Origin of the sequence: Alloalcanivorax sp. C16-2, assembly GCF_046507615.1 — a bacterium.
Classification (GTDB): domain Bacteria; phylum Pseudomonadota; class Gammaproteobacteria; order Pseudomonadales; family Alcanivoracaceae; genus Alloalcanivorax; species Alloalcanivorax marinus_A.
This window is the reverse complement of the sequence record NZ_JBKFTL010000002.1, coordinates 569,880-681,536: the sequence shown is the minus strand read 5'-3', so window position 1 is coordinate 681,536 and position 111,657 is coordinate 569,880. Positions and strand designations below refer to the sequence as shown.

General features: G+C 65.7%; 107 protein-coding genes, 1 tRNA gene and 1 other RNA gene (2 of these 109 running past the window's edge). 53 read left to right on the top strand and 56 right to left on the bottom strand.

The annotated features are described in order from the left end of the window. On the top strand, positions 1-308 hold the 3' end of the coding sequence (locus ACLD02_RS13405; RefSeq protein ID WP_410298914.1) for a glutathione S-transferase family protein. 427 nt of this gene lie to the left of the window's left edge; only the last 308 of its 735 coding nucleotides appear in the window; its start codon lies beyond the left edge, outside the window; the stop codon is at positions 306-308. Positions 309-385: 77 nt separating this feature from the next. On the opposite strand, the gene pth is transcribed toward ACLD02_RS13405, so the two are convergent. The 7 genes from pth to ACLD02_RS13370 all read right to left on the bottom strand — a co-directional run bounded on the left by pth (position 386) and on the right by ACLD02_RS13370 (position 6,106). After that, positions 386-973, bottom strand: a complete 588-nt coding sequence (pth, locus tag ACLD02_RS13400) for an aminoacyl-tRNA hydrolase (RefSeq protein ID WP_203105320.1) — start codon at positions 971-973, stop codon at positions 386-388. Positions 974-981: 8 nt separating this feature from the next. Next, positions 982-1,638, bottom strand: a complete 657-nt coding sequence (locus tag ACLD02_RS13395; RefSeq protein WP_410298913.1) for a 50S ribosomal protein L25/general stress protein Ctc — start codon at positions 1,636-1,638, stop codon at positions 982-984. Between the two features lie 190 nt (positions 1,639-1,828). Next, the gene (locus tag ACLD02_RS13390; RefSeq protein WP_203105318.1) at positions 1,829-2,788 is read right to left on the bottom strand and encodes a ribose-phosphate diphosphokinase; all 960 of its coding nucleotides are present in this window, start codon (positions 2,786-2,788) and stop codon (positions 1,829-1,831) included. 38 nt (positions 2,789-2,826) lie between these two features. Continuing rightward, a tRNA-Gln gene (locus ACLD02_RS13385) sits at positions 2,827-2,902 on the bottom strand. Between the two features lie 11 nt (positions 2,903-2,913). Further along, positions 2,914-3,846 (bottom strand): 4-(cytidine 5'-diphospho)-2-C-methyl-D-erythritol kinase, encoded by a 933-nt coding sequence (gene ispE / locus ACLD02_RS13380; RefSeq protein WP_410298912.1) that lies wholly within the window; start codon positions 3,844-3,846, stop codon positions 2,914-2,916. Next, a complete protein-coding gene (gene lolB / locus ACLD02_RS13375) occupies positions 3,843-4,409 on the bottom strand; it encodes a lipoprotein insertase outer membrane protein LolB (RefSeq protein WP_203105316.1) in 567 nt (188 codons plus the stop codon). The genes ispE and lolB overlap by 4 nt, the downstream gene beginning before the upstream one ends. Beyond that, positions 4,406-6,106, bottom strand: a complete 1,701-nt coding sequence (locus ACLD02_RS13370) for a tetratricopeptide repeat protein (RefSeq protein WP_410298911.1) — start codon at positions 6,104-6,106, stop codon at positions 4,406-4,408. Before ACLD02_RS13370 ends, lolB begins: the two co-directional genes overlap by 4 nt. 185 nt (positions 6,107-6,291) lie before the next feature. Here ACLD02_RS13370 and hemA point away from each other — a divergent pair, with 185 nt between their 5' ends. From hemA to ACLD02_RS13340, 6 genes are read left to right on the top strand one after another with little or no spacing between them, the layout of a single operon-like run. Continuing rightward, a complete protein-coding gene (gene hemA, locus ACLD02_RS13365) occupies positions 6,292-7,566 on the top strand; it encodes a glutamyl-tRNA reductase (RefSeq protein ID WP_203105314.1) in 1,275 nt (424 codons plus the stop codon). Further along, positions 7,563-8,654, top strand: coding sequence for a peptide chain release factor 1 (prfA, locus tag ACLD02_RS13360; RefSeq protein WP_203105313.1), 1,092 nt, complete (start codon positions 7,563-7,565; stop codon positions 8,652-8,654). The genes hemA and prfA overlap by 4 nt, the downstream gene beginning before the upstream one ends. 4 nt (positions 8,655-8,658) lie before the next feature. Next, entirely contained in the window at positions 8,659-9,480 is an 822-nt protein-coding gene (gene prmC, locus ACLD02_RS13355) for a peptide chain release factor N(5)-glutamine methyltransferase (RefSeq protein ID WP_203105312.1), read from the top strand. Next, positions 9,473-10,237, top strand: coding sequence for a HesA/MoeB/ThiF family protein (locus ACLD02_RS13350; RefSeq protein ID WP_410298910.1), 765 nt, complete (start codon positions 9,473-9,475; stop codon positions 10,235-10,237). Before prmC ends, ACLD02_RS13350 begins: the two co-directional genes overlap by 8 nt. A gap of 54 nt (positions 10,238-10,291) precedes the next feature. Further along, positions 10,292-13,075 carry a DUF2339 domain-containing protein gene (locus ACLD02_RS13345; protein WP_410298909.1) on the top strand — a complete coding sequence of 928 codons (2,784 nt, stop codon included), beginning with the start codon at positions 10,292-10,294 and terminating at the stop codon, positions 13,073-13,075. Beyond that, positions 13,075-14,412: a DUF3999 domain-containing protein gene (locus ACLD02_RS13340; RefSeq protein ID WP_410298908.1), complete on the top strand. Its 1,338-nt coding sequence runs from the start codon at positions 13,075-13,077 to the stop codon at positions 14,410-14,412. Before ACLD02_RS13345 ends, ACLD02_RS13340 begins: the two co-directional genes overlap by 1 nt. 16 nt (positions 14,413-14,428) lie before the next feature. On the opposite strand, the gene ACLD02_RS13335 is transcribed toward ACLD02_RS13340, so the two are convergent. Continuing rightward, the gene (locus ACLD02_RS13335; protein ID WP_410298907.1) at positions 14,429-15,010 is read right to left on the bottom strand and encodes a TetR/AcrR family transcriptional regulator; all 582 of its coding nucleotides are present in this window, start codon (positions 15,008-15,010) and stop codon (positions 14,429-14,431) included. A 110-nt stretch (positions 15,011-15,120) separates the two neighbouring features. Here ACLD02_RS13335 and ACLD02_RS13330 point away from each other — a divergent pair, with 110 nt between their 5' ends. Then, positions 15,121-15,822: a glutathione S-transferase family protein gene (locus ACLD02_RS13330; protein WP_203105307.1), complete on the top strand. Its 702-nt coding sequence runs from the start codon at positions 15,121-15,123 to the stop codon at positions 15,820-15,822. Between the two features lie 18 nt (positions 15,823-15,840). Here ACLD02_RS13330 and ACLD02_RS13325 read toward each other — a convergent pair whose 3' ends face one another. The 4 genes from ACLD02_RS13325 to ACLD02_RS13310 all read right to left on the bottom strand — a co-directional run bounded on the left by ACLD02_RS13325 (position 15,841) and on the right by ACLD02_RS13310 (position 19,371). Then, positions 15,841-16,533, bottom strand: a complete 693-nt coding sequence (locus ACLD02_RS13325; protein ID WP_410298906.1) for a cysteine hydrolase family protein — start codon at positions 16,531-16,533, stop codon at positions 15,841-15,843. Beyond that, positions 16,530-17,582, bottom strand: coding sequence for a putative urea ABC transporter substrate-binding protein (locus ACLD02_RS13320; protein ID WP_410298905.1), 1,053 nt, complete (start codon positions 17,580-17,582; stop codon positions 16,530-16,532). The genes ACLD02_RS13325 and ACLD02_RS13320 overlap by 4 nt, the downstream gene beginning before the upstream one ends. Before the next feature lie 77 nt (positions 17,583-17,659). Then, positions 17,660-18,568 carry a LysR family transcriptional regulator gene (locus ACLD02_RS13315; RefSeq protein ID WP_410298904.1) on the bottom strand — a complete coding sequence of 303 codons (909 nt, stop codon included), beginning with the start codon at positions 18,566-18,568 and terminating at the stop codon, positions 17,660-17,662. Then, positions 18,565-19,371, bottom strand: a complete 807-nt coding sequence (locus ACLD02_RS13310) for a cyclic nucleotide-binding domain-containing protein (protein WP_410298903.1) — start codon at positions 19,369-19,371, stop codon at positions 18,565-18,567. Before ACLD02_RS13310 ends, ACLD02_RS13315 begins: the two co-directional genes overlap by 4 nt. A 203-nt stretch (positions 19,372-19,574) precedes the next feature. Here ACLD02_RS13310 and ACLD02_RS13305 point away from each other — a divergent pair, with 203 nt between their 5' ends. The 3 genes from ACLD02_RS13305 (at position 19,575) to ACLD02_RS13295 (ending at position 23,973) form a co-directional block, all read left to right on the top strand. Beyond that, positions 19,575-20,078 (top strand): sigma-70 family RNA polymerase sigma factor, encoded by a 504-nt coding sequence (locus tag ACLD02_RS13305; RefSeq protein ID WP_410298902.1) that lies wholly within the window; start codon positions 19,575-19,577, stop codon positions 20,076-20,078. 56 nt (positions 20,079-20,134) lie between these two features. Further along, positions 20,135-21,115, top strand: a complete 981-nt coding sequence (locus ACLD02_RS13300) for a FecR family protein (protein ID WP_410298901.1) — start codon at positions 20,135-20,137, stop codon at positions 21,113-21,115. A 107-nt stretch (positions 21,116-21,222) separates the two neighbouring features. Further along, positions 21,223-23,973 (top strand): TonB-dependent receptor domain-containing protein, encoded by a 2,751-nt coding sequence (locus ACLD02_RS13295; RefSeq protein ID WP_410298900.1) that lies wholly within the window; start codon positions 21,223-21,225, stop codon positions 23,971-23,973. On the opposite strand, the gene ACLD02_RS13290 is transcribed toward ACLD02_RS13295, so the two are convergent. The 3 genes from ACLD02_RS13290 to exbB are packed head-to-tail and all read right to left on the bottom strand — an operon-like array spanning position 23,957 to position 26,240. Beyond that, entirely contained in the window at positions 23,957-24,898 is a 942-nt protein-coding gene (locus ACLD02_RS13290) for an energy transducer TonB (RefSeq protein WP_410298899.1), read from the bottom strand. The two genes, ACLD02_RS13295 and ACLD02_RS13290, sit on opposite strands and share 17 nt — an antisense overlap. Further along, positions 24,891-25,325 (bottom strand): TonB system transport protein ExbD, encoded by a 435-nt coding sequence (exbD, locus tag ACLD02_RS13285; RefSeq protein WP_203105299.1) that lies wholly within the window; start codon positions 25,323-25,325, stop codon positions 24,891-24,893. The genes ACLD02_RS13290 and exbD overlap by 8 nt, the downstream gene beginning before the upstream one ends. Positions 25,326-25,328: 3 nt before the next feature. Continuing rightward, the gene (gene exbB / locus ACLD02_RS13280; protein ID WP_410298898.1) at positions 25,329-26,240 is read right to left on the bottom strand and encodes a tonB-system energizer ExbB; all 912 of its coding nucleotides are present in this window, start codon (positions 26,238-26,240) and stop codon (positions 25,329-25,331) included. 165 nt (positions 26,241-26,405) lie between these two features. On the opposite strand from exbB, the gene ACLD02_RS13275 reads away from it, so the two are divergent. From ACLD02_RS13275 to ACLD02_RS13265, 3 genes are all read left to right on the top strand, one after another. Further along, the gene (locus ACLD02_RS13275) at positions 26,406-28,991 is read left to right on the top strand and encodes a PKD domain-containing protein (RefSeq protein ID WP_410298897.1); all 2,586 of its coding nucleotides are present in this window, start codon (positions 26,406-26,408) and stop codon (positions 28,989-28,991) included. A 179-nt stretch (positions 28,992-29,170) separates the two neighbouring features. Continuing rightward, entirely contained in the window at positions 29,171-29,929 is a 759-nt protein-coding gene (locus ACLD02_RS13270) for a Slam-dependent surface lipoprotein (RefSeq protein WP_410298896.1), read from the top strand. Positions 29,930-30,128: 199 nt separating this feature from the next. Next, positions 30,129-31,514 (top strand): surface lipoprotein assembly modifier, encoded by a 1,386-nt coding sequence (locus ACLD02_RS13265; protein ID WP_410298895.1) that lies wholly within the window; start codon positions 30,129-30,131, stop codon positions 31,512-31,514. Between the two features lie 15 nt (positions 31,515-31,529). Here ACLD02_RS13265 and ACLD02_RS13260 read toward each other — a convergent pair whose 3' ends face one another. The 6 genes from ACLD02_RS13260 to gatC form a co-directional block, all read right to left on the bottom strand. Next, positions 31,530-33,038: an acetyl-CoA hydrolase/transferase family protein gene (locus ACLD02_RS13260; protein ID WP_161383334.1), complete on the bottom strand. Its 1,509-nt coding sequence runs from the start codon at positions 33,036-33,038 to the stop codon at positions 31,530-31,532. 77 nt (positions 33,039-33,115) lie between these two features. Further along, complete coding sequence (locus tag ACLD02_RS13255; protein WP_410298894.1) at positions 33,116-33,316, bottom strand: hypothetical protein; 201 nt, start codon at positions 33,314-33,316, stop codon at positions 33,116-33,118. A 531-nt stretch (positions 33,317-33,847) separates the two neighbouring features. Beyond that, a complete protein-coding gene (locus ACLD02_RS13250) occupies positions 33,848-34,654 on the bottom strand; it encodes a crotonase/enoyl-CoA hydratase family protein (RefSeq protein ID WP_410298893.1) in 807 nt (268 codons plus the stop codon). Next, complete coding sequence (gene gatB / locus ACLD02_RS13245; protein WP_203105289.1) at positions 34,651-36,111, bottom strand: Asp-tRNA(Asn)/Glu-tRNA(Gln) amidotransferase subunit GatB; 1,461 nt, start codon at positions 36,109-36,111, stop codon at positions 34,651-34,653. The genes ACLD02_RS13250 and gatB overlap by 4 nt, the downstream gene beginning before the upstream one ends. Continuing rightward, on the bottom strand, positions 36,108-37,562 hold the full coding sequence (gatA, locus tag ACLD02_RS13240; protein ID WP_203105288.1) for an Asp-tRNA(Asn)/Glu-tRNA(Gln) amidotransferase subunit GatA: 1,455 nt from the start codon (positions 37,560-37,562) through the stop codon (positions 36,108-36,110). Before gatA ends, gatB begins: the two co-directional genes overlap by 4 nt. Before the next feature lie 4 nt (positions 37,563-37,566). Next, positions 37,567-37,854, bottom strand: a complete 288-nt coding sequence (gatC, locus tag ACLD02_RS13235; protein ID WP_203105287.1) for an Asp-tRNA(Asn)/Glu-tRNA(Gln) amidotransferase subunit GatC — start codon at positions 37,852-37,854, stop codon at positions 37,567-37,569. A gap of 220 nt (positions 37,855-38,074) precedes the next feature. On the opposite strand from gatC, the gene ACLD02_RS13230 reads away from it, so the two are divergent. The 10 genes from ACLD02_RS13230 (at position 38,075) to ACLD02_RS13185 (ending at position 50,503) form a co-directional block, all read left to right on the top strand. Next, positions 38,075-39,112, top strand: a complete 1,038-nt coding sequence (locus ACLD02_RS13230; protein WP_138774288.1) for a rod shape-determining protein — start codon at positions 38,075-38,077, stop codon at positions 39,110-39,112. A 6-nt stretch (positions 39,113-39,118) separates the two neighbouring features. Next, the gene (mreC, locus tag ACLD02_RS13225) at positions 39,119-40,003 is read left to right on the top strand and encodes a rod shape-determining protein MreC (RefSeq protein WP_203105286.1); all 885 of its coding nucleotides are present in this window, start codon (positions 39,119-39,121) and stop codon (positions 40,001-40,003) included. Continuing rightward, positions 39,990-40,487 carry a rod shape-determining protein MreD gene (mreD, locus tag ACLD02_RS13220; protein WP_203105285.1) on the top strand — a complete coding sequence of 166 codons (498 nt, stop codon included), beginning with the start codon at positions 39,990-39,992 and terminating at the stop codon, positions 40,485-40,487. Before mreC ends, mreD begins: the two co-directional genes overlap by 14 nt. After that, on the top strand, positions 40,487-41,086 hold the full coding sequence (locus ACLD02_RS13215) for a Maf family protein (protein WP_410298892.1): 600 nt from the start codon (positions 40,487-40,489) through the stop codon (positions 41,084-41,086). Before mreD ends, ACLD02_RS13215 begins: the two co-directional genes overlap by 1 nt. After that, positions 41,083-44,937: a YhdP family protein gene (locus tag ACLD02_RS13210; protein WP_410298944.1), complete on the top strand. Its 3,855-nt coding sequence runs from the start codon at positions 41,083-41,085 to the stop codon at positions 44,935-44,937. Before ACLD02_RS13215 ends, ACLD02_RS13210 begins: the two co-directional genes overlap by 4 nt. Then, on the top strand, positions 44,930-45,775 hold the full coding sequence (locus ACLD02_RS13205) for a carbon-nitrogen hydrolase family protein (RefSeq protein ID WP_203105282.1): 846 nt from the start codon (positions 44,930-44,932) through the stop codon (positions 45,773-45,775). Before ACLD02_RS13210 ends, ACLD02_RS13205 begins: the two co-directional genes overlap by 8 nt. Beyond that, positions 45,765-47,231 carry a metalloprotease TldD gene (gene tldD / locus ACLD02_RS13200; RefSeq protein ID WP_410298891.1) on the top strand — a complete coding sequence of 489 codons (1,467 nt, stop codon included), beginning with the start codon at positions 45,765-45,767 and terminating at the stop codon, positions 47,229-47,231. The genes ACLD02_RS13205 and tldD overlap by 11 nt, the downstream gene beginning before the upstream one ends. Then, positions 47,231-47,698, top strand: a complete 468-nt coding sequence (locus ACLD02_RS13195) for a cyclic nucleotide-binding domain-containing protein (protein ID WP_203105280.1) — start codon at positions 47,231-47,233, stop codon at positions 47,696-47,698. The genes tldD and ACLD02_RS13195 overlap by 1 nt, the downstream gene beginning before the upstream one ends. 27 nt (positions 47,699-47,725) lie before the next feature. Beyond that, on the top strand, positions 47,726-49,213 hold the full coding sequence (locus tag ACLD02_RS13190) for a C13 family peptidase (protein WP_410298890.1): 1,488 nt from the start codon (positions 47,726-47,728) through the stop codon (positions 49,211-49,213). A gap of 78 nt (positions 49,214-49,291) precedes the next feature. Further along, positions 49,292-50,503: an MFS transporter gene (locus ACLD02_RS13185; protein ID WP_203105279.1), complete on the top strand. Its 1,212-nt coding sequence runs from the start codon at positions 49,292-49,294 to the stop codon at positions 50,501-50,503. On the opposite strand, the gene yjgA is transcribed toward ACLD02_RS13185, so the two are convergent. After that, the gene (gene yjgA / locus ACLD02_RS13180) at positions 50,495-51,034 is read right to left on the bottom strand and encodes a ribosome biogenesis factor YjgA (RefSeq protein WP_203105278.1); all 540 of its coding nucleotides are present in this window, start codon (positions 51,032-51,034) and stop codon (positions 50,495-50,497) included. The two genes, ACLD02_RS13185 and yjgA, sit on opposite strands and share 9 nt — an antisense overlap. Between yjgA and pmbA the strand changes: the two genes are divergently transcribed. The 3 genes from pmbA to ACLD02_RS13165 are packed head-to-tail and all read left to right on the top strand — an operon-like array spanning position 50,949 to position 54,227. After that, positions 50,949-52,421 carry a metalloprotease PmbA gene (gene pmbA, locus ACLD02_RS13175; RefSeq protein ID WP_410298889.1) on the top strand — a complete coding sequence of 491 codons (1,473 nt, stop codon included), beginning with the start codon at positions 50,949-50,951 and terminating at the stop codon, positions 52,419-52,421. The genes yjgA and pmbA overlap by 86 nt on opposite strands. A 41-nt stretch (positions 52,422-52,462) precedes the next feature. Further along, complete coding sequence (locus ACLD02_RS13170; protein ID WP_410298888.1) at positions 52,463-53,263, top strand: BPSS1780 family membrane protein; 801 nt, start codon at positions 52,463-52,465, stop codon at positions 53,261-53,263. Positions 53,264-53,276: 13 nt separating this feature from the next. After that, entirely contained in the window at positions 53,277-54,227 is a 951-nt protein-coding gene (locus tag ACLD02_RS13165) for a BPSS1780 family membrane protein (RefSeq protein WP_410298887.1), read from the top strand. 6 nt (positions 54,228-54,233) lie between these two features. Here ACLD02_RS13165 and mgtE read toward each other — a convergent pair whose 3' ends face one another. The 11 genes from mgtE to ACLD02_RS13110 all read right to left on the bottom strand — a co-directional run bounded on the left by mgtE (position 54,234) and on the right by ACLD02_RS13110 (position 62,534). Further along, positions 54,234-55,595 carry a magnesium transporter gene (gene mgtE, locus ACLD02_RS13160; RefSeq protein ID WP_203105274.1) on the bottom strand — a complete coding sequence of 454 codons (1,362 nt, stop codon included), beginning with the start codon at positions 55,593-55,595 and terminating at the stop codon, positions 54,234-54,236. Between the two features lie 73 nt (positions 55,596-55,668). After that, the gene (locus ACLD02_RS13155) at positions 55,669-55,938 is read right to left on the bottom strand and encodes an HPr family phosphocarrier protein (protein ID WP_203105273.1); all 270 of its coding nucleotides are present in this window, start codon (positions 55,936-55,938) and stop codon (positions 55,669-55,671) included. Then, positions 55,935-56,789, bottom strand: a complete 855-nt coding sequence (rapZ, locus tag ACLD02_RS13150; RefSeq protein WP_203105272.1) for an RNase adapter RapZ — start codon at positions 56,787-56,789, stop codon at positions 55,935-55,937. Before rapZ ends, ACLD02_RS13155 begins: the two co-directional genes overlap by 4 nt. 23 nt (positions 56,790-56,812) lie before the next feature. Then, a complete protein-coding gene (gene ptsN / locus ACLD02_RS13145; protein ID WP_203105271.1) occupies positions 56,813-57,286 on the bottom strand; it encodes a PTS IIA-like nitrogen regulatory protein PtsN in 474 nt (157 codons plus the stop codon). 23 nt (positions 57,287-57,309) lie between these two features. Beyond that, positions 57,310-57,609, bottom strand: a complete 300-nt coding sequence (gene hpf / locus ACLD02_RS13140; protein WP_203105270.1) for a ribosome hibernation-promoting factor, HPF/YfiA family — start codon at positions 57,607-57,609, stop codon at positions 57,310-57,312. Between the two features lie 45 nt (positions 57,610-57,654). After that, complete coding sequence (locus ACLD02_RS13135; protein WP_203105269.1) at positions 57,655-59,109, bottom strand: RNA polymerase factor sigma-54; 1,455 nt, start codon at positions 59,107-59,109, stop codon at positions 57,655-57,657. Positions 59,110-59,232: 123 nt separating this feature from the next. Beyond that, positions 59,233-59,958: an LPS export ABC transporter ATP-binding protein gene (gene lptB, locus ACLD02_RS13130; protein WP_410298886.1), complete on the bottom strand. Its 726-nt coding sequence runs from the start codon at positions 59,956-59,958 to the stop codon at positions 59,233-59,235. Further along, positions 59,959-60,534, bottom strand: coding sequence for a lipopolysaccharide transport periplasmic protein LptA (lptA, locus tag ACLD02_RS13125; protein WP_410298885.1), 576 nt, complete (start codon positions 60,532-60,534; stop codon positions 59,959-59,961). It lies immediately after the preceding gene. Then, positions 60,515-61,066 carry an LPS export ABC transporter periplasmic protein LptC gene (gene lptC, locus ACLD02_RS13120; RefSeq protein WP_410298884.1) on the bottom strand — a complete coding sequence of 184 codons (552 nt, stop codon included), beginning with the start codon at positions 61,064-61,066 and terminating at the stop codon, positions 60,515-60,517. Before lptC ends, lptA begins: the two co-directional genes overlap by 20 nt. Beyond that, entirely contained in the window at positions 61,063-61,566 is a 504-nt protein-coding gene (locus ACLD02_RS13115) for a KdsC family phosphatase (protein ID WP_203105266.1), read from the bottom strand. Before ACLD02_RS13115 ends, lptC begins: the two co-directional genes overlap by 4 nt. Further along, positions 61,566-62,534, bottom strand: a complete 969-nt coding sequence (locus ACLD02_RS13110) for a KpsF/GutQ family sugar-phosphate isomerase (RefSeq protein WP_203105265.1) — start codon at positions 62,532-62,534, stop codon at positions 61,566-61,568. The genes ACLD02_RS13115 and ACLD02_RS13110 overlap by 1 nt, the downstream gene beginning before the upstream one ends. A 276-nt stretch (positions 62,535-62,810) precedes the next feature. On the opposite strand from ACLD02_RS13110, the gene ACLD02_RS13105 reads away from it, so the two are divergent. The 7 genes from ACLD02_RS13105 (at position 62,811) to ACLD02_RS13075 (ending at position 69,950) form a co-directional block, all read left to right on the top strand. Continuing rightward, the gene (locus ACLD02_RS13105) at positions 62,811-63,467 is read left to right on the top strand and encodes a phospholipid-binding protein MlaC (RefSeq protein WP_203105264.1); all 657 of its coding nucleotides are present in this window, start codon (positions 62,811-62,813) and stop codon (positions 63,465-63,467) included. Positions 63,468-63,561: 94 nt separating this feature from the next. Then, the gene (locus ACLD02_RS13100; RefSeq protein WP_161383373.1) at positions 63,562-63,816 is read left to right on the top strand and encodes a BolA family protein; all 255 of its coding nucleotides are present in this window, start codon (positions 63,562-63,564) and stop codon (positions 63,814-63,816) included. 25 nt (positions 63,817-63,841) lie between these two features. Then, positions 63,842-65,107, top strand: coding sequence for a UDP-N-acetylglucosamine 1-carboxyvinyltransferase (gene murA / locus ACLD02_RS13095; RefSeq protein WP_203105263.1), 1,266 nt, complete (start codon positions 63,842-63,844; stop codon positions 65,105-65,107). 18 nt (positions 65,108-65,125) lie between these two features. Then, positions 65,126-65,779: an ATP phosphoribosyltransferase gene (hisG, locus tag ACLD02_RS13090; protein ID WP_203105262.1), complete on the top strand. Its 654-nt coding sequence runs from the start codon at positions 65,126-65,128 to the stop codon at positions 65,777-65,779. Beyond that, on the top strand, positions 65,776-67,074 hold the full coding sequence (gene hisD / locus ACLD02_RS13085) for a histidinol dehydrogenase (RefSeq protein WP_410298883.1): 1,299 nt from the start codon (positions 65,776-65,778) through the stop codon (positions 67,072-67,074). Before hisG ends, hisD begins: the two co-directional genes overlap by 4 nt. A 109-nt stretch (positions 67,075-67,183) precedes the next feature. Next, positions 67,184-68,242: a histidinol-phosphate transaminase gene (gene hisC, locus ACLD02_RS13080; protein ID WP_203105260.1), complete on the top strand. Its 1,059-nt coding sequence runs from the start codon at positions 67,184-67,186 to the stop codon at positions 68,240-68,242. A gap of 103 nt (positions 68,243-68,345) precedes the next feature. Further along, complete coding sequence (locus tag ACLD02_RS13075; RefSeq protein WP_410298882.1) at positions 68,346-69,950, top strand: mucoidy inhibitor MuiA family protein; 1,605 nt, start codon at positions 68,346-68,348, stop codon at positions 69,948-69,950. Positions 69,951-69,958: 8 nt separating this feature from the next. Here the strand turns inward: ACLD02_RS13075 and ACLD02_RS13070 are convergent, their stop codons facing one another. Then, a complete protein-coding gene (locus ACLD02_RS13070; protein WP_203105258.1) occupies positions 69,959-71,071 on the bottom strand; it encodes a trypsin-like peptidase domain-containing protein in 1,113 nt (370 codons plus the stop codon). Positions 71,072-71,137: 66 nt separating this feature from the next. On the opposite strand from ACLD02_RS13070, the gene ACLD02_RS13065 reads away from it, so the two are divergent. The 3 genes from ACLD02_RS13065 to sat all read left to right on the top strand — a co-directional run bounded on the left by ACLD02_RS13065 (position 71,138) and on the right by sat (position 74,149). Further along, positions 71,138-71,896, top strand: coding sequence for a Nif3-like dinuclear metal center hexameric protein (locus ACLD02_RS13065; protein ID WP_410298881.1), 759 nt, complete (start codon positions 71,138-71,140; stop codon positions 71,894-71,896). Between the two features lie 47 nt (positions 71,897-71,943). Further along, positions 71,944-72,807 (top strand): diacylglycerol/lipid kinase family protein, encoded by an 864-nt coding sequence (locus ACLD02_RS13060; protein ID WP_203105256.1) that lies wholly within the window; start codon positions 71,944-71,946, stop codon positions 72,805-72,807. A gap of 127 nt (positions 72,808-72,934) precedes the next feature. Then, positions 72,935-74,149, top strand: coding sequence for a sulfate adenylyltransferase (gene sat, locus ACLD02_RS13055; RefSeq protein WP_410298880.1), 1,215 nt, complete (start codon positions 72,935-72,937; stop codon positions 74,147-74,149). Positions 74,150-74,211: 62 nt separating this feature from the next. On the opposite strand, the gene ACLD02_RS13050 is transcribed toward sat, so the two are convergent. Next, entirely contained in the window at positions 74,212-74,727 is a 516-nt protein-coding gene (locus ACLD02_RS13050; RefSeq protein WP_203105254.1) for a YhcB family protein, read from the bottom strand. A gap of 85 nt (positions 74,728-74,812) precedes the next feature. Here ACLD02_RS13050 and ACLD02_RS13045 point away from each other — a divergent pair, with 85 nt between their 5' ends. The 4 genes from ACLD02_RS13045 to ACLD02_RS13030 all read left to right on the top strand — a co-directional run bounded on the left by ACLD02_RS13045 (position 74,813) and on the right by ACLD02_RS13030 (position 79,370). Next, the gene (locus ACLD02_RS13045) at positions 74,813-75,442 is read left to right on the top strand and encodes an alpha/beta hydrolase (RefSeq protein WP_203105253.1); all 630 of its coding nucleotides are present in this window, start codon (positions 74,813-74,815) and stop codon (positions 75,440-75,442) included. A gap of 94 nt (positions 75,443-75,536) precedes the next feature. After that, the gene (zapE, locus tag ACLD02_RS13040; RefSeq protein ID WP_203105385.1) at positions 75,537-76,625 is read left to right on the top strand and encodes a cell division protein ZapE; all 1,089 of its coding nucleotides are present in this window, start codon (positions 75,537-75,539) and stop codon (positions 76,623-76,625) included. Positions 76,626-76,699: 74 nt separating this feature from the next. Then, entirely contained in the window at positions 76,700-77,845 is a 1,146-nt protein-coding gene (locus ACLD02_RS13035; RefSeq protein ID WP_410298879.1) for an acyl-CoA dehydrogenase family protein, read from the top strand. Positions 77,846-78,050: 205 nt separating this feature from the next. After that, positions 78,051-79,370: an OmpP1/FadL family transporter gene (locus ACLD02_RS13030; protein ID WP_238401091.1), complete on the top strand. Its 1,320-nt coding sequence runs from the start codon at positions 78,051-78,053 to the stop codon at positions 79,368-79,370. Between the two features lie 110 nt (positions 79,371-79,480). On the opposite strand, the gene ACLD02_RS13025 is transcribed toward ACLD02_RS13030, so the two are convergent. The 7 genes from ACLD02_RS13025 to ACLD02_RS12995 all read right to left on the bottom strand — a co-directional run bounded on the left by ACLD02_RS13025 (position 79,481) and on the right by ACLD02_RS12995 (position 87,338). Next, complete coding sequence (locus ACLD02_RS13025) at positions 79,481-80,680, bottom strand: acyl-CoA dehydrogenase family protein (protein ID WP_203105251.1); 1,200 nt, start codon at positions 80,678-80,680, stop codon at positions 79,481-79,483. Positions 80,681-80,688: 8 nt separating this feature from the next. Beyond that, positions 80,689-82,305, bottom strand: coding sequence for a class I adenylate-forming enzyme family protein (locus ACLD02_RS13020; RefSeq protein ID WP_410298878.1), 1,617 nt, complete (start codon positions 82,303-82,305; stop codon positions 80,689-80,691). 10 nt (positions 82,306-82,315) lie between these two features. Next, positions 82,316-83,023 carry an ABC transporter ATP-binding protein gene (locus tag ACLD02_RS13015; protein WP_203105249.1) on the bottom strand — a complete coding sequence of 236 codons (708 nt, stop codon included), beginning with the start codon at positions 83,021-83,023 and terminating at the stop codon, positions 82,316-82,318. Further along, positions 83,023-83,790, bottom strand: coding sequence for an ABC transporter ATP-binding protein (locus ACLD02_RS13010; RefSeq protein ID WP_203105248.1), 768 nt, complete (start codon positions 83,788-83,790; stop codon positions 83,023-83,025). Before ACLD02_RS13010 ends, ACLD02_RS13015 begins: the two co-directional genes overlap by 1 nt. After that, a complete protein-coding gene (locus tag ACLD02_RS13005; protein ID WP_410298877.1) occupies positions 83,790-85,079 on the bottom strand; it encodes a branched-chain amino acid ABC transporter permease in 1,290 nt (429 codons plus the stop codon). The genes ACLD02_RS13010 and ACLD02_RS13005 overlap by 1 nt, the downstream gene beginning before the upstream one ends. Before the next feature lie 7 nt (positions 85,080-85,086). Next, entirely contained in the window at positions 85,087-86,028 is a 942-nt protein-coding gene (locus tag ACLD02_RS13000) for a branched-chain amino acid ABC transporter permease (protein ID WP_161383389.1), read from the bottom strand. 77 nt (positions 86,029-86,105) lie between these two features. After that, positions 86,106-87,338, bottom strand: a complete 1,233-nt coding sequence (locus tag ACLD02_RS12995) for a branched-chain amino acid ABC transporter substrate-binding protein (RefSeq protein ID WP_203105247.1) — start codon at positions 87,336-87,338, stop codon at positions 86,106-86,108. A gap of 235 nt (positions 87,339-87,573) precedes the next feature. On the opposite strand from ACLD02_RS12995, the gene ACLD02_RS12990 reads away from it, so the two are divergent. Continuing rightward, entirely contained in the window at positions 87,574-88,266 is a 693-nt protein-coding gene (locus tag ACLD02_RS12990) for a GntR family transcriptional regulator (RefSeq protein WP_203105246.1), read from the top strand. A gap of 7 nt (positions 88,267-88,273) precedes the next feature. Here the strand turns inward: ACLD02_RS12990 and ACLD02_RS12985 are convergent, their stop codons facing one another. The 5 genes from ACLD02_RS12985 to ACLD02_RS12965 form a co-directional block, all read right to left on the bottom strand. Continuing rightward, complete coding sequence (locus ACLD02_RS12985; protein ID WP_203105245.1) at positions 88,274-88,591, bottom strand: hypothetical protein; 318 nt, start codon at positions 88,589-88,591, stop codon at positions 88,274-88,276. A gap of 134 nt (positions 88,592-88,725) precedes the next feature. Next, positions 88,726-89,619, bottom strand: coding sequence for a DUF2167 domain-containing protein (locus ACLD02_RS12980; RefSeq protein WP_410298876.1), 894 nt, complete (start codon positions 89,617-89,619; stop codon positions 88,726-88,728). 435 nt (positions 89,620-90,054) lie between these two features. Further along, a complete protein-coding gene (locus ACLD02_RS12975) occupies positions 90,055-90,786 on the bottom strand; it encodes an SGNH/GDSL hydrolase family protein (protein ID WP_410298875.1) in 732 nt (243 codons plus the stop codon). Positions 90,787-90,791: 5 nt separating this feature from the next. Next, positions 90,792-92,417, bottom strand: a complete 1,626-nt coding sequence (locus ACLD02_RS12970) for a phytoene desaturase family protein (RefSeq protein ID WP_410298874.1) — start codon at positions 92,415-92,417, stop codon at positions 90,792-90,794. Between the two features lie 155 nt (positions 92,418-92,572). Next, the gene (locus tag ACLD02_RS12965; protein WP_203105241.1) at positions 92,573-93,610 is read right to left on the bottom strand and encodes an aldo/keto reductase; all 1,038 of its coding nucleotides are present in this window, start codon (positions 93,608-93,610) and stop codon (positions 92,573-92,575) included. A gap of 246 nt (positions 93,611-93,856) precedes the next feature. On the opposite strand from ACLD02_RS12965, the gene rplM reads away from it, so the two are divergent. The 7 genes from rplM (at position 93,857) to ACLD02_RS12930 (ending at position 98,592) form a co-directional block, all read left to right on the top strand. Beyond that, entirely contained in the window at positions 93,857-94,285 is a 429-nt protein-coding gene (gene rplM, locus ACLD02_RS12960) for a 50S ribosomal protein L13 (protein ID WP_161383397.1), read from the top strand. 11 nt (positions 94,286-94,296) lie between these two features. Then, on the top strand, positions 94,297-94,692 hold the full coding sequence (gene rpsI, locus ACLD02_RS12955; RefSeq protein WP_203105240.1) for a 30S ribosomal protein S9: 396 nt from the start codon (positions 94,297-94,299) through the stop codon (positions 94,690-94,692). A 222-nt stretch (positions 94,693-94,914) separates the two neighbouring features. Further along, positions 94,915-95,502: a ubiquinol-cytochrome c reductase iron-sulfur subunit gene (gene petA, locus ACLD02_RS12950; RefSeq protein ID WP_203105239.1), complete on the top strand. Its 588-nt coding sequence runs from the start codon at positions 94,915-94,917 to the stop codon at positions 95,500-95,502. After that, positions 95,502-96,785 carry a cytochrome b gene (locus ACLD02_RS12945; protein WP_410298943.1) on the top strand — a complete coding sequence of 428 codons (1,284 nt, stop codon included), beginning with the start codon at positions 95,502-95,504 and terminating at the stop codon, positions 96,783-96,785. The genes petA and ACLD02_RS12945 overlap by 1 nt, the downstream gene beginning before the upstream one ends. After that, a complete protein-coding gene (locus ACLD02_RS12940; RefSeq protein WP_410298873.1) occupies positions 96,785-97,441 on the top strand; it encodes a cytochrome c1 in 657 nt (218 codons plus the stop codon). Before ACLD02_RS12945 ends, ACLD02_RS12940 begins: the two co-directional genes overlap by 1 nt. 102 nt (positions 97,442-97,543) lie before the next feature. Continuing rightward, positions 97,544-98,182, top strand: coding sequence for a glutathione S-transferase N-terminal domain-containing protein (locus ACLD02_RS12935; protein ID WP_203105236.1), 639 nt, complete (start codon positions 97,544-97,546; stop codon positions 98,180-98,182). Between the two features lie 17 nt (positions 98,183-98,199). Further along, positions 98,200-98,592 (top strand): ClpXP protease specificity-enhancing factor, encoded by a 393-nt coding sequence (locus tag ACLD02_RS12930; RefSeq protein WP_203105235.1) that lies wholly within the window; start codon positions 98,200-98,202, stop codon positions 98,590-98,592. 47 nt (positions 98,593-98,639) lie between these two features. Here the strand turns inward: ACLD02_RS12930 and ACLD02_RS12925 are convergent, their stop codons facing one another. The 5 genes from ACLD02_RS12925 to ACLD02_RS12905 all read right to left on the bottom strand — a co-directional run bounded on the left by ACLD02_RS12925 (position 98,640) and on the right by ACLD02_RS12905 (position 104,640). After that, entirely contained in the window at positions 98,640-99,941 is a 1,302-nt protein-coding gene (locus ACLD02_RS12925) for a TRAP transporter large permease (protein WP_203105234.1), read from the bottom strand. Beyond that, the gene (locus ACLD02_RS12920) at positions 99,938-100,411 is read right to left on the bottom strand and encodes a TRAP transporter small permease (protein WP_203105233.1); all 474 of its coding nucleotides are present in this window, start codon (positions 100,409-100,411) and stop codon (positions 99,938-99,940) included. The genes ACLD02_RS12925 and ACLD02_RS12920 overlap by 4 nt, the downstream gene beginning before the upstream one ends. A gap of 48 nt (positions 100,412-100,459) precedes the next feature. Continuing rightward, on the bottom strand, positions 100,460-101,515 hold the full coding sequence (locus ACLD02_RS12915; protein WP_203105232.1) for a TRAP transporter substrate-binding protein: 1,056 nt from the start codon (positions 101,513-101,515) through the stop codon (positions 100,460-100,462). Positions 101,516-101,596: 81 nt separating this feature from the next. Next, positions 101,597-103,021 (bottom strand): aldehyde dehydrogenase family protein, encoded by a 1,425-nt coding sequence (locus tag ACLD02_RS12910; RefSeq protein WP_410298872.1) that lies wholly within the window; start codon positions 103,019-103,021, stop codon positions 101,597-101,599. Further along, the gene (locus ACLD02_RS12905) at positions 103,018-104,640 is read right to left on the bottom strand and encodes a GMC family oxidoreductase N-terminal domain-containing protein (protein ID WP_203105230.1); all 1,623 of its coding nucleotides are present in this window, start codon (positions 104,638-104,640) and stop codon (positions 103,018-103,020) included. The genes ACLD02_RS12910 and ACLD02_RS12905 overlap by 4 nt, the downstream gene beginning before the upstream one ends. A 299-nt stretch (positions 104,641-104,939) precedes the next feature. On the opposite strand from ACLD02_RS12905, the gene ACLD02_RS12900 reads away from it, so the two are divergent. Together ACLD02_RS12900 and ACLD02_RS12895 are read left to right on the top strand one after the other, a co-directional pair. Then, entirely contained in the window at positions 104,940-105,680 is a 741-nt protein-coding gene (locus tag ACLD02_RS12900) for a GntR family transcriptional regulator (protein ID WP_203105229.1), read from the top strand. Beyond that, a complete protein-coding gene (locus ACLD02_RS12895) occupies positions 105,677-106,804 on the top strand; it encodes a mandelate racemase/muconate lactonizing enzyme family protein (protein WP_410298871.1) in 1,128 nt (375 codons plus the stop codon). Before ACLD02_RS12900 ends, ACLD02_RS12895 begins: the two co-directional genes overlap by 4 nt. Positions 106,805-106,811: 7 nt before the next feature. Here the strand turns inward: ACLD02_RS12895 and ACLD02_RS12890 are convergent, their stop codons facing one another. From ACLD02_RS12890 to ACLD02_RS12875, 4 genes are all read right to left on the bottom strand, one after another. Continuing rightward, a complete protein-coding gene (locus ACLD02_RS12890) occupies positions 106,812-107,381 on the bottom strand; it encodes a BON domain-containing protein (RefSeq protein ID WP_203105227.1) in 570 nt (189 codons plus the stop codon). After that, positions 107,381-107,968: a phosphoheptose isomerase gene (locus ACLD02_RS12885; RefSeq protein WP_203105226.1), complete on the bottom strand. Its 588-nt coding sequence runs from the start codon at positions 107,966-107,968 to the stop codon at positions 107,381-107,383. Before ACLD02_RS12885 ends, ACLD02_RS12890 begins: the two co-directional genes overlap by 1 nt. Next, the gene (locus ACLD02_RS12880; RefSeq protein WP_203105225.1) at positions 107,968-108,339 is read right to left on the bottom strand and encodes a YraN family protein; all 372 of its coding nucleotides are present in this window, start codon (positions 108,337-108,339) and stop codon (positions 107,968-107,970) included. The genes ACLD02_RS12885 and ACLD02_RS12880 overlap by 1 nt, the downstream gene beginning before the upstream one ends. A gap of 62 nt (positions 108,340-108,401) precedes the next feature. Next, positions 108,402-110,240: a penicillin-binding protein activator gene (locus tag ACLD02_RS12875; protein WP_410298870.1), complete on the bottom strand. Its 1,839-nt coding sequence runs from the start codon at positions 110,238-110,240 to the stop codon at positions 108,402-108,404. 149 nt (positions 110,241-110,389) lie between these two features. Between ACLD02_RS12875 and rsmI the strand changes: the two genes are divergently transcribed. Together rsmI and rnpB are read left to right on the top strand one after the other, a co-directional pair. Then, on the top strand, positions 110,390-111,214 hold the full coding sequence (gene rsmI, locus ACLD02_RS12870) for a 16S rRNA (cytidine(1402)-2'-O)-methyltransferase (protein WP_203105223.1): 825 nt from the start codon (positions 110,390-110,392) through the stop codon (positions 111,212-111,214). 114 nt (positions 111,215-111,328) lie between these two features. After that, positions 111,329-111,657: RNase P RNA component class A (rnpB, locus tag ACLD02_RS12865), an RNA gene on the top strand; it runs 32 nt beyond the window's last position.

Below are 111,657 nucleotides of genomic sequence, written 5' to 3'. Positions count from 1 at the left end.
GCGTGCGCCGGCTCTATGCCATCAAGCCCAAGGCGGTGGTCTATTCGGAGCAGCGCGTGGAGGAGGGCCTGGCCCTGGTGGAGGAAGCGTTGCGTCGTGGCGCCGGCGATTATCTGGTGGCGGACCGGCTGACCCTGGCGGATATCAGCGCGGCGGCCCTGATGGCGCCGTTGGTGAGCCCGCCGGGCACGCCCTGGGACGTGTTCGATGAGAGCGACCTGCCGGCGTCGTTGCAAAAGAAGCTCAACGACATGCGCGAACGGCCAGCGGGGCAGTGGATTCTGGAGCGTTATCGCACCGATCGTTAGCGCGGCGCGAGGTCACGGATGCTTTGTAGGAGCGGCCGGGCGGCGCTCCGCTTCAGCCGCGATTCGGGGGTCTGAAACTAGGCGCGGAAGCCGTTCAGGCTGTTCATGGCGGTGTTGAGGTCGCCGCGCAGCAGGTCCGGGGTGAAGCGCACCGCTTCGTCGATGGCCCGTTCGATCTTGTCCCGGTCCGCCGGGGAAGGCTTGCCGAGCACATAGGGGGTGACCAGATCGGCGCTGCCGGGATGGCCGATGCCGATACGAAGACGGTGGAAATCCCTGCTGTTGCCGTGTCGGGCGATGATGTCGCGCAGGCCGTTGTGGCCGCCGTGACCGCCGCCCTGCTTGAAGCGGGCCACGCCCGGAGGCAGGTCCAGCTCATCGTGGGCCACCAGCATTTGCGTGACGGGGATCTTGAAGAAGTTCGCCAGCGCCGAGGTGGCCTGGCCGCTGCGGTTCATATAGGTGGTGGGTACCAGCAGGCGAACGGTTTCGCCCTCGAACTGAAAGGTGCCGGTAACACCGAAGTATTTCTTTTCCTCGGAAAGGAAGATGCCCTGGGCACGGGCCAGGGCATCGATGTACCACACACCGGTGTTGTGACGGGTAGCGTCGTATTCGGGGCCCGGGTTGCCCAGGCCCACGATCAGTCGAACCGGATCCGTCACGGCGCGGGTTATTCCTCGCCGGCTTTGTCTTCGCCGGCGGCTTCCTCACCGCCTTCCTCGCCGTCTTCTTCCTCGGCGCGGACTTTCGGCTTGTGCACCGCGACCACGGGCTGGTCATGGTCCTCGCCGTGGGTCAGCTCGACGATCTCGACACCGGCCGGCAGCTTGATCTCGGAGAGGTGGATCACCTGATCCAGCTCCACGGCGATCATGTCCACTTCCAGGTATTCCGGCAGGTCCTTGGGCAGACAGATAACTTCCACCTCGGAGATATTGCGGTGGATCTCGCCGCCCTGTTTCTTCACGCCGATGCAGGCTTCTTCGTTGCTGAAGTGCACCGGAACCACCATGGTGATCTTGTGGGTGGCGTCAACGCGCATGAAGTCGGCGTGGATCGGGAAACCGCGGGCCGGATCGCGCTGCAGATCACGCAGTACCGCCTGCTGGGTTTTGCCGTCCAGCTTGAGGGTCAGGATGTGGCTGTAGAAAGCTTCGGTTTCCAGGGCTTTCTTCAGCTCACGGGATTCCAGGGTGATCATCTGCGGCTCGGCGTCGCCACCATAGATGATGCCGGGAATCCGGCCTTGCAGACGACGCAGGCGGCGGCTCGCACCTTTCCCCGTGTCGCTGCGGCTTTCCGCAGTCAGTTCGAATTCGTTGGACATGTCGATGTCTCCATAAGGCTTCCCGCCGCCCCGCGACCAGGCGCGATGGGAAGGGTTGCTAAAAAGGGGGCCGGATTATGCCGGAAAAGAACGCTGGACGCTAGACGCTGGACGCCGGACGCTTAAAAGCAAAAAGCCCGCCGAAGCGGGCTTTGGAAAGCGTCAGGCATCCAGCGTCAGGCGTCCGGCGTTACACCAGCTCGAGGCGGTCGAACATGGCCGACAGGGATTCCTCGTTGTTCACCCGGCGCACGGTCTCGGCGAGCATCGGCGCCAGGCGCAGTACACGGATCTTGTCGCTGGCCCGGCCTGCCTCGGACAGCGGGATGGTGTCGGTGACCACCAGCTGGTCGATGGCGCTGCCGTTGATGTTGTCGATGGCCGGGCCGGACAGCACCGGGTGGGTGCAGTAGGCATAGACCTTGGCGGCGCCGTGGTCCTTGAGGGCCTGGGCCGCCTTGCACAGGGTGCCGGCGGTATCGACGATATCGTCCACCAGCACGCAGGTACGGCCTTCCACCTCGCCGATGATATGCATCACCTGGGATTCGTTGGCCTTGGGGCGGCGCTTGTCGATGATCGCCAGGTCGGCGTCGTTGAGCTGCTTGGCCAGGGCGCGGGCGCGCACCACGCCGCCCACGTCCGGGCTCACCACCATCAGGTCGTCGTGTTTCTGGCGCTCGATGTCGGCCACGAACAGGGGGGTGCCGTAGACGTTGTCCACCGGAATGTCGAAGAAACCCTGGATCTGGTCGGCGTGCAGGTCCACGGTCACCACCCGGTCGATGCCCACGGCGGTGATCATGTCGGCCACCACCTTGGCGGTGATCGGCACCCGGGCGGAGCGCACCCGACGGTCCTGGCGGGCATAACCGAAGTAGGGCATCACCGCGGTGATGCGACCGGCGGACGAGCGCCGCAGGGCGTCGGCCATCACCAGGATTTCCATCAGGTGATCATTGGTGGGCTTGCAGGTGGACTGGACGATGAACACGTCCTTGCCGCGAACATTTTCCTGGATGTCCACGGCCACTTCGCCATCGCTGAACACGCCGACGTCGGCATCGCCAAGCGGGATGTTGAGTTGCTCGACCATGGCCTGGGCCAGTTCGGGATTGGCGTTGCCGGAAAAAACCACGAGTTTGGACACTGGCGTCCCCTGGCTGTGAGGTGGTGGATTAAAGAAGATGGCTGGGGTACCAGGACTCGAACCTGGGAATGACGGGATCAAAACCCGCTGCCTTACCAACTTGGCTATACCCCAACACTAACCGGTCAGGTGGCGTTGTCGTTGAACGCCGGACCTGGATCTTGTTGGGCTCGAAGCGTCGCCAGTGCCTCGTGGAGAGGTGAGAGTTCAGTGCTTCGAGCCGCGAAAGCTTTCCAGTTTTTTGGCAAACGCCGCTGCAGATCGCGGGCCGCTTGCGCCCCGACAAGGCGTGCGAAACAGCAGGCGCCGGTGCCGGTCATGCGGGCGTTGCCCGCTTCGCGTTGGAGCCAGTCGAGCACGTTATCCACTGGTGGATAAAGGCGTCGGGCCACTGCTTCACAGTCGTTGTGAAAGCGTTCCAGGGTGGCCGCCCCAAGCGAGGCCGGTAATGTAATGGCGGGGGTGTGCCTTGTCAATTCCCCGTCGCCGAAAATTCGAGCGGTTGGAACGGCGATTCCCGGATCCACCACCAGAAACCATTGTTCCGGCAATTCAACGGCTTGCAGGCGCTCGCCGACGCCCTCCGCCCAGGCGTTGCGGCCACGCACGAACACCGGCACGTCGGCGCCCAGTCGCAGGCCCAGCTCGGCGAGCCGGTCCTCGTCCAGACCCAGACCCCACAGATGGTTGAGCCCCCATAGGGCGGTGGCGGCGTCCGAGGAGCCGCCACCCACGCCACCGCCGGCGGGCAGGCGTTTTTGCAGGTGCAGGCGCGCGCCCCGGGTCGTGCCGGTGGCCTCGCGCAGCAGCCGGGCGGCACGCAGCACCAGATTGCCATCGTCCACCGGCAGCCCGGGGCGGTCGCAGGTCAGGGTCAGCTCCTCGGCGGGCCGCAGATGCAGGGTGTCGCCGTAATCGAGCAGGGCGAACAGGGTCTGCAGCTCATGATAGCCGTCGGCCCGCTGGCCGGTGATGTGCAGAAACAGGTTCAGTTTGGCCGGTGCCGGCAGCGCGAAGCCGCGCGCCGGCGAACTGGAGCCAGGGGAGGGTGCCGTCATGGCAAGGGTTGCCACTCACGGATCAGGAGCGTGAAGCGGTTGGCTTCCTGGCGCGCCTTGATGCGGTGGGGCAGGGCCACCCGGCCCACCGGCTCATAGCGGTCGAACTCCAGCTCCCAGCCCAGCTGGCGCAGGCGCACCAGTTGCCCGGCGTCGTTTTGTTCCGCCTGCGCCGGAGCGCCCGGCCACACCAGGCCACGGCTCCAGTATTCCAGCGCCGACACCGGCAGCCAGAAGCCGGTCAGGTGCCAGGCCAGTTCCCCGGGGGAGCGGGCCTGCCACTGACCCTTGGCGGTTTCCAGGCGCGCCATGCCCGGTTGCCAGCTCAGTTCCGCGCTGCCAAAGCCCAGAGGGCCGGAAAAGTGAATGGCGCCATTGCGCGGCGCCTGCTCCCAATCGAAGGTGGCGGAGCCGCCGTCCTCCGGGGTGCGGTAGCCGAGCTTGCCGTTCATTTCCCAGCGCTGGATTTGCTCCGGGCGGGTGAAGTCACCGGTGGGCACCGGTCGGGTCTGGCAGGCGCTCAGCAACAGAGCTACCAGGGGGAGCCACCAAAACCGTGTCAAAGCGTTACCTCCAGGCGTTCCAGGGTGTCGCGCACAACGGTGGCGTCGGGCTGCGCGGCCAGGGCGGCGGACCACACCGCGCGGGCGCTTTCCTCATCGCCCATCGCCCACAGCACCTCGCCCAGATGGGCGCTGACTTCCGGGTCCGGCATGAGTGCATGGGCGCGGCGCAGGTAATCCAGCGCCTCGTCCAGGCGGCCCTGCCGGTACAGTACCCAGCCCATGGAGTCGAGAATCGCCGGGTCGCGGGGATATTGGTCCAGAGCACGGCGAATCATGGCCTCGGCCTGGTCCAGATGCACGCCCCGATCCGCCCAGGTGTAGCCCAGGGCGTTGAGCGCGCCGGCATCGTCCGGGTGCAGCTCCAGCACCCGTTTAAGATCCGTTTCCATGCGTTGGTTCTGGCCCAGGGAGCCGGCGGTCATGGCGCGGGCATAGAGCAGGTCCGGATTGTCCGGGTCCGCTTCCAGGGCATCGTTGAGCAATGCCAGGGCGCCCTCTGGGTCCCCTTGGGCATTGCGCATTTCCGATTCAGTGATCCACAGCCGGTCGGCGCGGGCCGGATACTGGCGGGTAAGGCTGGTGATCAGCGCATGCCCGCGGTCGCCACGGCCGCTGGCATATAGAAGCCGCGCCGCCTGCACCTGGGCTTCCAGGGCGTCGGGGCCTTTCACCTTCAGGTAGTCGTCAATGGCCTGATCGGTGTCGCCGGCGGCTTCCGACGCCTGGGCCAGACGCAGCCGCATCTCGTTGGGGCGGTAGCCGCGCCGCAGCAGATCCTGCAGCAGGGAGCGGGCGGACTCGCCGGCGCCGGCCTCCAGGGCGATCAGTGCCAGCGAGTAGCGCAGATCCAGATCGTCCGGGTTCTGCTCGGCGAGAATGTTGAGTTGTTCGTGGGCCTGATCCTTGTGACCGGCGGCCAGCAGCAGGCGCACATAGGCCAGGCGCGGGCGGCGATTGTCCGGGTGTGCGCGCACCTGGGCGCGGGCGTGGCGCAGGGCCTTTTCATGCTCGCCGCTCTCGAACAGCAGCCGCGCTTCCAGCAGTGCCGCTTCCATATGGTCCGGGTCCTGGTCCAGGGCGTGCTCCACTGCTTTCATGGCGCCCGGCAGGTCGCCCTGCTGGCGAAGGTCCAGGGCCCGCGCGTACCACAGCGGAGCCTGTTCCGGATAGCGTTCGGCCAGTTGCGAAAGGGCTTTCAGCAGCTGCTGGTTGTCGTTGTCGCTGAGGCTGCTGGCTTCCGCCACCAGGGGCAGCAGGGCGTCGCTGCCGTGGCCGGCCAGTAGCCGGTCGATGAAGCCGGCGGCGCCGTCACTATCGCCGAGCTGGATGTCGGCCAGGGCCGCCAGGCGCAGGGCATCGGCATTGTCCGGTTCACGTTCCAGCCACAGGCCGGCCAGCTGGCGGGCCTGTTCCGGTTGATCCAGATAGGTGGCCAGCTTGGTGGCCTGGCTGATCACCTCGGGATCGTGGGTGGTTTGCGCGGCGCGGCCATAATAGTCCAGGGTCACGGCCAGGCTCTGACGTTGCGCGGCGCTTTCCGCCACCAGCAGATCGCCGAGGGTCTCGCCGTCGTACTCGATCGGGGGCAGGTCGCGGGGTTCGGGGGCCGGCGGTGGAGCCGGCTGGGGCGGGGTCTGGGCGCAGCCCGCCAGGGTCAGGAGGGCGGCGACAATAAGCGATGGGCGTGCATTCATCGGCGATTCAGTCCTCGAATTGAGCCGCTATCATTGCACACCCGCCGGCCGCACCCAAGGATTCGCGGCCTCGACCGGCACCGCGCCGGCTCCCGTAGCACATTGTTTTAAAGGGCTGTTTCGCGCAAAATGCGACACCCTTGCGCGTGTCTGGGACATATCCCATCGGGTCGTCGTCATTTCCTATGAAGCTCATCGCTGCCGGCGTTAATCACACCACCGCGGACGTGGAGTTGCGCGAGCAACTGGCGTTCTCCGCCGATCAGGCCGAGCGGGCGCTGGCCCGGCTGCGCGAATTGTCCGGCGTGCGCGAAGCGGCGTTGCTGTCCACCTGCAATCGCACCGAGCTGTATTGCCTGGTGGACGGCGAACCGCCGGACCTGGCCGGCTGGCTGTCCGGCGAGCGCGGCCTGTCCCTCGAGCGGCTGCGCCCGGCGGTGTATCTGCACCGGGGCGATCAAGCCCTGGAGCACATGATGCGCGTGGCCGGTGGTCTGGATTCCCTGGTGCTGGGCGAGCCGCAGATTCTCGGTCAGATGCGCGACGCCTACGCCCGTGCCCACGAGGCGGGCCTGATCGATAGCGAGCTGGGCCGGGTGTTCCAGGACGTATTCTCGGCGGCCAAGCGCATTCGCACGGAAACCGGCATCGGCGCCAATCCGGTGTCGGTGGCCTACGCGGCGGTGTCCTTCGCGCGGCATATCTTCGCCGACCTGAAGAAAAGCCGGGCGCTGCTGATTGGCGCCGGCGAAATGATCGAACTGGTGGCCCGGCATCTGGCGGAACAGCAGGTGCGCGAGATCGTGATCGCCAACCGCACCGCCGAGCGCGCCGAGGCTCTGGCCGCCGAGGTGGGGGGCCGGGGCATCACCCTGGAAGAATTGCCGGTGGCCCTGGAGCACGCCGACATCCTGATCGCCTGCACCGCCGCGCCCATTCCGATTCTCGGCAAGGGCACCGTGGAAAGCGCCCTCAAGCGCCGCCGCCACAAGCCGATGTTCATGGTCGATATCGCCGTGCCCCGGGACATTGAACCGGAGGTGGGTGAGATGGATGACGTCTATCTGTATACCGTCGACCACTTGCAGGAAGCGATCCAGGAGAACGTGCGCGCCCGCCAGCAGGCCGCCGAGGAAGCCGGCGAGCTGATCGCCGAAGCGGTGCGTCAGCATCACCGCAGCCGTCGCGAGAAGCGCGCCGTGGGCGTGTTGCGCGATTATCGGCGGCAGCGCACCGAGCTGGCCGACCAGGAACTGGAGCGCGCTCTGTCGCAACTGCGGCAGGGCGCCGACCCGGAGGACGTGCTACGCCGCTTCAAGCACAGCCTGGTGAACAAATGGTTGCACCGGCCCAGCGTTACCCTGCGCCGGCTGGCCGCGGAGGACCGTGCCGAGGCGTTGCTGATGGCCCGGGAAATTCTGCTTGATCAGGACGGCGAGGCGTCCAGCGAGGAATCATGAAGGCGTCACTGGAAAACAAACTGCAAAAGCTGGTCGAGCGGTTCGAGGAAATCAGCGGCCTGCTGGCGGACCCGGACGTGATCGCCGACCAGAACCGCTTCCGCGCCCTGTCCAAGGAATACGCCGAGCTGGAACCGGTGATCAAGGGATACCGGGAGTACCGCGCCACCGCCGAGAACCTGGACACCGCCCGCGCCCTGCTCGACGACAGCGACCCGGACATGCGTGAGATGGGCGCCGAGGAAGTGCGTGAGGGCGAGCAACGCCTGCAGGAGCTGGACGAAGAACTGCAGCGCCTGATGCTGCCCAAGGACCCCCGTGACAGCGCCGGCGTTTACCTGGAGATCCGCGCCGGCACCGGCGGCGACGAAGCCGCTCTGTTCGCCGGCGATCTGTTCCGCATGTATTCCCGCTACGCTGACCACATGGGCTGGAAGGTGGAAGTGGTGAGCGCCAGCGAAGGTGAGCACGGTGGTTATAAGGAAGTGATCGCGCGCATCGCCGGTGATGGTGTTTATTCACGCTTGAAATTCGAGTCCGGCGCCCACCGCGTGCAGCGGGTGCCGGCCACCGAATCCCAGGGCCGCATTCATACCTCCGCTTGCACCGTGGCGATCCTTGCCGAGGCGGAAGAGGCCGGCGACATAGAGATCCGCAACGAGGATCTGCGCATCGACACCTACCGTTCCTCCGGCGCCGGCGGCCAGCACGTCAACACCACCGACTCGGCGGTGCGCATTACTCACCTGCCCACCGGCGTGGTGGTGGAATGCCAGGACGAACGCAGCCAGCACAAGAACAAGGCCAAGGCCATGTCGCTGCTGAAGGCGAAGCTGCTCGACGCGCGGGAAACCGCCGCCCACGCCGAACAGGCGGCGGAACGTAAATCCCTGGTCGGCTCCGGCGATCGCTCCGAGCGCATCCGCACCTACAACTTCCCCCAGGGCCGGCTCACCGACCACCGCATCAATCTGACTCTGTACCGGCTCAACGAAATCGTCGCCGGCGACCTGGACGAGGTGGTGGGCGCGCTGCTCGCCGAGCACCAGGCGGAGCAACTGGCGGCCCTGGCCGAGGGCCAGGGCTGACGCCGTGCGCATCGACGAGGCGTTGCGCTCGGCCCGGGACGCCCTGAGCGCGTCGCCGAGCCCGCGCCTGGACGCGGAACTGCTACTCGGCCGGGTACTGGGCCGCGACCGGAGCTACTTCTATACCTGGCCGGAAAAACAACTGGATGGCGACCAGCAACGGCTGTTCGAGCTGCTGGTGAAACGCCGCGCCGCCGGCGAGCCGGTGGCGCACCTGACCGGTGAACGGGAATTCTTCGGCCGCTGTTTCGCGGTGTCCGCCGCCACCCTGATCCCCCGCCCGGACACCGAAACCCTGGTGGAAGCGGCGCTGGAGATCATGGCGGATGGCCCGGCCCGGGTGGTGGACCTGGGCACCGGCACCGGCGCCGTGGGCCTCAGCCTGGCCCTGGAGCGGCCCGCTTGGCGGGTCACCCTCACCGACGCCAGCGCCGCCGCCCTGGCGGTGGCCCGGGACAACGCCGAGGCCCTCGGCGCCACCGTGACCCTGCTGCGTGGTGACTGGCTGGAAGCCCTGGCCGGCCCTTTCGATCTGATCGTCAGCAACCCGCCCTACGTGGACCCGGACGATCACCACCTGGAGCAGGGCGACGTACGTTTCGAGCCACGCTCGGCCCTGGCCGCCCATGATCGTGGCCTGGCGGACCTGCGCGTGATCACCGCCCAGGCACGCGAGCGGCTCGCCGACGGTGGCTGGTTGATGCTGGAACACGGCCACGATCAGGGCTCACCGGTGCGCCGGCTGCTTGCCGACCACGGCTTTCACAATGTCACCACCCGCCAGGACCTGGGCGGCAACGACAGGGTAACCTTGGGCCATGTCTGACCAACAACCGTTTAACGACGACCAACTCCTGCGCTACAGCCGGCAACTGCTGGTGGCGGACTTCGACCTGGATGGCCAGGAGGCCATCGCCGGCGCCACCGTGCTGCTGGTGGGCTGCGGCGGGCTGGCCAATCCGGCCGGCCTGTATCTGGCCGGCGCCGGCGTGGGCCGGCTGGTTCTGGTGGACGACGATGTGGTGGACACCAGTAACCTGCACCGCCAGATCGCCTTCCGGGGCGATCAGGTGGGGCAGGGCAAGGCCGAAGCCCTGGCCGCCCAGCTCCATGCCCTGAACCCGGATGTGGCGATTGAGCCCCATGCGGCCATGGCCGGCGATGACTGGCTGGACCGGCACCTGCCCGAGGTCGATCTGGTGCTCGACTGCTGCGACAACTTCGCCACCCGCCAGGCCATCAACGCCGCTTGCGTGCGCCACCGCAAACCCCTGGTCAGCGGCGCCGCCATCCGCCTCGATGGCCAGCTCGCCGCCTTCGATCTGCGCGACCCGGACAGCGCCTGTTATGCCTGCGTCTACGGCGATGGCACCGACGGCGACCTGGCCTGCAGCGAGGCGGGTATCCTCGGCCCGGTGGTGGGCACCATCGGCACCCTGCAGGCGCTGCTCGCTTTGCATCTGCTCACCGGCAAGCCGGTGGCGCCGCGCCTGCGGCTGTTCGACGGCCGCACCCTGTCCTGGCGCGAGATGGCATTTCGCAAGGACCCGCATTGCCCGGTGTGCGCTCGCTCCCGGACATAAGCCGCCGTATCGTATTCAATCAGAGGGATGGGAATGACGGGCAAGGAGCAGATTATGGCGGCCCAGCAACCGACGGCCTGGCCATTGTTTTCAACGGTGCTTTTGTCGCTGGCGGGGGCCGTCGGCGGCGCCTTGCTGTTGGCGTTGCCGGGGCTGGCCCTGGGAGGCTGGGCCGGCTCCTGGACCGTGGCGCTGGTGTCGGCCTGTGTGTTTGCCGGTGTGGGCGCTCTGGCCGGGTTCACGCTGGTGCTGGTGGCGCTGATCGGCGAGCGGGTGCGCGCCACGGAGCGGCGTCTTCTGGGACTCATTGGAACCCTGGAGAGCGCCCCCCACGACAGCCGTGCCAGCGAGAGCGCGCCTCCGCGGGCGCCGGTGCGCTCCCGGCCCTCCTCCCCGGCGCCGGCCGAGCCGCTGCAAAGCAGCGCCCCCGTCGAGCCCGAGACGGCGCTGCTGGCCGCCCGGTCGGCCTCTGCGGACGAGGCCGCCGCCGTTTCCCGGTCCACCCCTTCCTCGGCTCCAGCCGCGCCGCCTTCCGGCGTGGCCAGCGTCACTCGGCGCGTGCTGGACTGGTTCCGCAACGGCAATACCATTGCCCGGGCCGGCATCCTGGTGCTGTTCGTGGGCGCGGCGCTGCTGGCTAAGTACGCCGCCGAAAGTGGCTGGTTCCCGTTGGAGGCCCGGTTGGCGGCGGTGGCGCTGCTGGGCATGGTGCTGCTCGGGCTGGGCTGGCGGTTGCGCGGGCGGCATCAGGGCTATGCCTTGATTCTGCAAGGTGGTGGTGTCGCCCTGTTGTATCTGACCCTGTACGTGGGGTTCCGTCTGTTTGGCGTGTTGCCGGCGGGGCTGGCGTTCGCCTTGATGGTGGTGGTGGCCCTGGCGGCGGCGGTGCTGGCGGTGGCGCAAAACGCCCTGGTCCTGGCGGTGATCGGTTTCTCCGGTGGCTTCCTGGCGCCGCTGCTGACCTCCGAGGGCGGCGGCAGCCACATCACTCTGTTCAGCTATTACACGGTGCTCAACCTGGGTGTGTTCGCGGTGGCCTGGTTCCGGGCCTGGCGGTCGCTGAACCTGGTGGGCTTTGTGTTCACCTTCGGCGTCAGCGCGCTCTGGCGTGGCGCCGGCTATGGCCCCGAGCATCTGTTCAGCACCGATGCCTTCCTGATTCTGTTCTTCCTGATGTACGTGGCGGTGTCATTGTTGTTCGCACGGCAGCGCACCGCCGACCGGGTCGATTACCTCTCCGGCAGCCTGGTGTTCGGCCTGCCGGTGGCCGCCTTTACCCTGCACGCCTCCCTGGTCGGGCACATCGAGCACGCGCTGGCCTGGAGCGCCCTGGCGTTGGCGGTCTTTTACCTGGTGCTGGCGGCGGCGTTGTGGCGTTCCCGGGGCGCGGCCTGGCGATTGATGGCGGAGGCCTTCGCCGCCCTCGGCGTGATCTTCGCCACGCTGACCGTGCCTCTGGTGTTGTCCGGCGAAGCCACCGCCGTGAGCTGGGCTCTGGAAGGCGCCGGGCTGGTCTGGCTCGGCGGTCGCCAGGGACGCCGGCTGACGCGGGTATTCGGCCTGTTGTTGCAGGTGTTGGCGGCGCTCTCCTGGGCCTATGACGGCGGTTCGCCGGCGACCTTGCCGGTGTTCAACGGTGCTTTCATGGCGCTGGCCGGACTGGCGGCGGCCGGTTATCTGAGCGGCTTGTTCCTGTTCCGCCTGGGGCCGGCGCGGGCCGCCTATGAGCGGGTCATGCCGCCGTTGTTGCTGGCCTGGTCGATTTCATGGGCGTTGCTTGCCGGGGTCCGTGAGGTGGCCGCGTTCGGCTCCGAGGGCGGTGAAGCCGGCTGGCTGCTGGCGGTGCCGGCGTTGATCACGGCTCTGGTCGCCGTGCTCGGGCGGCGTCTGGCCTGGCCCGCCAGCGCGCGGCTGGCGCCGTTGCTGGGTGCCGCTTTCCTGGTGCTGGTAACGCTGGCGTTGACGGTGCTCGAACATCCGCTGATGCGCGGTGCCTGGCTGGGCTGGCCGCTGCTGTGGCTGGTCTACCATGGCGTGTTGTGGCGCCGGGACCAGGACGCCGGCGCCTGGCTGCCGGGCATGACGCCCTGGCTCCATGGGCTGGGGGTATGGGCGCTGGCCTGGGTGGCGCTGGGGGAAGTGCCCTGGTGGATCGGTCAGGCGCTGGCCGGGGTCTGGCCGATGCTGGCCTGGGGGCTGATTCCCGCCCTGTTGTTGGTGGTTTGCACCCGCGCGCCGGCGCTGTGGCCATGGCGCGATCACCGGCGTGCCTACCTTGGCCCGGCGGCCCTGCCCCTGGCGGTGGTGATGGCGGCCTGGGTGGTCGTGATGAATCTGGGCAGCCGCGGGGACCCGGCGCCGTTGCCGTATTTGCCGCTGCTCAATCCGCTGGATATCTCCGTGGCGCTGGCGCTGCTGGCCGGGCTTGGCTGGTGGCGCGCGGCCTGGCCTGGGCGGTGGAGCGTCGGTGTGACGGTGGCCGTGGGGCTGGCGTTTGTGTGGCTCAGCGCGGCCCTGGTACGGGCGTTGCACTATGGCGTGGGCACACCGCTGGAGGCCGACGGCATGCTGCGCTCGGTGACGGTTCAGATGGCATTGTCGCTGTTCTGGGCGCTGCTCGGGTTGGCGGCCATGATCAGCGCCACGCGGCGGGGCTGGCGTCCGGTGTGGATGGCCGGCATGGCGTTGCTGGGCGTGGTGGTGGTGAAACTGTTTCTGGTGGACCTGGCGGGCACGGAGACGCTGGCGCGGACCGTTTCGTTCCTCGGCGTGGGTCTGGTGCTGCTGGTGGTGGGGTACTTCTCGCCGCTGCCGCCGCGAGCAAAGGAGTCGTCTTGATGCGTGGTCGCTTCGTAGGGCTGGTGATGTTGGCGCTGGGGCTGGCGGAGACCGTGATGGCGGCGCCGGTGCCGGAGGATTTCGCCGAGGGCATCCCGCTGGAGACATCGGCCCCGGCCAGCGCCTACCGGCTGCCGTTGCCGGAGACCGTGTACGCCTTGAGCACGCGGGATGATCTGGGCGACCTGCGCGTGTTCAATCGTGACGGGCAGGTGGTGCAGCATGCCCTGTGCACGCCGCCGGCAACGTCGACGGTCACCGCCCGGCCGCTGCCGGTCCATGGTTTACCGGCGGGGCGCGCCGATCAGGCGGCGGGCGCGGGGCTGTCCATCGAGACCGCGGACGGGCTGCGCATGCGCTGGCGGGAGGCGCCCTCCCAGGCGCCGGAGCCGGCCTCCGGTTCGTTTGAATATATTCTCGATGCCCGCGATCTGGACACCGAGCTCACCGGCGTGCGCCTGGACTGGCACTGGCGCTCGCCGGAAGGCCGCGCCGAATTACCGATCCGGGTGGACGCCAGCGACGACCTGGACCAGTGGCGCACGGTGGTATCGCGCAGCACCCTGCTGCGGGTGCAGGACGATACCCTGGAGGTCGCCACCGTGACCTTGCCGCAACGGCGCTATCGTTTCCTGCGCCTGATTCCCCTGGATGAGCGCGCCCGGGACTGGTTGCGGGGCGCCTCCGCGTTGCCGCGCCCGGACGCCGGCGACGGCCCGGCGCTGGATTGGGTCGCCGCCGCCCGGATGGGCGAGCCGGACGCCGATGGCGCGCTCCGGTTCCACGCCGAACGACCGCTGACGGCGCGGCAATGGCGCCTGCGTCTGCCCGGCCCCAACCGGGTGTTGCGGGTGGAGCTGAGTTCCCGGGCCGATGCCGAAGATTCATGGCGGCGCCGTTTTCAGAGTACCGTGGCCTCCGGCCCCGATAACCCGGTGACCGGTACCCAACCGACCGGTTCCACCACGTCGCCGGCGGACCGGTTCTGGCGCTTGCGGATTCTGTCCGGCGCCGAATCCCTGGGCCCGGAGCCGGTGATTCTGGAATTGGGGTACGTGCCCCTGGATCTGGCGTTCCTGGCCCAGGGCGAAGGGCCTTTCCTGCTCGCCTACGGCAGTGGCACGGCGCCGCCGGCCCAGGTGATCGATTGCGCCCGGTTCGGGGAGGCGGCGGCGGCGCGGGTGCGGCCGGCGCGGGTGCTGGGCGGCGACGCGGCGCTGCGCCCGGCGCCGGAGCCGCTGCCCACGCGACGCATCGTGCTGTGGGGCATTCTGCTGCTGGGCGCCGCGCTGGTGGTGGTCATGGCGCTGGGGCTGCTGCGCAAGATGCGCGACTGAATCCCGGCGCCGCCGGTCAGGCCAGTACCGACAGCGCCGGGCGTAGCACCGCTTCCAGGGTGGCCCGCCGTGGTTGAGCGCGGGCCAGCACCCGTATCCCCATCAGAATACCCAGCAGAAAACGGGCCAGCTCCCGGGCCGGGCGCTGGTCGGAGATGCTGCCGTCCTTTTGCCCGGCGCGCACGCAGCGCCAGAAAAACGCTTCCAGCTCGGCCAGTTGTTCGTTGACCGCCTGTTGCAGCTCCTCATCCTCCGGCGCCAGTTCCAGCGCCGAATTCACCAGCAAGCAGCCCTTATGATCCTGATCGTCCAGGGAGCGCTCGATGATGTCCTGCAGAAACACCCGGATCGCGCGGGCCGGGGGCAGGGTGCCCTCCAGCTCACCGATGCGTTGCAGCGAGCCGTGCCGGGCGTAATGCGCCAGCACCCGCCGGTAGAGGGCCCGTTTATCGCCAAAGGCGTTGTACAGGCTGGCGCCGGTGAGGTTGGTTTCGGCGGCCAGATCGCGCATCGAGGTGGCCTGATAACCGTGCCGCCAGAAGCAGCGGGTGGCCGCGTCCAGTACCTCGGATTCGTCGAATTGTCGGGGCCGGGCCATGGTCGCTCCGTTCTCATGGGGTGGCTGAAGAGTGGCATGGCGATGCCGTTCTGTCTATTCTAGAACGGTCGTTACAAAACACATCGAATGCCGACGGCCCGGGAGGCCCCATGATCGATTTCTATTTCCATCCCACCCCGAACCCCGCCAAGGTCGCCCTGATGCTGGAGGAGACCGGCCTGCCATACCGGCTCAAGCCGGTGGATACTCGCAAGGGCGAGCAGCATGAGCCGGCCTTCCATGCCATCAATCCCAACGACAAGGTGCCGGCCATCGTCGATCATGACGGGCCGGATGGCGCCCCGGCCCGGCTGTTCGATTCCAGCGCCATCATGTTGTACCTGGGTGAGAAGAGCGGCCAGTTCCTGGGCCGCCCCGGGGATCGCCCGGAGCTGCTGTCCTGGTTGTTCTTCATCGCGTCCGGGCTGGGCCCGTTCTCCGGCCAGGCGGTGCACTTTCAGCACGCGGCGCCGGAGCGACTGGAGTACGCGGTGAACCGCTACCGGCGCGAAGTGCAGCGGCATTACCAGGTTCTGGAGGAACGCCTGGAAGGGCGCGAGTACCTGCTCGGTGACCAGTACTCGATTCTTGATATGTCCGCCTGGGGCTGGCTGGAACGGGCACCGAGAGTGCTGCCCGGCGACGACGATCCGCTGGCCGCCTGGCCGCGTCTGCACGCGCTTTACCAGCGCGTGGACGCGCGTCCAGCGGCGGCCCGGGCCAAGGCTCTGGACACCCGCCACGATTTCAAAACGGAGATGGACGAGCAGGCTCTGCGTGCTTTGTTTCCGTCCAACTACCCGGCGACCTGAAGGCAGGACGCGGTCGGGTTAGCGGTCGAGCGTGGCGAGCAGATCGGCGCTGTTCGCGAAGGCACCAAAAATACCGCCTTCGCGTTCCAGTCCCCGGAAAACCGCCTCGTGCAGCTCCGGCCGGGCGGCACCGCAGACGTCTTCCAGCACCAGGCAGTCGAAGCCCCGGTCATTGGCTTCGCGCAGGGTGGAGGACACGCACACGTCGGTGGTCACGCCGGTGAGAATCAGATGGCGGATGCCGGCGCGCCGCAGCAGTTGCTCCAGATCGGTGGCGTAGAAGGCGCCGTTGCCGCACTTGTCCACCACCGGTTCGCCGGCCACCGGCCGCAGGGTGTCGACGATTTCCCAGCCGGGTTCACCGCGTACCAGCAGCCGCCCCAGCGGGCCTTCGCTGCCGATGGCGGCGCCGGCCCGTTGCGCGCGCCGCTGCTTGGTGTCGTTCAGGTCGGTGAGATCCGGGCGGTGCCCCTCGCGGGTATGGATCACCAGCAGCCCCGCCTGACGGGCGGCGGCGAGCAGCCGGCGCGCCGGCTCCAGCACCCGGCGGCCATGGGTGATGTCCTCGCCGAGCCGGGCGAAATAGCCGCGCGGGTCGAGGAAATCCCGTTGCAGGTCGATCATCAGCAAGGCGGTGTCCGAGGTGTCCCAGCGGCCCGCCAGGGGCCAGGCATAGGGCCGCGAGGTGGGCAGGGGGGCGAAGCCGCTCATTGCGCCTCCAGCCAGGTGGTCGGGAAGCGCAGTTTGACGTTGTCGGGATTGCCGATCACGGTGCCGCGTCCGGTTTCGATGCCGACGAAGCCGGCATCCGGCACGCCGTCGCCGAGCAGGCCGTGGTCGAAGGCGAACCCGGTGATCTTTTTCTGCGTCCCGGCGAACTCTTCGCCACGAACCAGCTCGCGGCCCTGCTGCGCGGACAGAAAATCGATGGTGCTTAGTTGATTGCGGGCGCCGTCCTTGTCGGTGTTCAGGGTGGCGGCGGTGAAGCCCATGAAATCCCCGTGCCGTGGATGGTCGGCTTGCAGCAGGGCGGCGGCTTCAAACCAGGCGCCGGCGATGGCGCGGCCCAGGTCCGGATTGTCGGCGAGGGCGTCGGAGCGGGCGATCATCACGTCCAGCAGTTCGCCGTGGATGTCCGAGGAATCGAACACCAGGCTGGTATCCGGATACTGGGCGAGGATTTCGCTGAGCTGTGGTTTCCAGGTGGCCACCGCTTGGGTGTCGGCGGCTTCGAAGACACTGGAGATGTCCGCGTCGGAGGTGTTCACCACGGTCACGTCCTTTTCCTCAAGCCCGACGCTGTCCAGGGCCCGTACCAGCATGTAGTGGGAGCCGGACAGTTCCACCAGATTGATCGGCAGCCCTTCCAGATCGGCGACGGTCTTGCCCTTGCCCCGGACGACGATGCCGTCACTGCCGTTGGACGTGCTCAGCGGCATGATCACGGTGGTGTCCACGCCGCTGGCGGCGGGGATGGTGAGGGCGTCCAGGGACATGGCGATGACCGCGTCGAACTGGCCCAGGGAGAACTGGGTGATCGCTTCGATGTAGTCGTTCATCTGCACGGCTTCCAGATCGAAGCCATAGCGGTCTCCCCACTTCTTGAGGATGCCGGTTTCGTCGGCGTAGGCCAGGGGCATGGAGCCGGCGTACAGGGTCCAGGCCACGGTGTAACGTTCGCGGGCCTGGGCCGGTTGCAGCACGGTCAGGGCGAGCAGGGCGGCGGCGAGGCACAATCTCGAAGTGCGTGAAAACAACATGACATTTCCTTGCGTCGGTCAATGTGTTTCCAGCTTATGGGTGCGTCGCCGGGCCTAACATGACGGATCGCGCACGTTTACGTGCGCGCCGGCGGCTCACCGGCCAGCAGTCGACCGGTGAAGTCCTTGATGATCGGGCGCTCCAGGCTGTCCGGATGGGTGGCCAGTTGCAGTGTCGTGTCGCGCTGGTAGCGGCGCGGGTCGAGACATACCAGCTCGCCGTCGGCGACCCAGCGCCGGGCGTAGTGGCCGGGCAGGAATCCCACGTAGGCGCCGGACAGAATCAACGCCGCCACCGCTTCCAGGCTGGCGGTGAAGGTGATGCCTTCCCGGTCCGCCTGGTTCAGCAGCGCCAGCTCCTGCTCGCGCAGGAACCGGCGCGAGACGATGCGCGAGCAGGCAAGGGCAATGTCGGGGCGGTCGACGTCGACCGCCGCCGGGTGGTCCGGCGCGGCGTAAAGGTAGTCGGTTTCCCGGTACAGCGGCTGGTAATGCAGATGCTCGTTGGGGCTTTCGAAGATGCCGATGGCCAGGTCGAGCCGTTTGTCCTGGAGTTGCCGTTCCATTTCTTCCGGCGCCAGCACTTCCAGATTCAGCTTCACCCGGTCCCGGTCCGGCGCCTGGAAGCGTCTCAGGGCGGGCAGGAGCGGGCAGGCCGGGTCGGTGATGATATTGTCGATGATGCCCAGTTTCAGGCGGCCAGTGGCGACACTTTGCAGGCTCTCCACGGTTTGCTCGAAGCCGCGCAGGGAGGTGAACAGCCGCTGCGCCTGACGGTGAACGGTGGCGCCTTCCGGTGTCAGCCGGAACCCCTGCCGACCGCGTTCGCACAGCCGTACGTTGAGACGTTGTTCGAGTTGCGACAGCGCCCGGCTGATGGTCGAGGAGTCCTTGTTGAGAATCGCCTGGGCGTTGGCGACCCCGTTCGCCTCGACCACGGCGAAGAACACCCGCAACAGATTCAGATCGGAACCGGCCAGGTTCATGATGTGCTCCAGGCCGCCGGGGGCGGTGCGTTCAAGGCCACCACCTGACCATTCAGGTCGGTGATCTGACGCGCCATGTCGGTCAACAATCCCAGGATCATGGACGGGTTGGAGCGGATCAGTGACCGGAACTGATCCGCCGGAACCTTTACCGCCGCGCAACGGCTGCGCGCGCGCACGGTGGCGCCGCGCGGCGCGCCGGTGAGCATGGCGATGGCGCCAAGCACTTCGCCGGCGCCCACGCGGCCCACCACCACGTTGTCCACCAGCACCTCCGCCTGCCCTTCGAACAGATTGAAAACGCCGTCCGCCGGCTCGCCCTGGTGAATGATGTCGTCACCGGGGTGGAAGTAGGCGAAGTGTGAGCGGGCGTGGGCATCCTCGGGGATTTGTGCGGCCAGCAGCCGCAGGAACAGGGCCTGGCGGGTGATCAGTAGCTCGCTCCAACGGCGCGCCCGTGCCGGCTCGGCGAGCAGTTCGTCGAGCACCGCCGGGTAGTCGTAGCCGGCCAGCAGCACCGCGCTGTCGCTCTGATGGACCAGAGCGTTTTCCGGGTCCGGCAGGATCACGTCGCCTTCGTCCCACAGCAACAGGCGGCGGTCCCGGTAGCGGGCCAGCAGCGTGCCGCCACGCACCACGTAGAGCCGGTCCGGGCGCCAGCCCTGGTCTCGCGCATCGCGACCGGCGGCCAGGGGCAGGGTGGTGGCGGTGGTGCGCAGGCCCTGCATCAACTCATGGCCTAGCTGTTTGTACTGACGGGCCAAGCCGGTGAGTCCGTCAGTGGGTTCACCCAGGGGAATCATGGCGTACTGCCTTCTACTGCGTCGTAGCGTGAACAGACCCTAAGCAGACATTGTGCCACCTTGATGAATCCGCAACAGTATGCATTGAAATGAGAATGATTTCTGTTTAGATTGATGGGCTGCCGGCATCCGCCGGCTTTTTCAGACCGGTGTTCGCAACGCCGGTGTTTGCAAAGAGGGGCGCGCATGGATCGGGTGGTAACGTGAAATACGCCGATAGCAAGCTCAATGCCTATCTGGATCACCGGGCCGCCCTGGTGGATTATGTCACCTCCATCACTGGCTGCCGGGCCCGCGCCGAGGACGTGGTTCAGGATGCCTTCCTGCGTTTCGTGCCCGATGTTGGCGGGGTTGCCACGCCAAGCACCTCCGGTATCGCCTACCTGTATCGTATCGTGCGCAACCTGGCCATCGACCTGACGCGCCGTTCGGCCATGGAGAGCCGCCACCAGAACGAGGAAACCGTGGAGTGGCTCAAACCCCGGGCGGAAAGCAGCCCGGAGCAGACGCTGCTGCAGCATGACCGGATCGAGAGACTGGTCGCGGTGCTCGACGAGCTGCCCGAGCGCGAACGGGTCGCCATCGAAATGCACCGGGTCGGTGGCTATACTTTGTCGGAAATCGCGCGGCGGCTGGACGTGTCCACGGCCACCGCGCACCGCCTGGTTCGCAACGCGGTGGTGCACGTCGCCGCGTCCCTGGAGTAGGGTGAGGAGCCCGAGCCCGGTTTCGCGCCGCGAAGCCCAGCCTGTCCGGATCTGAGATGGAAACTTCCGAAAAGCGCACCTCCGCCCGTGAAGACGGGATGCCGCCGCGGCCCGATGCCGCGCTGTTGCGCCGTGCCACGGACTGGATGCTGCGTCTCGAGGCGGACCCCGACAACCGCGCCCTGCGCCGCGAGCTGGATGCCTGGCTGGACGCCGATGACGAGCACCGCGGCGCCTGGCGGCGGGTGCGTGGCGCCTGGGAGCTGATCGGCGAGGCACCGTCGGAACCGGACCTGTGGCCCGCCGACCCGTCGCCGCCCGTCGCCGCCCGCCGTTACCCGCCCATGGCGCGCCTGGTCGGCTCCGCGCTGGCCGCCTGCCTGCTGCTGGCGGTGCTGCCTGCCGCCTGGCGGTACTGGCAGGCGGATTACCGCACGCCGGTGGGGGACACCCTGGCGCTGACGCTGAGCGACGGCAGCCAGGTGGTGCTGGGCGCGGACAGTGCCCTGGCGACGGATTTCAGTGACGACCGCCGCCGGGTGCGCCTGCTGGAGGGCGAAGCCTTCTTCGAGGTGGCCGCCGACCGGCGCCCCTTCCTGGTCCAGGCCGGGGATATGCAGGCCAGGGATATCGGCACCGCCTTCAATGTGCGCGCCGACGACCAGGGCTACGCGGTGGCGGTCAGCGACGGCGAGGTGGCGGTGCGTTACCGGGAGGACGAGCACCGCCTGCTGGCCGGCGACCAACTGGCCCTGACCCGTGACGGCGCGGCCCGCCGCTACCGGTTGCCACCGGACCGGGTCGCCACCTGGCGCCAGGGGCGTCTGTTCGTCCAGGACCGGACCCTGGCGGATCTGGCCGCCACCCTGGAGCGTTACGCCCCCGGCTACATCCTGATCGCCGACGGCGACCTGGCCGCCCGCCGTGTCACCGGCAGCTATGACCTCACCGACATCGATGCCGCCTTGGGCGCCATGGTTCAGCCCCACGGTGGCCGGGTTTTGCGCATTACGCCCCTGTTGCGCATCGTTCTGTAATCGCGATCATCCTCTGCCCCTGAAAAAACGCCCCGCCTCGTTCGTTGTTCCGGTACTCGCCGCGAAATGCGTCGTATTCAGGATACGCGATCCGGAGACACGGAAGCATGACACCAATCTTTTTTTCCACCGGGCGCGGACCGGAGTCCGCGCTCGCCTTGCTATTGGCTTTTCTGTTGTTACTGGCGCCGCAAATCCGCGCCGATGACGGCGACGTCGGCCAGGCCCGGTTCGACATCCCGGCCCAGCCCCTGCCCGCCGCCCTGGACAGCTTTTCCCGCCAGTCCGGCTATCAGGTCTCCGCCGACGCGGCCGATCTGAGCGGCCAGCGGTCCCATCCGGTACGCGGTGATCTGCCGGTGTCTTCGGCCCTTGACCTGTTGCTGGCCGGCACCGGCCTGAGCTGGTATTTCGGCGCCGGCCGCACGGTGGTGGTGCGCGGCCCGGTGGCCCTGGGCGACGCCCAGATGCTGCCGGCGGTGAAGGTGCAGGGCGATGCCCCCCGCCAGGCTGCCGCCGCGGATCGCCCCTACGCCACCGCCGGTTCTTCCGCCTACATTGGCAAGAAGGACATCGAGCGCTTCCGGGGCCTTTCCGTGGGCGATATGTTCAAGGGCACCACCGGCGTGCTGGTGGCGGAGAACCGCAACAGCGGCGGGCTCAACATCAACATTCGCGGCATGCAGGGCCAGGGCCGGGTGCCGGTGCTGGTGGATGGCGCCCGCCAGGAAACCACCGTCTACCGGGGCTATGCCGGCGTCACCAGCCGCAGCTACATAGACCCGGACCTGATTGGCGGCGTGGAAATCGACAAGGGGCCGACCATGGGTGCCAGCGGCACCGGCGCCATCGGTGGTCTGGTGAGCATGCACACCCTGAACGCCGACGACATCGCCAAGCCCGGCAACGACTGGGGGCTGCGCCTGCGCGGCAGCCTGGTGGGCAACAATAGCGGTTCACCGGCGCCCATCGGTACCCAGGCGGGCTATAACGTGGGTGGCCTGGGCACGCCTGCCCATTACCGCACCAACTGCCAGGCCGGCAGCACCCTGTGCGACGGCATCTACGATCTGAACAACGCCTACCCGCCGGACGGCTCCATGGACCGCCCCGGCTTGCTGGACTTCGACGGCCATGCCGGCAGCCTGGCGGTGACCCGGCGCCTAGCCGGTGCCGACCTGGTGGCCGCCTATGCCCAGCGCCGCCAGGGCAACTACTTCGCCGGTGAGCACGGCCCCACGCCGACCCTGGATTTGTCCGACCGCATCGACCGGGGCTTCTATACCGAGATCCGCCCGGAGGTGGACGGCGCCTCGCGGGTTCGTGGTGGCGAGGAGGTGGTGAATACCCACTTTGAAAGTGAGTCCGTGCTGCTCAAGACGCGACTTTACCCCAGCGATGAACACACCCTGGATCTCAGCTACCTGCGTTACGACAGCGAATATGGAGAGCTGATGCCCTCGGAGCTGCTGTGGCTGGGCCGTATCAAGCAGACCCGGGCCTCCCAGGTCACCGCCAACACCTACACCGCGCGCTACCAGTGGCAGCCGTTCGATAATGACTGGCTGGATCTGGACACCCACCTCTGGCACACCGATACCGAAAGCCGCAACAACAGCTACTCCGACGAAATGCTGGAACTGCTCAACGGGCGGCCCGGGACGGAGATCTATCAGCGCTGGGGCGGCGACGTGAGCAACACCACCTCGATAGCGAGCCTGGGCGACCTGCAGTTCCGCTACGGGCTCGCCTGGCAGCGCGAGGACGTGGAACCCAAGCGGGATGAGGACGGCAACGGCTTCGGCCTGCGCGACGGAGAGCGCGAGGAAACCAGCGGCTTCCTGGCCATGAAGTGGACCTTCGTGCCCACCCTCACCCTGGACGCCGGCATCCGCTACACCCGCTACGACTCCGGCGACCGCCGGCCCACCGAGGTCAATGACCCGGACAGCGACTTCTGCGTGGACGGTGACGGCGACGGGGAATGCGACCCGCTGTACAACGATTTCAGCGGTTCCGGCTCGGCCCCCATGGCCAGCCTGTTGTGGGAGCCGCTGCGCGGGCTGCAGTTCTTCGCCAAGTATTCCGAGGCCTTGCGCATGCCGAGCCTGTTCGAGACCACCACCGGCTTTTCCGTGGCGGCGGTGCCTGGCCAGCGCATCAAGCCGGAGCGCGCCAAGAACAAGGAGGTGGGCATGAACATCCTCAAGGACGACCTGTTCGCCGGCGGCGACGCGCTGCGTTTCAAACTGGCGTACTTCGAGAACCGCACCGAGGACTACATCACCCGTACCATCCCCAACACCTGGGACGACACCAGCATCGGGCAAAATGGCGCCCTGTTCCGCATCCAGAACCTGGAAAGCGTGGAATTCCACGGCTTGGAGATGTCGCTGGAATACGATCTGGGCTGGGTCTACACCGAACTTGGCGGCACCCGCTACAACGACATCGAGCTGTGCCATGAAGGCAGCTACCGCCGCCAGCGCTGCACCGACTACGGGGTGGCGAGCAGCTACATCAACAACATGATTCCACCCAAATGGCAGGCCAACGCCACCCTCGGCTTCCGCCTGTTCGACCGTACTCTGGAAGTGGGCGCGCGCAACACCTGGATGGGCGCCCGCAACCGGGTGCCGGAATACAACGACCAAACCGCCGGTCGCTTCGCGCGCCCGATTCCCTGGCACAAATATTCGATCCTGGATGCGTTCGTGACCTGGACGCCCAACGACACCCTGTCCGTGGATTTCAACGTGGACAATGTCACCGACGAGTATTACCTGGACGCCCTGAGCCTGGGCATGGTGCCGGCGCCGGGCCGCACCGCCCGGCTCGGTGTCACCGTGAGTTACTGAGGAAGAATTCCACTGGCACCACGAACTCCAGCCGTTGCCCGGCCAGTTCCTTGGGCGGGCGCGGCAGCGGTTCGATGCGGTGGATCAGCGCCAGGGTTTCCCTGTCCAGCAGTTCGTAGCCGGAACCACGGGTGATGCTGGCGGCCAGTACCCGGCCTTCCATGTTGGTCTCGAAACGAAGATAGCTGACACCTTCCTGGCGTAATCGCTGCGCCCGTGAAGGATAGCGCTTGGCCTCGGCGAGTCGGCGCAGCAGGGCGTCGCGCCAGCTTGGCACCTGGTTGAGATCGGCCATCGGGCGCTGCATGCCCTGGCGGGGCGCCGCCGCCTGCTCCGATTGCCGGGCGGCATCCGGCGGCGCGCTGGCGGTTGAGGCCATGGCGTCCCGGGATGCTTTTTCAGGGGAGGGCGGTTGTGCCGCTTGTTCGGTCGGTTGCGGCTCCGATTCGGGCTGAGGTTTTTCTTGCTCCGGCTGAGGCTCCGGTTCGGGCAGCGCCACCTCCGGTTCGGCATGGACCGGAGGCTCCGGGGCAGGGGTAGGGGGCGTGACCGGTTCCGGCGGGGCCGGTTCGGGCTCCGGTTCCGGTCGCGGTTCCGGGGGCGCCGCCCGGGATGCCTGGTTGGCCTGGCTTTCAGGGCCCGGTGGCAGTTCCGTGGGAGTGGCCGGGGAGCTGGCCAGCGGCGCCAGTTCCACCACCATGGCCGCCGGCGGGGCGCTGTCCATCGCCGGCGGCGGCGCCCGCCACAGCCACCAGCCCAGCGGCGCCGTGTACACCAGTGTTACCAGCAGCGCGGAACTCAGCCAGCGGCGGGTATCCGCGTCCAGGCCGCGCTGCCCCAGGCCGGCGCCCAGCATCAGGCTGGGCGGCAGGTCCAGAGGGGCCACTGGCTTGAGCGCCGGCCCCGGCCGGCTCAGGTCATTCATCGCCGGCGCTCCCGCCCGGGCCTTCCCGGGCCACCAGGGCCACCTTCAGATAGCCGGCTTCGCGCAGGCGATCCAGGGTGCCCATCAGGGTTTGGTAATCCACCCGGCTGTCCGCGCGCAGGAAAATTCTCGGGTCTTCGCGGCCACCGCTGGCCGCCGCCAGCGCCGCCGCCAGGCCACCGTCGGCCACCGGGGTCTCGCCCAGGGTCAGGGTGTGGTCCTCGGCCAGGGTCAGATAGAGCGGATCGTCCGGTCGCTCCTCCGGGGGGGCGCTGGCCGCCGGCAGGTCCACCTTGATGTCCACCGTGGCCAGCGGCGCCGCCACCATGAAAATGATCAGCAACACCAGCATCACGTCGATGAACGGCGTGACGTTGATCTCGTGGTTTTCCGCCAGTTCGTCGTCCTGGTCGATGCGCATGCCCATGGCTCAGCCCCCGGCCACCGCCGCCAGGCCACGACGCTGGCGGCTCAGATCCCGGGACACCAGTCGTAGCACCGCCGCCGTGGTGTCGCCCACCAAGGCACGGTATGCCTGGATGCGGCGAGCGAAGTGGTTGTAGATCACCACCGCCGGAATCGCCGCCACCAGCCCCAGGGCCGTGGCCAGCAGCGCCTCGGCGATGCCCGGCGCCACCACCGCCAGATTGGTGGTGTTGGCCTGGGAGATGCCGATGAAGCTGTTCATGATCCCCCACACGGTACCGAACAGGCCCACGAACGGCGCCGTGGCGCCGATGGTGGCCAGCACCCCGGTGCCCCGGCTGGCGCGGCGGCCACTGGCCGCCGCCAGCCGCTCCAGGCTGGCCGCCACTCTTTCCTTGAGGCCTTCTCGGTCGTCCAGGGCGCCGCTGGACAGACGCCACTCCTCCCGCGCCGCTGCCACGAAGGCGCCGTCCGCGCGCGGCTCGATCTCCGCCGCCTCCAGGCTCGGCGCCCCGGCCAGCGCCTCCAGCGCGCGCTTCTGGCGGCGGGTCAGCAGCGCCAGCTCCCGGCTCTTGGCCACCAGCACGATCCAGGTAATCAGCGAGGCCATCAGCAGGCCGATCATCACTGCCTTCACCACCCAGTCCGCCTGCCGGAACATGCCCAGCGGCGTCAGATCATGGGGCAGGGTGTCGGCGCCGGTCCTGGCTGGAGGCGCCGTTGCCTGGGCGTTCTCCGCCGGCGCCGGGGCGGCGGTCGGCTCGCCAGCGTCGCCGCCGGCTGCGTCATTGGCGGTCGTCACGGTCGTCGGTTCGTCGCTCGTCGGGGCCGGCTGGGCGCCGGCGGGCGCCCCGATCAGCAAAAACAGAAAAGCGAACAGCGCGACACCGCGCCGCGCCAGACTTCGTTGCAACATGCGTTCTTCCCAAGGTGATGCATCCACCCTAATAACGAAGGCCGCGCCGGGATTTTTCAGCGCCGGGCCACGGCCCTGAAAAATACCCGCCTCTCGATCGTTATAGGGCTGTAAATGAGAATCACCCTCAATCGGGTGCGACGCTTTCTTTGGGAGACCCCCCTTATGGCCCTGCTGATCAGACCGATATCCCTGTTTTGCTTATTGTTGGTGCTCGCCGCCTGTGGCGGCGGCGGTGGTGGCGGAGGCGGCGGCGACGCCGTGGACCGCCCCCAGGCCCGCGCCAGCGCCGACACCACCGAGGTGAACGCCGCCGAAGGCACCGTGCACCTGGATGGCGGCGAGAGCACCTCGCCCAACGGCGACATCACCACCTGGCAATGGCGCTTCCTGAGCCGCCCGGAGGGCAGCGAAGCCGCCCTGGACGGTGCCGACACCGCCCAGGCCAGCTTCACCCCGGACCTGCCCGGCACCTACGTGATCCAACTGGTGGTCAACGACGGCACCGCCGACAGCGGTGATGGCTCGTCCAGCCGCGTCACCGTCACCGCCCTCAACCCCAACCCGCTGGCGGTGGTACCCAACGAAATCAACTGGATCCTGGGCACCGTGCAACTGGACGGCTCGCGCAGCCTGCCGCCGGACGGCGGTGACGCCGGCCAGCTGGTTTATGACTGGACCCTGACGCAAAAGCCGGATGGGAGCGCGGCGGAACTGGACGATGGCAGCCAGATCTATCCGCGCTTCACCGCCGATGAAGTCGGCGTCTACCAAGCCCGGTTGGTGGTGCGCTATGGCGATAAGGTGAGTCAGCCGGACACCGTGAACATCAATATCGTGGAGGCCAACGCCATTCCGGTGGCGCGCATCGACGCGCCCAGCGATGTCACCCGAGGCGACACGGTAACCCTGGATGGCAGCGGCAGCGAGGACGCCGATGGCGACAGCCTTCAGTACCGCTGGCGCTTTATCCAGAACCGGCCACGGGGTTCCAGTGCCGAACTCAGCAGCACCGACGGCGCGGAGACCACCTTCGTGGCGGATTCCGCCTATGGCACCGGCCGTTACAACGTGGAGTTGTGCGTGTTCGACGGCACTTCGCGCAACTGCACCGACACCCGTATCGAGGCGGCCCCGGCCACCGGGGGCGACAACACCGCGCCGGTGGCGGAGATCAACCCGGGCAACGGCGATACCTTCGAAGCGGAACGCGGCGCGGAGGTCACCGTGAGCAGCGGTGCCTACGACGTGGACGGCGACGCCCTCACCCATGAGTGGGAATTCACCGATTACCCGAGCGGCTTCGACCCGGAAAGCGCCAATGGCCTGGAACCGAGCAGCTACTGTTCCGCTACCTATTGCCCGGCCACGTTCACCCCCACGGTGGATGGCGACTACACCGTGCAACTGACGGTTTCCGACGGGCAAGCCAGCGACACCACCACGGAAACCTTCACCGCCCGCCTGGGCGCTAACCGGGAACCCTCCGCCCGGGCGGCCATCGCCGGCGGCACGCCCACCACCCTGGTGGGGAACCCGGTGACGCTGGACGGAGAAGACAGTTCCGATCCGGATGACAACCGTCTGAGCTATCAATGGACCATTATCCAGCGCCCCGACGACAGTCAGGCGCAACTGCAACGTCCCAACACCGCCTTACCGACCCTGACCCCGGATCGGGCCGGGGCCTATGTGGTATCCCTGGTGGTCACCGATGAACATGGGGCCACCAGCAACTATGTACCGGGTAACAGCCTGTACGAAGTCACGGTGCTTGCCAAAACCGAAAACAACGCGCCCATCACCCGGATATACAAAGCCACCGCGGGCATTGCCGACTATGAGAATCGCGCCAACCCGGGGCCGCAACATCCACACTACGATGCGGCGCAACCCTTCGTCATCACGAACCAGTGGCTTGAGGGTGACCGAAACGAGTTCCGGGCCGACCGATTCAAACTGGAAGCGGACAGCACCGATCCGGACGGCGATACGCTCAGTCACCTCTGGACCCTGGTCAGCGCGCCGGCGGGCAATCGGATGCAGGTAAACGGGTCCTCCGGTATGGATGGCGTCTTTGGCGATAATACTTGTGTGGAAGCCTGGACGCCGGTGAGCGAGGAGACCTGGCAGGCCTTCAGGGAACGTATTGAGGCGTACACGGAATGGCCCTGTTCAAAGCCCGCCTTGTCGCCCACCGAGCCGGGCGTCTATGTCTTCGAGTATCAGGTCTACGATGGCAGTGAGTTCGCCGGACCGTTCACGGCCACGGTACATGCCGTGGAGCGGGCGAATTACCCGACGTTGCTGATGGAAGTCCCTTCAAAAAATCTAGCGGCGGAGCCGTCCAGTGTTGATGTGCAGACGTTTTTCCCGCTTACCATAGGCAATGGGTTTGTTATTTCGCACGTCTACCCCTGGAAAGGCCCGGAAATCGAAGTGCAACGTTTCCGGCTCACCGCCTTCGGCGGTGACTACACGCTGATGAACGTGGAAACCGGGTCCGAGAACATGAATTACAGTTCCTTGTTACTGGATACGGCCACCGGTGAAACCGTGGGTAATGGCTATCTCATCGCCGAGGGGGAAACCGTGGAGCTTGTCTATAAAGTGGAGATTACGGGGGAGACGCCACCTTCCAGCGTTAGTGAAGCCATTCAGATGCTGCAACGTTTGCGGTCCGCCGATATCCGGGGCAGCTTCAGTGTGCAGGAGAGGCCGGGCTGGACGGTAACAATCGAAGGTTCTTAAGCCTTTCTCCTTTTTCCCGTCCAACATGAACCGGCCCCTTGGGGCCGGTTTTTTGTGATGGTTTTCCAAAAATTACCGCGCGTAATGAAAAAAGTCGTCTTCGCTCTCGTTACTTTTATGAGAATGCGAATCCTTCGCATCTCTGGTTTTTCATCAACAATGCATCAAGGAGTAGAGCAATGAAAGAGATGACCTTTAAAGCGGCACTGGCCGTGGCGGCGCTGTCCGCCGCTTCACTGACCCAGGCGGCCGTGGTCGGCGGGGAGAGCGATAACACCTATGTTGAGGCCGGTACGTCCACGGTGGATGCCGGGCCGCACACTTCGGGCCTGGCGGGCATCGGCGTGGAAACCAACTCCATGGACATCGACGACAAGGTGGACTTCCAGTTCCTCTCCGTCTTTTCCCCCTCCGATATCGACGGGGTGCATACCCTGAGCTCGCCGATTGACGTGGACGATCCCGATCACAGCGGCATGGGCGTGTTTAGCTTCGCCCAGGCGGGCAGCGAGGACGTCTGGTTCGGCGAGTGGTCTGAAGCCGGTGGTCCGAATTTCGAGCACCGCGCCGTTTACTACGTGGGTGAGAAGGGCAATGTGGACGCCACCATGCCGACTTCCGGTAGCGTGGACTATACCGTGGCCGGTATTAACCAACACTCTACCGGTGGAGCACTCAGTGGCACCCTGACCGCAAACTTCGGGAAAGGAGAGCTGGATGGTGATATCAGCAATAGCGCGCTGAGCATCAATATCGACGCGGATATTACCGGCTCCTCCTTTTCCGGTGACGCTACGGCAACCGATCTCTCTACCTTGAATGACTACAGCGGCGTAAGCGTGGGTGAATTCTACGGCAGCAACGCTGCTGCTCTGGCCGGCATGGCCACCTTCAGCGGCAACAGCGACTACGACACCGCCTTCGGCGGTGCCCGTTAAGTTTTCGTTTTTTCGCTGATCAGGCCGGTTTTGGAAAGGACGCCGACCGGCCTTCCCGCCGCAAGGACACCACTTCCCCATGCTTCTTTTTCGATACCCATCCGGATACGGAGAGCGTGGCGTTCTTGGCCTCGCTCTTATGCTTTTTATGTTCTCGGTTCCCGCTTCCCGGGCTGCTGATCAGGATACAGAACTTCGATTGAATCAGGGCCTGGAGCGCTCCGCCCAGGAGCGCGAGCAGGACCTGTTGGAGGAGGAACGCGCCAAGGACGAACCGTTGCCCGATCTGATCATCAACGGCCAGACCTATCAGGTGCGGAACAACCGGGACGACCTGGGCCGGGGGCTTTATGTAGCGCTGCGCAACCGGAACTGGGCGGCGGCGGCCCGCTTTCTGGAGGCGTATCGCGCTCTTGCTAACCCGGACCCCCTGTTGGTGCATTACGCCCAGGGTAAACTGGCTCGTTTGCGCGGTGAACTGGAAACCGCCGAGGCGGAGTTCCGCGCCTTGCTGACTTTGAAACCGGCCTTTTTGCCGGGGCGCCTGGAGCTGGCGCGGGTGCTGTTCGAGAATCACGAGAACCGGGAAGCGCGACGACGGTTCCGCGATATTCGGGACGGCCTGCCTGAGGGGGATCCCCGCGCGGACGGTGTGCGAGCCACGGTCACGGCGTTTCTGGAAGCCATTGATGAACGTGGTAGCTGGCAGGGCCGGCTGGCGGCGGGCCCCAGCTACAGCGACAACGTCAATCTCAGTTCCGAGAGCGCGGTCTGCCTGCTGATGTTCAGCAATGGCGCCTGTTTTATCAGCCGCTCCGTGCCGGAAGCGATCAAAACCGAGGGGCTGGATTTCGAAGCGGCGCTGGAAAAGACCTTCTTTCTACCGGGCCACCATGGCCTGTTCCTGCGCACGCTGGCCTATGGTGATCGCTATCGGGATCACAGCATCTATAACCAGGGTACCTACAGCGCCAGCGCCGGCTATCGATTCCGGGACATGAATGATTTGTACAGCCTGGCGCCGCTGTTCGAGCATGCCCGTTATGGCAACGACGGCCTCTATGACGCTTGGGGTGCCCGGGCGGAATGGATGCATTATTTTTCGCCGCGTACCGCCTTCAAGCTCGAGGGCAACCACAAGCGCATGCGTTATCTTCGTGATCAATACAGTCGTTTCGATGGCGACCTGAGCTCCGTGTACACCACGGTCTGGCACCGCCTCGGCGCGGACTGGACGCTATTTGGCGGCCTGGATGGCTCGGACCGTGACACCGAGGAAGACATCAGCTCCTATCAGCAGTACGGGGTGAGGTTGGGGCTTTCCAAACCTTTGTTGGACGGCGTGGAGATGACGCTGTTCGCTTCCCTGCGTGAAAAGCGTTACGACGCTTACAGTGCCTTGCTGGAGGCGAGGCGCGAGGATCGTGAGCAGCATTATATGGCGATCCTCCGAATCCCGCGTCTGTCGGTGGCCGGCCTGGTGCCGAGCCTGAATCTGGAGCACACCCGGGTGCGCAGCAACGTGGACTGGCTGTACAGCTACGAGGAAAACGCCGCCAGTCTGAAATTCGAGTGGCGTTTCTAGCGGGTACTCCAGCGCTTACATGCGGCCGGTCTGTTCGTAGCGTTCGTGCCAGCTCAGTGCTTCGCTCAGCAGGTGGGGGGTGTGCAGGCCACGGCCGCTGGCGCTGGCGCGTTCGAAGTAGTCGAGCAGGCGCGGGCGGAAGTCCGGGTGGGCGCAGTGCTCGATGATGCGGCGCGCCCGTTCCCGGGGCGGCAGGCCGCGCAGGTCGGCCAGGCCCTGTTCGGTGACCACGATCTGCACGTCGTGTTCGGTGTGGTCCACGTGGGAGACCATCGGCACGATGGTGGAGATGGCGCCGTCCTTGGCGGTGGACGGCGTCATGAACACGGACAGGTAGCCGTTGCGGGCGAAGTCCCCGGAGCCGCCGATGCCGTTCATGATGCGCGTGCCCATCACATGGGTGGAGTTGACGTTGCCGTAGAGGTCCGCCTCGATCATGCCGTTCATGGCGATCACGCCGAGCCGGCGGATCACTTCCGGGTGGTTGCTGATTTCCTGGGGGCGCAGGACGATGCGGTCGCGGTAGAAGTCGATGTGTTCGGCGAGGTCGCGGTTGGCGTCCGGGCTCAGGGAAAAGGCGGTGGCGGAAGCCGAAGCCAGCTTGCCGCTTTTGAGCAGTGAGAGCATGCCGTCCTGGAGCACCTCGGTGTAGGCGGTGAGGTTCTCGAAGGGGCCGTCGGCCAGGCCGGCGAGCACCGCGTTGGCGATGTTGCCGACGCCGGATTGCAGTGGCAGAAGGTTCGCCGGCAGGCGGCCGGCGTCCACTTCGCGGCTGAAGAATTCCAGCAGGTGGCCGGCGATGCGGCGCGATGCCTCATCCGGTTCGCTGAAGCGGGAGTTGCGGTCCGGGGCGTTGGTTTCCACCACGGCGATGATCTTTTCTGGCGGGCAATGCAGGTAGCGTTCGCCGATGCGTTGCTGCGGGCCGGTGAGTGGAATCGGCTGGCGGTGCGGGGGCAGGGCGGTGCCGTAGTAGACGTCGTGCATGCCGTCCAGGCCGGCGCTCTGGCCGTGGTTCACTTCCAGGATTACCCGGTCGGCCAGGTCGATCCAGGTCTTGTTGTTGCCGATGGACGAGGAGGGAATCAACGCCCCCTGTTCGGTGATGCCGGCCACCTCGATCACCGCCACGTCCAGTTTGCCGAAGAAACCGGCCCAGGCGTAGGGGGCTACGTGGGACAGATGAATGTCGATGTATTCCATCCGCCCTTCGTTGATCTTTTGCCGGCAGACCGGGTCGCTCTGGTAGGGCAGTCGCAGCTCAATGCCGTCCACCTCGGCCAGGGCGCCGTCCAGTTCCGGCGCGGTGGAGGCACCGGTCCAGATGCTGATGCGGTCGGCTTCGCCATGGTCGTGGTGCGCGCGCATCCGCGCCGCCAGGGCCTGGGGAACCGCCTTGGGATAGCCGGCGCCGGTAAAGCCGCTCATGCCCACGTTGGCCCCGGCGGGAATCAGCGCCGCCGCCGCGTCGGCGTCCATGATGCGTTGGCGCAGTCGGGGGCAAAGAATACGTTGGGCGCTCATGGCGACGACTCCGGGCGGGAATAAGATACAAAAAGCCGGGGGGAGTCTACCACACGGGAAACGGATCCGGGGTCGGCTCAGGGGAAGGGCGGTTCTGTCTGGCGATCACGCCAGCGCTGATATTCCTCCCGGGTCACGCCCAGGCCGGCCAGCCAGCGCCGCACCGAGCGCTCCGCGAAGCCCTCGGGCAAGCATTGCAGGATTTCGGGGAGGCTGGCGGACGTGCCCAGTTGCTGGAGGGCCGCCAAAACGTGCCGCTGACGCTGGTAGGGAGACATGAGAGTTGGCCGTTTTATGGCCGTATTGACAAGATACGGCCAAATAGCCGGGTTGACGGTCAATAATCCCGTTGCCGATTGCGGAAATATCAGGCGCCGGTTTCTTGAAATTGGCGGCCATGGCTGCCCCTGGTTCTTGCCGCGGAGCAGCTCGCGCAGGGTAACGGTGCCGGTTTGGCGGGATGCTCTGGCGCCATGGCGTCACAAGGATGCTTCCACCGGGCAGCGATACTTTTCTGACCAGTTGGAGAGATGAAATAAAGGCGCGCCGGTGGAGCGTGTCGAAGCCCGTTGCAGCGAGGCCGTGGCTCGCTCTATATCGACTCGACCCGAAGAGACCCGGGCGCCGCCGTCCGCCCTGCGGCCGTGGTGACGCATAAAAGCGAGCAGGCCAGGGCATAAGCAATGGCGAATTTCATTGTTGATACGCTCCTCTCCGTTCCGCCGGTTCATCCCGATGGATACAGATGGTCTCTTGGCGCTTCCATATGTTTGCGTAGCCGGGTGAAGTTCCATGTCAGGGGGCCTGATTCAGTAATTCCGTTGACGATTCTTGAAATCAGGCGCCCGTTTCTTGAAGTTGGCGGCCATGGCTTCGCCCTGGTTCTTGCCGCGCAGCAGCTTGAACTGCAGCCGGGATTCCTCGTGGAAGGCCTGGTCCTCGGACTGGTTCCAGGTGCGCTGGAACAGGGCCTTGGTGGCGCTCACCGCGTCCGGGGAGCGTTCCAGCAGGGCGCGGGCCAGGGCCTGGCTTTCGGCGCGCGGGTCGTCGGCGACCCGGGTCACCAGGTTGAGTTGCTTGGCTTCGGTGGCGTCGAAACGGCGGCCGGTCATGGCCAGTTCCTTGGCCACGTCCAGGGGCACCAGCTCGCGCAGGGTGACGGTGCCGGTCATGTCCGGGATCAGACCCCATTTGATTTCCATCACCGACAGTTCGCAGTCCGGCGTGGCGACGCGGAAGTCCGCGGCCAGGGCCAGTTGCAGGCCGCCGCCATAGCAGTAGCCATGCAGCTCGGCGATCACCGGCACCGGCAGTTCCCGCCAGGCCCAGCAGGCTTTCTGGAACAGGTTGGTTTTCCTGACGCCGAATTTGGTGAACGCCAGCAGCATTTTCAGCGGCGTCTTGGTGACGGTGGCGAAATCCAGGCCGGCGCAGAACGCCTTGCCCGCGCCACGCAGGATCACCACCCGCACGTCCCGGTTCTTGCGGATGGCGCGGGCGGTGTTCACCAACGCCTCCAGGGTTTGCAGGTCCAGGCCGTTGTATTTGTCCGGCCGGTTCAGGGTGACGGTGGCGATGTGGTCCTCGACCGTGAGCGTGACGCGGGCCATGTTCATGGGGCGAGCTTCTGCTGGAGCAGCTGATTCACCTGCTGCGGGTTGGCCTTGCCCTGGGTGGCTTTCATCACCTGGCCGACGAAGTAGCCGATTTTCTTTTTGCGTTTGGCGTCGTCGGCGCTGCGGTAGTCCTCCACCTGGGCGGGGCTGTCGGCGATTACCTGATCGACGATCTTCTCCAGCTCACCGGTGTCGCTCATTTGCTTGAGGCCCTTGGCCTCGATGATGGCGTCCGGGTCGCCTTCGCCGTTCCAGCAGGCCTCGAACACCTGCTTGGCGATCTTGGAGCTGATGGTGCCGTCCTTGAGACGCAGGATCAGCTGGCCTAGCTGTTCGGCGCTGACCGGGCTGTCGGCAATGTCCTTGTCCTCGCTGTTGAGCCTGGCGGCCAGCTCGCCCATCACCCAGTTGGCGGCGAGCTTGGCGTCGCCGCCGTGTTGCGCCGCCGCTTCGAAGTAGCGCGCCGTGGCGATGGAGCCGGACAGCAGGCCGGCGTCGTAATCGGACAGCTGGTACTGCTCCACGTAGCGGGCCTGGCGGGCGTCCGGCAGTTCCGGCAACTCGGCGCGAAGGGTGTCGATCTCTTCCTCGCTGACCAGCACCGGCAACAGGTCCGGGCAGGGGAAGTAGCGGTAGTCGTTGGCGTCTTCCTTGGTGCGCATGGAACGCGCGGTATTGGTTTCACCGTTATAGAGCCGGGTTTCCTGAACGATTTTGCCGCCGTCCTCGAGCACGTCGATCTGGCGTTCCACTTCCAGCTTGATGGCTTTTTCCATGAAGCGGAAGGAGTTCAGGTTCTTGGTTTCGGTGCGGGTGCCCAGCGGCTCGCCCGGGCGGCGCACGGAAATGTTCACGTCGAAACGCATGTTGCCTTGGGACATGTCGCCGTCGCACACGCCCAGGGAGGTGACGATGGCGTGCAGCTTGCGGGCAAAGGCCACCGCTTCCTCGGCGTTGCCCATGTCCGGTTCGGAGACGATCTCGATGAGTGGCGTGCCGGCCCGGTTCAGGTCGATGCCGGTCTGGCCATGGAAGTCCTCGTGCAGCGATTTGCCGGCGTCTTCTTCCAGGTGCGCGTGGTGGATGCGCACGGTTTTTTCGCGGCCGTCCTCAAGCTGGATGACCACTTCGCCGGCGCCGACGATGGGCTCCGCCAACTGCGTGGTCTGATAGCCCTTGGGCAGATCCGGATAAAAATAATTTTTCCGCTCGAACACCGAGCGGCGGCCGATGTCCGCGTTGATCGCCAGGCCGAAGCGTACCGCGTTGCGGATCGCTTCCTTGTTGACCACCGGCAGGGTGCCGGGCATGCCCAGATCAATCAGGCTGGCGTGGCTGTTGGGAGCGTCGCCGGTGGCGGTGCTGGCGCCGGAAAAGATTTTCGAGCGGGTGGCCAGCTGCACATGCACCTCCAGCCCGATCACCACTTCCCAGCCATTGTGCAAAGAGGAACTCATTGAAACGCTCCCGGGATCCGTTGGTGCCAGTCGGTGGCCATCTGGTAGCGGTGCGCCACGTTCAGGATGCGGCCTTCCTGGAAGTAGTTGCCGATCACCTGGGTGCCGGCGGGCAGCCCGTCGACAAAGCCGCTGGGCATGGACAGCGCCGGCAGGCCGGCCAGGTTCACGGCGATGGTGAACACGTCCGCCATGTACATGTTGACCGGGTCGTCGGCCTTGGCGCCCAGTTTGAAGGCGGTTTCCGGGCTGGTGGGACCCATCAGCACATCCACTTCCTTGAAGGCACGGGCGAAGTCGTCGCGGATCAGCCGGCGCACTTGCTGGGCGCGCTTGTAGTAGGCGTCGTAGTAGCCGGCGGACAGCGCATAGGTGCCCACCAGGATGCGGCGCTTCACTTCCGCGCCGAAGCCTTCGGAGCGAGAGCGCTTGTACAGGTCCTCCAGATCCTTCGGGGCCTCGCAGCGATAGCCGAAGCGCACGCCGTCGAAACGGGACAGGTTGGAGCTGGCTTCCGCCGGGGCGATCACGTAGTAGGCCGGTACCGACAGTTTGATGCTGGGCAGTGACACCTTGACCAGTTTGGCACCCTGTTTTTCCAGTTCGCGCATGGCGTCGCGGGCATTGTCGGCGATCGCGCCGTCCAGGTTGTCCGGGAAGAATTCCTCCGGCACGCCGATGCGCAGGCCGTCCAGGTTTTGCTCCAGGGCGCCCAGGTAATCGTCCACCGGTTCGTTTAGGCAGGTGGAGTCCTTATCGTCATGGCCGGCCATGGCCTGCAACATCAGCGCGCAGTCGGCGGCGCTGAGGCCCAGCGGGCCGGCCTGATCCAGGCTGGAAGCGAAGGCGATCATGCCCCAGCGGGATACGCGACCATAGGTGGGCTTGAGGCCGGTGACGCCATTCAGCGCCGCCGGCTGGCGGATCGAGCCGCCGGTGTCGGTGCCGGTGGCGCCGGGGGCCAGCCGCGCCGCCAGGCAGGCCGCGGCGCCGCCGGAGGAGCCGCCGGGTACCCGTTCGGTGTCCCAGGGGTTGCGCACCGGGCCGTAGAAGCTGGTTTCGTTGGAGGAGCCCATGGCGAACTCGTCCATATTGGTCTTACCCAGCATGATGGCGCCTTCCCGGGCCATGTTGTCCACCACGGTGGCGGTATAGGGCGCGATGAAGTTGTCCAGCATCCGCGAGCCGCAGCTGGTGCGTACGCCCTCGGTGCAGAAAATATCCTTGTGGGCGATGGGCAGGCCGGTGAGCAGGCGCTGGTCGCCGGCGGCGATGGCCTGGTCGGCGGCGTCCGCCTGGGCCAGAGCCTGCTCGCCGGTGACGGTGACGAAGCTGTTCAGCTCGCCGTCGCGGGCCTGGATACGGCCCAGGAAGTGCTCGGTCAGCTCACGGGCGGAAAAATCCTTCGCCTGCAAGCCGGCTCTCAATTCGGTCAGTGTCTTGTCATGCATTGGATTACTCGATCACCCGGGGTACCAGGAAACAGCCTTCCTCGCTGGCGGGGGCGATGGGCAGGACCTTGTCGCGCACGTCCGGTTCGGTGACCCGGTCGTCGCGCAGGGGCTGGCTCACTTCCAGCGGGTGGGCCAGGGGTTCGACATCGCTCACGTCCGCCTGCTGGAGCTGGTCGACCATGCCGAGAATCTCGTTGAGGCGCTCGGAAAGCGCCTCGCTCTCGCCGTCGTCCACCTGCAAACGGGCCAGATGGGCCACGCGCGCGACCACCTGGGAGTCAATGGCCATGGGGTTCTCCACGAATTCGGGGGAAAGGCGGGAAAATACCACATCAAGGGGGGCGTTGTGGATACGAAGTGACGACCGGGCCAGCAGGGATGGCCCGCTCTCCTTGCCGATTCCCCGCGCCGTTGCTAGAGTTGCGCCATCTTGTTGCCGGCGCGTGACGATCCCCGCCGGCAGCCCCGCTACTTCTTATCGAACTCTCAGGAAACAGGCCAGGATGTCCGTGATCAAGCGCATTCGGGGGATGTTCTCCACCGATCTTTCCATCGACCTTGGCACCGCCAACACCCTTATCTATGTGCGTGGCCGCGGCATCGTCCTTGATGAGCCCTCCGTGGTGGCGATTCGTCATCATGGTGCTCAGAAGAGCGTTGCGGCGGTGGGCGCCGACGCCAAGCGGATGCTGGGGCGGACCCCGGGTAACATCACCGCCATCCGGCCCATGAAGGACGGCGTGATCGCCGACTTCGACGTCACCGAGAAGATGCTGCAGTACTTCATCAAAAAAGTGCATGACACCGGCTTCTTCCCGCCCGCGCCGCGAGTACTGGTGTGCGTGCCGTGCAAATCCACCCAGGTGGAACGCCGCGCTATCCAGGACTCCGCCTTTGGCGCTGGTGCCCGGGACGTGTACCTCATAGAGGAACCGGTGGCGGCCGCCATCGGCGCCGGCTTGCCGGTGGAAGAGGCGCGCGGCTCGATGGTGGTGGACATCGGTGGCGGCACCACCGAGATCGCCCTGATCTCCCTGAACGGCGTGGTTTATTCCGAGTCCGTGCGCACCGGCGGCGACCGCTTCGACGAGGCCATCGTGGCCTTCGTGCGCAAGGAATACGGCTCCCTGATCGGCGAGTCCACCGCCGAGCGCATCAAACACGAGATCGGCACCGCCTACCCGGGCGGCGAGATCCTGGAGATCGACGTGCGTGGCCGTAACCTGGCGGAGGGCGTGCCGCGCCAGTTCACCCTCAATTCCGAGGAAATCCTGGAAGCGCTCAAGGACCCGTTGTCGGTGATCGTCAACGCGGTCAAGAACGCCCTGGAAGCCTCGCCGCCGGAGTTGGCCAGCGACATCGCCGAGCGTGGTCTGGTGCTCACCGGTGGCGGTGCGCTGCTGCGCGACATCGACCGGCTGCTCTCCGAGGAAACCGGCCTGCCGGTGATCATCGCCGACGACCCGCTCACCTGCGTGGCCCGTGGCGGCGGCAAGGCCTTGGAACTGATGGATACGCAGGGCCTGGACATGCTGGCCATGGGCTAAGGGCCCATGTCCTCCGCCAACCCTACCTACCGCCTGCTGATCGCCCTGGTGCTGGCGGTTGTGCTGATCGCTCTGGATCAGCGCAGCCGCTGGGTCGAGCCGGTGCGTTACGGCTTTGGCTACCTGACCGCCCCGGTGCACTATCTGGCCCACCTGCCGGTGGACGCCGTGAATGGCTTTCTGCGACTGACCGAAACCCGTACCAAGCTGATGGAATCCCGGGAGCGCCTGGAGCGCCAGGTCCTGATCCTGGAGCAGAAGGTGCAGCGCCTGGCGGTGTTGCAGGCGGAGAACACCCGCCTGCGTGAGTTGCTGAATTCCTCCGCGAACCTGGACGCCTCGGTGCTGGTGGCGGAGATCATCGGCGTCGATCCGGACCCCAACCGCCAGGAACTGGTGATCAACAAGGGCGGGCGCGATGACGTGGCCCAGGGCCAGGCGGTGCTGGATTCCGAAGGGCTGATCGGCCAGGTGGTGGAAACCGGGCCGCTGTCCGCCCGGGTGCTGCTGATCACCGACGCCAGCCACGCCATGAGCGTGCAGGTGAACCGCAACGGCGTGCGCGCGATCCTGGCCGGCACTGGCCAGGGCAACCGCCTGCGGCTGCTGTACGTGCCGGATACCGCCGATATCCGCGAAGGCGATTTGCTGGTCAGCACCGGCCTTGGCCAGCTCTACCCGCGCGGCTACCCGGTGGCCCGGGTGGTCAGTGTGAGTCATCACTCCGGCGCCGCCTTCTCGGAGATCGAAGCCCGGCCTACCGCCCATCTGGACCGTGTCAGCCATGTGCTGCTGGTGCAGGCCATGGAGCCTGTCAGTGGCCCGGACATGGAACGCGAGCCCGGCGATGCCGCCGCCGGGGGAGAGGAGGCCGCCGATGCAGCTCAATAGCGAACGCCCGGCCGGCACTGGCGTCATCCTGGTGACCCTGTTGCTGGCGGCGCTGCTGGAGGTGGTGCCGCTCAGCGACAGCCTTGACTGGGTGCGTCCGGAGTGGCTGTTGCTGGTACTGCTGTACTGGGTGCTGTCTCTGCCGCACCGTATCGGCGTGCTGTGGGGCTTCATGGTGGGGCTCTACCAGGACGTGCTGGTCGGTACCACCCTGGGCCAGTGGGCCCTGGCCTACGCCCTGGGCGCCTATTTCATGCTCGCCGCCTACAAGCGCATGCGGGTGTTTCCGCTGTTGCAGCAAAGCGCGGTGGTGTTCCTGCTGGTGGGCTCGGCCCAGTTGCTGGCCTATCTGGTGCAGGAGTCCGTGGGGCGGACGCTTTACCCGCCCTATACCATTCTCTACTCCGCCGCCGCCAGCGCCGTGATCTGGCGGCCCCTGTGCGCGCTGTTGCGCTGGGTCCAACTGCGCTTTTTGGTGCGCTGATGGCCGCCGGCGACCCGCGCGCCCCGCGTTTGTATCTGGCTTCCGGTTCACCCCGGCGCGCCGAGTTGCTGGCGCAGATCGGCGTGCCGTTCAGCGTGCTGCGCGCGCCGGGCATCGATGAGACTCCCTTTGACGGTGAGGCGCCCCGGGACTACGTGGAACGCATGGCACGGGAAAAAGCCGCCGCGGGCCAGGCCGGCGCCCCGCCCGGCGCGCCGGTGCTGGGTGCCGACACCGCCGTGGTGCTGGACGACCGCATTCTCGGTAAGCCCGCCGACGACCGGCAGGCCCTGGCCATGCTGGAAGCACTCAACGGCAGGGAACACCGGGTCATCTCGGCGGTCTGCCTGAGGGTCGGTGAGGCGCACCGTCTGGCCACCTCGGAAACCGGGGTGTGCTGGCGGCGGGTGCCGACCGAGCGGTTGCGCGCTTACCTGGCCACCGGCGAAGGCCGGGACAAGGCCGGCGCCTATGGCATTCAGGGCCTGGGCGCGGCACTGGTGGCTTCCGTGACGGGCAGTTACAGTGGAGTGGTGGGTCTGCCCCTGGCGGAGACCGTTTCGCTCCTGGAATGGGCCGGAGTTCCCTATTGGCAGTGACGAATCACGGCGTGCGCTGGCGTAACAGGCTGCGCCGCCAGCTCTGGTGGCTGGTGGCCGCGCCGGTATTGCTGATCGCCGCCTACGCGGTGGTGGCGCGGCAACTGATGATGCTGGTGCCGGATTACCGCCAGGACCTCGAAGCTCTGATCGAGCAACGGCTCGGTTTTCCCATTGTCATCGACCAGCTCAGCGGCGATATGGACGGGCTCACGCCCCGTTTCCAGGTGCGCGGCCTGACCCTGCCGGACGCCGATGGCGAACCCTCTCTGCGCCTGGATCAGGTTTCGGTAAGCGTCAATGTGCTGGCCACCCTCTGGCATCGCCAGCCCTACCTGCGCGAGCTACGCATTCAGGGCGTCGATGTGCATCTGGTCCGCGACCCGGACGGTGGCATCCGGCTGCGTGGTTTCGAGGCGCTGCACCGTGACGGTGACGATAACCTGGCGGACAGCCTGCGCACCCTTTACCGGCAGGATCGTATTCTGGTCGAGGACGCCCGTTTCTCCCTGGACTGGCCCGGCCTGCCGCCTCTGGCGGCCTCCTCCCTGACCCTGGCGATGGTCAACGAGGGCGGCGAGCACGCGCTGTCGGCGCGGGTCGAAGCCAGGGACCGGCCGTTCTCCGTGGACGCCCGGCTGCTGGTGGACGGCGACCCGCTTTCCCTGGCGGAGCTGAATGCCCGTGGCTATCTCGACGTGCACGGTGAGCGTTTGCAGGAATGGCTGCCCGAGGCACGGGACTGGCCGCTGGATCTGGCGGCGCTGAACGGGCAGGTGCGCGCCTGGGGCCGGATCGAGAACGGCGCGCCCCGAGCCGGACAGGTGCGGTTGACGGCACCGGAAGCCACCCTCACCGACGGCGATGGCCAATGGCCACTCAGCGACCTGCGACTGGACGCCCAGTGGCGGCGGGACGGGGACGGCGACGGCGAGAACCAGTTGTCGGTGACCTCCCTGACCGGCGAGACCCCCGCCGGCGCGGTATCGCCGGGCCCGGTGGCGCTGCGCTGGCGGCGCCAGGACGATCAGTACCATTGGCGTTTCAAGGGTGACGACTTGGCCATTCACGCGCTTACCCGGCAACTGGCCGAATGGCCGTTCGCGTTGCCGGAAGGCCTGGATACGGTGCGTGACCGGTTGCGCGAACACGAACCCCGGGGGGTGCTGGAGGCGGTCTATCTGGACGGCGTGGATGGCCGGGTGGCGCACCTGCAGGCCCGTTTCGCCGGGCTGGCCAGTGACGCCCTCGACCGGGTGCCCGGCATCAGCGGCCTGACCGGCTGGTTGGCGGGGACCCCGGACGGCGGCGTGGCCCGGCTCGATGGCGAGCCCTTGCAACTGACCGTACCGCGTCTCTATGGCCACCCGCTGAGCGCGGCCTTCAACGGCCCGCTGCGCTGGCGCAGCGAGGCGGACCACTGGTGGGTGGAAAGCGGCGTGTTACGCGCCGCCAACGCCGACGCCCGCGGGCTGGCCATGCTGCGCGTGGACGGTGGCGCCGCCTATCCGGTGCCGGAACTGCGCCTGCTGGCGGATGTCTTCGATGGCAACGGTGCCCGTGCCGCCCACTACATCCCCATGGAAAAGCTCAAGGACCCGCTCGGTGACTGGCTGGCCCAGGCTTTCCAGGGCGGCCACCTGGATCATGGCCGGTTCCTGTATCAGGGACCGGTGAAGATCGACCCGGACCGTCAGCAGGACCGCACCTTCCAAATGCGCTTCCAGGCCCGTGACGTGGTGTTGTCCTTCCTGCCGGACTGGCCGGCGGCCACCGGGGTTGACGCCGATGTGCTGATCGATGGCCGGCGCGTCACCGGCACCGTCAGCCAGGGGCAATTGTTCAATACCAAACTGCGCGGCGTGAGCGTGGATCTGCCCGAGGTGACGGACCCCGGCCAGCGCCACATTCTGGTCCAGGGCCGGCTGGACGGCCCGGCCACGGATCTGGACCGCCTGTTCCATGACACACCGCTGGCCCAGCGGCTGCCCGCCGGCCTGCTGGACTGGCGCTTCCGGGACGGCACCGTGGGCGGGCACCTGCTCCTGGATATGCCGCTGGGTGGTAAGTCCCGCCAGCCGATGGTGATCGTGGACGGTCGCGGCGACCAGGTGACACTGCGCAACGAACCTCTCAACCTGAGCCTGACCGACGTGAGCGCGCCGGTGTATTTCCACCTTAAGCGCGGCATCAACATGCGCACCCTGGAAGGCCGCGCCCTCGGCGCCCGCTTCCAAGGGAGCTGGTTGACCCGGGGGCCGGACAGCCAGATGCAGCTCACCGGCAAGGTGGCGGTGGAGCGCCTGCGTGACTGGTTGGATGCGGACTGGATGGCGCCAGCCTCGGGCACCTTGCCCCTGGAACTGGACCTGGCCATGCCCTGGGGCGGCAATGCCTTCCGTCTGGAGGGACGTTCCACCCTGGAAGGCGTGAAGGTGGACGCCCCGGCCCCTCTTGGCAAGGCGGCCAGCCAGGCACGCACCAGTCGCCTGGTATGGCGTCAGCGCAGCGGCGCCAATCAAGTCTCCGTTTTCTACGGCCAGATCGGCGAGGCCCGCTTCCGCCTGGGCGACAGCCTGGCCGGAGCGGTGCGGCTGGGCGGCGGCGAGCTGCCCGAAATGCCGGCCCGCGGGTTGACCATCGAAGGCCGGGTGGCCCGTGCCGACGCCGCCAGCTGGCTGGATTTCGTCTCTGGCCTGACGCCCGCCGGCGCCGGCCAGAACGGCAGCGGCGGTGAGGGCGGCGCCGACGCGCGGAGTCTGATCAACCGGGTGTCGCTGTCCATCGACCGGCTCGACCTGTTCGGTACCGAACTGTCCTCCGCCCGTTTTAGCGCCGCCCCACGCGGCCGCGATTGGGAGCTGGGTCTGGCCAGTCCGTCGGTGGCAGGCACCGTGCGCCTGCCGGAAGGGTACCAGGCCCGGGGCGATACGCCCCTGTCACTGACGGTGAACCGGCTGCGGCTGCCGGACAGCCCCCTCGGGGGCGGCGGCGACCAGGGTGATGGTGATGGCAAGCCACCGTTGTCACCGACTAGGGTACCGATCATGGATGTGGAACTGCATGATCTGCGCCTCGGGGGCCAGGCCCTGGGAGCCTGGTCCGGACGGCTGCGCCCGGTGGACGGCGGCGTGCGGGTGGACGCCCTGCGCGGCCAGTGGAACCACATCAACGTGGATGGCCGGCTCACCTGGACCGAGGACGGCGAGGGCGGCCAGCACAGCCGCTATCAGGGCACTCTGGGGTCCGATGACCTCAAGGCCGCTTTCTCCGCCCTGGACTTGCCGCCGCTGGTGGAAACCGAGGACGCCCGGGCGACCCTGGATCTGGCCTGGAACGACTGGCCTCTGAAGCCCGATTACCTGGCCTTGAACGGCACCGCCACCCTGGATATCGGCGAATGCCGGCTGCCGGACCCGGAGGGGCGGACTTCCCTGCTGCGGCTGCTCGGGGTGGTCAACCTGGCGAATATTCAGCGCCGCCTGCGCCTGGATTTCTCCGATGTGTACCAGCAGGGACTGGCCTGTGATGGTATCGACGGCGAATTCCGCTTCGATGGACCGGTGCTCACCGCCCATGAACTGGCCATCGATTCTCCTTCGGCGGCCTTCGAGGTGAACGGCGAGGCGCAACTGGCCAAACACACCCTGGACCTGGAGGTGGGCATGACCCTGCCGTTGTCCAGTAACCTGTACGCTGGTTGCCTGGCCGGACCGGCGGTGTGCGCCGGTATCTTTGTGGTGGAGCGGCTCTGGGGTGATAAGCTGGATAAAACGACCACCATGAAATACCAGGTCTCCGGGCCCTGGGGCGAGCCCAAGGTCAAGGAGACGGAGGGCTTCCTTGAGTAACCCGATCACCGTGGCCGCCGTGCAAATGACCAGCGGCACCGACATCGACGCCAACCTGACGGCGGCCGCCGATGGCCTGGAGCGTGCCGCCGAGGGCGGCGCCACCCTGGCGGTGCTGCCGGAGAATTTCGCCGGTTATGGCGTCGACTACCGGCAACTGGCGGAACGCCACGAGGCGCTATGCCAATGGCTCGGCGAGCGTTCCCGAGCCCTCGGCCTGTGGGTTCTGGGGGGCAGCCTGCCGGCTCTGACCCGACCGGACGGCAGCGCCGTGCCGGCGCCCCGGGTACGCACCCGGGCGGTGCTCACCGGCCCGGACGGCGCGGTGGCGGCGCGCTACGACAAGCTGCACCTGTTCGACGCCGACGTGGCCGATGCCCAGGGCCGCTATCGGGAATCCGACGTGTTTGAAGCCGGTGACCAGGTGGTGGTGGCGGAGGCCGGTGGCCTGCGCCTGGGCCTGGCGATCTGCTACGACCTGCGCTTTCCCCTCCATGCCCGCGCCCTGGCGGACGCCGGTGCCGATCTGATCGTTTACCCCAGTGCGTTCACCGCCACCACCGGCGCGGCCCACTGGCGGGTGCTGCTGCGGGCCGCCGCGATCCAGAACGGCTGCTACGTGCTGGGCGCCAACCAGTGCGGCGCGCACAGCACGCAGCGCACCAGTTACGGTCATTCCCTGCTGGTGGACCCTTGGGGCCGGGTGGTGGCCGAGGGCGGTGACGGCCCTGGCGTGGTGCTCGGCCCGGTGGACCCGGCGGTGCTCAAGACAGTACGCTCCGGCCTTCCGGTTCATACCCATCAACGATTCCAAGTGAGCGGTCCCGATGACTTTTGACGGAGTGCCTGTCTCTGACAGTGAACGCCTTTCCCTGGCGTCCGACATCCTGCTGGCCCCGGCCGATCTGGGCCCCGACCAGCTGCAGACCCTGCTCGGCGGCAAGCTGGCGGGCAGCGCCGATTACGCGGACATTTACTTTCAGCACAGCCGCCACGAGGCCTGGGTGCTGGAAGACGGCTTGGTACGTGACGCCAGCTTCAACCTGGAACGGGGCGCCGGGGTGCGCATCGTCAGTGGTGACAAGACCGGCTTCGCCTACAGCGACGATATCTCCCTGGATGCGCTCACCCAGGCCGGTGGCGCCGCCGCCGCCATTGGCCGCCAGGGCGGCGACAAGCCGGTGCGCATCGACGTGGCCAAACCGGTACCGGCACGCTACGCGGCCCTGGACCCGCTGCCCGGCTGGAGCAGTGAGATGAAGGTGGCGCTGCTGCGCGAGATGGATCGCCTGGCGCGCTCCCTGGACCCGGCGGTGAAGGAAGTCACCGTGAGTCTCAGCGGCGAGCAGGACGTGGTGCTGGTGGCCGCCACCGACGGCACCCTGGCCGCCGATGTGCGCCCGCTGATCCGCTTCAGCATTTCCGTGATCGCCGAACGCGACGGTCGCCGCGAGCGCGGCAGCGCCGGCGGCGGTGGCCGGGTGGCCTACGACTGGCTGCGCGAGGACGGTCGCCTGGAGAGCTGGACCCGGGACGCGGTGCGTCAGGCGCTGCTCAACCTGGAAGCGGAACCGGCTCCGGCCGGCACCATGCCGGTGGTGCTTGGTCCGGGCTGGCCCGGCGTGTTGCTGCACGAAGCCGTGGGCCACGGCCTGGAAGGCGACTTCAACCGCAAGGGCACCTCCATGTTCAGCAAGAAAATGGGCGAACCGGTGGCCTCCAGCCTGTGCACCGTGGTCGACGACGGCACCCTGCCGGATCGGCGCGGGTCCCTGAACGTGGATGACGAGGGCACGCCCAGTGGTTACAACGTGCTGATCGAGCAGGGCCGCCTGGCCGGCTACATGCAGGACAAGACCAACGCCCGGCTGATGGGCGTGAAGCCCACCGGTAACGGTCGCCGCGAGTCCTACGCGCACCTGCCCATGCCGCGCATGACCAACACCTACATGCTGCCCGGCGAGTCCGAACCGGATGAGATCCTGGCCAGCCTGGACCGGGGCATCTACGCGGTGAACTTCGGCGGCGGCCAGGTCGACATCACCTCCGGGCGCTTCGTGTTCTCCACCAGCGAGGCCTACCTGGTGGAGAAGGGCAGGATCGTCTGCCCGGTGAAGGGCGCCACCCTGATTGGCAGCGGCGCGGAGGTGATGAACAACATTTCCATGGTCGGCAATGATCTGGCCCTGGACAGTGGCATCGGCGTGTGCGGCAAGGACGGTCAGTCGGTGCCGGTGGGCGTTGGCCAGCCGACCCTGCGCGTGGACGCCCTGACGGTGGGCGGGACCGCCTGATGAGCGTGCAGGTGGCGGAGGTGCTGTCACGCATGGGGCTGTTTCAAGGCCTGGACGCGGACGACCTGGCGGCCGCCGAGAAGCTGGTGTTCGTTAACCGGGTGGCGGCGGGCGACACCGTATGCCGGGAAGGGGACCGCAGCGATTTCGTTTGCTTCGTGGTGCGTGGCCGGCTGGAAATTCTCAAGAACCAGGCGGACCAGGGCGGTACCGTGCTGATCGCCCACATCAACCCCGGTGATTCCCTGGGCGAGATGGCGCTGGTGGATCGTCAGCCGCGTTCCGCCACGGTGCGAGCCTCCGAGGACACCACCCTGGTGGTACTGACCCGCAAGGGCTTCGAACAACTACGCCGCCGGCGGCCCCATGCCGCCGCGCAAATGATGGAAAACATCGCCCTGCTGCTGTGCGAGAACCTGCGCCAGACCTCTTCCCGCCTGGCCCGGTTCATGCTGCCGCTGGGCTGAGCATCGATGGTCTGGATCGGGGACGTCATGAAACGCTTTTTGCTTGCCTGTGCCCTGTTGGGTGCCGTCAGCCTGCTCGGCGGCTGCGGGCCGGAACAGCTGCCCGGTGATTACCGGCTGCCGGACGGCTCGGTCTACGAGGGTGGGCTGCGTGATGACCGCTTCCACGGTGAAGGCAAACTGACCTGGCCGGATGGCCGCGTTTATCAGGGCCAGTTCGTGGACGGCGTGATCCAGGGGCAGGGCCGTTATCAATACGCCGACGGCTGCGTCCATGAAGGTGCCTTCGAGAACGGCCTGGCCAACGGGGAAGGCCGCTATGCCTGCGATGATGGCACCGTTTACGAAGGTACCTTCGCCGCCGGCGATCCGCTGCGTGGCAAGGCGACGTTTCCGGAAGCGGGCTGGTACGAGGGGGAGTTCCAAGATTGGCAACCCCAGGGCCAAGGTACCTGGACCAGTGAGGGCGGCGATGTCTACAGCGGTACCTTCAAAAACGGCGAGATCGTCAAGGGCCGCTACCACAATGATAGCGGCCTGACCTACGAAGGGGGCTTCCAGGGCTGGCTGTTCCACGGGCAAGGCACCCTGACCCGTCCGGACGGCGAGGTGCGCAAGGGTCGCTTCCAGTACGGCAGTGTCCGAGGTCCCGGGCAGCGCATCACCCTGGATCAGGATGGCGAGCAGGTCAGCGAACGGGGCTTTTTCATCCACGGTGATTTTTTTCAGGATGAAAACGGCTATCAGGACCGGCGCCGGCGCCGCGCTGAACGGGTCGAGCAGCGGCTTTATTCCGAGGAGCGGCGCCTGCAGCGTGCCTTCACCGCCCTGGTGCCCCAGAAAGCCGGCCAGCGCGACGTCTATGTGCTGGTGGTGGGCGGGGACGGTCGCCAGGGCGTGTTCGCCCGGGAGGCGCGCTGGGTGGCGGAGCGCCTCGGTGGCCACTGGTCGCCACGGGGGCACCACCTGGTGCTGGCCAATGGCGAGCACGGTGATGCGCCACTCGCCACCCTCACCAGTCTGCATGAAAGCCTGCGCACCCTGGGCTCCATCCTTGATCCGGAGGAGGATCTGCTGTTCGTGCATCTGGTCAGCCACGGCGGTAGCGACGGCAACCTGGTACTGGCGCAGCCCGGTCTCGCCCTCAATGATCTGACCCCGGCCCGGTTTGACGAATGGCTCGATGAAGCGGGCATCGGTTACCTGTGGCTGGTGGTGTCCGCTTGCTACTCCGGCCAATGGGTGGACCCGCTGGCGGAACGGCGCCGAGTGATCTTCACGGCGGCGGCGGCTGATCGTACCTCCTTTGGCTGCAGCGATGACTCCGATCGCACCTGGTTCAGCGAGGCCCTCTACGGTGACGCCCTGGACAACCCGGGGCCGGACGACCCCAAGGCCCTGTTCAAGGCCGCCCGCGCCCGGGTCGACACCATGGAAACGGAGCAAGGCATCGACGAGGAGCAGCGCTCGCTGCCCCGGGCCTGGTTCGGCCAGGCGTTCCTGGGCTGGTGGTAGTCGCTCACCAAAGGTCAAGCATTTTGCGTTATCCTTAAGGATTGCGTTTCCCGCTTTCATTGGCGTTCGAGGCTGTGCATGTCCCCTTCTCCCCAGGCTCCCGGTGCGTTGCGCCGGGCCGGGCCCCTTCTGGGTTTTCTGGCCGCGTTGATTCTGTTGGCCGCCAATTTGCGTACTGGCATCGTGGTGATCGGCCCGCTGGCCGACGGCATTGGTGATGATCTGGCTCTGGATGGGGTGGCGCTGGGGTTGCTGACCAGCCTGCCGCTGCTGTGTTTCGCCGGATTGTCACTGTTCGCGCCGCGTCTGGGCGAGCGGCTGGGGTTGGAGCGGGCCTTGCTGCTGGCCCTGTGGGTGCTGCTGGCGGGGCTGGCTCTGCGGGTGCCCGGCGTGTACGGGTTGATGCTGGCGGGCACGGTGATGATGGGCGCCGCCATCGCGGTGATGAACGTGCTCACTCCGGGCCTGGTACGCCAGCGCTTCCCGCACCGGGTGGCGGCGGTGACCGCCCTCTATTCGGTGGTGATGTCCTGCGGTGCGTCGGCGGCGGCGGCCTTCGCGGTACCGGTGCGCGACCAGTTTGGCGGCGACTGGCGTTATCCGCTGGCGGCCAGTGCGCTGGTGGCGCTGCTGGGTGCTCTGGCCTGGCTGCCCATGTTGCGCTACCGGCCGGCGCGCCACGCCGTGGTCGCGGCGCGCCCGACCCTGTGGCGGCAGCGCGATGCCTGGGTGCTGAGCCTGTTCTTCGGTTGTCAGAGCCTGCTGTTCTACACGCTCACCGCCTGGCTGGCCAAGTTCTTCGCCGATACCGGCACCGGCGAGGCGGAGGCCGGGCGCCTGCTGACCCTGTTCACCCTGAGTGGGATGCCGGCCAACTTTTTCGCGCCGCTGTTGTTTGCCCTGTTTCGCCGCCGACGCCGGCTGGCCATGGGGCTGATGCAGGTGCCGCCGCTGGTGGGGATGGCCGGGCTGTTGATGGCGCCGTTGAGCGCGCCGCTGCTTTGGGTGGTGCTGCTCGGCGTGGGGCAGGGCTGCATGATCGCCCTGGGACTGACCCTGATCGCGGTGCGCGGGGCGGACGCCCGGGTATCCGCCGGGCTGTCCGGCATGTGCCAGTCGCTGGGGTATTTGCTGTCCGCCACCGGGCCGGTGACCCTGGGCGCCGTCTACGATCTGTCCGGCGCCTGGTTGATTCCCATGGTGTTCTTGATGGTGATCGCCGTGGTGCAGGCGGTCTCCGGGGTGTACGCCGCCGAGGGCGCGCCGGTCCAGGCTGACGAGTCAGTATAGCGGCGCGTTCTTCTCAAGGTCGTTCAGCAGCCCCTGGAAGCGCTTGCGCTCGCGCTTGAGGCGGGCACGCTGGTCGGCGTCGGCCTCGGCCAGCTCGCCGTCCGGGCGGGCCTTGATCAGGTTGCGGGCCTGGTTGCGCAGGGTCTGCCGGTCCGCCTCCGGGTAAAATTCCAGAATACGTTGCAGCACCGCTTCCGCGTCCCGGGGGCCGGGGCAGGCGAGCACCTGTTCGGTCCATTGCACGAGGCGCTGCTGGCGTAGCGGATCGGTAAGAGTGTCCAGGGCGGAAAGCAGGCTGTCCGGGTCGTCGTCGCTGATCAGGCGGCCCACATAGAGCGCATGACGGCGGCGCGCGTCCGGATGGGTGATGCGGCGTGCTTCGTCCAGGGCGGCGCGCAGGGTGTCGTTGAGCGGCAGGCGGGCCTGCTGGCCGGCCTTGAGGTCCATGATTTTCAGGCCGGCTTCCTGCAGGTCCTGCATTTCCAGCTTGCGGCGTGTCTTGCTCGGCAGGGGATCGTTATACTCGGTCATATCGTCAACGCGGAAGAGAAAACCCTATTTTATGTCCGAAAACGCCAGCGCGACAGCCAATCTCGGCCCGCATAACCTGGGCGCCGCCCGGGACATCGTGGCCCAGGTCCTCGAAGAAGCCAAACGTCAGGGCGCCAGCGCCGCCGAGGCACGGCTGAGTTTGTCCCAGGGTCTGTCCGTGGACGTCCGTCTGGGTGAAGTGGAAACGGTGGAATTCCATCGCGATCGCGGCCTGGGCGTGACCGTGTACTTTGGTCAGCGCAAGGGCCAGGCGAGTACCTCCGACGACAGTCCGGAGAGCCTGCGCGACGCGGTGGCCGCCGCCTGCGCCATTGCCCGCCATACCGAGGAGGATCGCTTCGCCGGCCTGGCCGCGCCGGAGCAACTGGCCACCGACAACCCGGACCTGGATCTTTACCACCCCTGGGCGCTGACCACCGAACAGGCCATCGAGGAGGCGCTGCGCTGCGAGAGCGTGGCCCGGGACGATCCTCGTATCGTCAATTCCGAGGGCGCCTCGGTGAGCACCGGCACCAGTGTGCAGGTGCTGGGTAACAGCGCCGGTTTCCTGCAAGGGCAGGTGGGCACCTTCCACTCGCGGGGTTGCGCGGTGGTGGCCGGGGACGATAACGGCATGCAGCGCGATCACTGGTTCGACGGGGGCCGCCGCGCCGACCGGCTGGCCAGCCCGGAGCAGGTGGGCGAGGCCGCCCGTCGCCGGACCCTGGCGCGCCTGGGCGCGGAGGTGCCCGCCACCGGCCAACTGCCGGTGCTGCTGTCCCCGGAGATCGCCGCCTCCCTGCTCGGACATTTCGTGTCGGCGATCAGCGGTGGTTTGCTGTACCGGCGCGCGTCCTTTCTCGGCGGGCGCCTTGGCGAGCGCCTGTTTCCCGCCGGCATCGACATCGCCGAGCGTCCCCGGCTGGCCGGCGGCAATGGTTCGGCGGCGTTCGACGCCGATGGTCTGCCGACCCGCAATCAGGCGTTCGTGGAAGATGGTGTGTTGCGCCGCTATGCGCTCGGATTGTATGCCGCGCGGCGGCTGGATATGTCGCCTACCGGCAATGGCGGCGGGGTGCGCAATCTGACCATCAGCGATACCGGCGAGGATCAGGCGGCGCTGATGCGGCGCATGGGCACCGGCGTGCTGATCACGGAAGTGATGGGGCAGGGCGTCAATCTGGTCACCGGGGACTATTCCCGAGGCGCGGCGGGTTTCTGGATTGAGAACGGTGTCATACAGAAGCCACTGCAAGAGTTTACCATTGCCGGAAATCTGGGGGAGATGTTCGCCGGCATCCTGGGCAGTGGCACGGATGTGGACCGGCGCGGGAATATTGCCTCCGGATCCTTGTTGCTGGCGCCCATGAAGGTCGCCGGCGTTTGACTGTTTTATTCCGACTTTCGTGAAATTAAGGGAAGCTATCCATGAGCGACGACCTGAACCCCTATCAACAGCCTGAAGCCGATGTGGTGAAGGAAACACCGGCGGCCGGCGCCCTGACCCTGGGTGGCCCCAACAAGGTCTCCGTGGGCCAAGCCGTGGGCTGGATCGGCGATGGCATGAAAATGCTGAGTGGCCATTGGGGCGTGGTGATTGGGGCTCTGGTGGTGACCTTCGTGATCACCATGGTTCTGCAGTTCATTCCGTTCATCGGTCCGCTGGCTCAGCCGTTCCTGATGGTGTTGTTGTACGCCGGTCTGGTGAAGATGTTCCATCGTATCGATACCAGCAATCAGTCCGAGTTCGCGGATCTGTTCGCCGGCTTTTCCGAGCGCACCGGCCCGCTGATCCTGCTGGCTCTGGCGCAACTGGGCGTGTACGTGGTGTTCGGCCTGTTGATCGCCGGCCTGGCGCTGATGTTCGCCGGCGCCGGTGCCTTCTCCGCGTCCCAGGGCATGGACCCGGCGATGATGAACGGTGGCCTGAGCGCCGCCCTGCTGGTGCTGGTGCCGGTGTTCCTGGTGCTGACCGTGCTGGTGGCGTTTCTGTTCTACTTCACCGTGCCCCTGGTGATGCTCACCGACCTGGGCCCGGGCAAGGCCATGGCCCTGAGCTTCAAGGCCTGTCTGCGCAACCTGCTGCCGATCATCGTGTATGGCATCGTGGTGGTGGTGATCGTGGCCGTCGCGGCCCTGCCGTTCCTGCTCGGCTGGCTGTTCGTGATGCCGATCATGGCCGGTGCCTACTACCTGTCCTTCAAGCAAGTGCTTACCGAACAAGCCTGAACCGGGAGTGTTGATGGACCCGAGCAACCCCTACCAGGGTCCGGTCAGTGATCCGCTGCCGCCGGAATCGACCAAGGAAGAGGTGGTCGGTCCGGCCCGGCGTCGGCCGCTGGGCCATGGCTGGCTGTGGTGGAAGCGTGCCTGGCGGCTGACCGCCGCGAACCGTGTGCTGTGGACCCTGGCGTTGCTGGTGTTCATGGCGATACTCACGGGCGTCAGCCTGGTGGGTTTGTTCGTGCCGGTGCTCGGCAATTTCGCCCCCACCCTGCTGGGCCCGGTGTTGAGCGCCGGGCTGATGCAGCTGGCCTGGCGGCGCTGGCACGACGAGGAGTTTGATTTCGGCGACTTGTTCGTGGGCTTTTCCCGGCGTACCGGGCCGCTGTTCCTGGCCGGCCTGGTGCAAGTAGGGCTGCAGATTCTGTTTACCCTGCTTACGGTGGTGGCGACGCTGGCCCTGTATGGCGGTGAAATCGCGGCGCTGTTTTCCGCCAGCCTGGGCGGTGATCCGCTGGGCGCCGAGGCGATGGCCGGCATGGGAGCGCTGAGCGTTTTCAAGATGCTGTTGCTGGGCCTGGTGATCGCCGCCCTGTCGGTTCCCTACATGGCGCTGATCTGGTTCCAGGCGCCGCTGGTGTTGTTCGGTGAACGTAACGGCCTGGTGGCGATCAAGGAGAGTCTGGTGGCGGTGGCGCGTAACTGGCTGCCGATGCTCTGGTACGGCCTGATCCCGCTATTGGTGTTGGGCGTGCTGGTGGCGCTGGTGGCCGGTTTACTGGCTCTGGCGGGCATGTTGTTCGGGCCCGACAGCCTGGCGATGATGCTGCTGGGCCTGCTGTTGGTGCTGGCCACCTTGGTGGTGAGTCTGTTCCTGATGGCGGTGACGACGGTGTCGGTGTACGCCTCGTTCCGCGATATTTTTGGTGTCGCCGACGATGAACCGGATACCACGCCGGATCTGGTCTGACCGGCTTCAGCTCAGCAGTTGCGCGTAGAGCAGCGTCGCCAGCCCCAGAAAGGCCATGAAACCGACGATGTCGGTGACCGTGGTGAGCACCACCGACCCGGCCAGCGCCGGGTCGATCCCCATTTTCTTCATGACGATCGGAATCAACGCGCCGGCGCCGGCCGCCACCACCAGATTGAGCACCATGGCCGAGGCGATGATACCGCCCAGGCTCGGGTTGTCGAACCAGAGCGCCGCGGTGGTGCCGATCACCGCCGCCCATAGCAAGCCGTTGAGTGCCCCCACCGACAGTTCCTTGAACAGCAGATAGCGGGTGTTGCCCGCCTGTACCTGGCCCAGGGCCATGGCGCGAATCACCAGGGTCAGGGTCTGGCTGCCGGCGATGCCGCCCATGCTGGCGACGATCGGCATCAGCACCGCCAGGGCGACCACTTTTTCCAGGGTGTTCTCGAACAGGCTGATCACCGCCGAGGCGGCCAGGGCGGTGAGCAGGTTGATGCCCAGCCAGAGCGCGCGGCGGCGGGCGGTCTGCCACACCGAGCCGAAGGTGTCCTCGTCCTCGTCCAGGCCGGCCATGCCCATCAGTGAGTGGGCGGCTTCCTCGCGGATCACGTCCACCACGTCGTCAATGGTGATCCGGCCCACCAGCACGCCGTTTTCGTCCACCACCGGGGCCGTCACCAGGTCAAACCGTTCGAACAGCTTGGCCACGTCGTGTTCGGAACGGTGGGCGGGGATTGCCTCCACATCGGTGCGCATGGCTTCGCGCACCGTGGTGCCCGGGTCGGAGATCAACACCTTGGTAAGCGGTAGTACCCCCACGAACTGATTCTTGCGGTTAACCACCAGCAGGTTGTCGGTGGTCTCGGGTATTTCACCACGGCGGCGCAGGTAGCGTTGCACCACCTCGAAGGTGATCTCCGGGCGCACCGTGATCACGTCGGTGTTCATCAAGCCGCCGGCGGTGTCCTCCGGGTAGCTCATCACCTGTTCCAGGCGCTCCCGGTTCTGGGCGTCCAGGCCGGCGAGCACCTGGCTGGTAACCTGCTCGGGCAACTCCTGGAGGAGGTCGGCCAGGTCGTCGGTGTCCAGGTCCTCGACCAGGGTGACCAGTTCTTCCGGCGGCAGGTCGCGCAGCAGCTCCACGCGGACTTCTTCGCCCAGATACTGCAGTACCTCGGATTCCTGCTCCTGGTTGAGCAGTTGCCAGAGGATTTCCCGTTCCCGGGGTGGGGATGATTCGATCAGGTGGGCGGCTTCGGCACCGGGCAGGTTGTTGAGTAACTGACGCACCTGGGAAAAAGTGCCGCTGGCCAGGGCCCGGTTAACCGTCTTGAGATTGCGTTGATGCTGCGTGTTTTCCGACATGACCCCTCCTCGCCAACGGACAGTTTAACCCAGGCGTGATGACGGAAGGATCAAAGGATGCAAAAGGGAGGGGTCACTCGCCTTCGTCGAACTTGCGCTGGAACAGATCGGTGAGCTCGTCCATGGCCGGTGCTTCGTCCTCGCCGTCCACGCGCACGCGCAGCTCGGTGCCCTTGGCGGCGCCCAGGGTAAGCAGGCCCATGATGCTTTTGGCGTCGATGCGGCGCTCGCCATGCACCACCTCGATGGCGCAGCTGTAGCGCGAGGCCACGCTGACCACCTTGGCGGCGGCGCGGGCGTGCAGGCCGAGCTTGTTGGTGATGGTCAGGTCCCGCTCGATCATCCGTCCAGCTCCCGGTGACGCACGTGCAGGGGGACGCCTTCCTCGCGCAGACGAAGGGCGAGCTGCTCGGTGATGTAGACGGAGCGGTGCCGGCCGCCGGTGCAGCCCACCGCCACGGTGACGTAGCTGCGATCATTGGCGCCATAGGCGGGCAGCCAGCGGTCCAGAAAGTGAAAGATATCGTCGAGCATGGCGCCGCTTTCCGGGTGGCCGCGCAGAAACTCGGCCACCTTTTCGTCACGCCCGGTGAGCGGACGCAGGTCTCCCTGCCAGTGCGGGTTGGGCAGGGCGCGTACGTCGAATACCAGGTCCGCATCGTGGGGCAGGCCGTTCTTGTAACCGAACGACTGGATCAGCAGGGACAGCCGCACGTCCCGGCGCGCTACCCGCTGGCGGATCATGTTGCGCAGGGTGTGCACATCCAGGTTGCTGGTGTCGATGACCAGGTCGGCGAGCATGCGGATGTCGGCGAGCAGGCGCGCTTCCAGGGCGATGGCGTCGGCCAGGGTGCGTTCGTCGCCGCTCAACGGGTGACGGCGCCGGGTGGCGCTGAAGCGCTTGAGCAGGGTGGCCGGCTCCGCCTCCAGGAAGATGATCTCGGTGTCCAGCTGTTGCTGGCGCAGTTCCTCGATGATGTGGTTGAAGGCCAGCAACTGGCGTGGCAGGTTGCGCGCGTCCACGCCCACGGCGACCCGTTCCAGGGCGTGTTCCTCATTCTGGAGTTGGGCGGCGAGGGTAGGCAACAGGCCAAGGGGCAGGTTGTCCACGCAGTAATAGCCATGGTCTTCCAGCGCTTGCAGGGCGGTGGTCTTGCCCGAGCCGGAGCGACCGCTGAGGATGGTCAGTTTCATAAGGCGCGACGGTTCCGGTGTGATCAGGAGGCCAGGCGTATTTCCGCTTCCGACTCCACCGCCGTCTGGTAAAGATGGTGGCTGCCCCTGGCATGGCGCAGATCGTCACGATAGTCGTCGTCGTTGAACAGGTTGGCCAGGTGGCTGAGCGTCTTGAGATGCTGTTCCGGGTTCTGTTCGGGCACCAGGAGCACGAACACAAGATCCACCGGGCGGCCATCCACGGCATCGAAGTCCACCGGCTCCGCCAATTTCAACAGCAGCCCCACGGCGGCGTCGCAGTGGCCGAGCCGGCAATGGGGGATGGCGATGCCCTCGCCGATGCCGGTGGAACCCAGTTTTTCCCGGGCCACCAGGGCGTCGAAGACTTCTTGCTCGTTAAGACCACCACAGCTGGCCGCGGCCAGCTGGGCGATCTGATCGAGCAACCGTTTTTTGCTGGTAACCGCTACCTCGTCGTAGGTGCGGTCTTCGGTGAGCAGTTCACGTACTCGCATAGTCAGGGTCTGTCGGGTCGGACCTAGTGGCCGTGCTTACGGCCCACGGTCTTTTCCTTGTGTTTGAGGATTTGCCGGTCCAGCTTGCTGGTCAGGGCGTCAATGGCCGCGTACATGTCGTCCGCGTGGGCGGTGGCGAACAGGTCGGCACCGGAAATGTGGATGGTGGATTCCGCCTTGTGGGACTTGGGCTCCGGCGACAGGATCACCTGGATGCTGGTGATCTGGTCGGAGTGGCGTTCCAGTTTGGAGAATTTCTCGTCCACATAGTCACGCAGGGCGTCGGTGATATCCAGGTGGTGGCCACTGAGGTTGATTTGCATAGCTGGCTCCTTCTCTCTATTGAAAGAGATGTCCTTTTTTACCGTTCAAACCAGTCGCTTACGCGCGCTGGAGGACGGGATTCGCATCGCCTCTCGGTACTTGGCGACGGTGCGGCGCGCCACCTTGATACCCTGGTCGTTGAGCAGGTTCGCCAGCTTGTTGTCGCTGAGCGGCTTGCGAGGGTTCTCGGCGGCGACCAGCTTCTTAATGATGGCACGAATGGCCGTGGAGGAACACTCACCGCCGCCGTCCGTGTCCACATGGCTGGAAAAGAAGTACTTAAGTTCGAACACGCCCCGGGGAGTCAGCATGAATTTTTGGTTGGTGACCCGGCTGATGGTGGATTCGTGCATTTCCACCGCCTCGGCGATGTCGGCCAGGACCAGCGGTTTCATGGCCTCCTCGCCGTAGTTGAAGAAGTCCTGCTGGACCTCGACGATGCGGCTGGCCACCTTGAGCAGGGTGTCGTTGCGGCTTTGCAGGCTTTTCAGGAACCACTTGGCTTCCTGCATGCAGTTACGCAGGTACTGGCCGTCTTCACCGCCTACCTGGCGGGCCATGTGGGCGTACTGGGCATGCAGGTTGACCTTGGGCAGCACTTCCTCGTTGAGTTCCACCCGCCAGCCGCCGCGATGGGCGCGCACCACCACGTCGGGCACGGCGTAATCCACCTCTTCGCCACCGATCTGTTGCCCGGGCGCGGGGTCCAGGGTACGCAGCACCGCCAGGGCCGCGACCAGGTCCGCCTCGCCCACGCCGAGGGTGCGGCGCAGGCCGGCGTAGTCGTGTTTCTCAAGCAGTTCCTGATGGTCGAGGATGGCCCGGGCGGTGCCCAGGTGTTCGGTGTCCCCCGGCAATTGTGCCAATTGCACGCCCAGACACTCGGCCAGGTCGCGGCTGGCCACGCCCACCGGATCGAATTGCTGCAGCCGGTGCAGCACGGCCACCACCTCGTCCTCTTCCACCGGGTCGTCCGGGTCGTTGATCTGGGTTTCCGCGGTGGTCAGCAGGTCGGCCAGGGATACCGTTACGTAACCGCGTTCGTCCAGGGCTTCGAGAATGATCTGCGCGATCACCCGGTCGCGGTCGCTCATCGGGGTCAGGTTGAGCTGCCATTCCAGGTGCTCAAGCAGGGTTACCGGGTTGGCGTGGCGCTGCTGCCAGGCATCGGCGTCGTCACCTTCACCGCTGGAACCGGCGCTGCTCTGGCCCACGTAGAGGTCGTCCCAGTCACTGTCGGTTTCCACCTGGCCCTCGACCAGGTCATCGAGGGCGTCATCGCGCTCCAGGTCGAGATCGCCGTCGGCGTCGCCGTCCGAATCATCGGCGGAGAAGTCCTCGGCGCCGTCCTCCAGCTCCAGCAGCGGGTTGTTTTCCACCGCCTGCTGGATCTCCATGCGCAGGTCCAGCGTCGACAGTTGCAGCAGGCGGATCGCCTGTTGCAGCTGGGGCGTCATGGTGAGCTGCTGGCCGATTTGCAGTTGTAGGGTGGGTTTCATGCTGCCTGTGAGGTCATTGTTCTCGCGAAGACCGGCAGCATAGCAGCATCAAATCAGATTAAGCAATAATCATGCCAGGTATTGCGTTTTGGGGGAGGAGGGTGTAGGGCGGGGAGCCGGCTCTCAGAGCCGGAAGTCCGCCCCAAGGTAGACATCCCGAACCTGCTGGTTACCCAGGATGGAGGACGAATCGCCCTCGGCGATGATGTGCCCGGTACTGACAATATAGGCCGTGTCGCAGATGTCCAGAGTTTCCCGCACATTGTGGTCGGTGATCAGCACGCCGATGCCGCGATCCTTGAGGTGGCGGATGATGCCTTTGATATCGTTCACGGAGATCGGGTCGACCCCGGCGAAGGGTTCGTCGAGCAGGATGAAATCCGGGTCCGTGGCCAGGCCGCGGGCGATTTCCGCGCGCCGCCGCTCGCCGCCGGACAGGCTCATGCCCATGGAGTCGCGAATGTGGTCGATATGGAACTCCTGGAGCAGGTTCTCCAGGCGCTCCTTGCGCTCTTCGTTGGACAGGTTCTTGCGGGTTTCCAGGATCGCCATGATGTTCTGCTCCACGGTCAGGCGGCGGAAGATGCTCGCCTCCTGGGGCAGGTAGCCGATGCCGCGCTGGGCGCGACCGTGCATGGGCAGGTGGGTGATGTCGTTGCCGTTGATCTCGATGCGACCGGCGTCGGCGGCCACCAGCCCCACGATCATGTAGAAGCAGGTGGTCTTGCCGGCGCCGTTGGGGCCCAGCAAGCCGACGATCTGGCCGGCTTCCACTTCCAGGGACACGTCCTCGATGACGCGGGTGTTCTTGTAGCTCTTGGCCAGGTTATGGGCGCTCAGATGTGCCATTCAGGGAGTCTCCGCCTGGTCCTGCTGGTTGTCGCTGCCGCCGGCATCGCCATCGGTGGCCGGCTGCTCATCGTCGGTGTCGCCGGCTTTTCCGGTGTTCTTGGCCGGGATCACCAGGCGCACCCGCTTGTCGCCCTCGCTGCTGGCGTCCACCCGCCGGGAATCCAGATTGTATTCCACGCGGGCACCCTCGAAGGTGTTGCCCTGGTGGTCCACATGGGCGTCGCCGGTGAGCACCAGGCGGCGGGTGGTCAGGTCGTAGACCAGGTTGCTGGCGCGGGCCTGCAGTTCCTTGCCTTCCTTCATGCGCACCGGATTGCCGGTGGCCTCGACGCGCACCAGTTCATTGTTTTCGGTGAACAGGCGGATCACGTCGGCGTACAGGTGGCGGTTGCCCTGGATCATTTCCGCGTTGCCCCGGTACACGCCGGTGCCGGCGCTCTGCTCGAAGGTGGCGCTGTCGGCGCTTACTTCCACCGGCTGGCCGCCGGGGGGCTGGGCGGCGCCGGCCAGGCCGGTGAGCAGCAGGCCGAGCATCAGGCCCAGGCGGCGCGGATCAATTACCCGTGAATTCACTTACCACTCCTTGTTCGAGGGTCATTTCGCCGCTGGTCAAGTCGGCGTCCATGCGGCCCGCCCGGGTGCTGCCGTCCCGGTGGCGCAGGGTCAGATCACCGGGCGCGCGCACCCGGTTTTCCTTGTTCAGATAGCGCAACTCCCCGGTGGTCAGGTCGACACCGTTGGTTTCGCTGTGGGCCTTGACCTGGTCCAGGAAGACGATGACGTCGCCATTGTCGCGCACTTCACCACGCTGGGAGTGGATGGTCCAGGCGCCGTTTTCATTTTCCATGCGCAGGTCCGGGGCGATGAGCTGGGTCAGGGCCTGGCGCTGGTACTGTTCCAGATGGTCGGCCTTGAGGTCGTACTGCACCTGCCCGGTTTCCGGGTCATAGGCCTTGGCGGTGATGTTGTCGGCGATGATCAGCGGCGCGTTGAGGAAGGCCTCGCGGTCTTCCTCCAGGGGGTTGTCCCACTCGTGCAGGGTCATCAGCACGATCAGGCCGAGCAGGATCACCCCGGTGGCACTGAGCAGACCCTGACGCTTCATGGCGCCTCCCGCAGGGCGATCAGGGCGTCGCAGATCTCACGCACCGCGCCCTCGCCGCCGCGGGCGGTGGTGACATGGTCGGCGGCGTCCTTGGCGCAGGCGTGGGCGTTGGCCGGGGCGAAGGTGATCCGCGCCCATCGCAGGGCGCCCACATCCGGCTCGTCGTCGCCGGCGTAGCCGGTTTCCCCGGCGTCGATGCCCAGGGAGGCGGCCAGATCGGCGAGCGCCTCGGCCTTGTCCTCACGGCCCTGAATCACATGGGCGATGCCCAGGTCCCGGGCGCGGCGCGCCACCATGGGGGTATCGCGACCGGTGATGATGGCCAGGGTGACGCCGCTGGCGGCCAGTTTCTTCAGGCCGTGGCCGTCCAGGGTGTTGAACACCTTGAGCGCTTCGCCCTCGGGGCCAAAATAAAGACGACCGTCGGTCATCACGCCATCCACGTCGAAGGCCATCAGGCGCAGGGCGCGGGCGTCGTCGGCGGAAATCGGGAAAGCCATTACATTACCCCGGCGCGCAGCAGGTCCTGGGTGTTGAGCGCGCCCAGCGGACGGCGCTCGGCATCACAGACGATCAGGCCGTTGATCTTGCGGGTTTCCATGATCTGCAGCGCCTCGGCGGCGAGCTGGCCCGGCGCCATGGTTACCGGGTGGGTGGACATTACCTCGGCGATGCCCGCCTGGCGGATGTCCAGGCCCTTTTCCAGGGTGCGGCGCAGGTCGCCGTCGGTGAACAGCCCCACCAGCAGGCCGGCGTCGTCGACCACGGTGGTCATGCCGAGCCCCTTGCGGGTCATTTCCAGCAGCGCCTCGGACAAGCCCGCGTCGCGGTGTACCCGGGGCAGGCGTTCCTCGGTATGCATGATGTCGTCGACCTTGAGCAGAAGCCGCCGGCCCAGGCTGCCGCCCGGGTGGCTGAGGGCGAAGTCCTCGGCGGTGAAGCCGCGCGCCTCCAGCAGGGCGATGGCCAGGGCGTCGCCCATGGCCAGGGTGGCGGTGGTGGATGAGGTGGGCGCCAGGTTGTGCGGGCAGGCTTCCTCTTCCACGGCCACGTCCAGGTGAACGTCTGAGAGCCGCGCCAGGGATGATTCCGGTCGGCCGGTCATGCTGATCAGGCCGCTGCCCTTGCGTTTGATCACCGGGATAATGGTGAGAATCTCGCCGGTCTCGCCGGAATTGGACAGCGCCAGCACCACGTCGTCGCTGGTGATCATGCCCAGATCGCCGTGGGAGGCTTCGCCGGGGTGCACGAAGAAGGCGGGGGTGCCGGTGCTGGCCAGGGTGGCGGCCACCTTGCTGCCAATATGGCCGCTTTTGCCCATGCCGGTGACGATCACCCGGCCCCGGCATTGGAGAATGCGGTCACAGGCCCGTTCGAAATCGTCGCTGACGCGCTCACTCAGCGCCGCCACGGCGCGGGCTTCCTCGTCCAGTACACGGCGGGCGGTGGCGATATGCTTGTTGCTCATGGTGTCTCGTGTCTCCTCGCTGGCGGCGATTATACACTGGCGGGCGGGCCAATGACTGCCCTCGACCGGGATCAGACCTCTCCCGGGGTGGCTGCGTTCCACGCTGGTCCTTTCTATCGCGGCCGAAACCGCTCCCGCGAAGTTGAATGCCCGCCCATGCCGCGATCACCGCGAACGGAACCCGGCCACGGCTACCGCACTCCAACGGTAAACGCCTGGACACTCCGGCGCGAAAACCGTACAACCGGAGCCCACGACAACGACAGGGAGTGACGTATGACCTTGAAACAACGCTTCGCGGCCGTTCTGGCGCTGTGTCTGCTGGGCCTGGCCGGCCTGGCGCAGGCGGCCCAGGACCCCCGCGAGCTGGTGCAGGACACGGTGGAGCGCATGACCACCTTGATCGACGAAAATCGCCAGCGCTTGAATCAGGAGCCGGAGTACGCCCGTGAACTGGTGCGTGAAGAACTGGTGCCACTGGTGGATTTCAAGCGCATCACCCGGATGGTGATGGGCGATTATTTCAACGACGCCAGCCGCGAACAGAAATACCGCTTCCTGGACGTGTTCAAGAACAGCCTGATCAACACCTATGCCTCCGGGGTGACCATGTACCAGGGGCAGAAGATCGAGGTGTTGCCGCTGCGCGAGGAAGACCGCAAGGGTAATTATGCCCGGGTGCGCGTGCAGGGCACCACCAAGGACGGCAAGGTGATCCCGGTCTACTTCACGCTGTTCCAGAGTGGTGATGACTGGAAAGTGATCAATGTGTTCGTCAACGGGCTGGATCTGCGCGCCGTCTATCAGGCGCAGTTCGCCCAGTCCATGCAGCAGTACGGCGACATGGACCAGGCCATCGACAACTGGTCGGCGGAAAACGCCGACGTGGAAGAAAAAGTGAACGTGGAAGGCGCTCCCCAAGGCGGCCAGTAACGCCCCGTTCCCGGGGCCGGCCACCGTCGGCCCCGCATGACAAGCCCGCCGGCCCTCGCGTATCATTCGCCGTTCAGTATTGTAAGGAGCGACCATGAACCCGGAAGACGTGAAGGCGCTGGTGGAAGCCGGCTTCGATGGCGCCGACGTGGCCGTGGAAGGGGAGGGCGACCGCTTCCTGATCCGCGTGATATCCGATGCCTTCGAAGGCCTGCTGCCGGTCAAGCGGCAGCAGTTGATCTACGCCTGCATCGACGATCACCTCAAGGACAACAGCATTCACGCCGTGTCCCTCAAAACCTTCACCCGCGCCGAGTGGGACAAGGCCCAGAAGATGGGCATCGCCTGACCGCCAGGCCCTGAGAGAGCGTTCCATGGACAAACTGATCATCACCGGTGGCAAACGCCTGGACGGCGAAATCCGCATTTCCGGTTCCAAGAACTCGTCGTTGCCGATTCTGGCCGCCACCTTGCTGGCGGGCGAGCCGGTGACGGTGGGCAACCTGCCGCACTTGCAGGACGTGACCACCCTGATCGAGTTGCTCGGCCGCATGGGCGTGCACGTGGTGATCGACGACCGCCTCAACGTGGAGGTGGACCCGACCTGCATCGAGGACCTCACCGCGCCCTATGAGCTGGTGAAGACCATGCGCGCTTCGATTCTGGTGCTGGGGCCGTTGCTGGCCCACTTCGGTCGTGCCTCGGTGTCGCTGCCCGGTGGCTGTGCCATCGGCTCGCGACCGGTGGATATCCACCTGCGCGGCCTGGAGGCCATGGGCGCCGACATCGAGGTGACCAACGGCTATGTGCACGCCAGCGTGGACGGTCGCCTCAAGGGCGCTCGCATCGTCATGGACACGGTCACAGTAACCGGCACCGAGAACCTGCTGATGGCCGCCGCCCTGGCCGATGGCACCACCATCCTGGAGAACGCCGCCCGGGAACCGGAAGTGGTGGATCTGGCCAACTTCATCAATGCCATGGGCGGCAAGGTGCGTGATGCCGGTAAGGACACCATCATCGTGGAAGGCGTGCCCAAGCTGGGCGGCTGCCACCATGACGTGATCTCCGACCGCATCGAGACCGGTACCTATCTGATCGCCGCGGCCATCACCGGCGGGCGCATCAAATGCAAGGACACCGATCCGAGCCTGCTGGACGCGGTGCTTCAGAAACTGGAGGAAGCCGGCGCCCGCATCGAGACCGGCGACAACTGGATCAGCCTGGACATGGAAGGCCGCCGGCCCAAGGCGGTGAGCTTGCGCACCGCGCCGTATCCGGCCATGCCCACTGACATGCAGGCCCAGTTCATGGCGCTCAATATCATCGCCGAGGGCACCGGCACCATCGTCGAGACGGTGTTCGAGAACCGCTTCATGCACGTGCAGGAAATGAACCGCATGGGCGCCGACATCGAGGTGCAGGGCAACACCGCCATCTGCCGTGGCGTGGAAAGCCTTACCGGCGCGCCGGTGATGGCCACCGACCTGCGCGCCTCGGCGTCCCTGGTGATCGCTGGCCTGGCGGCCGAGGGCGACACCACCGTGGACCGCATCTACCACATTGACCGTGGTTACGAGTGCATCGAGGAAAAACTGCAATCCCTGGGCGCGACCATCCGTCGCGTGCCGGGCCGATAAGAGCGCGAACCCCTGAACATGGCTACCACACCCCTGACCATCGCCCTCTCCAAGGGGCGCATCCTCAAGGACACGCTGCCTCTGCTCAAGGAGGCGGGCATCGAGCTGCTGGAGGACCCGTCCGCCTCCCGCAAGCTGATCTTCGACACCACCCGGGACGATGTACGCATCATCGTGATCCGCGCCACCGACGTGCCGCCCTATGTGCAGCACGGTGGCGCCGACCTGGGCGTGGCCGGCAAGGACGTGCTCATGGAGCACGGCGCCGAGGGCCTGTTCGAGCCCCTGGATCTGGAAATCGCCCGCTGCAAGCTGATGGTGGCCGCGCTCAAGGATGCGCCGCCGGTAAGTGGCCGGGTGCGGGTGGCCACCAAGTTCGTCAACGTGGCGCGCTCCTACTTCGCCCGCCAGGGCAAGCAGGCCGAGATCATCAAGCTGTACGGGGCCATGGAACTGGCGCCCCTGGTGGGCCTGGCGGACCGCATCGTGGACATCGTCGACACCGGCAACACCCTGCGCGCCAATGGCCTGGAGCCCACCGAGACCATCGCCGACGATATTTCGTCCCGGGTGGTGGTCAACCGGGCCAGCATGAAGACTCGTCACGCGGACATTCAGGGTATTCTGGATAAACTGGAACAAGCGGTAGCGAAACGACGGACCCCGGCATGAAAACGACCCGCCTCGACACCCGTGACAGTGATTTCAGCGAACGCCTGAGCGCGCTCACCGCCTGGAGCGAAGAGCGTGACGAAGAGGTGGGCGAGCGAGTGCGCGCCATCCTCCGCGACGTGGCCAAACGTGGCGACGCCGCTGTGGTGGAATACACCAACCGCTTTGATCGCCGCCAGGCCGGTTCCATGGCCGATCTGACCGTGGAGCGCGACGAACTGGAGGCGGCACTGGCGCGTCTGCCCGCCGAGCAACGCCAGGCCCTGGAAGCCGCCGCCGAGCGGGTGCGCGACTACCACGAGCGTCAGAAGCAGGAGTCCTGGAGCTACCGGGATGCCGATGGCACCCTGCTGGGCCAGCAGGTCACCGCCCTGGACCGGGCCGGCATCTACGTGCCCGGCGGCAAGGCCGCCTACCCCAGCTCGGTGCTGATGAACGCGCTGCCCGCCCACGTGGCCGGGGTTGGCGAAATCGTCATGGTCAGCCCGGCGCCGGATGGCGAACTGGACGACATGGTGCTGGCCGCCGCCGCCGTGGCCGGCGTCGAGCGCTTCTTCACCGTGGGCGGCGCCCAGGCGGTGGCGGCCCTCGCCTTTGGCACCGAATCGATTCCGGCGGTGGACAAGATTGTCGGTCCGGGCAACATCTATGTGGCCGAGGCCAAGCGTCAGGTGTTCGGCAAGGTGGGCATCGACATGATTGCCGGGCCTTCCGAGATACTGGTGGTGTGCGACGGCCACACCGATCCGGAGTGGATCGCCATGGACCTGTTTTCCCAGGCGGAGCATGACGAGGAAGCCCAGGCGATTCTGGTCAGCCCGGATGCCGATTTCCTGGAGCGGGTGGCCGAGGCCATGGAGCGCCTGGCCCCGACTCTGGAGCGCGAGGCCATCATTCGCACCTCCATGGCCAACCGGGGGGCGCTGATCCAGGCCCGGGACCTGGACGACGCCTTCGAGGTGGTTAACCGGATCAGCCCGGAGCACCTGGAGTTGTCCATGGACGACGCCGGTCGCTGGGCGAAAAAAGTGCGCCACGCCGGCGCCATCTTTCTGGGCCGGCACACGCCGGAGGCGCTGGGCGATTACTGCGCCGGGCCCAACCATGTGCTGCCCACCAGCGCCACGGCGCGTTTCTCCTCGCCGCTGGGTGTCTATGATTTCCAGAAGCGCAGCTCACTGATCGGCTGCTCCCCGGAAGGCGCCAGCGCCCTGGCCGGGGTGGCGTCGGTGCTGGCCCGAGGCGAACGCCTTACCGCCCATGCCCGCAGCGCGGAACTGCGAATAAAGCGCTAGACGTCTGACGCCGGACGCCGGACGCCGGACGCTTTAATATCACAATGGTCTGATCCTATTTTGGTTTTTGGCGTCCGGCGTCCAGCGTCGGGCGTCCAGCGGAGTACCCATGAGCAAATTCTGGAGCCCGTTCGTCCGCGACCTGGAACCCTATGTGCCCGGCGAACAGCCGAAGATGGCCCGGCTGGTCAAGCTCAACACCAATGAACATCCGCTGGCGCCGTCCCCGAAGGTGATCGAGGCGATTCGCGCCGCCGCCGATGAGCGGCTGCGTCTGTACCCGGACCCGGACGCCACCGAACTGAAGGACGCCATCGCCACCTATTACGGCGTGGACACCGACCAGGTGTTTGTCGGCAACGGCTCCGACGAAGTGCTGGCGCACATCTTCTTTGGCCTGTTCAAACAGGACCGGCCGCTGCTGTTCCCGGACATCACCTACAGCTTCTACAAGGTCTACTGCGGACTCTACGACATCGACTACCGGCCGGTGTCCCTGGATGACGACCTGGCCATTGATCCGGCGGACTATTCGGCGCCTAACGGCGGCATCATTTTCCCCAACCCCAACGCCCCCACCGGCCGGCTGCTGCCGCTGGATGCCATTGAGTCCATTCTGAACGCCAATCCGGATTCCGTGGTGGTGGTGGACGAGGCTTACGTGGACTTCGGCGGCGACACCGCCATCGCCCTGGTGAACCGCTACCCCAATCTTCTGGTCACCCAGACGCTCTCCAAATCCCGTGCCCTTGCCGGCGCGCGCATCGGCTTCGCGGTGGGGGACGTCGCCCTGATCGAAGGCCTGGAGCGCATCAAGAACAGCTTCAACTCTTATCCGCTGGACCGGCTGGCCATTGCCGCCGGGAAGGCCGCCTTCGAGGATGAAGACTGGTTCCAGCGCGGCCGGGAACTGGTGATCGAGGAACGGGAAACCCTGCGTCGCGCCCTGGATGGCCTCGGTTTCGAAGTGCTGCCCTCGGCGGCCAACTTCCTGTTCTGCCGCCATCCCGGACATGCCGGCGCCAAGCTGGCCGGGGCTCTGCGAGAGCAGGGCATCATCGTGCGCCATTTCGGCAAACCGGAGCGCATTCAGGACTACCTGCGCATTACCGTCGGCCGCCCGGACCAGAACCGGGCTTTGCTGGAAGCCCTGCAACAGTTCCTCTAGGCGGCGCTGCCCCCTTGCCTTCCGGAGTGCTGCCTGGTCGGTGGTCGCGGTGGCTGGCTTATTCTAATCTCGGCTATCAACAACGTGACTCAGGATGAGAACCATGAGCCTGCCCCGCGCTCTGATCCTGGCCCTGCTCGGGCCCTCCGCCCAGGCCTTGGCCGCCACCTATCCGGTTTCCCCGCCCGTCACCGAGGTGGTTCTGTTCCCGTCCCAGGCGGAGGTGTCCCGTTCGGTGGCCCGGGACCTGCCCGCCGGCGACCATCAATTCGTGATCGGCGATCTGCCAGAACTGGACCTGGACAACCTGCGCGTCGAGGTGGAGGGGGCGACCCTGGAGGGCGTGCGCGAGCGCCGCGCCAGTGAAGCGGAGGACGTGTCCCGGCGCCGGCAGGCGCTGGACGATGAAATCGCTGCGTTGCAGCGGCGTCTGTCCGAGGCGGACGCCGCCGACGCGCTGGATCGGCAGCAGATCGAGCGGTTGCAGTCGTTGTTCGGGCAGGCGCCCCAGGGCCAGGCGTTGTTCTCCGAGGTGCCGGTGGATCAGTGGTCGCGGGCCTGGAAGCAGCTGGGGGACGCGGTGACGGCACGGCAGACGGCGATCAATGAACGTGCCGCCCGGCGCCCGGACATGGAGCGGGAATTGCGGGCCTTGCAGGATCAGCGTGCTCAACTGGGACAGGCTCAGCAGGCGCGCCGGGAGCTGGTGCTGGATGTGAACGCGCCGGCGGCCACCACCGCCCACGTCACCTTGCACTATTTCACCGGCTCGGCCGGTTGGGGCAATCGCCTGCAGGTGAATCTGCACAGTGACGAACGGCAGGTGGCCCTGGCGGCGGTGGCCGAAATCGAAAACCGCACCGGCGAGGACTGGCGCGACGTGCGCGCCACCTTGGGTCTGCTGCCCGCCGGCTACCGGGCGGTGCCCGAGCCTTCGCCGTGGATCGTCGGTCTGGCCAAGGCCGGGCAGGGCGGCCTGGCCAGCCGGAACTTCAGCGCCGAGCCGGCCATGGAACTGCTGGACGCGGCGCCGCGCAAAGCGGTATCGGCGCCGGCGCCCATGCCGGTGGCGCATGGAGTGGATATGCGGGTGCCGTTGGATACGCCGTTGACCCTGGCCAGCGACGGGTCCAGCGCCCGGGTGACCTACCGGCGGGCGACATTGCCGGTGACGCTGACCCGCGAGAGCTACCTGTGGCAACAACCGGCGGTGCTGCTGGTGGGGGAATGGCGTAATGATGGCGGCGTGCCCTGGCTCGGTGGCGAGGTGTCATTGTCCCGGGACGGGCAGCGGCTGACCCGCTACCGGCGCACCGCGGCGATCCAGATCGGTGAGCGGGTGCGGATGAGTTTCGGCGACGATCCTCGGCTGCGGGTCAAGGTGGTGGAACAACCGGCCAGCCATGGTGAAACCGGCCTGATCAACAAGGAGAAGACGCTGGCGGTGAGCCGCACGGTGACGCTGTCCAGCGGCTATGCGCATCCGGTCGAGGTGCAACTGTATGACCGCCGGCCGGTGGCCAGTGACGAACGTATCGAGGTGGAGGCCACCGGAGCGGCCCCTGACCGTTCCGGGGTGCGTGATATCCAGGGGCTGGTGGCCTGGGACCGCGAGGTGGAAGGCGGCGGCGAGTTGAACATCGAGCACGGCTACCGCTTGCGTTACCCCACCGATATGACCCTGACCGGCATCCCCGGCGGTCGCTGAAACGCGGCCTAGCGGGATGCCGGCGGGCGGGTGCCGATGGTGACGTCCAGATCCAGTGGCTGCTGGTTGCGCATCACGTTCAGGGTCAGGGTGGTGCCGGGTTCGGTGCCGGCGATGCGGTTCATCGCTTCGTAGGCATCGTCCATGGTTTCGCCGTTGATGCCGACCAGCACATCCTCCGCCTGCAGGCCGGCCTTCTGCGCCGGGCTGCCGGACACCACCTCGGTGACCACGCCACCAATCACGTCCTGAAGGCCGAAGGTTTCCGCCAGGGTGGGGTTGATGTCCTGCACGGTGACGCCGAGGAAGCCCCGGATCACCCGGCCGTGCTCGATCAGGTCGCTCATCACCTCGCGGGCGATGGAAGCGGGGGTGGCGAAGCCGATGCCCTGCCAACTGCCGTCCTGGGACAGGATGGCGGTGTTGATGCCGATCAGGTGGCCTCGTGTGTCCACCAGGGCGCCGCCGGAGTTGCCCCGGTTGATGGCGGCGTCGGTCTGGATGAAGTTCTCGAAGGTGGCGATGCCCAGATGGGTGCGGCCGGTGGCGCTGACGATGCCCATGGACACGGTCTGGCCCACGCCCAGGGGGTTGCCGATGGCCAGCACCACGTCACCCACCTTCACCGGCTGCGGGCCGTTCAGGTCGATCACCGGCGGGTTTTCCACGGCGATCTGCAGCAGTGCCAGGTCGGTTTCCGGGTCGGTGCCCACCACCCTGGCCGGGGCATCGCGGCCATCGCGCAGGGCCACCAGAATCTCGTCGGCGTCGCGGATCACATGATAGCTGGTGAGCACATAGCCCTCCGGCGACACGATCACCCCGGAACCCAGGCTGGCCAGTGCCCGCTCCCGCCGCGGCCGCTCCATGAAGCGGTTGAACAGCGGGTCGTCGCTGACGCTGTCGCCACGGGTGACGATCTGGGTGGTGTAGACGTTGACCACCGCCGGCGCCGCCCGCTGCACGGCGCTGGCGTAGCTGTCGGCGGTGGGCGCGGCGCGCGCTATCTCGCCGTCGTCGGGGCGTGATCCGGGCCCCTGTTCATACCACCACAGCACGGCCAGGCCCACGGCCAGGCCGGCCACCACCGGCAATGCCAGAAAGCGGATCAGTTTCACCACTGAGTTTGCCCCCGCGAATCATGTAAACTGCGCGCAATGGTAGCAGATCAACAGGGAAACACGCCCATGCTGAAACGCGATCACCTGCTCGGCCTGCTTGATGACGAGCTGCAGACCCACCGGTTCCGTGATTACTGCCCCAATGGCCTGCAGGTGGAAGGCCGCGAGCAGGTTCGGCGGCTGGTCACCGGCGTGACCGCCTGTCAGGCGCTGATCGACGCCGCCATCGTCGAGGAGGCGGATGCCATTCTCGTGCACCACGGCTACTTCTGGAAAAACGAGGATCAGCGCGTGCGCGGCATGAAGAAGCAGCGCCTGCAAAGCCTGCTGCGCCACGATATCAGCCTGTTCGCCTATCATTTGCCGCTGGATGCGCATCCGCAAATGGGCAACAATGCCCAGCTGGCGCGGCGGCTGGGGCTGCACGTGGAGGGTGGTCTGGAGCCGGGCAACCCGTTGTCGATTGGCAATGTGGGGCGGCTGGACGAGCCCATGAGCGCCGAGGATTTCGCCGCCCATGTGGAGGCGGTGCTCGGCCGCGAGGCCCTGCACATCGGTGACAGCCAGGACGAAATCGAAACCCTGGCCTGGTGCACCGGCGCTGCCCAGGGGTTTATTGAACAGGCCCGGGCGCTGGGGGTGGATGCCTACCTCAGCGGCGAGATTTCCGAGCCCACCACGCATTTCGCCCGCGAGACCGGTATTCACTATTTCGCCTGCGGCCACCACGCCACGGAGCGTTACGGCGTGCAGGCGGTGGGCGAATGGCTCGCCAACGAGCACGGGCTGGAGCACATCTTCATCGATATCGACAACCCGGTGTAGTCAAGAAGCGGTCGCCGTGACCCGGCGCGCCGACGGTCAGGAATTCCATGAACATCACTGTCATTTTCAACCCTACCGCCGGTGGCGGCAGGGCCAAACGCCTGCGTCATTTCGTGCGGGCGCTGGAACAGGGCGGTGCCCGGGTGCGCCTGTATCACACCCGGGCTCCCGGTGATGCCACCCGTTATCTGCGGGCGCTCGATAACCCGGGGGAATGCGTGGTCGCCGCCGGCGGCGACGGTACCATCAACGATGTCATCAACGGCCTGCGCCCGGGTGTGGCGCTGGCCTTGTTTCCGCTCGGCACCGCCAATGTGCTGGCCCGGGAGCTGGCCATTCCGCGCCAGCCGGAGGCCGCCGCCCGGGTGGTGCTGGAAGGGCGACCGCAGACCGTCACCCCGGCGCTGCTCAACGGCCGACGCTTTCTGGTCATGGCCGGGGTGGGCTACGACGCCTGGGTGGTGGATCAGGTGGACCTGATTTCCAAGCGCCGCATCGGCAAGCTGGCTTATCTGGTCAGCATGGTCCGTCAGTTGTTCCGCTACGGCGAGGTGCGTTTCCGGGTCACCGTGGACGGCCGGCCCCTGGACTGTTTCTCGGCGGTGATCAGCAACGGCCGTTACTACGGCGGGGGCTTCGTGCTCAGCCGGCAGGCCAGCCTGGCCCGGCGCAGTGTTCAGGTGCTGTTGTTCCAGCGTCCGGGCGTGCTGTTCCTGCTGCGTTGTCTGGCGGCGCTGGCGCTCGGGCGTCTGGAGCAGGTGGACGGCGTGGCCTCGCTGAGCGCCGAGCGGGTGACGATCAGCGCTCCGGGCCTGGAACCGGTACAGACTGACGGTGATCCGGCCGGCTGGCTGCCCGCCGAGATCGGCCTGGAGCCCGAGCCGGTAACGGTGATGGTGCCCCGGGGCTGAAACCGCTCTGCCGCGGCCCCGAGGCATAAGACCCAAACGGAAAGTTCTTAGCATCGGTGGAGGGTGTCATGGCTTGGCCGCTATAATCCGCCGCCATAACAGCCAATCCGACCTTAAGGGAGTGAACATGTCGCAACTGGTGAAACCTCACGGCAGCGATACGCTGAACATTCTGCTGCTGGACGGCGCCGAGCGGGAGCAGGCGCTGGCCGCCGCCCGGGATCTGCCTCGCATTACCCTCAGTTCCCGGGAACGCGGGGACCTGATCATGCTCGGCATCGGCGGCTTCACTCCCCTGGACGGCTTCATGGGCAAGGCCGATTGGCAGAGCGTGTGCGATAACATGGCCCTGGCCAACGGCGTGTTCTGGCCGATCCCGATCACCCTTTCCACCGATGCCGCCACCGCCGACGGTCTCGCCGAGGGCGTGGAAGTGGCGCTGGTGGATGAGGACGGCGACATCATGGGCTCCATGACGGTCACCGAGAAGTACGCCATCGACAAGGCCCACGAGTGCCAGCAGGTGTTCAAGACCACCGATGAGGAGCACCCGGGCGTGAAAATGGTCATGGCCCAGGGTGACGTGAACCTGGCCGGGCCGGTGAAGGTGTTCAGCCAGGGCGATTTCCCGGAGAAGTACGCGGGCATCTACATGACCCCGGCCGAAACCCGGGCCATGTTCGAGGAACGTGGCTGGAAAACCGTGGCCGCCTTCCAGACCCGTAACCCCATGCACCGCTCTCACGAGCACCTGGCCAAGATCGCCATCGAAATCTGTGACGGCGTGCTGGTGCATTCCCTGCTCGGCAACCTGAAGCCCGGCGATATCCCCGCCGAGGTGCGCCAGACCGCGATCAAGACGCTGATCGACAACTATTTCGTGGACAATACCGTGGTGCAATCCGGCTATCCGCTGGACATGCGTTACGCTGGCCCCCGCGAGGCATTGCTGCACGCCCTGTTCCGTCAGAACTACGGCTGCTCCCACCTGATCGTGGGCCGTGACCACGCCGGCGTGGGCGATTACTACGGCCCGTTCGACGCCCACCACATCTTCGACGAAATCCCGGACGACGCGCTGATCACCCAGCCGCTCAAGATCGACTGGACCTTCTGGTGCGACAAGTGCGGCACCATGGCCAGCATGCGCACCTGCCCGCACACCGCCGAGGACCGTGTTCTGGTCAGCGGTACCAAGCTGCGCAAGCTGCTCAGCGAAGGCGGCGACGTGCCGGACAACTTCAGCCGTCCGGAGGTGCTGGCGGTGCTGCGTGAGTACTACGAAGGCCTGCAGGACCACGAAAAGGTGAAGGTGGAACTCAAGGGCCACTCGGCGCGCTGATCCGCTCCGCCGCGTACAAAAAACCCGGGCCAGGCCCGGGTTTTTTTATGGCGCCGACGCGCTCAGCGCGGGCGGTCGCTTTCGTCGTTGTCATCACGCACATCGGCGTAATCGCGGGGCGGCTCAACCACCGTATCCGGCGTGTCCACGCCCATTTCCACCGGGCTGAACGGCCCGTCCGCCTGTTTCTGCAAACCGAAGTCCTCGGACAGGGTGCCCTGCGCCTTGGGGGCGTAGTCGAGCGGTTGGGACAGCGGGGTCTCCGGCTCATGGGCGGCGTCAAGGTTCTTGGCGGCGGCTTTCTTTCGGCCGGATTCGCTGCACAGGGTCTGCGCGCCCCGGGACAGATGCTGATGCACGGACCGGTAGGTCTGGGTCAGCTCATTGACCAGATCGGCGGTTTCCAGGAAATGATGGTCCACCTGATCGCGATAGTGGTTGAGGGCGTTGCGGGCCTCGTCACGTTCGCGAATCAGCTGGCTGCCCTGGCGGCGCGCGGGCATCAGCCAGTAGAGCAGGCCGGCGCCCAGAATCAGCCCGGCGAGAAAGGTGAGCAGGTGGGTTGTCAGCGTATCCATGTCATACTCCTCAAGCAGCCACATTGCAGCACAGACCCGTGGCCGCGCCAAGCGAACCGCAGAGTAAATTGTATCGGGAGGAAACATGAGCCGTGACCGCCTGGCCCTGGAGGGCCCGGAAGGCACTCTGGAGGCCGCGCTCGAAGGCGACACCGAGGCGCCGCGTTTTATCGCCATCGTCTGCCATCCGCATCCACTGTTCGGTGGCACCATGGACAACAAGGTGGTCACCACCCTGAGCCGCGCCGCCCGCGACGCCGGCGCCGCCGTCCTGCGCTTTAATTTTCGCGGTGTTGGCAACAGCCAGGGTGCCTTCAGCGACGGCATCGGTGAAACCGAGGACCTGATCGCCGTGCACAACTGGCTGACCCGCGAATTTCCGGACAAGCCGCTGTGGCTGGCCGGGTTCTCGTTCGGCAGCTTCGTGGCCGCCCGTGGCGCCGAGGTGCTGGCCGCCAATGGCCAGGCCCCCCGGTCCTTGATGCTGGTGGCGCCGCCGGTGCATCACTTCGACTTCGAGGGGCTGGAGAACGTGGGCTGCCCGGTCACCGTGGTGCAGGGCGAGGATGACGAGGTGGTGCCCGCGGAACAGGTCTTCCGCTGGGCCGGCGACACCGTCCTGGCGCCGGACCTGATCCGCTTTCCGGACAGCGGGCATTTCTTCCATGGCAAGCTGGTGGATCTCAAGGAAGTGGCGGCGTCGCGGATGCCCTGAACCGGCCCGTCCGCCGGATCGCTTACCCGGGCCCTTGTTGTCAGGCCGCTTACGGAACGCTACATTGACCCGCCGTTCACCACCGTCGGACACCATGACGCCTCTCGAGAAATACCAGGCCGACCTGAAACGCCCCGAGTTCGTGCGCGACCCCGCCCAGGAACAAGCGGTGCGCGCTCTGGACCACCTGCATGGCAGGCTGTGCCAGGCCCGGGCACCGGCGGGCCTGCTGGCGAAACTGCGCAAGCAGAAGCGCAAGCCCGAGAAGGGGTTGTACATGTGGGGCGGGGTGGGGCGCGGCAAGACCTACCTGATGGATGTGTTCTTCGAATGTCTGCCGTTCGAAGACAAGCGCCGCATGCACTTCCATCGCTTCATGCAGAAAGTGCACCGCCAGATGCGCGAGCGCCAGGGTGAGAAAAACCCGCTCACCAGCATCGCCCGGGAATTCGCGGCCCGTTACCGGGTGCTCTGCTTTGACGAGTTCTTCGTCACCGACATCACCGACGCCATGATTCTGGCGACCCTGATGCAGACCCTGTTCGACGAGGGCGTGACCCTGGTGGCCACCTCCAATATCGAGCCGGACGGGCTCTACAAGGACGGTCTGCAGCGGGCCCGGTTCTTGCCCGCCATAGAGCTGATCAAGCTGCACACCAAGGTGATGAACGTGGACGGCGGCAAGGACTACCGGCTGCGTTTGCTGGAACAGGCGGAACTGTTCCACTGCCCGCTGGGCGCGGAGGCGGACCGGTTCATGGAGGAGCGTTTCGCGGCGCTGGCCTCGGAGCATGGTCGTCACCGGGAGCAGGGCAACATCCTGGTGGAAGGGCGCAAGATCGCCACGGTGAAATCCGCCGACGACGTGGTCTGGTTTGATTTTCCTGCGGTCTGCGACGGCCCCCGCAGCCAGAACGACTACATTGAGATCGCCCGTGAGTTCCAGACCGTGTTGATCTCCAATGTGGAACGCATGGGCGCCGGCACCGACGACCGGGCGCGCCGTTTCATCAACCTGGTGGACGAGTTCTACGATCGTGGCGTGAAGCTGGTGATCACCGCGGAAACCCCCATCGAGGATCTCTACGCCGGCGGCCGGCTGGATTTCGAGTTCGAGCGCACCCGCTCGCGCTTGCTGGAGATGCAGTCCCAGGAATACCTGGCCCGCGAACATCTGGCCTGAGCGGTTTGGTCATTGCCCCCGAATTCTCCGGGTTAGACACTCTGTTTCCCGTTATACACAACCCGGAGACTGCCATGATCCCGCGTACGCTGTTCAATTCCGACCACGAGGCGCTTCGCGATACCGTCCGTCGCTTCCTGGAAAACGAAGCCGTGCCCCATCACGAGCAATGGGAGCAGAGCGGCCAGGTGCCCAAGGAACTGTGGCGCAAGGCCGGTGAACAGGGCTTCCTGTGCCCCATGGTCAGCGAGGCGTACGGTGGCCTCGGCGCCGATTTCCTGTACAGCGTGGTGGTCAGCGAGGAAATCTCCCGGGCCGGCCTCACCGGCATCGGCTGGGGCCTGCACACCGAGATCGTGGCCCCCTACATCGAACATTACGGCTCCGAGGCTCTCAAGCAGAAGTACCTGCCGAAGATGGTCACCGGCGAGATGATCGGCGCCATCGCCATGAGCGAACCCGGCGCCGGCTCCGACCTGCAGGGCGTCAAGACCACCGCCGTCAAGGACGGAGACCACTACATCCTCAACGGTTCCAAGACCTTTATCACCAACGGTCAGAACGCCGATTTGGTGATCGTGGTGGCCAAGACCGATCCCTCCAAGGGGGCCAAGGGCACCAGTCTGATCATCGTCGAGGAGGGCATGGAAGGCTTCGAGAAAGGCAAAAATCTGAAGAAAGTGGGCATGAAGGCCCAGGATACCTCGGAGCTGTTCTTCCAGGACGTCAAAATCCCCGCCGAGAACCTGATCGGGCAGGAAGGCATGGGGTTCATTTATCTTATGCAGGAGCTGCCCCAGGAGCGTCTGGGCATCGCCATCAACGGCCTGGCCATGGCGGAAAGCGCCTTCCAGCACACCCTGGACTACGTTAAGGAACGCAAGGCCTTCGGCCAACCCATCGCCGGCTTCCAGAACACCCAGTTCAAACTGGCCGAGATGCGTACCAAGCTGGATGTGGCCCGTGCCTACGTGGACCGTTGCCTGGAACTGCACCTTAAGAAAGAGCTGGATATCCCCACCGCCGCCGGCGCCAAGTACTGGGTCACCGATCTGCAGTGCGAGATCATCGACGAGTGCGTGCAGCTGCATGGCGGCTACGGCTACATGTGGGAATACCCGATCGCCCGCATGTTCGCCGATGCCCGCGTGCAACGTATCTATGGCGGCACCAACGAAATCATGAAGACCATCATCGCCCGGGCCCTGCTCGGCGGCTGAGCCTCCCCCCGATGCCCTGAAAAGGCGACCGGCCGGTCGCCTTTTGCAGGCCGAAAAACGTCCAGTTTTACATTCCTCACCTTCTCCGCCCCGGCTTGCGAGTTTATTCTTAGCCGGTCGGTGTATACCCCGGCATTTTGCCGTGCCCGGACCAGCGTGGACGAAGCGGTCCGGCCACTTCCGGCTCGATACGATGGAGAAAAACATGATGAAAATAAGAGGCACATTGCTCGCGACTTCCGTGCTGTCCCTCGCCTCCGGCTCGGCGTTCGCCTCCGGTTTTGGCGTTTCCTACCAGTCCGTGTCCGCCATGGGTACCGCCTACGCCGGTTCCGGCGTACTCAGCGAGGACGCCACCAACCAGTGGTACAACCCGGCCACCCTGGCGGGCCTGCACGATACCCAGTTCTCCTTGGCCACCCACCAGGTCTGGATCGACACCTCCTTCAAGGCCGATGGCGCCAGTGGTCCGGGCGACTTCGAGGACGTCGAACCCTTCGTGGGCAGCGTCTTCATGGCCATGCCGTTCAACGACCGTATCACCTTCGGCCTCGGCATCAACGCGCCCTTCGGTACCAAGATCGAATACGAGGACAATTGGGGTAACGTCAACGCCGGCCCCAGCGCTCCGTTTTTCCCGACCACCGGCGACCCCTATGCCCAGACTTCCGATGTGAAGACCATCAACGTCAATCCGGCCATGGGCATTCAGGTCACCGACAATCTGCGCCTGGGCGTGGGTCTGAACTACCAGCGTATCGAAGCGGACATCGAAAACTCCGCCACCCGTCTGGAAGGCGACGATGACGCCTTCGGCTGGAACGCCGGCCTGACCTTCAGCCCCGACGACAACAACCACTTCGGCGTGGCCTACCGCTCCGAGATCAGCTACGACATCGACGGCGACATCACCTTCAAGGACGCCGCCGTGGCCGCTTCCGCCGCCGGCGCTGGCGTGCCCGCCGCCGCCATCCCCACCGTGGTCGCCGACCTGGCCGGCAAGTACTCCGGCAAAACCAGCCTGGATCTGCCCGCCGTGCTGCAGCTCTCCTACGCCGGTGATCTGACCGACCGCACCCAGCTCCTGCTGGGCGTGGAACACACCTACTGGAGCAGCCTTGACCGTCTGGTGGTGGAACACTCCGGCACCCAGACCTCCCTGGGCGGCATGGCTTCCCTGCCGAACCCCTCCATCGAGGAATTCGACTGGGATGACACCACCCGATACTCCGTCGGCCTGCGCCATACCCTGCCCAGCGATACCGTGCTGCGCTTCGGCCTGGCCAAGGAAGAGTCCACCCAGAGCAGTGACAACCGCTCCGCGATCTCTCCGGACTCCGACCGCGTCTGGGCGACCCTGGGCGCCGGCTTCCGCCCCACCGAAAACCTCAGCATCGATGTGGCCTACGCCCACATCTGGGTGGATGACGCCGACGTCTACAAAACCAGCCGTGGCGCCGTGCTCGACGGCACCTACGAACTGGACGCCAACGTGATCGGCGCGCAGCTGAACTACACTTTCTAAGCGCCGCCCGTCACGAGCCCCAACGAAAAAGGCGAACCTCCGGGTTCGCCTTTTTTGTGCCTGACCGTCCGTGGTGCCGCCCTGGTTGAGACGAAGGGCGGACCCAGGCGCTAACGATGTCGCCGCAGTTCCAATCTTCCGATCTGGTTGCGGTGTACTTCGTCGGGGCCGTCCGCCAGGCGCAGCATACGGGCGTTGGCGTAGGCTTTGGCGAGCCCGAAATCGTTGGTCACACCGCCGCCGCCGTGAGCCTGGATCGCCCAGTCGATAACGCGGGCGGCCATGTTCGGCGCGGCCACCTTGATCATGGCGATTTGCTTGCGCGCCACCTTGTTGCCGACGGTGTCCATCATATGGGCGGCGTTGAGCACCAGCAGCCGGGTCTGGTCGATGAGGATGCGGGATTCGGCGATGCGTTCCAGGGTTACGGTCTGCTCCGCCACCGGCCTGCCGAACGCAACCCGCTCCTGGGTGCGTTTGCACATTTTCTCCAGCGCCCGTTCCGCCAGCCCGATCAGACGCATGCAGTGATGGATACGGCCCGGGCCCAAGCGGCCCTGGGCGATTTCAAAGCCCCGCCCCTCGCCGAGCAGCATGTTGCTGGCGGGGACGCGTACGTTCTCGAAGCGGACCTCCCCGGTCACGTCCGGTGTGCCGGAAAAACCAAAGACCGGCAACGGGCGCACCACGGTAATGCCCGGGGTATCCCGGGGCACCAGAATCATGGATTGCTGTTTGTGGCGGTCGGGGTTATCCGGATCGGTCTTGCCCATGAAGATGAAAATCTTGCAGCGTTCGTCCGGTGATCCGGACGAAAACCATTTGCGGCCGTTGATCACGTAGTCATCGCCGTCGCGGACGATGGCGCTCTCGATGTTGGTGGCGTCGGAGGAGGCCACGTCCGGTTCGGTCATGGCGAAGCAGGAGCGGATTTCGCCGTCGAGCAAGGGCGTTAGCCATTGTTCCCTTTGCTGCGGGGTTCCATAGCGCGCCAGCACCTCCATATTGCCGGTGTCCGGCGCCGAGCAGTTGAATACTTCCGGCGCCCACATGACCCGGCCCATGATTTCGCACAGGGGCGCGTACTCGAAATTGGTGAGGCCGGCGCCGTATTCCGACTCCGGCAGGAACAGGTTCCACAGGCCGGCGGCGCGGGCTTTTGGCTTCAGTTCCTCAACCACCCGCGGCCAGTAGTTGCCGGCGGCCAGTTCCTGCTCATAGCGGGCCTCGTTGGGATGGATATGTTCGTCCATGAAGGCATTGAGTCGGGCGATGAGTTTCTGGGTTTTTTCCGGGTAGGTGAAATCCATGGTGGTTCTCAGCAGGGTTCGGTTTCAGGGTGGGGGAGGCGCTCGCGCAGGGTGGTCTTCATCACTTTGCCGTTGGCGTTGCGCGGTAACGGTTCGGCTTGCAGGTGAACAAAATCGAGGACTTTGTAGTCAGCCAGGCGGTCGGCGCAAAAACGGCGCAGCGTGTCAGCATCGAGGTTGTTCTCCCGGCTGCAGACCACCGCCAGAATTTTTTCGCCGAGTACCGGATCGGGCACGCCGATCACCGCGCACTCGGCAACGTCGGGGTGATAGGCGATGGCGTTTTCCACCTCGATGCAGTAGATGTTGTAACCGCCACGAATAATCATGTCTTTCTTGCGGTCGAAGATGCGCACATAGCCGTCGGGGCCGATGTCACCGATGTCTCCGGAGCGCCAGTAGCCGCCGATGAAGTTCTCCGCGGTGCGCTCTGAATCCCGCCAGTAGCCGGGAATCACCACCGGCCCGGAAATCCATAACTCACCGGATACGCCCGCCGGACACTCCTGACCCTGTTCGTCCATGATGCGGATGTCCACGCAATCCAGTACCTGGCCAATACTGTCCAGGTGCTCCAGCTGGTGATCCGGGGACATGGCGGTGACGGCGGTGCTGGTTTCGGTGGCGCCGTAGGCGTTCATCAACCGCAGATGCGGTAGCCGCTCCTGGAACTCGAGGATGGTCGATTCCGGCATCGGGGCGCCGCCAAAAGCGCCCACCCGCCAGCTGCTCAGATCCAGAACGTCGAAGTTGGCGCGCATCAGGCACAATTTGTACATGGCTGGAACCATGATGGTGCTGGTGGCGTTTTCGTTGGCGACCAGCTGGTTGAATTCGGCGGCGTCGAAGCGCGGCATGATCAGAGTGCAGCCGGCCATATGGAGCATGGTGAAGATGATTCCCATCAACCCGGTCACATGGCTGCCGGGCACGGCCAGAACGGACCGCTCCGCGAAGCGCAGGTCCATGGCCTTTTCCCACAGTTTCACGGTGTGGGCGATATTGAGGTGGGTCAGCATGGCGCCTTTGGGGCGGCCGGTGGTGCCGGAGGTGTAGAGCAGAACGGCGGTGTCCTCCTGGTCGGGGAGGGCCATGGGGGGATCGACGGCGGCACCCTCGAACAGTGCTTCGAAGGGCCGTGCGCCGGGGGCATCGCCTCCCGCCGCGAACAGGGCGGCCAGCCCCTGGGTGGCGCCCCCACGGTGCAGCCGTTCCACCAGATCGGCTTCGGCGATGGCCACCTTGGGAGTGCAGTCGGCGAAGATCAAGGCCAGCCCGGCGCCTTGTTCCCGGGCGTTCAGTGGCACCGCGATGGCCCCCAGCCAGAGCGCGCCGAACAGGGCATGCATGAAGGCCGGGCCATTACGTAGCACCAGCGCCACGCGGTCTCCCGGGCGTACGCCCAGACCATGCAGCGTGGCGGCGGCCCGGGCCGCTTGCCGTGCCAGGGCGCGATAGCTGACATGCTGTTCCTGGAAAACAAAGGCGTCACCTTCCGGGTTGTGCTCCAGAGCCGATTGCAGCATCGCCTGCACCGAGTCGGGCCGCTGGCGGAAACAGCGGATGACACGGTTGGCGAAGTGGGTCTCATAATGCGTGTCAAAGCGGTGGGTCGGGTTTTTCATGGTGTTCTCCTCAGGCCACTTCGAGCCAGTCGCGGCGAATGTCGTCCCGCGACTGCATGTCTTCGGTGGACCCGGTGAAGACAATCTGACCGTGACCCATCACCAGCACATGGCTGGCCACCCGCAGCGCCATGGTCATTTTTTGCTCCACCAGCAGCACGCCGACACCCCGTTGATGAATGTCACGAATCACATCCATCACCACCTGCACGATCATTGGCGCCAGGCCTTCGGTGGGTTCGTCGACCAGGAGTACCAATGGATTGCCGAGCAGTGAGCGGCAGATGGTGAGCATTTGCTGTTCACCGCCGGACATATGGCCGGCTTTTTGATTTCGGCGTTCGCGCAGGCGGGGGAAGTACTGGTACATATCCTCCGCTTGCCAGCGGGGGGCGCCCTCGGCGCCGGTCTGGATGCCCATCATCAGGTTTTCCTCCACGGTGAGATTGGGGAAAACCTGGCGTTCCTCGGGGACATAGCCGAGCCCGCGCCGGGCGATAAGGTGGGCCGGACGGCCGGCCAGATCCTCGTCGTTGAGCGCGACCTTGCCCTGGCTTGGTGGCACGAGTCCCATCATCGCTTTCAAGGTGGTGGAGCGCCCGGCGCCGTTGCGGCCCAGCAGTGCCACGATGCGCGGCTCCGGCATGGTGAAACGCACGCCATGCAGAATGTGGCTCTTGCCGTAGTAAGCGTGCAGCTGGTCAACGTCCAAAAGCATCAGTGTTCCTCCTCTTCGCCCAGGTACGCGCTTTGTACCTCCTGGTTGGAGCGAATCTCCTCGGGGCCGCCGGTGGCGAGAATACGGCCGTAAACCAGTACCGAGATGCGATCGCACAGGCCGAACACGACACTCATGTCATGTTCCACCATCATCAGCGTCTTTCCTTCGGTGACCTGGCGAATCAACTCCACCATGTAGGCGGTCTCGTCCCGGGACATGCCGGCGGTGGGCTCATCCAGCAGAATGACCTCGGCGCCGGTGGCCAGGGTCATGCCGATTTCCAGGGCCCGTTGTTCCGAGTAGGTGAGATCCGATGCCAGGCTGTCGGCGCGATGGTCCAGGCGGACCTGCCTCAGCAAGGCATGGGACTCTTCATTGATGGCCCGCATCGGCCTGATGCGCCGGTACAGGTTGAAGCGGATGCCGTGCCGGGCCATGACGCCGATGCGAATGTTCTCGAAGGCGCTCATGCGGCTGAATACGTTGGTGATCTGAAACGAACGGGTAAGACCGCGACGGCTGATCTGTTCCGGCTTCAGGCCGCTGATGCGTTGCCCCTGAAGATAAATGTGCCCACCACTGGGGCGGTGTTCGCCGGAAATCAGATTGAACAAAGTCGACTTGCCGGCGCCGTTGGGGCCCACCAGGGCATGCCGCTCTCCGTGTTTTATGGTGAGGTCCACGCCGCGCATGATCTCCAGGCCGCCGAAGTGTTTCCGCAAGTCGTCGATGACCAGGACGTCGGACTGCGTTTCGGTATCCATCAGCGGCCTCCTTCCATCAGTTCCGGCGTGGTGGCGATGTCGCCGTCGTCATCGCTCTCGTCGTTGTCCCACAAGGTTTGGATGCGGGCGAAGGCGCGGCGCAGCATGTATAAACCGGGTACCAATAACAGCAGCGGGAACAGCCAGGTGAGCGGATGGAAGACCCGCCATTCCAGGCCGAACACCGTGTAGGGCGCGTACTCGCCGGTGCGCGCCACCGCCGCCGCGTACTCGCGGGACAGCACGATCTCCAGGCTTTGCACCACGAACACCGTGGCGCAGGCCACCATCAAGCCTGCCAGCGTGGCGAGCGCATAGGGGGCGGCCAGACGCTTCCAGGGGAGGCTGTGCCGTTGCTCGATATGAGCCTGGATCACGCCACCGATGCCCTTGGGCGCGAACAGCATCACCAGCACGAAGATGATGCCTTGATAAAGCATCCACGAATGGGTGGCGCCGGAGACCACGAAAGTGAACAGTGAAAGGACGCAGGCGCCGACGATCGGACCGAAGAAGATGGTGGAGCCGCCGACGAAGGTATGCAGCACCACCAGGGCCGAGACCTGGGTGCTGAACACGCTGTAGTTGGCGGTTTCATTGGAGATCGCCATGAGGCTGCCGGCGACGCCGGAGAACATTGCCGAGATGCCGAACACCAGGATCTTGGTGCCGTGGGCGTTGAAGCCCATGAAGCGGATGCGCTGTTCGTTATCCCGCAAGGCCAGGGTGAGCCTTCCAAACGGCGTGCGGGTGTAGGCGTAGAGCAGTCCGATACAGATCACTACCCACGCCAGCGTCAGGTAATAAACCTCCAGGGTGGAGCCGAAAGTAAGGCCAAGGGACGGCATGCGCATGGATGACAGCCCGGCTTCACCGCCGAACATCTCATCCCAGTGCGGTGCCAGGGAATGCAGCAACTCCGCCAGAGCCAGGGTCACCAGCGCGAAATAGACGCCGGAACGCATGGTGGCGAAGAAGCCGGCCAGTACCCCGCACAGCAGGCTGACGGCGGCGCCGGCTAACGGCAGCAACACGGTGGGGAATGGAAAGTCTCCGTATTCCACCGATTGCATCAGATGGATCACGGTGAAGGCGCCGACGCCGAAGTAGGCGGCATGGCCGAAGGACAGCATGCCCCCCTGGCCCACCAGAAGATTGAAGGCGGCGGCGAACAGGGCGGCGATCAAGGCGTTGATCAGAGCGTACTGCCAGCCGGTGCCGAGCAGGGGCGGCGCGATGATCAGCAGGGCCAGCAGGGCGAGGATGGCAATCAGGGCGTATCGCATCATGGCCTCCTCAATTCTTCGAGCCCATCAGGCCGGCCGGACGCACCAGCAGGACGATGAGCATCAACAGAAAAGGAACGGTGGCGGAAATGGAGGACAGCGGCATGGTCACCAGCCCTCCCAGACTATTGGCCCAGTCCCCCAGGCCGATCAAGCCGAACAGCGATGCCAGGGACCAGTCCAGGCCCACGGCGAAGGAACTGAACACGCCGATCAACAGCGAGGCGATCAGCGAACCGGCCAGGGAGCCGAGACCGCCCACCACCACCACCACGAAGACGATCACGCCCAGTTCCAGCGCCATGTTCGGGTTGGTGGGAAAGAACGCGCCGGCCACCGCGCCGGACAGGCCGGCGAGCCCCGCGCCGGCGCCGAACACGCCGAGGAACACCATGGGAACGTTATGCCCCAGTGCCCGCGCGGTATCCGGCAGGCGCTCGGCGGCCCGCACCACCATGCCCACGCGGGTGCGGGTGAGCAGTACGAACAGCACGATGAACATCAACAGCGCCACCAGGCCGATAAACACCCGGTAGAACGGATAGTCGGTGCCGAACAGATTGAAGATGGCGAAGTTGAGATAATCCGGGCGCTGATAGCTCACCGGGAAGTCGCCGTAGAACAGCTTGATCAACTCCTCGAAGATGAATACCAGGCCAAAGGTCAGCAGCAGTTCGTGGGCGTGGCCATGGGCATGCACCCGGCGCAGCATGTAACGCTCGATCAACATGCCGATAATCGCCACGAGCAGCGGAGCGACGATCAGCCCCACCCAGAAATTGAACAGGCCGGAAAGGGTGTAGGCGAAGTAGGCGCCCAGCATATAGAACGAAGCGTGGGCGAAGTTGAGTACGCCCATCATGCCAAAAATCAGCGTTAACCCGGCGGACACCATGAACAGGAGCATGCCGTAGATAACGCCGTTCAGCGTGGAGACGATCAGGAACTCCATGCGTCTCTCCCGATGTTGTTATCAGTATGGCGGCCGGTCCTTGGCGGGCCCCGACCGCGGCATCGATATGGAATCGTTTATTCGGGGCGCCGCATGCGGCAGCTGTCCTGGGCAGGGTAGATGGCGTCCGCGCCGGCCACGGTTTTCACCGGTTTGAAGCCCAGTTCCGTGCCGTCCACCGGGTACTTGACGTCGCTGGCCACCTGGGACACGACGATGGGGATCACCGCCTGGTGGTCGGCCTTGCGGACATGCATGCCACCCAGGCCGTTGTCGAAGGTGGTGTTCTCCATGGCCAGGGCGATCTCATCGACATTGATGTCGCCGCCTTCGAAATCCACTTTCTTCAGGGCTTCGGCGAACAGGCCGACGCCGTTCAGGGTGGTCGGTTCTATGAATACCGGATAGTGGCCGGTGGCTTTTTTGTAGGCCTCGGTGCCGGCCTCGTCGAGCAGCTCGATGTTGCTGCTGTGCGCCACGTAATGCCCCTTGGCCACATTGCCGGCGTTGGCCACGTTGCCGGGCTGGTCCATGAAAATAGTGCCAAAGGTGACATCCAGGTTGGCGTCGCCCACTGCCTTCATGAGTAGTAGCAGGTCATTGGACCAGTTGCCGGTGATCACCGAGTCCGGGTTTTCCGATTTGATACGGGCCACGAACGGGGAGAAATCCTGAATCCGGTTCACTTCATGGAGGACCTTGTCCACCACCTGATAGCCGAACCGGTCCGCGTTGTCGACGATGGCGGTCTCCATGTCGCGGCCCCAGGAGTAGTTCTGATTGATGGAATAGACACGCTTGCCCAGATGACCCTGTTCGGACATGACCTGCATCAGCGGGACGGTGCGGTAGGGCGCGGTGGTGGTGAAGTGGAAGGCATGGAAATGGCACTTCTTGCCGCGCAGTTCCATGGCTTCGGCGCCCACGTTGATATAGATGATGGGGTGATCCGGGTTGCGGATATTGTGCTTGCGCACGTCCTCGGTGACCTGGCCGCCAATCGCGGAGGACGCGCCCTGAATGATGACGTGGGCGCCGTCGGCCGCCGCTTCGCGGAATTTGGTGGCGGCGCCGGAGGTATCGCCGGCGTTGTCGTATTCCTTGACCTGGATGGCTTCGCCATTGAATCCGCCGGCGGTGTTGGTCTGGTCGATGACGTACTCGGCGGCGGTGGCGATCAGGCGGCCAGTGGAGGTTTGCGGGCCGGACAGGGATTCGATAATGGCGATTTTCAGAGGTTCGGCCTGAACCGCTGGAGAGATGACGCCCAGGGCGGCTACGGCGGTGGCCGTGGTGATCCAACGTGGCATGGTATGCCTCCTCAATGGTTGTTGTGTTTATACGCCGGGCCCGGTGGCACGGCGGGTGGTGAGGTATCGCGTTTGTCTGAAACTAGCCCACCGATTATTGTGGGTCAATATCGTAGGACAATATTGCAGAACAGGTCGCGGATGCGTGCCGGCCGTGGACTCATTAGAATGCGCTGCCAGCCTGTTCCGGCCTTCTCCCGGCCTATACAAAAAAATGACCAAGGATCGTTTCTCCATGCGCAGAGCCGAAGACACCGCCTCGCCGCCGCTGAGCTCACCGGATGCCGTGATCGAGGCGATTTGCAAAGGTATTGGCAGCGGCCGTTATGTGCCGGGGCAGCGTCTGGTGGAGGCGGATCTGACCCGCGAGTTGGGGGTGAGCCGGGGGCCGGTACGGGAAGCTCTGAAGCGGCTGGCGGCCGAGCGGATCATCACGCTGACCCGGCACAAGGGGGCCTACATCCGTTCGTTGGGGCGGGAAGAGGTGCGGGATCTTCTGCAGAACATCGAAGTGTTGCTGGGGCTGGCGGCGCGATTGGCGGCGCAGCGCATCGACCAGGCCGATCACCGGGGGCGCTTCGCGGAGGTTTTCGACGAACTGCTCGATCACCGCCGGCGCGGGTTGAGTTTCGCCTACCTGGAGCAGCGGGACCGCTTTTACGGGGTAATGATCGACATCGGAGGCAACCAGGAATTGCCGCGTATGCTACCGGCGACCATGGTGCAATTGCTGCGCCTGCAGTTTCAGTCCTACGACCAGTTCACCAACCCGCCGCGCCGCTTCCGTGAGTACCAGGTCATGGGCGAGGCGATTCTGGCCGGGGATCCAAAGCGCGCGGAACGCTGTACACGCCTGCATATCCGTAGCTCCCGCCTGGCGATCCAGAATCTGCCGGACGCGGCGTTTTTCAATAGCGGTGGGCGTTAGGCTGCCCTCACTCCCGTTCCGGCGCGCGCACCTTGAGCGGGATGTAGACCGCCTCGACCTTGCCGTCCAGGGCGGCGGGAATCTGCCCGGCCAGGACGCTGCGCGGCAGCGGTGTTTTCAGTATGTAGCCGCCGCCCAGGCCCTGGGCCCGTTCCAGGGGCATGTCCAGCAAGCGAATCAGCCGTACCGGTGAGCGGTCGAAGCCGTCCGGTGAGTAGGTCCATTCGGGGACCAGGCATACGGTGCCCTCGATGCGAATGGCATCGCAGGTGAAACTGACGTCGGGCTCTTCGTCGGAGTGGAGCGTGACGGTAAGCGAATCCATGCCAACCCCCTGTTTGGGTTCCTTTGTGGTCTTTTTGTTATTGGTATGGGCTGGGAAATTATCACCTTATGTGAAACGGATCACCTGGACATAAGGACAGTCCGGCCCGCCCTGGGGCGGGCCGGGGCGGTGGTTCAGGAGGACTTGCGGAAAAGCTTGCGGGCAAGGGCGGCGAGGGCGGCAAGGAGTACGAACCAGAATTTCTTCAGCAGCAGCAGGGCGGCGGCCAGAAATCCGGTCTTGGCCAGGGCCTTGCCAGCGATCAGGCCACCGATGCCGTAGGCGGCCAGATGGTCGGTATCCGGGTTGTAGTCCGCGTAGCGGTGGCCATCCTCGAAACGGGATAAGGCGAGCACCGTTTCCCGGTTGCGATTGATTTCGGGCAGGGCGCTCATATCCGCGATGAAGTTCATTTGCAGGAAACCTTCGCGACCGAGTTTGCGGATATTGTAATTGAGGGTGTCGCTTTCCATGCCTTCGAAGTGGAGCTGTTTGGCCCAATATAACTGATGGCTGACAGGATCGTAGTGGGGCGCTTCCGCCCAGCCCACCAGTTCCAGGGTCTCGTAGCCGAGCTCCTGGCGTTGCGCATTGGCGTCGCGGATGTCCTCGCGCATGGTTTCCAGCAGTTCGTCGTAATCGATGTGATCGGCGTCCTCGTCGTCCACGTGGCCGTCCGCCACATAGGCGATGTCCACGCCCCAGGCGTCTTCGTCGAACGGGCGGTAATGGCTGGGGAACAGCATGCCCAGGGTGGTGTCATCCGGCGGGTTGCCCCAGAAATCCTCAAGGACGGCGCGGGCGTCCTTCTTGTCCAGGTAGTAGAACTGGTCCGGCACGGTGAGGACCACGCCGGCTTCTTCCAGACGGATTTCGCCCCGGCGCGGGGTCATGGTGTCCCAGGCCTGCTCTACCTGTTGTTGCCAGGCGAGGGCTTCGTCGAACGTTTCCGTGGCTGGCGTGTCGGCGGCCAGGGCGCTGCCGGACAGCAACAGCGCCGCCCCCCAAAGGGTCGTCCATTGGTTCATCGTGATGTCCTTTCGGTGTCGTTTTTTTCGCGGACGGGCCCCGATGCGGGCCCCCGTTTCCCCGGTTGCCAGTGTAGCCGGGGAGGAAAGTATAAGCGCGTGATGCGGCTCTCATCCGTGGCTTTACGGCGGCCATCCGGCTCTGACAAGCTACGCTGATGCCCCGATGGAAGGGGCGGTTCCCCAGTGGTCAGGAAGGGAGGCCAGGGATGATGTTGACGTGTTGCAGTGATTGCCAGTATCGCGGCGCGCGGCCCCGGCGCACGCTGTACGGTCCGGGGGTGTGGTGCAGTCATCCGGACAATCGGGATTCGGTGCCGCGGGGCGTCTTGCATGCCGCCTCGGCCAGCGTGGAGTGCGCTTATGCCCGGCGTCGCGAGGCGCCGGCGCGGCGAGGGAATGCTCCGGTGGTGAAGGTGCGCCGCCGCATCCCCGTCAGTGGCACGGCGTGAGCAGGGTCGCCAGGGTGTCCGCTACCCGGTCGGCGATGTACGCATAGCCCCTTTCGGCAGGGTGGTAGCCGTCCTCGGCCAGGCAGGCCGGGTCGGCGATGACCGGGTATGCGAGATGATGGACGCCGTCCAGGCGTGCCGCCAGGGTGCGCTGTGCCCGGTCCAGCTGCGCCGCGCGCAGGCCCAGCACCTGGCGTAGGGGCGAGGGCAGGGCGGTGAAGTGTTGCATGGGCGGCACCGACAGCAACGCCACCGGCAAGGTGGGCTGATTCCGGCGCAGAACCTTGATCAGAGCCAGAAGGTCCGCCTGGTAGCGCCCCGGGCGAGTCAGGCCGGTGGTGTCGTTGACCCCCAGGCTGATTACCGCCAGATCGGCGTCCGCTGCGGGTGCCGCCGCCAACCGGTCGGCCAGAGCGCCGGCGCGGATGCCGTTCACGCCGTTCACTCGCCAGGCCACCGGTTGCCCGGAGCGATGGTGCAGGGGCCGGGCCAGTTGAGCCCCCAGGCCCTGCCGGTGCTCGCGCACGCCGACGCCGGCGGCGGTGGACTCGCCCACCACCAGCAGGCGGGTGGCCGCCGGACCGTCCCCGGCCTGGCCATGATCGGGCCCGCCGGCCTCCGGCAGGCGCGGGGTATCACGGCGCGCGCGGCGCGCCTGCGTCAACAGCAGCGGCGCCAGCGCGATCAATGCCAGCCAGAAGCGCGTGCCTTCCACCTCCCTCAACCCACGAACATGCGTCGTGCCAGCGGCAGCCCCTTGCGGCCGGTGACCGCCAGGGTGGTGGCCAGGCCGGCCACCAGAGCGCCCACCACGCCGCAGGTGAGCACGTCCTGGCCGGTCAGGTAGAGGCCAGGGATGCGCGTCTTCGGGCGCAGCCAGTCTTGCTGGAAGCGGTTGGGATCATGGTCCAGGCCGTAGATCTCGCCGCTGGGATAGCGGCAGAACCAGGCGGTGGAGAGCGGCGTGGACAACTCATGGTAGTCCAGGTGCGCGCGCAGATTCGGATGCTTCTCGAACAGCTTCTCCAACAGTCGCTGGGCGAAGGCTTCCTTGACCGCTTCGTAGTCCTCGCCGCGCTGGCCCCAGGTGGTGCCGTCCCAGCGCTGGTACCACTCATAGGGGGCCGCGGCGACGATTTCCACCGTGGCCCGGCCCGGATAGCGGCGGCTGAAATCCGGGTCCTTGGCGCTGGGGAAGGAGATGTAGGTGAGCGGAATGTCGTGGTGGTCCGGGTCCGCCAGGGCCCGGTCGAGCTGGTTTTCGTAGTCGTTGTCCGGGTAGATCCAGTAGTTGGTCTTGGGCAGGCCCAGGTTCTCGGCGGTGTCGTCGAGGCCGATATACAGACAGGCGCTGGCCATGGAGCGCCGCACCTGCCCCAGTTGTTGCCGGTAGTCGTCATGGTGCGGGGCGTGTTTGGGCAGCAGCTCGGTGAAGGTGTTGAACACGCCGGCGTCACTGATCACGCAGGGGGCCCGTTCCTCGTGACCGTCGGCCAGGCGCACACCGGTGGCGCGGCCGTTTTCCACCAGGATGTCGGTGACGTCGGCGTAGGTGAACACCTCGCCGCCGGCGGCCTGGATCACCGGCAGGACGGTGCGTGCGATCTGCGCGGCGCCGCCCACCGGGTAATAGCCGCCGTGCAGATAGTGGCGCGCGATCAGTGAATGGATCAGGAAGCTGGACCGGGATGGTGGCAGACCGTTGTCGCCCCATTGGCCGGTGAGCACGGCGATCAGTTCCTGGTTGTCGGTGAGTTCCTCCAGCACCGCGCGGGTGGGGCGGTTGAAGCGACCCAGGGCGCCGAGATCAAGGCCCTTGCGGGCGATGCCGGCCACCGCCCGGGGCAGCATGCGCGCCAGCGTCAGCGGCTGCACCGCGCCGGCGGCTTTTTTGATGAGCGTCAGGTAGGTGTCGATGGTGTCGTGTTCGCCCGGGAAGGCCCGCTGCAGTTCGGCGCGGAATGCCTGGGGGCCGGCCTTCAGGTCGTAGTGCCGGTCGCCCAGGTAAATGCGGTCGTAGCATTCGTCCATGGGCGCCCATTGCAGCTGGCCATCGGTGATGTGGTCGAACAAGCGCCGGCCCAGGGTGTCCGGGCGGCCCATGTCGCCAATGTAGTGCACCCCCACGTCCCATTCGTAGCCGTTGCGTTCATAGCTGTGGGTGAAGCCACCGGCGGTGTAGTGCTGTTCGAACACCGCCACCTTCCAGCCCATCTTGCTGAGGCAGGCGGCGCTGGCCAGGCCGCCGATGCCGGAGCCGATTACCAGGGCGTCGTAGGGACCGTTCAAGCGGTTGGCGCGGTAGCGCCGGCCGATGCGTATACGGCTGGGTTGGGGGCTGGACATGGTCTCGCTCCTTGAAAGTACACAGTGTGCACATTGCTCCGGTTTGGCGGGACCGTCAAGGCAGGCGCGAGGGGGGTAAGAGCGACTTTAGTCGCGATGGAAGCTTGATCGCGACTAAAGTCGCTCCTGCACGTCGCTCCTACGGTATTGGCGGGTCAGGGCGCCGGGATCGGGAAGCGGGTGTGGATGGCTTCCAGTTCTTTTTCCAGTTCCTTGTCCCAGGGCAGGTTCACGCTGTCCAGGTTTTCGCGAAGCTGATTCAGGTTGGTGGCGCCGATGATATTGCTGGTCACGAACGGCCGGGTGGTGACGAACTGCAGGGCCAGCTGGGTCGGGCTCATGCCGCGCTCCTCGGCGAGCTGGCAGTAGGCTTCGGTGGCGGCGGCGGCCTGTTCGTTGCTGTAGCGGGCGAAATGCTTGAACAGGGTCAGGCGGGCGTTGGCCGGTTGCTGGCCGTGGCGGTATTTGCCGGTGAGCATGCCGAACGCCAGCGGCGAATAGGCCAGCAGACCCACGTCCTCGCGGTGCGCCACCTCGGCCAGGCCCACCTCGAAGCTGCGGTTGAGCAGGGAGTAGGGGTTCTGGATCGACACCGGGCGTTCCAGGCCGATTTTCTCCGCCTCGTGGATGAACGTCATGGTGCCCCAGGGGGTTTCGTTGGACAGGCCCCAATGGCGGATCTTGCCGGCGTCCACCAGTTTCTTGAGCCCGGCCACGGTTTCCGCGATGGAGACCGCTTCCGCGTCCTCGCGGTGCTTGTAGTTGAGGCGACCGAAGAAATTGGTGGTGCGTTCCGGCCAGTGCAGCTGGTAGAGGTCGATGACATCGGTGCGCAGGCGCTTGAGGCTGCCTTCCACGGCGCCTGCCAGGCTTTCGGCGGTGAGGCGCGGGCCGCCGCGGATATGCTTGACGTAGTCGCCCGGGCCGGCGGCCTTGGTGGCCAGCACCACCTTGTCCCGGTTGCCGGTGCGGGCGAACCACTCGCCGATGATCTCCTCGGTGCGAAACGAGGTTTCCGGGCTGGCCGGCACCGCGTACATTTCGGCGGTGTCGAAGAAGTTGACGCCTTGGTCCAGAGCCAGTTCCATCTGCGCGAAGCCTTCCTCGGCGCTGTTCTGGTTGCCCCAGGTCATGGTGCCCAGGCAGATGCTGCTGACTTTGAGATCGGTGCGGCCCAGCGGACGGTACTCCATGCTCTCCCTCCTGACGGTGTATGGAAAAGACCGACTATACCGTCAGGCGCGGGGCAGCGGCGAGGCATGGCGGGAATCGCGTTCGTGGGGGCGGCCGCGACCGCGATCATCGGGGCATTTTCCTGCTTGTCTTCGGTCGGGCGGTTCAGTACAATTCGCACCCTCTTGCCCGGCGGGCTCTCGCCGGAGGGTTGATTGAACCCGTAACGTATTGAATTCAGGGCACAAATTTTAGGGAAGACTCCCATGAAGACCTACAGCGCGAAACCGGAAAGCGTAAAGCGCGACTGGTATGTGGTGGACGCCTCCGGCAAAACGCTGGGCCGGCTGGCCGCGGAAGTCGCCAGCCGTCTGCGCGGCAAGCATAAGCCGGAATACACCCCGCACGTCGATACCGGCGATTACATCGTGGTGATCAACGCCGAAAAAGTGGCGGTGACCGGCAAGAAAGCTTCCAACAAGATGTACTACCGCCACACCGGTTACCCGGGTGGCCTGAAGGAAGCCAATTTCGAGACCCTGATCAGCGAAAAGCCGCAGATGGTGATCGAGAAAGCCGTGAAGGGCATGATGCCGCGCAACCCGCTGGGTCGCGACATGTTGCGCAAACTCAAAGTCTACGCCGGCGCCGAGCATCCGCATACCGCTCAGCAGCCGCAGCAGCTCGAACTCTAAGGGGTCAGTCGATGGCAACTGCAAACGCCGATTACGGAACCGGTCGCCGCAAGACGGCTACCGCCCGCGTATTTCTTCGCCCGGGCAGCGGCAACATCACCGTTAACGGTCGTCCGCTGGACGTGTTCTTCGGTCGTCAGACCAACCGCATGGTGGTGCGCCAGCCTCTGGAACTGGTGGACGCCACCGAGCGCTTCGACGTCTATGTGACCGTCAGTGGCGGCGGCAACAACGGCCAGGCCGGTGCCATCCGCCACGGTATCACCCGTGCCCTGATGGAATACGACGGCGAGCTGCGCGGCGCCCTGCGCCGGGCCGGCTACGTGACCCGCGACGCCCGTAGCGTGGAACGTAAGAAGATCGGTCTGCACAAAGCACGTAAGCGTCCGCAGTACTCCAAGCGGTAAGACGGCGCCCGGCGCTGTCCGAACCTCGAAAAAGCCCGGCTATGCTGGGCTTTTTTTATGCATAAATCAGGGGTTTAGGGAGCCCTCGCCGGGGAATAACCGGTTGTCAGATGTGGTCTTTTTCATTACCATTTGCGCCGCCTTGCTCCGCCCGGAGCATGAGCACCGACCGCGAGTCTCGGATCACCCCCCGACCGTGGGATCCAAGGGGAGAATAATTCAATGAGCAATGACGGCGTAAATACCAGCCGCCGCACCTTTTTGATCGGCCTGACCTCGACGGTCGGTGTCGCGGGTGCCATCGGCGCGGCGGTTCCTTTTGTCAAATCCTGGCAACCCAGCGCTAAGGCCGAGAATGCCGGTGCCCCCGTGGAGGTGGACGTCAGCAAACTCGAGATGGGGCAGCGCGTGGTGGCCGAATGGCGTGGTCAGCCGGTCTGGGTGGTGCGCCGGACCGACGACATGGTCGCCAATCTGGATAAACTGAACGACCAGCTCAAGGACCCTGAGTCCAAGGATAAGCAGCAGCCGCCGTACGCGGCCAATGAGTGGCGTTCAATCAAAAAAGAATATCTGGTGCTGATCGGTATCTGTACCCACCTGGGGTGTTCTCCTCTGTTCGAAGAAGAGCCCACCGTCGAGCTCAAGTACGGCGGCTTCTTCTGCCCCTGCCACGGTTCCAAGTTCGACCTGGCGGGCCGCGTTTACGAAGGCGTGCCGGCCCCGACCAACCTGGTGGTGCCGCCTCACTCCTACGTCAGTGATGCCGTGATCATCGTCGGTTCCGAAGAAGGGGAGACCAAGGCATGATGCGAGTGGTGAACGGTTTGATCGATTGGGTGGATGCCCGTCTCCCCGTCGTCAACGCGTATAAAAAACACATGTCGGAGTACTACGCTCCGAAGAACTTCAATTTCTGGTACTACTTCGGGGTTCTCTCCATGGTGGTACTGGTCAACCAGCTGCTCACCGGCATCTGGCTGACCATGTTCTATTCCCCGAGTCAGGGGTTTGAATCCGTCGAATACATCATGCGTGACGTGCAGTGGGGCTGGTTGATCCGCTACATGCACGCGGTGGGCGCGTCCGCCTTCTTCGCGGTGGTCTATATCCACATGTTCCGTGGCCTGATGTACGGCTCCTACAAGCCGCCCCGGGAGCTGGTGTGGATCTTCGGCATGCTGATCTACGTGGCCCTGATGGCGGAAGGCTTCCTGGGCTATGTGCTGCCGTGGGGCAACATGTCCTACTGGGGCGCCCAGGTGATCATCTCCCTGGCCGGTGCCATTCCATTCGACATCCTGCCGTTCATCGGCCCCGATGACGCCAAGGATATCGGCGAGGCCCTGACCACCTGGGTACGCGGCGACTACCTGCTGTCCACCGCCACGGTGAACAAGTTCTTTGCCCTGCACGTGGTGGCCATTCCGCTGGTGCTGGTGGCTCTGGTATTCCTGCACATCCTGGCGCTGCACGAAGTGGGTTCCAACAACCCGGACGGCGTCGAAATCAAGCAGAACAAGGACGAGAACGGCATTCCGAAGGACGGCATCCCGTTCCACCCGTACTACACCGTCAAGGACCTGCCCGGCGTGATCGTCTTCCTGATGATCTTCGCGGTGGTGATCTTCTTCTTCCCCACCGGCGGTGGCTACCTGATCGAGAAGCCCAACTTCGTGGCGGCGAACCCGCTCAAGACCCCGGATCACATCGCGCCGGTGTGGTACTACGGGCCTTACTACGCCATGCTGCGGGCCACCACCATCGAATGGCTCGGCATGTCCTCCAAGACCTGGGGCCTGATCGCCATGGGCGGTGGCATCGTGGTGCTGTTCCTGCTGCCCTGGCTGGACCGTCATCCGGTGAAGTCGATTCGCTACAAGGGCTGGCTGAGCAAGCTGCTGCTGTTCGTGTTCGCCGCCGACTTCCTGATGCTCGGCTATCTGGGTACCCAGCCGGCCACCGGCACCGCCAAGACGCTGGCGCAGATCGGCACCGTGTACTACTTCCTGTTCTTCTTTATCGGGCTGCCGCTGGCGCACCGATTCGAGAAGTCCAAACCGGTTCCTGAACGTGTAACGGGGGGTCACTGATGAAGAAGCTGGCTGTTGCATTGCTTTTCAGTTGCCTGCCCGCGTTCGCCAGCGCGGCCGGCGGCCATGACGCGGAGCTGGAAAAAGCGCCGGTCAACCTGCAGGACAAGGTGAGCCTGCAAAACGGCGCCAAGCTGTTCGTCAATTACTGTATGGGGTGTCACAGTCTGGAGTACCTGCGCTACGGCCGCATGGGCGAGGACCTGGGTATCTCCGACGAGCTGACGCTGAAGTACCTGAACTTCACGTCCGAGAAAATCGGCGACCCGATGAAGAACGGCATGACCGCGGAGAACGGCAAGGACTGGTTCGGCAACCCGCCGCCGGACCTGACCCTGGCCGCCCGGCATCGTTCTCCGGACTGGATTTACTCCTATCTGACCGGGTTCTACGAGGACGATTCCCGTCCCTACGGGTACAATAACCATGTATTCCCCAGCGTGGGCATGCCCCACGTGATGGCCGGAATGCAGGAAACCCTGAGTGAGGAAGAGTTTGAGTCCAATATGGGCGATATCACCAACTTCCTCACCTACGCGGCGGAGCCCATCGCTCCCACCCGTGAACGGATCGGCGTGTACGTACTGGTGTTCCTGGCTATCCTGTTCGTACCGGCGTACCTGCTGAAAAAGGAATACTGGAAAGACGTTCACTGAGCGGGTTGACCCGCTCAGAACCCTTTCCGGCGAGCAACAGGGTAACCGCGCGAGCGGCTACCCTGTTTGTGTTATAGCGATATACGTGGAGATGACTCGACCATGGGTGTGGTGACCAAACGTTCCTCGATGACATTCTTTTCTTCCCCGAACGATCATTACTGCCATCGGGTGCGCATCGTTCTGGCGGAAAAAGGCGTGACCGTGGATATCGTCGACGTGGACAACGGGGACAAGCCGGAGGATCTGGCTTCTCTGAACCCCTACAACGAGGTGCCCACCCTGGTGGACCGGGAGCTTACCCTGTACCAGTCCACGGTGATCATGGAGTACCTGGATGAGCGCTTCCCGCATCCGCCGCTGCTGCCGGTATATCCGGTGGCGCGGGCTCAGAGCCGGCTGCTGATTCACCGCGTGGAGCGTGACTGGTGCCACAACGTGGATGCTCTGCTGGCCGGTACCGAGAAGGAGGCGAGCCTCAACAAGCGCCGCAAGGAGCTGCGTGAGGGCCTGATCGCCACCGCGCCGATCTTCAGCGAGCTGCCGTACTTCATGAGCGAGGAATTCACCCTGGTGGACTGCGTGGTGGGCCCGATCCTGTGGCGGCTGCCGGCCATGGGCGTGGATCTGCCGGCCAAGCAGGCCAAGCCGCTGCTTGATTACGCCGAGCGCCTGTTCGACCGTGACGCCTTCCAGGCCAGCCTGTCCGATGCCGAGCGTGAACTGCGCCAGCGTCTGTAAGCCCTATGAGTGAAGAGATGACCCCCAATCGCCCGTATCTGATACGGGCGATGCACGAATGGATCTGCGACAACGGTCTGACCACGCACCTGGCCGTGGACGCTCACTACCCGGGCACCGAGGTGCCGCAGGAGTTCGTCCAGGATGGCCAGATCGTGCTCAACATCGCGCCTCGGGCGGTGACCGCCTTCGAAGCGGGCAATGATGCGATTACCTTCTCCGCCCGTTTCGGCGGCGTGCCGCGCACGGTTTACGTGCCGGTGGAGGCGGTGATGGCGGTGTTCGCCCGCGAGAACGGCCAGGGTATGGCCTTCGAGCCCACCGAACCGCCACCGGAGCCACCGAGCCCCCCGGAGCCGGACAGCGACGACAAGCCCTCCCGCGGCAGTCACCTCAAGGTCGTCAAGTAAAAAGCCGCCGCCCCGGTCGGGGCGGCGTTCCTATATCAGCGTGGGTATCAGCGCAGGGACTTGAGCAGATCCGGCAGGAACAGACTGATCTGCGGGAACAGGGTGACCAGCGCCAGCACGCCCAGCAAGGCCAGCAGGAATGGCCAGATGCTGCGGATGATGCGTTCCACCGGTACCCCGGATATCTGACTGGACACGAACAGGTTCACCCCCAGTGGCGGCGTCAGGAAGGCGATCTGGATATTGGTTACCAGAATGATCCCGAAGTGCACCGGGTTGATGCCGAAGGCGGTGACCAGCGGTACCAGGATCGGTGCCAGAATGATGATCGCCGACATGGTCTCCATGAAGGTGCCCACCAGGATCAGGAAGACGTTGATCCACAGCAGAATCACCAGCGGATCGGTGGATACCCCGGACAAACCCGCGGAAATCTGCTGGGGGATGGTTTCCAGGGTGATCACCTTGGCGAGCAGGGCGGAACAGGCCACCACGACCATCAGGGCGCCGGAAATCCGGTGGGTCTGTTCGAACGCCTCATGCAAGGCCACGCGGTCCAGGCGGCGGTATACGAAGCGTGCCACCACCAGGGCGTAGAACACCGCCACCACGGAGGCCTCCACCGGCGTGAACAGGCCGGAGTAGATGCCGCCCAGGATCAGCACTGGCAGGAACAGGGCGTATTTAGCCTGCCAGACCAATGACGCCACGCTTTCCTGCTCGTCCTCGCTATCGTGAACCGGGGCCACCACGGCACCGGAGCGCTTGGCCATGATGTAGGCGGTGCCCACCAGCACGGTACCCATCAACAGACCTGGCAGCAGGCCGGCGGCGAATACATCGGCGATGGAAACGTTGGCGATGATGGCGTAGATGATCATCGGATTGCTGGGTGGGATCAAAATCCCGAGGGTGCCGCCGGTGGCGGTCACCGAGGCCGCGTAAGGCGCCGGGTAGCCGTAGCGAACCATGGACGGGATCATGATCGAACCGATCGCCGCCACGGTGCCCGGGCCGGAACCGGAGATGGCGGCGAAGAACATGCACGAAAGGATCGTCACGATCCCCAGGCTCCCGGGTACATGGCCGAACATACGCCGGAAAATGCGGATGATGTCGTGCGTCAGGCCGCCTTTTTCCATGATGTTGCCGGCCAGGATGAAGGCGGGAATCGCCAGCAGGGCGAAATTGTCGACGCCGTTGAAGATGCTTTGCGCGGCGAACACCAGGTCCGCGCCCAGCAACCAGGTGGCGGCGAACCCGGTCAGGCCCAGAGCCGCGTAGATCGGCACCCCGAGCAGCAGCAGAACCGGAAGCAGGATGATCAGAGCCAGTTGTACGTCGGTCATGCCAGGCCCTCCGTACCGTGCCCGTCGCCGTTATGAGCGAACAGCCGCCCCAGTGCCGAAAGGATGAAGGCAAGCACCAGCACCACGAACAGGTAATTGGTATTGAAGCCGAGTACCGGCGATACGCTGGGGTATTTGATGCCGTCGATGACGTTGCGCACGCAGTACACCACCATCAGCAGATCGAACAGCAACAGCAGGGCGGTCACCACCCCTTCCACCACCCGCCGGCCGACGCGCCGGCCCAGCCAGTCCGCGAACACGCCGATTCGCAGGTCCGCCTTCATCAGCGAGGAATAGCTGCCGCTGATGAACACGAAGGAGATGAAGGCGAACCGCGACATTTCTTCGGTCCACTCCATGCCGGCGTTGAAGCTGCGGCCGACGATTTGAAGCAACAACGCCAGCACCATGCCGGACAACAGCAGGTGACAGAGCGTCAGTTGTGTTTTTCTGAGTATGCGATACATAAAAGTCTCCCGCCGGCGGGTCCGCAGGCCCGCCGGGCAGCGCTTGTTTTATTGTTGAGTCGCTTTGTAGTCTTCGAGGATGCTCATGGCCTTCTCGGTGAGGGCCTCGCCGTCCTTGCCGATCAATGGGTAATAGTTCGGCCAGGCAGCGCGGGCTTCCTTGAGCCACGGGGTCTCATCCTCGATGTCGCTGATCCGCACGCCGGCTTCCTCGGCCTGTTTCCACCAACGGGCCTCATCCAGCGGCTGCCACCAGCGCACGTATTCGGTGGTTTCCCGGCCGGCGCGCAGCACCGCCTCGCGCAGGTCCGGATCCAGATCCTGGAACCAGCGCTCGGAGACCACGATGGGGTGGGTGAGAATGGTGTAGTGCAGGCGGCTGATGCGGCCGATCACTTCGTCGAATTTCATGCCGATGATGTCGCTCACCGGGCTGTCGCCGCCTTCCACCACGCCTTGCTGCAAGGCACTGTAGAGCTCGTTCCAGGCAATCGGCGCCGGCGAGGCATCCCAGGATTTGTAGGTGCCGAGCATGATGGCGTTGGGAGGCACGCGCATTTTCAGCGGCGCCAGATCCGCGGGCTTTTGAATCGGCTCGGGCGCGTTGTAAAAGAAATGCCGCCAGCCGGTATTTTCCCAGCCGATGATGCGCACTCCGGCCTCCTCGATGACGCGGGGTTGCAGGATCGGCGTGATGTGATCGAGCAGGTAATTGGACTCTTCGGTGCTTTGCGTCAGGTAGGGCAACAGCAGAACGTTCAGGCTGGGCGCGACCTGGGCCATGTTGTTGGTGGCCGGGATGGTGACCTGGATCACGCCTTGGCGGGCCTGCTGCAGCATTTCCTTTTCACTGCCCAGTTGCGATCCGGGGAAGATCACCGGGCGGATGCGGTTGTCGGTGTAGATGGCGACCAGCTCGGCGAAGCGCTTCAACGCCACGGTCTGGGAACTCCACTCCATGTTCAGGGAGTGGGCCAGGCGCATGGTAATCTGGTCGTCCTTCTTGGGCACCGACTGCCAGTCGAAGGGGTTGGGCGTGGCCGCGCGCGCTCCGGTGGCGATGATCAGGACGGCCAGCACCGTCAGTTTGGCGATTCTTTTCATGATTATGACCCTGTTGTTATGGCTGTGAAGCGCGATCGTCATCGCCGACGAGCGCGCTTTTTCCTCGCGTTGGGGCGAGCGTCACCAGGCCAGATAGGCGGCTTGCTCGATGGTGTAGAACGCCGATGCGGACGCGCCCACCGAGTAGGCGCCCAGACCGGAGTGCTTCATGCCGCCGAACGGCATGTTCACGTCGGGCACCGTGCCATTGTTCACATGCAGCATCCCGTTGCGGCTTTCGTCCAGAAAGCGCTGGATCAGGGCGTGGGAGTCGGAGAACAGGCTCGATGTTAACCCGTATTCGGTGTCGTTCAGTATCGACAGCGCCTGGTCGGCGCTGTCATAGGCCAGCACGGACAGCACGGGCCCGAAGATCTCTTCGCGGCTGGCGGTGGTGGATGCGCCGGCGTTATCCAACAGCGTGGGCTGATAGAAATAGCCGCCCTCGCAGCCGGCCACGGTGGCACTCTCGCCGCCGGTGACCAGGGTGGCGCCTTCGTCGACGGCCCGGGCGGTGGCGGCGCGCACGCTGTCGAAGTGGGCCGCGTTGCACAGCGGTCCCAGAGTGGTGGTCGGTGCCAGGCCGTCGCCCAGGGTCAGGGCACGGGCTCGTGCCGCCAGCCCTTCGACCACCGCGCCATGAAGATCGTGATGCACGATCACCCGGCTCAGGCTGGTGCAGCGCTGGCCGCCGGTCTGGAAGGCGGCGCCGAACACCTGGTCCAGGCAGCTATCCAGGTCGGCGCTGTCGTTGATGATCACGCCGTTCTTGCCACCCAGCTCCAACTGGGCGGGCACCAGGCCGGTGGCGGCGGCCTGGCCGACCTTGCGGCCCACCGCCACGGAGCCGGTGAAGCTGACGCCGTCGAAGTGGCCGGCAGCGGTGAGTTCGCTGGCGAAGGCGCCGCCGCAGGGCATGACCTGCACCAGGCCGGCGGGGAAATGGCGTTCGGCGATCTCCGCCAGAATGAACGCCGCCGCCGGCGTGAACTGGGACGGCTTGATTACCAGGGCATTGCCGAAGGCGATCGCCGGGCACAGCTTGCGCAGCGGCGTCATCGCCGGGAAGTTCCAGGGGCAGATCGCCAGCAGGGTGCCACGGGGGCGGCGCAGGATCAGGTTGCGCACCCGGGGCCGGGCGGCGGCGCTGGTCTGCAGTTGCTGGCGAGCGGCCTCGCCGGCCATGAACTTGCCTTCCGCGCAGCCCTTCAGGGTTTCGTTGCGGGCTTCGGCCAGGGGCTTGCCCTGTTCCAGGGTGATCGCTTCGGCGATGCGTTCCACGTTGGCGATCACGTCGTCCAGAAAAGCGGTGAGCCGGTCGCCGCGCGCCACCGGTGGCACCTCCGACCATTGCGCCTGGGCCTGAGCGGCGGCGGCCAGCACCGCCTCCACGCCGGCGCTGTCGCCGACCTCGGCGTAGGCCCCGACGATTTCGTCGGGCCGCGCCGGATTGCGGGTTTCGAAGACGTTGCCGCCACCGTTGTGATTGCGGTAATCGAATTTCATTGTGCGTGCTCCCGAAGAGGAGGGTTATCGAGGATCAGAGCCGCGCCTTTTTCGCCGATCATCAGCGAGGGCGCGTTGGTGTTGGCGGAGGTCACCACGGGCATTACCGAGGCGTCGACCACGCGCAGGCCCTGCACGCCGCGCACCCGCAATTGCGGGTCCACCACGGCCCGGTCGTCGCTGCCCATGCGACAGGTGCCAACGCAATGGAAGACGGTGCCGCCTTTGTGGCGTACCGCGTCCCACAGATCGTCGTCGTTCACCACGCCGGCACCGGGTTCCATTTCCAGATCCCAGAGGTCCCGGAACGGCGCTTGAGCGGCGATCTCGCGAAGGATCTTCACGCCTTCCACGATGACCTTGCGGTCGAACGGGTCGGCGAAATAATTGGGGGCGATGTCCGGCGCCGCCGCCGGATCGGTGGAAGCGATGCGCACCGTGCCTCGAGAGCGGGGATGGCATTGCCACACCGAGGCGGTGAAGCCAGGATAGTCGTGCAGAGGCGTGCCGGGTTTGTCCACGGACAGGGGCATGACATTGAACTGCACGTCCGGGCGGTCGCTCTCGGCATGGCGGGTGCGGGCACTGCCGCCGACCTGGCCGGCGCCCACGGTAAGGGTGCCGGAGGCACGCAGCAGCCATTCCAGGCCCATGCTCGCCAGTTTGAAGGGGTTGCGAATGTCGCTGTTGAGCGACAGTTTTTTCTTCAGCCGGTAGATGATGCGCACCTGATAGTGATCCTGCAGGTTGGCGCCCACCTCCGGAGACTCATGGACCGGCTCGATGCCATGCTCGCGCAGCAACTCGCCGGGACCCACGCCGGAAAGCTGCAGCAACTGAGGAGTCTGCAGGGCACCGGCGCACAGGATGACTTCCCGGGCCGCCCGGGCCTGATGGTTTGTGCCGCCCTGACGCCATTCCACCCCCACCGCGCGCTTGCCCTCGAAGAGCACCCGGTTGGCCGGTGCTTCGGTGACGATGGTCAGGTTGGCGCGGTCCTTCACCGGGGTCAGGAAGGCTTTGGCGGAACTGCAGCGCCAACGGCCCTTGAGGCTGAGCTGATAGGGGCCCACGCCACGGGTGTCACTGCTGTTCATGTCCGGGTTGTAGGGCAGGCCCCAGGCCTCGGCGGCCTGCAGCCAGGCGCGGCAGGCCGGGTTGTCGGTGCGCATGTCGGAGACCTGCATTTCCCCGTCGGCGCCGCGCGAGGCGTCACCCTGGCCGGTGTAGCACTCCAGTTTGCGGAAGTAGGGCAGTACCTCGTCATAGGACCAGCCGGTGGCGCCTTGTTCCGCCCAGCCGTCGTAATCCTCGCGTTGGCCGCGAATGAAGATCAGGCCGTTGATGGAACTGGAGCCCCCGATCACCTTGCCTCGGGGCCAGACGATGTTGCGTCCGCCGCTGCCCTCGGAAGGCCGGGTGTCGAAAAGGCGGGCCACCCGGGTGTCGTAGATGGAGCGGTAGTAACCCACTGGGAAATGCAGCCAGAAGTTACGGTCCCAGCCGCCGGCCTCCAGCAGCAGAACCCGGTTACGGCCGTCGGCGGAAAGCCGGTTGGCGACGATGCACCCGGCCGAACCGGCGCCTACCACGATGTAGTCGTATTGGTTGTCGGACACCGTTTACTCCTCGGTGTTATTGTTTGATCTAAAGTCATGAAGTCATAATGTTATGACATCAGTTGATGCGGACGTTTCCACATGCTAGGGTCCCTGTCAAGCGTTTCCCGGCGAACACGTGCCCCCGGCATCGCGCGGTGACGGCATTCAAAAAGCGGTGAGGATCATTACCATAAGGGCGCCGTTGCCCCGTTCAGGCAGTGGCGGGAACGGGCCTCGACGGGCACCCGGTGGCGGGTTGCCGGTACGGGTCCGGCGTTCACGCATCCGCCCCGAGGCGGTTACCGGGAAAGGATTTGATGGCTGATCAAAACGATGAAAAAGGGGTGTTCGACGCCAGTCCGATACCGCTCTATGTGCAACTGGCGGACATCATCCGCTATCGGATCGACCGGGGAGTGTGGCAGGAAGGCAGCATGCTGCCGCCCATCGAGACGCTGATGAAGGAATTCTCGGTGTCCCGCATCACGGTGCGCCAGGCGCTGCAGTTGCTGGCCCGCTCCGGCCTGCTCAAGGTGCAGCGTGGAGTCGGCACCCTGGTTCTCAAGAGCGCCGGCGAGCGGCATCCGGTGAAGGTGGAAACCACCCTGGATGCCTTGGTGGAGGCCTACCGGGGCGATGAGCCAGTGGTCACCAATATTTCCGATTCCAGCACGCCGCCGAGCCTGACCGAGAGCGATGGCGTGCCGGCGGCGGCCTACCACCATTTGCGTCGGGTGCACGCCCGCAAGGGCGTCAAATACTGCGTGATTTCCATCTACCTGGAGCAGGGCGTATTCGAAAAGGCGGAGCAGCGTTTTCGTGATGAGATCATCCTGCCGGTACTGATGTCCCTGGACCTTACCGTGGCCCAGGCCAAGCAGAGCATCACCATCTCCAAGGCGGATCTGGAAGTGTCGCGCTTGCTGGACATGCCGCTGGGCGATCCGATCGCCAATGTGCGGCGGGTGCTGGTGGACCCTGACAACACCATTATCTACGTCGCCGAGGCGGTGTACCGCGGCGATTACATACACTTGGAAATGGATCTGAAAGCATGAACCAACCGGTCGCCATCCGCGATATCGAGGCCTTTGTCTACCGTTGTCCCCTGGAAACCCCGGTGCAAACCTCCTTTGGGACCATGATGGACCGGCCCATGGTGGTGGTCAGGGTGACCGATCAGGATGGCCACCGGGGTTGGGGCGAGATCTGGTGCAACTTTCCGATGGTCGGCGCCGAGCACCGGGCGCGGCTGGTGAGCAGTGTGTTCCAGCCGCTGATGGCCGGCACGGAATACGCTTCGCCGGCGCGGGCCTTCGCCGCCCTGGGCGCCGCCACCCGGGTCCTGGCGCTGCAATCCGCGGAACCCGGGCCGTTCGCCCAGTGCCTGGCGGGTATCGATCTGGCGTTGTGGGATCTGTGCGCCCGCCGTCGGGGCGAGCCCCTGTGGCGCTATCTGGGCGGCGCCTCCGGTCGCATCGCCGTGTACGCCAGTGGTTTGAACCCCACCGAGCCGGAGCGTTTGGCGGCGCGGGTGGCGACCGCCGGCTATACCCGCTTCAAGCTGAAAATCGGTTTCGGGGCCGAGCGCGACCGGGCCAATCTGGCCGCGTTGCGCGATACCCTGGGTGCCGACGCGGACCTGATGGTGGACGTCAACCAGGGGTGGAGCCTGCAACAGGCCCGGGAGCAACTGCCGGGGCTGGAGAATCGGGGCTTAAAGTGGATCGAGGAGCCGCTGCTGTGCACCTCGCCCTGGTCGGAGTGGCGAACCCTGGCGGCGATGACGGAAATTCCGGTGGCGGCCGGTGAGAATCTGATGGGCGAAGAACGGTTTCGCGAGGGCATCGACAGCGGCGCGCTGTCGATCATTCAGCCCGATGCCGCGAAGTGGGGCGGCATCAGCCAGGGCTTGCCGCTGGGCAAGGCGATCAATGATGCCGGCTTGCGTTATTTTCCCCATTACCTGGGCGGTGGCATCGGCCTGCTGGCCTCCGGCCATCTGCTGGCGGCGGTGGGCGGCGAGGGCGCCCTGGAGGTGGACGCCAATCCCAACCCGTTGCGCAGCGCCTTGACCTCGACCCTGAACCGGGTCGACAACGGCGTCGCCGATCTTGGCGACGCGCCGGGCATCGGCCCGGTGGATGGTTTGGCGGAGCTGGAACGTTACCGGGTGTTGTGAGCCGCGATCAGTCGATGTATTCGATGATCTTGACGATCTTCTGTACGCCGCCCACCTGTTTGACCTGCTCCACCACCGCGTTGGCCTCATCGTGGCTGAGCAGCCCGAGCAGATAAACCACGCCATTCACCGTCACCACCTTGGTGCGCATGCCCGGGGCGTCGCTGTTCACCAGCAGCCGGCTTTTTACCTTGGTGGTGAGCCAGGAGTCGTTGGTGCGCGCCAGGGTGGAGGTCTTGCCGGACACCTTCAGCTCATTGTGCACGTGGCGTACATGGCGGACCCGGTCGGCGATGTTGCCGGCCTGGGCGCGCAGCGCGTCGCTGGCCACTTCCCCGGCCAGCAGCACATTGCCATTGAAGCTGACCACCACGATATGGCTCTCGTCCAGTTCGGCGCTGGCGCGTGCCAGGTTGATCTTGATCTTGCGCTCGATGTTGCCGTCCTCGACGAAGGCGCCGAAGGTACGCGAGCCGTGGTCGCGGTCCACTGGCTCCTGGGACATGTTCTTGGTCAGGCTCGCGCAGCCGGACAGCATCAGGGTGGCGAGCAGGGCCATTAACCCGAGAGCACGCATCAGGGTCCTCCGAACAACTGTTGGTCGATAAAATCGCACAGGGCGTGAATCACCAGCAGGTGCACCTCCTGAATGCGGGCGGTGGAGCTGGCGGGTACCCGGATTTCGATATCGCCGGGGCCGTAAAGGTTCACCATCTCGCCCCCCTCCTTGCCGGTCATGGCCACGACCTTCATTTCTCGGTCATGGGCGGCCTGGATCGCCTGGATCACGTTGGCGGAATTGCCGCTGGTGGAGATCGCCAACAGTACGTCACCGGTGTTACCCAGGGCGCGCACCTGCTTGGAGAAGATTTCGTTGTAGCTGTAATCGTTGGCGATCGAGGTGAGCGTGGAGGAATCCGTGGTCAGCGCCACGGCGGGCAGGGCCGGGCGTTCCATCTCGAAGCGGTTGAGCAGCTCGGAGGAAAAATGCTGGGCATCGCCGGCGGAACCGCCGTTGCCGCAGGTGAGAATCTTGCCGCCATTGAGCAGACACTCAACCATCACCTGGCCGGCGGCGGCGATCACCTCGGGCAGTACCTCGCCGGCCTTGGCCTTGGTCTCCAGACTTTCGGCGAACAACTGTCTGATGCGGTCCACACTCATTATCGATCTCCATAAAATGCGTTCTGTACCCAATGATAGCGGACCATGCCGCCATCATCCGGTTCCAGGCCCAACACATCGAAGCGGCAGGGCCGGCGCGCCTGGTGGGGATGGTGGCCCAGGTAATGACGGGCCGCCAGGATCAGACGGCGCTGCTTGCGGCTATCCACCGAGGCCAGGGCGCCACCATGGCTGCCCCCGGCCCGCCAGCGTACCTCCACGAACACCAGCGTCTCGCCGTGCTCCATGATCAGATCCACTTCCCCCAGGCGGCACTGGTAGTTGGCCGCCACCGGCGTCAGTCCCTGGCCGCGCAGCCAGCGCAGCGCCCATTGCTCGGCCCGGTGGCCGCGTTGTTTACGCCAATGCATGAGGCATCCCTTCCTCGTTGTCGTGGTGATGGCGGCACCGGTCCCGGGTGCCGCCGGCGATGCTAGTCCTGCCCGACCGGGCGGCCGCTGATGCTCGGCAGCGGTTCCGGCTCGCCATGGCGGAACACCGCCCAGTTGGAGTCGCGTACCAGGCGCGCGCCTTCCAGGTGCAGGTTGCCGGTGACCCCGGGCAGCTCGCCGCCGCTCAGGCTGCGCAGCATGGACAGCCTTGCCTGCAGGCGGTAGGCGTCCACGCCCATGGCGAACAAGCGGTTATAGCGGCCGTGGCCGTCCGGCCAGGTTTCGTCCGCCAGCCGGTGCAGGCGGGTATCCTGGTAGAGAATCCAGGGCATGTCCACGAAGCGCACGCCGTTCAGGTCCTGGTCGCGGCGCGGCGACGGCGTCCCGTCATAAATGTAGGACGTGGTGTAGACCGGTAGCCGGCGCCCGTAGTGGAAATTCAGCAGCGGCTTGATCTGGCGGCCCTGGTTGGGGCTGGCCACCAGGAACAGGAAGCTCATGTCCTCGCCAAGGCGTGGCTGGTACTCGGTCTTGCGGCCATAGCGATCGGTGCGCGGTCCGCCTTGCAGGTCTCGGGCCGCCGCCATCAGGTTCTTCACCGTTTCGCCCATGTTGTCATCGCCGAAGGCGCTTTCCAGGCTGACTTCGCCACCACGTTCCCGCCAGGCGTCCATGAAGGCGCCACTGATACGGCGACCCCAATCGCTTTCCGGAAACAGCACGCCCACCCGCCGGTGGCCCTCGCGCCACGCCTGGCGCGCCACCTGGCGGGCCTCGTCCTCCGGCGCCAGACCGAACTGGAACAGCGGCGCGTTACGGCTGCCCTGGTCCAGATAGTTCAATGCCAGCACGGTGACCGGCGGCGCGCCCCGGGCGGCCAGCTCGGCGACCTGCTCCTTGGCCAGCGGGCCCACCACGAGCTGGGCGCCATCGGCCACGGCGCGCTGGAACACGGCGCTCACATCGGCGTTGCTGACATCGTAGAAGCGCAGGTCGGGGGTCGGGTTGCCAGCCTGCTCGGCGCTGTAATAGCCGGTCATCATGCCATCACGGATGGCGTCCGCCGCCGGCGCCAGATTGCCGCTTTCCGGCAGCAGCACGGCCACCCGTTGCGGGCGCTGGCGGGCGGCTTTCTGCATCGCGCCCACCATCCCCGGGAGCTGGTGGGCGGCCGGGTGGTTGGGCCATTGGTTACGCCAGGCATCCAGGCGCTGCACCTGGTTGTCGATATCCGCCTGCGGGTCGCGGTACAGCAATGCCAGCTCCAGCCAACCGCGCAAATCCCCGGACGCTTCCTCGGAACGCTTTTCCAGGGTATCCATGGGCAGGCTCATGAGCGCTTCCCAGGTGAGCTTGCGACTGTAGCGCTGGTCGTCCTGATCGAGCAGTGCATCCACCGCCACCCGCTCGCTCACGCTGTCCATCAGCCGGCCGTCCAGGGCCAGGGCATCGGCGTGCAGCAATTCCAGGCGCGCGCGGCGCTGGGCGTCGAGCCCGTCGATGGTGCCCCGGGCACCGTCCAGCAGTTCGAGGGCCTGGCCCGGTTGCTGCAACGTCAGCCAGCACTGCGCGCGCAGCCACAGCCAGCGATAACGCTGGTCCTGGGACTGGGCGCTGTCGGCCACCCGGTCGAGCAGATCGGCGGCGTCCTCGGCGCGCTGGTTGACCAGATAGTAACGGGCCCATTGCAGCGCTCTCTCGGTGCGCACCGGTTCCGCCAGCGTCGCCAGTTGGGCGTTGGCATCCGCCAGTTCGGCCGGGGCTTCGCGGAGCGGCGCTCCCCGGTGGGGGCCCGAGGTGTCCTTGGGAGTGGGTACTTGGCAGGCGGCGAGCAACGCGATCAGCGCCATCGCGGCCAGGCGGGCCGGTTGGAATTCCATGACTTTGGGGCAACCCCTTTGCTACTGCGGGAAAGAAGCCGCTATTGTAGGGCCTGTTCGCACCGCTTGCACCACGCCGGGGGTGCTGTTTCGGGGCGTCCTTCTCACTCCCGGACAACTCTTTAACACTACTTCGGGATACAACGGGCATGAGCGGTTCCCTCTACGTGGTCAGCACGCCGATCGGCAATCTTGACGACATCACCCGGCGCGCGTTGACCGTGCTCGGCGAGGTGGACTGGGTCGCCGCGGAGGACACCCGGCACAGCCAGAATCTGCTTGACCACGTGGGCGTGGCCACGCGCCTGATCAGTTACCACGATCACAACGAAGCCCAGCGCACCCCGGAGCTGGTGAACCGTCTGCGCGAGGGCGACAGCGGCGCGTTGATCAGCGACGCCGGCACGCCGCTGGTGAGCGATCCGGGTTTCCGTCTGGTACGGGCCTGCCAGGACGCCGGCGTGCCGGTGGTACCGGTGCCCGGCGCCTCGGCGTTGCTGGCGGCCCTGGCGGTGGCCGGCCAGCCCAGCGACCGATTTCTGTTCGAAGGCTTTCTGCCCGCCAAGGGCGCGGCCCGGGAGCGGGCCCTGGAGCGGCTCGCGGGCAGCGACGCCACCACCCTGATCTACGAGGCGCCGCACCGGGTTCTGTCGCTGCTGGAGGCGCTGGCCCCCAAGGTCGGCGCGGACCGCGAGCTGACCCTTTGCCGGGAACTGACCAAACGCTTCGAAACCGTGCGCCGCGCGCCGGTGGTGGAGATCCTGGAGTGGGTACGCGGCGACAAGGATCAGCAGCGCGGCGAGCTGGTGCTGGTATTGTCGCCGGCGGCCCGCGGCGAGGTGCTGGGCGAGCGTGACCGGGCCCTGGCCCGGGCTCTGCTGGATGAACTGCCGTTGTCCCGGGCGGCCCGCGTTCTGGCCGCCCACACCGGCCTCAAGCGCCAAGAGCTCTACGCTTATCTGGAAACGCTGTAGGGCCGCCGAGGTATCCGTCGCGACTGAAGTCGCTCCTACGCCTCCACCGTAGGAGCGACTTCAGTCGCGATCAGGCGTGCAGCATTGCCCTGTTTTGTCTGCTATGATCCACGCCGGACCGGTCAGGCAGCCGCTGGTGGCGTTTCGTCACTGGAGGAAAGTCCGGGCTCCACAGGGCAGGGTGCCAGGTAACGCCTGGGGGCCGCGCTGGCGACGGCGTGGTCACGGACAGTGCCGCAGAAAACAGACCGCCCGTTCGTTCGCGAACGGGTAAGGGTGAAAAGGTGCGGTAAGAGCGCACCGCGCCGCTGGCAACAGTGGTGGCAGGGTAAACCCCACCCGGAGCAAGACCAAATAGGGATCCCATGGCGTGGCCCGCGCTGGATCCGGGTAGGTCGCTAGAGGCCCGCGGCGACGCGGGTCCCAGATGAATGGCTGCCCAC

What these genes read in the sequence shown, in the direction of transcription:
- ACLD02_RS13030 (WP_238401091.1), top strand. Translation starts at nt 78,051, where the DNA reads ATGATGAAAATAAGAGGCACATTGCTCGCGACTTCCGTGCTGTCCCTC.
- ACLD02_RS12880 (WP_203105225.1), bottom strand. Translation starts at nt 108,339, where the DNA reads ATGCATTGGCGTAAACAACGCGGCCACCGGGCCGAGCAATGGGCGCTG.
- ptsN (WP_203105271.1), bottom strand. Translation starts at nt 57,286, where the DNA reads ATGCGAGTACGTGAACTGCTCACCGAAGACCGCACCTACGACGAGGTA.
- ACLD02_RS13075 (WP_410298882.1), top strand. Translation starts at nt 68,346, where the DNA reads ATGAGCCTGCCCCGCGCTCTGATCCTGGCCCTGCTCGGGCCCTCCGCC.
- ACLD02_RS13110 (WP_203105265.1), bottom strand. Translation starts at nt 62,534, where the DNA reads ATGAGCAACAAGCATATCGCCACCGCCCGCCGTGTACTGGACGAGGAA.
- ACLD02_RS13105 (WP_203105264.1), top strand. Translation starts at nt 62,811, where the DNA reads ATGACCTTGAAACAACGCTTCGCGGCCGTTCTGGCGCTGTGTCTGCTG.
- ACLD02_RS13335 (WP_410298907.1), bottom strand. Translation starts at nt 15,010, where the DNA reads ATGGCCCGGCCCCGACAATTCGACGAATCCGAGGTACTGGACGCGGCC.
- ACLD02_RS13350 (WP_410298910.1), top strand. Translation starts at nt 9,473, where the DNA reads ATGTCTGACCAACAACCGTTTAACGACGACCAACTCCTGCGCTACAGC.
- gatB (WP_203105289.1), bottom strand. Translation starts at nt 36,111, where the DNA reads ATGAGTTCCTCTTTGCACAATGGCTGGGAAGTGGTGATCGGGCTGGAG.
- hpf (WP_203105270.1), bottom strand. Translation starts at nt 57,609, where the DNA reads ATGCAAATCAACCTCAGTGGCCACCACCTGGATATCACCGACGCCCTG.
- petA (WP_203105239.1), top strand. Translation starts at nt 94,915, where the DNA reads ATGAGCAATGACGGCGTAAATACCAGCCGCCGCACCTTTTTGATCGGC.
- ACLD02_RS13155 (WP_203105273.1), bottom strand. Translation starts at nt 55,938, where the DNA reads ATGATCGAGCGGGACCTGACCATCACCAACAAGCTCGGCCTGCACGCC.
- ispE (WP_410298912.1), bottom strand. Translation starts at nt 3,846, where the DNA reads ATGACGGCACCCTCCCCTGGCTCCAGTTCGCCGGCGCGCGGCTTCGCG.
- hisG (WP_203105262.1), top strand. Translation starts at nt 65,126, where the DNA reads ATGGCTACCACACCCCTGACCATCGCCCTCTCCAAGGGGCGCATCCTC.
- ACLD02_RS13100 (WP_161383373.1), top strand. Translation starts at nt 63,562, where the DNA reads ATGAACCCGGAAGACGTGAAGGCGCTGGTGGAAGCCGGCTTCGATGGC.
- ACLD02_RS13340 (WP_410298908.1), top strand. Translation starts at nt 13,075, where the DNA reads ATGCGTGGTCGCTTCGTAGGGCTGGTGATGTTGGCGCTGGGGCTGGCG.
- ACLD02_RS13290 (WP_410298899.1), bottom strand. Translation starts at nt 24,898, where the DNA reads ATGAATGACCTGAGCCGGCCGGGGCCGGCGCTCAAGCCAGTGGCCCCT.
- lptC (WP_410298884.1), bottom strand. Translation starts at nt 61,066, where the DNA reads ATGAAGCGTCAGGGTCTGCTCAGTGCCACCGGGGTGATCCTGCTCGGC.
- ACLD02_RS13395 (WP_410298913.1), bottom strand. Translation starts at nt 1,638, where the DNA reads ATGTCCAACGAATTCGAACTGACTGCGGAAAGCCGCAGCGACACGGGG.
- hisC (WP_203105260.1), top strand. Translation starts at nt 67,184, where the DNA reads ATGAGCAAATTCTGGAGCCCGTTCGTCCGCGACCTGGAACCCTATGTG.
- ACLD02_RS12875 (WP_410298870.1), bottom strand. Translation starts at nt 110,240, where the DNA reads ATGGAATTCCAACCGGCCCGCCTGGCCGCGATGGCGCTGATCGCGTTG.
- ACLD02_RS13035 (WP_410298879.1), top strand. Translation starts at nt 76,700, where the DNA reads ATGATCCCGCGTACGCTGTTCAATTCCGACCACGAGGCGCTTCGCGAT.
- ACLD02_RS13300 (WP_410298901.1), top strand. Translation starts at nt 20,135, where the DNA reads ATGGAAACTTCCGAAAAGCGCACCTCCGCCCGTGAAGACGGGATGCCG.
- ACLD02_RS12915 (WP_203105232.1), bottom strand. Translation starts at nt 101,515, where the DNA reads ATGAAAAGAATCGCCAAACTGACGGTGCTGGCCGTCCTGATCATCGCC.
- yjgA (WP_203105278.1), bottom strand. Translation starts at nt 51,034, where the DNA reads ATGACCGAGTATAACGATCCCCTGCCGAGCAAGACACGCCGCAAGCTG.
- ACLD02_RS12995 (WP_203105247.1), bottom strand. Translation starts at nt 87,338, where the DNA reads ATGCCACGTTGGATCACCACGGCCACCGCCGTAGCCGCCCTGGGCGTC.
- hisD (WP_410298883.1), top strand. Translation starts at nt 65,776, where the DNA reads ATGAAAACGACCCGCCTCGACACCCGTGACAGTGATTTCAGCGAACGC.
- ACLD02_RS13370 (WP_410298911.1), bottom strand. Translation starts at nt 6,106, where the DNA reads ATGAATGCACGCCCATCGCTTATTGTCGCCGCCCTCCTGACCCTGGCG.
- ACLD02_RS13330 (WP_203105307.1), top strand. Translation starts at nt 15,121, where the DNA reads ATGATCGATTTCTATTTCCATCCCACCCCGAACCCCGCCAAGGTCGCC.
- ACLD02_RS12930 (WP_203105235.1), top strand. Translation starts at nt 98,200, where the DNA reads ATGACCCCCAATCGCCCGTATCTGATACGGGCGATGCACGAATGGATC.
- ACLD02_RS12885 (WP_203105226.1), bottom strand. Translation starts at nt 107,968, where the DNA reads ATGAGTGTGGACCGCATCAGACAGTTGTTCGCCGAAAGTCTGGAGACC.
- ACLD02_RS13015 (WP_203105249.1), bottom strand. Translation starts at nt 83,023, where the DNA reads ATGCTTTTGGACGTTGACCAGCTGCACGCTTACTACGGCAAGAGCCAC.
- zapE (WP_203105385.1), top strand. Translation starts at nt 75,537, where the DNA reads ATGACGCCTCTCGAGAAATACCAGGCCGACCTGAAACGCCCCGAGTTC.
- ACLD02_RS12940 (WP_410298873.1), top strand. Translation starts at nt 96,785, where the DNA reads ATGAAGAAGCTGGCTGTTGCATTGCTTTTCAGTTGCCTGCCCGCGTTC.
- rapZ (WP_203105272.1), bottom strand. Translation starts at nt 56,789, where the DNA reads ATGAAACTGACCATCCTCAGCGGTCGCTCCGGCTCGGGCAAGACCACC.
- mgtE (WP_203105274.1), bottom strand. Translation starts at nt 55,595, where the DNA reads ATGTCGGAAAACACGCAGCATCAACGCAATCTCAAGACGGTTAACCGG.
- ACLD02_RS13005 (WP_410298877.1), bottom strand. Translation starts at nt 85,079, where the DNA reads ATGATGCGATACGCCCTGATTGCCATCCTCGCCCTGCTGGCCCTGCTG.
- ACLD02_RS13345 (WP_410298909.1), top strand. Translation starts at nt 10,292, where the DNA reads ATGGCGGCCCAGCAACCGACGGCCTGGCCATTGTTTTCAACGGTGCTT.
- ACLD02_RS12945 (WP_410298943.1), top strand. Translation starts at nt 95,502, where the DNA reads ATGCGAGTGGTGAACGGTTTGATCGATTGGGTGGATGCCCGTCTCCCC.
- ACLD02_RS12985 (WP_203105245.1), bottom strand. Translation starts at nt 88,591, where the DNA reads ATGGATTCGCTTACCGTCACGCTCCACTCCGACGAAGAGCCCGACGTC.
- ACLD02_RS13315 (WP_410298904.1), bottom strand. Translation starts at nt 18,568, where the DNA reads ATGAACCTGGCCGGTTCCGATCTGAATCTGTTGCGGGTGTTCTTCGCC.
- hemA (WP_203105314.1), top strand. Translation starts at nt 6,292, where the DNA reads ATGAAGCTCATCGCTGCCGGCGTTAATCACACCACCGCGGACGTGGAG.
- lptB (WP_410298886.1), bottom strand. Translation starts at nt 59,958, where the DNA reads ATGGCACATCTGAGCGCCCATAACCTGGCCAAGAGCTACAAGAACACC.
- exbD (WP_203105299.1), bottom strand. Translation starts at nt 25,325, where the DNA reads ATGGGCATGCGCATCGACCAGGACGACGAACTGGCGGAAAACCACGAG.
- ACLD02_RS12895 (WP_410298871.1), top strand. Translation starts at nt 105,677, where the DNA reads ATGAACCAACCGGTCGCCATCCGCGATATCGAGGCCTTTGTCTACCGT.
- ACLD02_RS13000 (WP_161383389.1), bottom strand. Translation starts at nt 86,028, where the DNA reads ATGGAGTTCCTGATCGTCTCCACGCTGAACGGCGTTATCTACGGCATG.
- gatA (WP_203105288.1), bottom strand. Translation starts at nt 37,562, where the DNA reads ATGCATGACAAGACACTGACCGAATTGAGAGCCGGCTTGCAGGCGAAG.
- ACLD02_RS13195 (WP_203105280.1), top strand. Translation starts at nt 47,231, where the DNA reads ATGAGCGTGCAGGTGGCGGAGGTGCTGTCACGCATGGGGCTGTTTCAA.
- ACLD02_RS12900 (WP_203105229.1), top strand. Translation starts at nt 104,940, where the DNA reads ATGGCTGATCAAAACGATGAAAAAGGGGTGTTCGACGCCAGTCCGATA.
- ACLD02_RS13190 (WP_410298890.1), top strand. Translation starts at nt 47,726, where the DNA reads ATGAAACGCTTTTTGCTTGCCTGTGCCCTGTTGGGTGCCGTCAGCCTG.
- ACLD02_RS12935 (WP_203105236.1), top strand. Translation starts at nt 97,544, where the DNA reads ATGGGTGTGGTGACCAAACGTTCCTCGATGACATTCTTTTCTTCCCCG.
- exbB (WP_410298898.1), bottom strand. Translation starts at nt 26,240, where the DNA reads ATGTTGCAACGAAGTCTGGCGCGGCGCGGTGTCGCGCTGTTCGCTTTT.
- ACLD02_RS13255 (WP_410298894.1), bottom strand. Translation starts at nt 33,316, where the DNA reads ATGTCTCCCTACCAGCGTCAGCGGCACGTTTTGGCGGCCCTCCAGCAA.
- ACLD02_RS13045 (WP_203105253.1), top strand. Translation starts at nt 74,813, where the DNA reads ATGAGCCGTGACCGCCTGGCCCTGGAGGGCCCGGAAGGCACTCTGGAG.
- ACLD02_RS12990 (WP_203105246.1), top strand. Translation starts at nt 87,574, where the DNA reads ATGCGCAGAGCCGAAGACACCGCCTCGCCGCCGCTGAGCTCACCGGAT.
- ACLD02_RS12980 (WP_410298876.1), bottom strand. Translation starts at nt 89,619, where the DNA reads ATGAACCAATGGACGACCCTTTGGGGGGCGGCGCTGTTGCTGTCCGGC.
- rsmI (WP_203105223.1), top strand. Translation starts at nt 110,390, where the DNA reads ATGAGCGGTTCCCTCTACGTGGTCAGCACGCCGATCGGCAATCTTGAC.
- ACLD02_RS13060 (WP_203105256.1), top strand. Translation starts at nt 71,944, where the DNA reads ATGAACATCACTGTCATTTTCAACCCTACCGCCGGTGGCGGCAGGGCC.
- ACLD02_RS12925 (WP_203105234.1), bottom strand. Translation starts at nt 99,941, where the DNA reads ATGACCGACGTACAACTGGCTCTGATCATCCTGCTTCCGGTTCTGCTG.
- ACLD02_RS13065 (WP_410298881.1), top strand. Translation starts at nt 71,138, where the DNA reads ATGCTGAAACGCGATCACCTGCTCGGCCTGCTTGATGACGAGCTGCAG.
- mreD (WP_203105285.1), top strand. Translation starts at nt 39,990, where the DNA reads ATGCAGCTCAATAGCGAACGCCCGGCCGGCACTGGCGTCATCCTGGTG.
- gatC (WP_203105287.1), bottom strand. Translation starts at nt 37,854, where the DNA reads ATGGCCATTGACTCCCAGGTGGTCGCGCGCGTGGCCCATCTGGCCCGT.
- ACLD02_RS13320 (WP_410298905.1), bottom strand. Translation starts at nt 17,582, where the DNA reads ATGTTGTTTTCACGCACTTCGAGATTGTGCCTCGCCGCCGCCCTGCTC.
- pmbA (WP_410298889.1), top strand. Translation starts at nt 50,949, where the DNA reads ATGATTTTCAGGCCGGCTTCCTGCAGGTCCTGCATTTCCAGCTTGCGG.
- ACLD02_RS13115 (WP_203105266.1), bottom strand. Translation starts at nt 61,566, where the DNA reads ATGGCTTTCCCGATTTCCGCCGACGACGCCCGCGCCCTGCGCCTGATG.
- ACLD02_RS13215 (WP_410298892.1), top strand. Translation starts at nt 40,487, where the DNA reads ATGGCCGCCGGCGACCCGCGCGCCCCGCGTTTGTATCTGGCTTCCGGT.
- ACLD02_RS12920 (WP_203105233.1), bottom strand. Translation starts at nt 100,411, where the DNA reads ATGTATCGCATACTCAGAAAAACACAACTGACGCTCTGTCACCTGCTG.
- murA (WP_203105263.1), top strand. Translation starts at nt 63,842, where the DNA reads ATGGACAAACTGATCATCACCGGTGGCAAACGCCTGGACGGCGAAATC.
- ACLD02_RS13310 (WP_410298903.1), bottom strand. Translation starts at nt 19,371, where the DNA reads ATGATTCCCCTGGGTGAACCCACTGACGGACTCACCGGCTTGGCCCGT.
- ACLD02_RS13260 (WP_161383334.1), bottom strand. Translation starts at nt 33,038, where the DNA reads ATGAGCGCCCAACGTATTCTTTGCCCCCGACTGCGCCAACGCATCATG.
- ACLD02_RS13185 (WP_203105279.1), top strand. Translation starts at nt 49,292, where the DNA reads ATGTCCCCTTCTCCCCAGGCTCCCGGTGCGTTGCGCCGGGCCGGGCCC.
- ACLD02_RS12910 (WP_410298872.1), bottom strand. Translation starts at nt 103,021, where the DNA reads ATGAAATTCGATTACCGCAATCACAACGGTGGCGGCAACGTCTTCGAA.
- mreC (WP_203105286.1), top strand. Translation starts at nt 39,119, where the DNA reads ATGTCCTCCGCCAACCCTACCTACCGCCTGCTGATCGCCCTGGTGCTG.
- ACLD02_RS12965 (WP_203105241.1), bottom strand. Translation starts at nt 93,610, where the DNA reads ATGGAGTACCGTCCGCTGGGCCGCACCGATCTCAAAGTCAGCAGCATC.
- ACLD02_RS13325 (WP_410298906.1), bottom strand. Translation starts at nt 16,533, where the DNA reads ATGAGCGGCTTCGCCCCCCTGCCCACCTCGCGGCCCTATGCCTGGCCC.
- ACLD02_RS13135 (WP_203105269.1), bottom strand. Translation starts at nt 59,109, where the DNA reads ATGAAACCCACCCTACAACTGCAAATCGGCCAGCAGCTCACCATGACG.
- rplM (WP_161383397.1), top strand. Translation starts at nt 93,857, where the DNA reads ATGAAGACCTACAGCGCGAAACCGGAAAGCGTAAAGCGCGACTGGTAT.
- ACLD02_RS13170 (WP_410298888.1), top strand. Translation starts at nt 52,463, where the DNA reads ATGAGCGACGACCTGAACCCCTATCAACAGCCTGAAGCCGATGTGGTG.
- ACLD02_RS13050 (WP_203105254.1), bottom strand. Translation starts at nt 74,727, where the DNA reads ATGGATACGCTGACAACCCACCTGCTCACCTTTCTCGCCGGGCTGATT.
- ACLD02_RS12890 (WP_203105227.1), bottom strand. Translation starts at nt 107,381, where the DNA reads ATGCGTGCTCTCGGGTTAATGGCCCTGCTCGCCACCCTGATGCTGTCC.
- ACLD02_RS13165 (WP_410298887.1), top strand. Translation starts at nt 53,277, where the DNA reads ATGGACCCGAGCAACCCCTACCAGGGTCCGGTCAGTGATCCGCTGCCG.
- ACLD02_RS13025 (WP_203105251.1), bottom strand. Translation starts at nt 80,680, where the DNA reads ATGGATTTCACCTACCCGGAAAAAACCCAGAAACTCATCGCCCGACTC.
- tldD (WP_410298891.1), top strand. Translation starts at nt 45,765, where the DNA reads ATGACTTTTGACGGAGTGCCTGTCTCTGACAGTGAACGCCTTTCCCTG.
- ACLD02_RS13010 (WP_203105248.1), bottom strand. Translation starts at nt 83,790, where the DNA reads ATGGATACCGAAACGCAGTCCGACGTCCTGGTCATCGACGACTTGCGG.
- prfA (WP_203105313.1), top strand. Translation starts at nt 7,563, where the DNA reads ATGAAGGCGTCACTGGAAAACAAACTGCAAAAGCTGGTCGAGCGGTTC.
- sat (WP_410298880.1), top strand. Translation starts at nt 72,935, where the DNA reads ATGTCGCAACTGGTGAAACCTCACGGCAGCGATACGCTGAACATTCTG.
- ACLD02_RS12970 (WP_410298874.1), bottom strand. Translation starts at nt 92,417, where the DNA reads ATGTCCAGCCCCCAACCCAGCCGTATACGCATCGGCCGGCGCTACCGC.
- ACLD02_RS13250 (WP_410298893.1), bottom strand. Translation starts at nt 34,654, where the DNA reads ATGAACATGGCCCGCGTCACGCTCACGGTCGAGGACCACATCGCCACC.
- ACLD02_RS13275 (WP_410298897.1), top strand. Translation starts at nt 26,406, where the DNA reads ATGGCCCTGCTGATCAGACCGATATCCCTGTTTTGCTTATTGTTGGTG.
- ACLD02_RS13270 (WP_410298896.1), top strand. Translation starts at nt 29,171, where the DNA reads ATGAAAGAGATGACCTTTAAAGCGGCACTGGCCGTGGCGGCGCTGTCC.
- ACLD02_RS13295 (WP_410298900.1), top strand. Translation starts at nt 21,223, where the DNA reads ATGACACCAATCTTTTTTTCCACCGGGCGCGGACCGGAGTCCGCGCTC.
- rpsI (WP_203105240.1), top strand. Translation starts at nt 94,297, where the DNA reads ATGGCAACTGCAAACGCCGATTACGGAACCGGTCGCCGCAAGACGGCT.
- ACLD02_RS13020 (WP_410298878.1), bottom strand. Translation starts at nt 82,305, where the DNA reads ATGAAAAACCCGACCCACCGCTTTGACACGCATTATGAGACCCACTTC.